This window comes from Streptomyces sp. Root1310 (assembly GCF_001426425.1).
Lineage (GTDB): Bacteria > Actinomycetota > Actinomycetes > Streptomycetales > Streptomycetaceae > Streptomyces.
Genome location: NZ_LMEQ01000001.1, coordinates 1,741,683 through 1,856,352, shown reverse-complemented (window position 1 = coordinate 1,856,352; position 114,670 = coordinate 1,741,683). Strand labels below are relative to the sequence as shown.

Here is a 114,670-nt window from a genome sequence, read left to right as displayed (position 1 = left end):
GTCTCCGGATCCGTCACCGATCCCGCGGCGTTGACCACCACCAGCGCGGCCACCGTGATCCCCGAGTCGAGAAGCACGCTCGCGCTGCCTACCCCGCCCTTCAGCGGCCCGACGACGGCCCCCGTCCCCGCGCCGACGCATCCCTCCCGCACCCGAGCCCCCGGAGCGCTCGCCGCGGCCGCCTCCACGGCCTCCCGGCCGGTGGCAGCGTCGGGGCGGGCCCGGAAGTCGCCGCCCCGTGCCAGGTCGAAGACGCAGGCGGCGGGCACCACCGGCACGACGTGCGTCGGGTCCGGGCCGACGGGAATCCCGCGCCCGTGCTCCTCCAGCCAGGCCATCACGCCGGACGCCGCGTCGAGCCCGTAGGCGCTGCCGCCGGTCAGCACGATCGCCTCGACCCGCTGCACCACGTTGCGTGGATCGAGGGCGTCGGTCTCCTTCGTGCCCGGACCACCGCCGCGTACGTCCACGGCGGCCACGGCGCCACCCTCCGGGGCGAGGACGACTGTGGTGCCGGTGAGCCAACCGCCGCCGATCCGCGTGGCGTGTCCCACGCGCAGGCCGGCGACGTCCGTCAGAGCATCAACTGTCATGGGGGTAAGTCTCGCCCGCCCCGCGCCGCGCGTGACGGTGTCACGCCCCGTCACATCACCGCGCTCGATGCCCGCCCGGAGCTCTCCCGCGACTCCCGCGCGACCAGGCGCGCCGTCAGGCTCGTCCCGGTCGCCACTGTCAGCGCCGACACCAGGCCGGCCGCGAGGACCGCCCACTCGCCGAGGAAGGTGCTGCAGATCACCAGCAGCGCGGCGACGGGCAGCACCAGTTGCTGGGCCAGGCCCACCTTGAAGTGACGTGCGTGCAGGATCCAGACCGCCATCAGGTACAGCGCCGTCGGCAGCGTGACCGCTCCCGACGCGGCGAGCGTCGAGATGTGCGCCTCGCCGACCGCCTGCTCGACCGCCACCTCCAGACCCGCACCGATCGCGGCGGCCGAGGCGAAGACCACGTAGTGCCCGTAGCCCCACAGAAACGCCTGCTTGTTGGAGCGCAGATGCCCGTGGATGGGCACCACGAAGTAGATCCACCAGGCGGCGAAGACGATCAGCAGTCCGCCCACCGCGATCGGCAGCAGCTCGCCCAGCGCGTCGTTCTCGTCGATGCCGGACTTCACGGCGACCGTCGCCGCCGCGATCGTCTCGCCCAGCACGATGATCGTGAACAGCCCGTAGCGCTCGGCGATGTGATGCGGATGCCAGGACGTCGGATGGTCCTTCTCCGCGTAGATCGGCACGCACATCTCCAGCGGAGCCATCAGCAGGAACAGCCACGCCCTGCCGCCCTCGGGCAGGATCAGCAGCCCCAGCCAGCCGATCTGGCAGATCAGCACGCCCGCCGCGTACCGCAGCGCCATCGTCCGCTCCGCGCCCTCGGCGGACCACGCGACTCGCAGCCACTGCAAGCTCAGCGCGAACCTCATGATCGCGTAGCCCAGCCAGACGGCCACGAACTCGTGGTCCTCGAACGCCCGCGAGATGCCCGCCGCCAGCACCAGGACCCCGGCGATCTGCACCAGCGTGACGATCCGGTACAGGACGTCGTCGTTGTCGTACGCCGACGCGAACCACGTGAAGTTCATCCACGCCCACCAGATGGCGAAGAAGACCATCGCGTAGTTGAGGATTCCCTCGCCCGCGTGGGACTCGGCCACGGCGTGCACCAGTTGGACGCCCGCCTGGGCGATGGCCACGACGAAGCACAGGTCGAAGAAGAGCTCGAGGGGCGAGGCGACCCGGTGTGTCTCGCCCTTCCCGCGCGCGGTCAGACTGCGCAGCGGCTTCAAGCGGACGGGCGCCGCGGAGGCGGGGGGCCCGGGAGGAGGGGGAGAGGCCGACGGGGGCGTACTGGACGTCATGGGTACCAGCACAGCAGACAACCGGCGGAAAATCTTGTGCGGAATCCGCAGGCCCACACGCTGCGGGGCCGGCGGCCAGGCACTGACCCGAGCGGGTCCCCGGGCCGTACTCTGGAGGGATGAGCACCCCCTCGGCCTCCGAGCCGCGCGACCCGAAGGCCGCGCTGATCTTCGACGACCCGCTGGACCGGCAGTCCTCGGACGACACCGACCGAGGTTGGGGCGAGCGTCCGTCCGCCGAGGGCGACAGCGTCGCCGACCTGAAGCGGTTCCTGGACGAGAAGCCGCCCCACCACGTCTGAACCCGACGGGCAGGGCCGGTCCGGCAGGCCCGCGAGCCGTGGCGGAGCACCGCTCGCAGGGCCCCGTCGAGCGCCTCTACCGCTCGCTGTGCCCCGAGCCCCGCTGGGCGACCAGCGCGTCGCGGATCTCCTTGAGCACCTCCAGCTCGGTGAGCTCGACGATCTCCTGCGTGCCTTCCTTGGCCTTCCTGCGGGCCTCCATCTTCGCCAGGTACTTCGACATGGGCAGAACCATCAGGAAGTACACGACCGCAGCGGTGATCACGAAGGTGAGGGTCGCGCCGAGGACGGACCCCCACAGGATCCGGACGCCCGTCGCGCTGTCCCCGGTGCCCGTGCAGGGGCCCTTGAGGCAGGAACTGTAGCTGTCCAGGTTCTTGGTGCCGACCGCTCCGATGAGCGGGTTGATGATTCCCTTCACCACCGAGTTGACGATGTTCGTGAAGGCCGCGCCGATCACCACCGCGACTGCCAGATCGACGACGTTGCCACGCATCAGGAAGGCCTTGAAGCCCTGCCAGACGCTTGCCTTCTTTTCGCTCACCTCGGGGACACTCCTCGCATGTACAGGTTGTGGAACAAACAGCTCCGCAACCTACGTCAACGCCAGGAGGGCGTGTCCAATTCGGTCCCTCCGACGAGGGACTTGACGTCACCACAGAGTCACCGCCAGCCGAGCCGTCGCGCTCGCCCCCGCCAAGCGCGCGGCGGTGGACCGGGGCACCGACAGGACGACCAGCGCCCCGTCGTCCGCCGGGCCGGCAGCGGTGTCGCTGTTCAGCGGCTCCGGCACTTTCGTCACCAGTGCCCCGCGCGCGACCACGTGGGCGTCGCCGCCCGCGCCGTGCATACCGCCGAGCGTCGTCGGCTCGGCGGCGATGACATCGACCCGGTCACCGGGGCGCAGCAGCCGGACCGTGGCCGCGTCGGCGATCCGCACCGGCGCCGTCACCGTCTCCCCGGCGCGAGGGCCATGTGCAGGGGCGCGTAGTGGCGAGTGCGCGCGGGGTTGCGAGCGCCCGCCCGCATCCGCGCGCTCGGCCCCACCGCGGTGCCCTGGGGCCGGATCGCCGCTCCGGGGGCCGGACGCCACGAGTGCGGCGGCGGTGACGGCGAGACCCAGAGCGAGGGCCCGCCGTCGGCTCCGTACGAGCCGTCCCAGCCGGTACCGCCCGCCGCGGACCCGCACGGGAGCGAAGGACGGCACCTCGCAGGTGGCCGGAGCCTCCGTGCCGGGTGGACGTGCCGCGAAGGAGAGAGGGGACGGGGACGGGGCGGGCGAGGGAAGCGGAGGAAGGGGAGAAAGAGGGGGGAGAGGAGAGGGAGGGACGAGTGAGTCGGACACGGGATCACCACCGGCGACGAGGAACGGGTTTGCGAAGCCACGATGCGCCTTCGCGCCGCCGCTCGTCGGAGCCGGTGGACCACCGCCGGGTTGTGGACAACTCCCTCACCCGAAGGAGAACTTCCGCCCCCGCCGGCTTTCTTGCCCGTTCCTCCCCTGCGCCCGCTACGGCAACTCGAACCCCGGATTCAGCCCGCCCAGCGCGTTCGGGCACGAGCAGTCCCGTTCGCCGTCCGAGGGCAGCGCGGCCACCGCGTCGAACAGCACGTCCCGCAGCCGGTCCACGTTCGCCGCGAACACCCGCAGCACCTCCTCGTGCGACACGCCCTCACCGCTCTCGGCACCCGCGTCCAGATCGGTGACCAGGTTCAAGGACGTGTAGCAGAGCTCGAGTTCACGGGCCAGCGCGGCCTCCGGGTGCCCCGTCATGCCCACCACGGACCAACCCTGCGCCTGGTGCCACAACGATTCGGCGCGGGTCGAGAACCGCGGCCCCTCGATCACCACCAGCGTCCCGCCGTCCACCGGCTCCCACTCCCGGCCCCGTGCCGCCTTCAAGGCCGCCGAGCGTCCCGCGGGGCAGTAGGGGTCGGCCAGGGACACATGCACCACGTTGGGCACCGTGCCGTCGGGCAGGGGCAGCCCGTCGAAGTACGTTCCGATCCGCGACTTCGTGCGGTCGACCAGCTGGTCGGGCACGACCAGCGTGCCGGGCCCGTACTCCGGGCGCAGACCGCCCACGGCGCACGGACCGAGGACCTGGCGCGCCCCGACCGAGCGCAGCGCCCACAGGTTGGCCCGGTAGTTGATCCGGTGGGGTGGCAGGTGGTGTCCGCGTCCGTGCCGGGGAAGGAAGGCGACCCGCCGGCCGGCGATCTCGCCGAGGAAGAGTGAGTCGCTGGGCGGTCCGTAGGGGGTGTCGACCTGGAGCTCGGTCACGTCGTCGAGGAACGAGTAGAAGCCCGAGCCGCCGATCACACCGATCTCTGCGTTCGCCTTGTTCGCCATGCGTCGCACCCTAACCGCCCCGGGAAACGCCGAAGACCCCGTCGTCGTAAGACGACAGGGTCCGGTGAGCGAGCCTTACGCGGCTGAGCTGCTGCCGGTCGAGGTGCCGCTGCTCGACGACTTCGAGTCCGAGGTCGAGGACGTCGAGGTCGACGGCTTCGAGTCGGAGCCGGACGTCGACGACTTCGAGGACGACGCCGGCGAGCTGCTCGACGAGGAGCCGCGGCTGTCGTTGCGGTAGAAGCCGGAGCCCTTGAAGACGATGCCGACGGCGGAGAACACCTTCTTGAGGCGGCCACCGCAGTTGGGGCACTCGGTCAGGGCATCGTCGGTGAACTTCTGCACCGCCTCGAGGCCCTCGCCGCACTCGGTGCACTGGTACTGGTAGGTCGGCACTGTCTTCCTCCTGGCACTCTCACTCAGTGAGTGCTAACGACGGTCTATCTTGACGTATTCCGGGGGATCAGTCCACTGTCACCGGCACGCGGTGACCGACGCCACGTGCGACGGTACGCGCGCGGGGGCGCGTCTCCAGCCGTGAACCCAGTGCCAGCAGGGTCACCAGGGCCAGCGCGGTGCCCCCCAGGGGCACCAGGAAGCCGGCGCCGCCCCAGAAGCGGTCCTCCAGCTGTCCGGCGATCGTGACGGCGGCCGCCTGCCCGAGCGCGACCGCGCCGGTCAGCCAGGTGAACGCCTCGGTGCGGGCACCGGCCGAAACCAGGTCCTCGACCAGCGTGTAGCCGGTGATCAGCGCGGGCGCGATGCACATGCCGACCAGGAGTCCGAGGCCCGCCAGGACGAGCACCGAGTGCGCCGCCCACAGGCCGGAGGCGACGAGCGCCAGCGCGGCGTAGGCGACGACCAGGCGCCGCCGCGGAGCGATCTTCCAGGCGATGGCGCCGCAGACCAGTCCGGAGAGCATGTTGCCCGCGGCGAAAGTGCCGTACAGGACGCCGTTCAGACCGGGCTCGCCGATCGACTCGGTGAACGCGGCCAGCGCGACCTGCATGCCGCCGAAGACCGTACCGATGCCGAGGAAGGCCACGATCAGCACCCGCACTCCGGGCACGCGCAGAGCCGAGGCGTGCTCCACGCGCGCGTGCCCGGCGACGGCGACCTGGGGCTGCGTGCTCTTGCTCGCGGCGAACAGCAGGCCACCGAGCAGTGTCAGCCCGGCCTCGGTGACCAGGCCGGCGGCCGGGTTCACGGCGGTGCACAGGGCGGTCGCCAGCAGCGGGCCGAAGACGAAGGTGAGCTCGTCGGTGACGGACTCGAAGGCCGCCGCGGTGGTCATCAGCGGCGAGTCCTTCAGCCGCGCACCCCAGCGGGCCCGCACCATCGGCCCGATCTGCGGCACCGAGGCGCCCGTGGGCACGGCTGCCGCGAACACCGTCCACAGGGGTGCGTGGGTCAGGGCGAGCACGGTGAGCGTGAGGCCCGACAGTGTGTGCAGGAGCACGCCGGGGATCAGTACGGCGCGCTGCCCGTAGCGGTCGGCGAGACGCCCGCTGTAGGGCGCGCACAGGGCCATGGAGACACCGGTGACGGCCGCGGCGGCACCGGCCGCGCCGTACGAGCCGGTGGTGTGCTGAACGAGCAGCACGATGGAGATGGTGAGCATGGCGAACGGCTGGCGGGCCGCGAAGCCGGGCAGCAGGAACGTCCAGGCGCCGCGGGTGCGCAGCAGCTGTCCGTATCCCGGGCGGGACGAGGCCGACGAGTCCTTCGACGGCTCGGTGGTGACCGTGGATGCCACGGCCCGTGCCTTTCTGCCGCCTGGTAGCGCGACCCCGTCCGGAGGGAGGGGGCGCCGAGAGCTGTCCTCTTGCGCGTGCTGCGGTAGATGCCGGTGCTCGCGCACGAGGTGTCCCGGCCGCCATACGGTCGCGCCAGCTCTGCGTCAGGCAGAGTTGGTTCGATCAAGGTGTGCCTTCATCCTACAGGGATCACGGCACGCTCTCCCTGTGAAAATGAGCACCGTAAGGCTGACCGCCTCCGAATGAAGGGGGTGTGAACGGTGTGAAACCTGCACTTAACGCGCGCTGCCGCCCGTGCCCAGCCATCCGGCGAGCTTGCCGCCGTGCCCGACGGCGCGCAGTCGCCGTTCGGCCGCGTCGCGGACCGGGTCGGTGGCGACGACGAGGAGTTCGTCGCCGTGTCGCAGCACGGTCGTCGGCAGCGGCACGAACGACGTCCCCTCGCGCACGACGAGGGTGACGGCCGCCCCGGCCGGCAGCCGCAGCTCGTTGACCTCGACGCCGTGCATCTTCGACCCCTCGGGGATCGCCACGGACAGCAGGTGCCCGCGCAGCCGCTCCAGGGGCGCCGACTCGACGCCGAGGTCGGCGGCCTCGGGGTCGCCGCCCAGACGCAGCTTGCGCGCCAGCCAGGGCAGCGTCGGCCCCTGGATCAGGGTGTAGACGACGACCAGGACGAAGACGATGTTGAAGATGCGGCGGCTGCCGTCGACGCCGTTCACCATGGGGATCGTCGCCAGGATGATGGGGACGGCGCCGCGCAGCCCGGCCCAGGACATCAGTGTCTGCTCCTGCCAGGGCACCCGGAACGGTGTCAGGCAGAGCACGACGCTGAGCGGGCGGGCCACCATCGTCAGCACCAGGCCGATGACGAGCGCCGGCAGTACGTCGTCGCCCAGCTCGTGCGGGGTCACCAGCAGGCCGAGCAGTACGAACATGCCGATCTGGGCGATCCAGCCGAGCCCGTCGGCGAACCCGCGGGTGGCGGGCCAGTGGGGCAGTTTCGCGTTGCCCATGACCATCGAGGCGAGATAGACGCCCAGGAAGCCGCTGCCGTGTGCCAGGGAGCCCGCCGCGTACGCGGTGACCGCGATCGCCATGACGGCGATCGGGTAGAGGCCGGAGGCGGGCAGTGCGACGTGCCGGAGGCCCCAGGAGCCCAGCCAGCCGACCGCGAGGCCTATGGCGGCGCCGATGGCCAGCTCCAGCGCTATCTCGCCCAGCAGCACGTACCAGTGCTCCACGGGCCCTGCCGTGGAGAAGGCGACCACCAGGATGACCACCGGGGCGTCGTTGAAGCCGGACTCGGCCTCCAGCGTGCCCGTCACGCGCGAGGGGAGGGGGATCTTGCGCAGGACGGAGAAGACCGCCGCCGCGTCGGTCGAGGACACCACCGCGCCGATGATCAGCGCCTGTCTCCACTCCAGTCCGGTCACGAAGTGCGCGGCCGTGGCGGTCACGCCGACGCTGACCGCGACGCCGGCCAGTGCCAGCGCCGTGGCGGACGGCAGGGCCGGTTCGATCTCCTTCCACTTCGTGCCCAGGCCGCCCTCGGCGAGGATCACGACCAGGGCGGCGTAGCCGATGACCTGGGTCATCTCGGCATTGTCGAAGTGGATGTTGCCGATGCCGTCCTGGCCCATGAGGACGCCGATGCCCACGTAGACGAGCAGGCTGGGGAGCCCGCTGCGCGAGGAGATCCGGACCGCTGCGACGGCGACGAGCAGGACGAGCGAGCAGACGAGCAGGAGCTGGTTGAGGTGGTGGACAGTCAGCGGCGGTTCCCTTCACCGGCGCGCGCGGCTTGCGCGCGGGCGCACATGTGCTTCGGATACATCGGACACGAAGCTGCGAGCTTCGCACCCAACTACTTCGTTACCTTACCTAACTCTTGACGATTTCTTGACGCTCGGCGAGGGAAGATCGAACATCCCTCCGTACCGGTACCCGACTCCGCGTCAAGTGGCACAAGGCCCTGCGCCTATGGTTGCTCCAGCACTCCAGGACCGCCTGCCGCTCGCGTTAGGACAGCAAGGACAGCGATGCCCCCCAACACCACCGCCACATCGGGTGACAAGCCCGGCAAGTCCGGCAGGAAGAAGGGGCGCAAAGCCCGTTTGATCGTGCTTGTGCTGGTGCTGGCCATCATCGGAGGCATCGCCTACGGCGCCTACTGGTCCATCAGCACCGTCCGCGCGTCCTTCCCGCAGACCAAGGGTTCGATCACATTTGAGGGCCTGACCGGGCCCGTCGACGTGAAGCGGGACGGCTACGGCATCCCGCAGATCTACGCGGACTCCGACGAGGACCTGTTCATGGCCCAGGGCTATGTCCAGGCCCAGGACCGGTTCTACGAGATGGACGTCCGCCGGCACATGACCTCCGGGCGGCTCTCGGAGATGTTCGGCAAGAGCCAGGTCGACAACGACGAGTTCCTGCGCACCCTGGGCTGGGACCGTGTCGCCAAGGAGGAGTACGACAGCGAGCTGTCGGCCGACACGAAGAAGTACCTCCAGGCCTACGCCAAGGGGGTCAACGCCTACCTCAAGGGCAAGGACGGCGCCGACATCTCCCTGGAGTACGCGGCTCTGGGTTTCACCAACGACTACAAGCCCACCGAGTGGACCCCGGTCGACTCGGTCTCCTGGCTGAAGGCGATGGCCTGGGACCTGCGGGGCAACATGCAGGACGAGATCGACCGCGCCCTGATGACCAGCCGTCTCGGCCCGGCCCAGATCGCCGAGCTGTACCCGCAGTACCCGTACGACCGGAACCAGGCGATCGTCCAGGACGGCCAGTACGACGAGCTGACCAAGACGTTCGAGCAGAGCGACGGCCAGAGCGACTCCGACGACAGCTCCACGAGCGGCACGGGGACGTCCTCGGACTCATCCTCGGGCAGTACGGAGGGCTCGGCCCTCCAGAGCCAGCTCTCGGGCCTCTACGACGTCCTGGACGACCTGCCCACGGCCGTCGGCGTGAACGGCAACGGCATCGGCTCGAACTCCTGGGTCGTCGCCGGCAAGAACACGATCACCGGTAAGCCGCTGCTGGCCAACGACCCGCACCTGTCGGCGTCGCTGCCGTCCGTCTGGTACCAGATGGGCCTGCACTGCCGCGCCGTCTCCAGCAAGTGCCAGTTCGACGTCTCCGGCTACACGTTTGCGGGTATGCCCGGTGTGATCATCGGCCACAACCAGACCATCTCCTGGGGCATGACCAACTCCGGTGCCGACGTCACCGACCTCTACCTGGAGAAGCTTTCCGGGGACGACGGCTACCAGTACGACGGCAAGGTGAAGCCGTTCGTCACGCGCGAGGAGACCATCAAGGTCGCCGGCGGAGAGTCCAAGAAGATCGTCGTCCGGCAGACCGAGGACGGGATGCCCCTCCTGTCCGACCGTGACGACGAACTCATCGATGTCGGCAAGAAGGCCACCGTCGACACTTCGGCGCCCGACCGGGGTGACGGCTACGGCGTCGCCCTGAAGTGGACCGCGCTGACCGCGGGCACCTCCATGGACGCCGTCTTCGACATCGACAGGGCGAAGGACTGGGACAGCTTCCGCAAGGCGGCGGAGTCCTTCGACGTGCCCTCGCAGAACCTCGTCTACGCCGACACCTCGAACCACATCGGCTACCAGCTGCCCGGAAAGATCCCCACGCGCGCGAAGAGCGTCGACGGCTCGATCCCGGCGCCCGGCTGGGACTCCAAGTACAAGTGGAAGGGCTTCATCGACTTCGATGAGCTGCCCTACGAGTACGACCCCGAGCGCGGCTACATCGTCACCGCCAACCAGGCCGTCGTCGACAAGGACAAGTACCCCTACACGCTCACCACGGACTGGGGCTACGGCGCGCGCAGCCAGCGGATCACCGACCTGATCAAGAGCAAGATCAGGGGCGGCGGCAAGATCTCCACCGACGACATGCGCCAGATGCAGCTGGACGACGACAGCGAGATCGCGAAGCTGCTCGTGCCCGTGCTGAAGAAGATCAACCTTGACGACCCGGACGTCCGCGACGCACAGAAGCTGCTGGAGAACTGGGACTTCACCCAGGACGCCGACTCGGCCGCTGCCGCCTACTTCAACGCGGTCTGGCGCAACGTTCTCAAGCTGGCCTTCGGCAACAAGCTGCCCAAGGAGTTGCGCGTCGAGGACCAGTGCCTGTGGGTCGACCCGGTCAACACCACCGGCCCGGTCGACGACACCGACAAGGTCCGCGAGTGCGGCCGGCGCGACGCCGACCAGGCGCAGCCGGACGGCGGCGACCGCTGGTTCGAGGTCGTGCGCAACCTCATGACGAAGACGGACAGCGACTGGTGGACGACGCCCGACTCGGGCACCCGCCCCGGCGCCGACCACGACCGCGACAAGCTGTTCGCGCGTGCCATGATCGACGCCCGCTGGGAGCTGACCGCCAAGCTCGGCAAGGACATCGACACCTGGAGCTGGGGCCGGCTGCACCGCCTGTTCCTGAAGAACCAGACGCTGGGCACCAGCGGTCCCGGTTTCCTCCAGTACATCCTCAACCGGGGTCCGTGGAAGCTCGGCGGTGGCGAGGCGACGGTCAACGCGACCGGCTGGAACGCGGCCGGCGGCTACGGCGTCGTATGGGTGCCGTCGATGCGGATGGTGGTCAACCTCGACGACCTCGACAAGTCGAAGTGGATCAACCTCACCGGGGCCTCGGGACACGCCTTCAGCGCGCATTACACCGACCAGACGGGCAAGTGGGCCAACGGTGAACTGCTCGACTGGTCCTTCTCGAAGAAGGCGGTCGACGACAGCACCAGCGACACCCTGGTGCTCAAGCCCTGAGCTGCCGACCGTCCGGAAGGGGCCCTCCACGCGCGCGTGGAGGGCCTCTTCCGGCATGAGGGCGTGGTCGTCAGATGAAGCGTCGTGTTCCCGAGGGCGTCACCACCGCGTGCACCGGCCGGTCGTGCGCCTCCCCGGGGACGTGCTCGACGACCTCGGCGTCGTACAGGAGCACCACCAGCGCGGGGTGGGCCCCGGAGTCCGCCAGCCGGGCCAGCACGCGGTCGTACGATCCTCCGCCGCGCCCCAGGCGCGTTCCGCGGGCGTCGACCGCCAGTCCCGGCAGCAGCACCACGTCGGCGGCCGTCACGGCGTCCGGGCCGAGGCGCTCGCCGGCCGGCTCCAGGAGGGTCATCTTCCCGCCGTGCGGGACCCGCGCGAGAGAGCCCTCGCCGGTGTAGGCGCCCCAGTCCAGGTCGTTGTCGGGCAGCAGCGCGGGGAGCAGCACCCGCACGCCCCGCGCGCGCAGCGCGTCCAGCAGGGCCAGGGTGCCCGGTTCGGTACCCACGGAGACGTACGCCGCGACCGTGCGGGCGTGCGTCAACTCGGGCAGCTCCAGGGCCCGCTCGGCCAGGGCGACGGCCGCCGCGCGTACGTCATCGGGCGTCAACCTGTTTCTCACGGCGAGGAACCCTCGCCGCAACGTACGTTTGTCAGACTCTGGTCCGCCTTCGAGGTGGCTCATATGTCGCTCCTGCACTTGTCCCACACCGCTCCAATGCGTTCATATGATCATCAATTAACCGGAGCCACAGATCCCTCACAAAGTCACCGGATAAGGTTGCCGACATGACGCAGTCGCACCCCAGGATCAGCAAGGCTGTCATCCCCGCAGCCGGCCTCGGCACCCGGTTCCTGCCGGCGACCAAGGCCACTCCCAAGGAGATGCTGCCGGTCGTGGACAAGCCGGCTATCCAGTACGTGGTCGAGGAAGCCGTCTCCGCCGGCCTCGACGACGTCCTCATGGTCACAGGCCGCAACAAGCGCCCTCTCGAGGACCACTTCGACCGCAACTACGAACTCGAGTCGGCCCTGCAGAAGAAGGGCGATGCCGCCCGGCTCGCCAAGGTCCAGCAGTCCAGCGACCTCGCGACCATGCACTACGTGCGCCAGGGCGACCCCAAGGGCCTCGGACACGCCGTCCTGTGCGCGGCCCCGCACGTGGGGCAGGAGCCCTTCGCCGTCCTGCTGGGCGACGACCTGATCGACCCCCGCGATCCGCTGCTCCAGCGGATGATCGAGGTGCAGGAGCGGCACGGCGGCAGCGTCGTCGCGCTCATGGAGGTCGCCCCCGAGCAGATCCACCTCTACGGCTGCGCGGCCGTGGAGGCCACCGTGGACAGCGACGTCGTCAAGGTGACCGGCCTCGTCGAGAAGCCGGAACCGGCGGACGCCCCGTCGAACTACGCGATCATCGGACGCTACGTCCTCGACCCGAGCGTGTTCGGCATACTGCGGCAGACCGAGCCCGGCCGCGGCGGCGAGATCCAGCTCACCGACGCCCTTCAGCAGCTCGCGCAGGACGAGAAGGTCGGCGGTCCCGTCCACGGCGTCGTCTTCAAGGGCCGCCGTTATGACACCGGCGACCGCGGCGACTACCTGCGTGCCATTGTCAGACTCGCGTGCGAACGTGAAGATCTGGGTCCGGACTTCCGGTCCTGGCTTCGCAGTTACGTCACCGAGGAGATGTAGCCACTTTGAGCACCGCCGCGCACCGCCCCACCGGCCAGGACCAGCTCTGGTCGGTGGACGAACACCTGGCGGACATCCTCGCCACCGTCCGCCCCCTGGAACCCATCGAGCTGCAACTGCCCGACGCCCAGGGCTGCGTACTGGTCGACGACGTCGTGGTGCCGGTCTCACTGCCGCCCTTCGACAACAGCTCCATGGACGGGTACGCGGTGCGGGTCGCGGATGTCGCGGGCGCGAGCGAGGAGTTCCCGGCGGCTCTGGACGTCGTCGGGGACGTCGCGGCGGGACAGGCGGCCGACCTGCTGTACGTGGGACCCGGCCAGGCCGCCCGGATCATGACCGGAGCCCCGCTCCCGGCGGGTGCCGAGGCCGTCGTCCCCGTGGAGTGGACCGACGGCGGGCTCGGTGAGGGACCGGTCAGCGGGATGCGTGCCCGCAGCCTCGCCCCCGAGCAGGCCTCGGGGCACGTGCGCGTGTACCGGTCGGCCGAGGCACGCGCGCACGTACGCGCGAAGGGCAGCGACGTGAAGGCGGGCGACCGCGCCCTCGACGCCGGGACGGTCCTCGGACCGCCCCAGATCGCCCTGCTCGCCGCGATCGGCCGGGGCGCCGTACGCGTGCGCCCGCGCCCGCGCGTGGTCGTGATGTCCACCGGCAGCGAACTCGTCCAGCCGGGTGAGGAACTGGGCAGCGGGCAGATCTACGACTCCAACAGCTTCGCCCTCACCGCGGCCGCCCGGGACGCCGGCGCCATCGCCTACCGGGTCGGAGCGGTCACCGACGACGCCGAGACGCTCCGCTCCACCATCGAGGACCAGCTCGTCCGCGCCGACCTCGTCGTCACCACCGGAGGAGTGAGCGTCGGGGCGTACGACGTCGTCAAGGAGGCCCTTGAGCACGTCGGCGACGAGGACGAGGCGGGCAGCGGTGTCGAGTTCCGCAAGCTCGCCATGCAGCCCGGCAAGCCCCAGGGCTTCGGCTCCATCGGGCCCGACCACATCCCCCTGCTGGCCCTGCCGGGCAACCCGGTGTCGTCGTACGTCTCGTTCGAGCTGTTCGTGCGCCCCGCCATCCGCACCCTCATGGGTCTCGAGGACGTCCACCGGCCGACCACGCGCGCGAAGCTGATCGCCGACAAGGCGCTGACCTCGCCGAAGGGCCGCAGACAGTTCCTGCGCGCGACCTACGACGACGGCACCGTCTGCCCCGTCGGGGGCGCCGGCTCCCACCTGGTCGCGGCCCTCGCGCACGCAGACTCGCTGATCGTCGTCCCCGAGGACGTGGAGTCCGTCGAGCCCGGTGCCGACGTCGAGGTGGTCCTCCTCGGCTGAGTCCCCCTGGTTGGGGGTACCGTGTCGCGCACAACAGGCCCGGACCGGGAGCGCCACACCACATGAGTACGCAGGACCGACTGACGCACATCGACGACGTGGGCGCCGCCCGCATGGTCGACGTTTCCGGCAAGGACGTCACCGCGCGCACCGCGCATGCCAGCGGGCGGGTCCTCGTCTCGCCCCGTGTGGTCGAGCTGCTGCGCGGCGAGGGGGTACCCAAGGGGGACGCGCTGGCCACCGCGCGGATCGCGGGCATCATGGGCGCCAAACGCACCCCGGACCTGATCCCGCTGTGCCACCCCTTGGCCGTCTCCGGTGTGAAACTGGATGTGTCGGTCGCGGACGACGCCGTGGAGATCACCGCCACGGTGAAGACGACGGACCGCACGGGCGTCGAGATGGAGGCGCTCACCGCGGTCTCCGTCGCCGCGCTCACCGTGATCGACATGGTGAAGGCGGTCGACAAGGGAGCGGTCATCACGGACGTGCGCGTGGAGGAGAAGACGGGCGGCAAGTCGGGCGACTGGAGCCGGGCATGACACTCGACGCGTCGGCCGACGGCGCCCTGCCCGCTTCGTACAGCGCACTGGTCGTGACCGCCTCCAACCGGGCGGCCGCCGGTGTCTACGAGGACAAGGGCGGCCCGCTGATCGCCGAGGGCCTGCGCGGCTTCGGCTTCGCCGTGGACGGGCCGCAGGTGGTCCCCGACGGGGCCCCGGTGGAGGCGGCGCTGCGGGCCGCCGTCGAGGCCGGGTACGACGCCGTCGTCACCACCGGCGGCACCGGCATCTCGCCCACCGACCGCACCCCTGAGGCCACCCGCGCGGTGATCGACCACGAGGTGCCGGGCATCGCCGAGGCCATCCGGGCGTACGGCCGGGACAAGGTGCCCACCGCCGCGCTCTCCCGGGGCCTGGCCGGAGTGGCGGGCGGCACGCTGATCGTCAACCTGCCGGGCTCCACCGGCGGGGTGAAGGACGGCCTGGCCGTCCTGGAGCCCCTGCTGATCCACGCCGTCGACCAGATCCGTGGCGGCGACCACCCCAGACCGAGCCACGGGGGTGCGAGCTGAACACCTCATCCTGGCCCGTCGAACTGGTGGAGGGCGATATCGTCCTGCGGCCCATAAAGCTGCGCGACCAGCGGGCCTGGCGCGAGGTCAACCGGCGCAACCGGGACTGGCTGCGCCCCTGGGAGGCGACCATCCCGCCGCCCGCGCCCAGCGGGCCGATCGCACACCGGCCGACGTATCGCCAGATGGTCCGGCATCTGCGGTCCGAGGCGAACGCCGGCCGGATGCTGCCGTTCGTGATCGAGTACCAGGGGCGGCTCGTCGGGCAGTTGACGGTCGCGGGGATCACCTGGGGGTCGATGTGCTCGGGACACGTCGGCTACTGGGTGGACGAGTCGGTGGCCGGTCGCGGTGTGATGCCGACGGCCGTGGCACTCATCGTGGACCACTGTTTCCGCACCGTCGGACTGCATCGCATCGAGGTCTGCATTCGGCCCGAGAACGGGCCGAGCCGCCGGGTCGTGGAAAAACTCGGATTCCGTGAGGAAGGGCTGCGGCCGCGCTATCTCCACATCGACGGTGCCTGGCGTGACCACCTCGTCTTCGCGCTCACGGCGGAGGAGGTCCCGGAGGGACTGCTGAACCGGTGGCGGCGCACACGCTCGCAGAAGGCTTCCAATTGAATTAGCCCGATCAGTCGAATAGATGTTCGAAAATGATCGGTTGATCGCACCGGTCGCAAAAAAAGTTCGAAATATCAGCCAGATCGTGCGACACACCGGCCCAATTGGCGGATGGCCTCACGTAAACCCCTCTACCGTGTGAGGCGTGAGCAGCAGCGGCCTCATCTACGCAGTCATCGTCGGGGCCTGGGCCGCCTACTTGGTGCCTATGTGGCTCCGTAGGCAGGACGAGCTGAACGAGGCCCGTCCGACGGAACGCTTCAGCACCGCCATCCGGCTGCTGTCCGGACGGGCGGGGATGGAGCGCCGGTACGCCAAGGACCTGCGGGCGCGCTCCACCGAGGAGGGGGAGTCCGACGCCGGCCTTCCGGACGCCGTCACCGCATCGGTGGACGTCCGGTCCTTCGCCATGCCTCCGACCCGCCCGCAGGTGAAGGCACCGGTCCAGGAGCGCGCGCAGGAACGAGTTCAGGAGCGCGGCCAGGAACGAGCTCAAGAGCGAGTCCAGGATCGTGCCCAGGACCGAGTCCAGGAGCGTGGCCAGGAGCGAGCGTCGGGGCGTCCCGAGGCGGGACGGCCGGAGACGGCGCGTGAACCGGCGCGCGATCCGGCGGCCAAGCCCGCGCACGACCACCGCGAACAGGGCGCCAAGCCCACACGCGAAGGCGGCGCTCCGGGCGGCCGACGGGTGCCGGTCGCCCGGCGGACGCCCGCCGAGCAGGCGTCCGCCGCGCGCGCCCAGCGCTCGAAGGCGCTCGCGCGCCGCCGGCGCACCACCGTGATGCTCTTCCTCGCCTTCACGCTCGGCGCGATCGTCGCGGCGGTCGGCGGGCTCGCGTTCCTCTGGGCGCCCGCCGTGCCCGCCGTCCTGCTCAGCGCGTACATCGGGTACCTGCGTTCCCAGGAGCGCCGCCGGTTCGCCTTCCAGATGGACCGCCGGCGCGCCGAGGTGGCCGCGCAGCGGCTGCGGGAGCGTCAGCCGCGCCGACGCGCGCCCGCCTCGGCGAACGCCTCGTCCGTCGACACCGGCCCCGACGCCGGCGCAGAGGAGCCGCACGCGGCCCCCGACCCGGAGACCGACCCGGGCCTGCTGGCGCTCGCCGCGGACCGCAGGGCACTCGTCGAGCAGACCGATCACGCGGAGTGGGTCGACCAGCAGCGCGAGCGGCAGCGCCGGCCCGGCCACGGCGAGAGCTGGGACCCGGTACCGGTACCGCTGCCGACGTACGTGACCGCGCCGGTCGCGCCCCGGGCGACCTCCGACGTGGACCTCGGCGCGCCGGACGCCTGGAGCTCGGCCCGCTCGAGTTCGGTGGCCCCCGAGCACGAAGCGGCGGACACCTCGGACGCACCGGCCGGGGAATCCGGCGACGCGGACCGCGCGGAGGACAGGGAAGCGGACGGCGACGAGCGGAGCGACGCCCGTCGCGCGGCCTCCGCCCGACGCTCGCGCGAACGCGGCCGCACCCCGCTGTTCGACCAATACGAGGACGGCAAGCGACCGCTGGCCGCCAACGAATGAGAGCTCCGGCATCCCGCTCCCGGCCTCGGGGAACGGATTTCCAAGCAGGCCGACCGGGATGCTAGAGTTTCACTCGTTGCAAGGGCCTGTGGCGCAGTCTGGTAGCGCACCTCGTTCGCATCGAGGGGGTCTGGGGTTCAAATCCCCACAGGTCCACGCAGCATAGAGCCCCCGTCGGGTAACCGACGGGGGCTCTATCGTTTTCGGGCTCGGTCGGTCGTGGCCGGTGGTCAGGGACGGGGCGGGCGTAGGGCCGGTGTCGTCGATGTCAGTGCCGTGACGGTCGCGAGCAGGGCGCAGGCTGCCGTCGTCCAGGTGAGTGCCTGCCAGGGCAGGGCTATGGCCGGTGGGGCCGAGAGCAGGTGCAGGGCGGCGCTCAGGCCGGTCAGGTTGACGGCGGTGACCAGGAGGCCCAGCAGCGTGCCGACCGCCACGGCGATCAGTGCCTCGGTGGCGGCCAGTCGCAGTATCTGGCCGCTGGTGGCGCCGGCCCGCCGTAGGGCCGTCAGGTCGGCTCTGCGTTCGGCGGCCGCCATGGCGAGGGTGTTGGCCACCGAGATGCCGGTGTAGAGAAGCGCGATGCCCAGGACGAGCAGCATGCCGAGCCGGGTCGTTGCGTTGGTCTGCGGGTGAGCCGCTCGCACCCACTGCGTCCTGCTCAGCACCCGCACCCCGTCGACGTTCCGCAGCCGCGCGCCCACCTCCGCCGGGTCGGCGCCCGCCCGTACCCGTACGTCCACGCGGTCCACGCCCCCGCCGCCCGCGTTGGCCGGGGTGACGTAGGCGCCGTTGTCCCCGGTGCCGATGGACAGGACGGCGGCGATACGGAGGGTCTTCGGCGTGCCGTCGCCGAGCCACACCCGCACCGTTCGTCCCACCCGGTGCCGCGCCCATTCCTCGGTCACGACGATCGACCCGTCGTCGAGGTCGGTGAGCCGCCCGGCGGTGACCGGCAGCCGCGCGGTGCCGGCGAGCAGCGCCGGATCGGCCGCCCTGGCCTCGGACTTCACCAGCGCCACGCCGTCCTCCAGCGTGAACAGGGCGGTGGCGGAACTGGCCGACACGAGTGTGCCGGGCACCTGCCGCACCTGCTCGACCGTCCCTGCCCGCAGGGTCGTTCCGTCCCGCGGGGTCACCACGAAGTCGGCGACCGTCCGCCGCTCCACCTCCGCCGCCCGCGCCGCGCCGATCGTGGCCGTCGCGCCCGGCAGGGAGCCCGCCAGCGCGACGGTGACCAGGACGGGCGCGGCCACCGCGGCGGTACGGCGGACCCCGGCGACCGCCCCGGCCCGCGCCAACTGGCCCACCGCGCCCGGCAGCCGGGGCACCAGCCGACGCACCGTCAGGGGTGAGAGCAGCGCCACCGAGGTGATGAGCAAGAGGGGGCGGCTGATGTACGACTTGCGGTGGAGGAGTTCGCCCGGGTCGGTCGCCAGTGTGTACGCGAGGGTCGCGACCGCCGTGAGCAGCAGTGCCGTGCCGCACGCGCGTCGTCCCCGGGTCAGTGCGCGCCCGTCCACCGAGGCCTCGCGCAGCGCCTGGACCGGGGCGGTGCGTCCGGCCCGCCAGGACGCGGCGAGCGCACCGCACAGAGCCACCAGCAGGCCTGTCCAGAAGGCCAGGTGGTACGGCCAGACGCCGGCCGAAGGGCCGCCGATCGCGTACCACTTCGGTGCGAGCCTGCCGTCGACCACCAGGGAGGCCAGGTGCGGCGCGCCGTATCTGCCGAGCACGCAGCCCGTCGCCGAGGCGAGCGTGCCGATCAGCAGGGCCTCCGCCAGGACCGTCCGCCGGATCTGGCCCGGTGTCGCCCCGGCGGTGCGCAGCAGGCCGAACTCGCGGCGCCGCCGGTCGACCGCGAAGGCGAAGGTGGAGGCGACGACGAAGACGGACACGAAGGCGGCCACGCCACCCGCCGTGCCGAACAGGGCGTTCAGCGCCGTCAGGGCTTCGGCGTCGCGGTCCGGGTCGGCGTCGGCCAGCCGGCGGGCGTTCCCCGTGAGGACCCGTACGTCCTCGTCCGTGACCGCCGCCCGTACGGCCGCCGCGTCCGCCTCGACGACCAGCTGGGTCGACTGCGGTGCGAGAAGGGCGGCTTGGGCGTCCGGGTAGAACACGGCGTGCTCGAAGCCGGGTTCGTGTCCGGGTTCGAGTTCGGGTTCGCGTACGGGTTCGCGTACGGGTTCGCGTTCGGCTTCGCTCGCTGTCGTGACCGTTCCGACGACACGCACCGGCCCGTCCGCGGTGTGCAGCCGGGTGCCCACGGTCGCCCAGTCCCCGCTGGTCACCACCTCGTCGGCCGCTGCCGGGGCGCGGCCGGCGGTCAGCCGGTAGGGGGCGAAACGGGCCGTCGACCAGGGGTGGCCGACCAGGTCGTCCGGTGCGGCGCGGGCGCCGTACGCGCGGACCGGGAAGGAGCGGTCCTCGGTGACCGGGCCGAGCGCGCGGAGCGCGGCGACGGTCCCCGGGGGCACCGGGCGCGGCCGGGCCAGCTCCTTCGTCCGCTCGCCGGTGGAGGTCGCCACCCGCAGGGTGTCCTGCCCCCTGACCACCACCGGCGCCGCCGCGAAGCGCTCCGGCGCGCGCTCCGGCGCTTCCAGGGACGCGGCCAGCGCCTGTCCCATCACCGTGAGCAGGGCGACGCCGAGGGCGAGGGCGACGAAACTGCCGGCGAAGGCGGCCCATCGGGCGCGCAGGGTGTGCCACGCGACGCTCAGCACGCGGCACCCGCCGGGGAGGGCGTGGCGCCGTCGGCCGCGGTCTCCAGCCCCGCAAGCCGGGTCGCGACGGCCCCCACGGACACGTCGGCGCCGGACAGTTCGCCGTGGACGCGGCCGTCGACGAGGAACACCACCCGGTCCGCGTAGGAGGCGGCGAGCGGGTCGTGGGTGACCATGACGACCGTCCGGCCGGCCTCGTCGACCAGGGAGCGCAGCAGGATCAGCACCTCGCGGCCGGTACGGGAGTCCAGCGCGCCGGTGGGCTCGTCGCCGAACAGGACCTCCGGGCGGGTGATCACGGCGCGGGCCAGGGCGACGCGTTGCTGCTGGCCGCCCGAGAGCCGGTCCGGGCGGTGACCGGCGCGGTCGGCGAGTCCGACCTGCCGCAGGGCGTCGCGGACCTGCGCCCGGGGCGGGCGGCGGCCGGCCAGCCGCAGCGGGAGGGCGACGTTCTGCTCGGCGGTGAGGGTGGGCAGCAGGTTGAACGACTGGAAGACGAAGCCGATCCGCTCCCGGCGCAGCAGCGTCAGCCGCCGTTCGCTCATCCCGGTCAGCTCGGTCCCGCCGATCCGCACCGACCCCGAGGTCGGCCGGTCCAGTCCGGCGGCGCACTGGAGCAGCGTCGACTTGCCCGAGCCGGACGGCCCCATGACGGCGGTGAACGAGCCCCGGGGGAAGGCGAGGGTGACGTCGTCGAGCGCGGTCACCCCGGTGCCCGCGGCACCGTATCGCCTGCTCACGGAGGTCAGTTGGACGGCGTGTGTGGTCATGGCCCCACGAAACCGCGCGCGCCCCGGTCCGGTCTCTCGGGCAGGACCGAGACCTGGGGTAGGGCCAGGCATACCCCCGAACCTCCGGTCAGGCCGATGGTCCTCGCGCGGCGCCCCTTCTACGGTGATCCGTATGCACCCCCGAAACGTGTGGCAGGCCCTGGTCCGCCCGGGTTACCTGCTGTCGCCGTGGCCCTGGCGGGCCGTCGCCTATCTGCTGACGGGCGCCGTCACCGGGGCGGCCGTCCTCGTGGGGCTGGTCGCGGTGGTGGCGGTGGGCGGAGTTCTCGCGGTCGTCCTCGTCGGGCTGCCACTGCTCGCGGCGCTCGCCTTCGCCGGGCTGCCCGTGGCCGCCCTGGAGCGGCGCCGGCTGCGCCTCGTCGACGCGGACGACGCGCCCGGCGCGCATGCCGAGCCCGTCGCGCCGGGCCTGCGCAGCTGGCTCACCACCCGGCTGCGGGAACGGGCCACCTGGCGCGAGCTCGGCCACACCTTCCTCGCCGCGTGCCTTCTCTGGCCGGCCGAGGCACTCCTGCTGACCGTCGCCCTGTTCGTCCCGCTCGCGACGGTCGCGGCCCCGCTGCTGCTGGCGACGGTCGGCGGGGGCCGTGAGACGAAGGTGCTCAAGGTGTGGACGGTGACCGGCTGGCCGGCCGCTTTCGGCGCCGCCGCGCTGGGTGTGCTGCTGCTGGCGGTGGGCGGGTACGCCCTCGGGGCCGCGGCGGGGGCCAGGGCCGCGCTGACCCGGCTGCTCGTCGCCCCGCGCGGGGGCGATCCGCAGGCCAGGGTCGTGGAACTGACGCGCTCACGCGCGCGGTTGGTCGACGCGTTCGAGGGGGAGCGCCGACGGATCGAACGCGATCTGCACGACGGCGCTCAGCAGCGTCTGGTCGCGCTCACCATGAACCTCGGCCTGGCCCGGCTCGACGCCCCGCCCGGCGGCCCCCTCGCCGAGCAGCTCGCCCGCGCCCATGAGGAGGCGGGCGCGGCCCTCGCGGAGCTGCGTGAGCTGATCCACGGCATCCACCCCCAGGTGCTCGCCGACTTCGGCCTGGAGGCGGCCGTCGCCGACGCGGCCGACCGCTCGCCCGTCCCCGTGGACGTGGAGTTCGCCCGGCCGGTGCCGCGGCTCCCGCAGGCCGTGGAGGCCGCCGCCTACTTCGTGGTCCGCGAGGCACTGGCCAACGTGGCCCGGCACAGCGGTGCGCGGCGCGCACGCGTGCGTGCGGAGCACCGGGGCGGGCGGCTGCTCGTCCTGGAGGTGACCGACGACGGCCGGGGCGGCGCCGACCGCGGCCGCGGCACCGGCCTCACCGGTCTCGCGGACCGGGTGTCGGTGCTCGATGGAAGACTGACCCTGACCAGCCCGCCGGGCGGACCGACCCAGCTGCGTGTGGAGATCCCTTGCGAGCCGACCCCGAGCCCGTCGAGCGAGCCGAGCCCGTCGGATCAGCCGACCCCGTCGCATCAGCCGGGCTCGTCGAGCGGGCCGGGTCCGTCGGGTCCGTCGAGCGGGCCGAACGGGCGGACGGGAACGGTCACCGGGGCCTCCGCCTAGTCCTCGCCGAGGACGGCGTCCTGCTGCGCGACGGCCTGACGACACTGCTCACCCGCTTCGGGCACGAGGTCGTGGCGGCGGTGGGCGACGCGCCGGGGCTGCTGGAGGCGGTCGCCGACCACGCGCCCGACATCGTCGTGACCGACGTCCGCATGCCGCCCGCCTTCCAGGACGAGGGGCTGAGGGCGGCGGTCCTGCTGCGCGCGGAGCGGCCCGGACTGCCGGTTCTCGTCCTCAGTCAGTACGTGCAGCGCGCGTACGCGGCCGAACTCCTCGACTCCGGCGACGGCACCGCCGTCGGCTATCTGCTCAAGGACCGGGTCGGTCAGGTGGAGGAGTTCGTCGACGCGCTGCGCGAGGTCGCGGCCGGCGGCACGGTCGTCGACCCGGAGGTCGTACGGCAACTGCTGCGCCGGCGCCGCGACCCCCTGGCCCGGCTCACCCCGCGGGAGCGGGAGGTGCTGGCGCTGGTGGCGGAGGGGCGGTCCAACGGTGCGATAGCCCGGCAGCTGGTGGTGTCGGAGGCGGCCGTCGGCAAACACATCGGCGGCATCCTCACCAAGCTGGACCTGCCCCCGGCCGACGACACCCACCGCCGTGTCCTGGCGGTGCTCGCCTACCTCAGGAGCTGAGGCTCTCCCGGAGCCGGGCGGCCTCGGAGGCCGGGGTTCCTCAGGAGCCGAGCGGCTTGGCGTAGCACCGGCTGTTCTCGTACTCGCGGTAGTAGCCGAACTTCGTGCACGGCGCGTACCCGCTGGAGGTGTACAGGGCGATGGCCTCGGGCTGCTCGGTGCCGGTCTCCAGGACCATCCGGACGCGGCCGGCCGCCCGCGCGTCCTCCTCCAGCGCGGTGAGCATCCGCCGGGCCAGTCCTCTGCCCCGCATCTCCCGGACGACGAACATCCGCTTGAGTTCGGCGTCGCCGTCCTCGTGCCCCTCGCCGTCGTCGTCCTGGCTGCGCCAGCCGCCTGTGGCCACCGGGCGGTCCAGCTCGTCGTACGCGATCAGGTAGACCCCGTTCGGCCGCCGGAAGTCGGACGGCTCGAGGACCGTGGCGTCACCTCCGTCGCCGTAGCGCTCGTGGTACTCGGCCTGGACCTCGTCGTTGAGCTTGACGGCGTCGGGGTGGTCGAAGGCGACCGGACGTATATTCATGCTGCCCACAGTAGTTGTATGCACAATCCTGGAAAAGTCGATTCTGGACCCGGTCCAGTGTGCCGGTAACCGCCGGACGGCGGGCGACGGACGCCGGGGGCGGCGGTCGGGGCGGACGGCGGAGGCCCGCGCGGGTCCGGGCCGGCCTGTATCGTGCCGGGGTGCTGACCGTGACCTCCGTGAACGTGAATGGACTGCGTGCCGCCGCGAAGAAGGGCTTCGTGGAGTGGCTCGCGGACACCTCCGCCGACGTGCTGTGCCTCCAGGAGGTGCGGGCCGAGCCGGGGCAGCTGCCGGAGGCGGTGCGGGCCCCCGAGGGCTGGTTCGTCACCCACGCGCCGGCCGCCGCGAAGGGCCGCGCCGGTGTCTCCCTCTACAGCCGCCGTGAGCCGGACGCCGTCCGGATCGGCTTCGGCTCGTCCGAGTTCGACGGCAGCGGCCGTTACGTCGAGGCCGACCTGCCCGGTGTGACGATCGCCTCCCTCTACCTGCCCTCCGGCGAGGTCGGCACCGACCGGCAGGACGAGAAGGTCCGCTTCATGGGCGAGTTCCTGGCCCACCTCAAGGACCTGCGGGCCCGTGCCGCCGCCGACGGCCGCGAGGTCCTCGTGGTGGGCGACTGGAACATCGCCCACCAGCAGGCCGACCTGAAGAACTGGCGCTCCAACACCAAGAACTCCGGCTTCCTCCCGGAGGAGCGCGACTGGCTGACCCGGGTCTTCGCCCCGGCGGACGGCGGCTACGTGGACGTCGTACGGTCACTGCACCCGGACGTGGCGGGACCGTACACGTGGTGGTCGTACCGGGGCCGGGCCTTCGACAACGATTCCGGATGGCGCATCGACCTGCACGTCTCCACGCCCACCCTCGCGGGCAAGGCCGTCAAGGGCTTCGTGGAGCGGGCGGCCACGCACGGCGAGCGCTGGTCGGACCATGCTCCGGTGACGGTGGTCTACGACCTGTAGGGCGACCTCAGGGGCGACGGCACGTACTACCTGGGTATGAGGGCCGGCGCGACTTCAGGCGCGACGGTGAGCGCGACGGCCCGCACGACTGCAGCGCGACGGCAAGCGAGACCGTGAGCGTCTATCGGGTGTGACCGCCATCACCACGACGAACGGGGGATCCTGGCAGCGGCCGGGATCTCTAGGTCGTCCCGTGCAGCCGTCGGTCCAGTGCCAGGGACAGTTCCGCCTCGACGACGCTGCGTGCCAGTGGGCGCAGGCGGGGCAGGTCGTCCTCGGTCGCGTGGCGCAGGATCAGGTCGGTGAAGAGGGCGGCGAGGGCGTCGGCGTGTTCGCGGACCCGGACGCCGGCCGCCAGCACCTCGGCGAGCGGGATGCCCTCGCGGACCAGGGCGGAGGAGACGTCCAGCAGGCGGCGGCTGATGTGGACGATCTCGTCGCCGTCGGTGCCCAGGTAGCCGAGGTCCAGGGCGGCGGCGAGGTTCTCGGTGGTGACCTGGCCCTCGAAACGCGCGGCGAGTTCCTCGGGGGTCAGCCGGACCGGCTCCTCCTCGGTGGGGCCGCCGACGCCCAGGAGGTCGGCCACGCCGCGGCCGTGGTCGAGGGCGTCCGCCAGCTCCGCGATGCCGGTGAGGGTGTGGCCGCGTTCCAGCAGCGCCGCGATCGTGCGCAGGCGAGCCAGGTGATGGTCGTCGTACCAGGCGATACGGCCCTCGCGGCGGGGTGGCGCGAGGAGCTTGCGCTCGCGGTAGAAGCGCAGGGTGCGCACCGTGATGCCGGCCTCCGCGGCCAGCTCCTCCGTTCGGTACTCCCGCTTGTCCGTCACGGGCGAAGCCTATGTTGTACCACCGGTAACTTTCCCTCTCCCGGCCCCTACCCATCGGTACGGAGCTGCTCTACGCTCCCATTGCGCCAGTGTTCACTGGCAGAGTCCGTAGAGTCGCACGCACGGCTAGGAGGCGTCGGGATGACCGAACACGTACGGGTGGCGGTGATCGGGTCCGGTTTCGGTGGACTGGGGGCGGCCGTGCGGCTGCGCCGCGAGGGGATCACCGACTTCGTCGTCCTGGAGCGGGCGGGCAGCGTCGGCGGGACCTGGCGGGACAACAGCTACCCCGGGTGCGCCTGTGACGTGCCCTCCCACCTGTACTCCTTCTCCTTCGCGCCCAACCCGGACTGGCCGCGCACCTTCTCCGGACAGGAGCACATCCGCGCCTATCTGGAGCACGTCGCGGACGTCTTCGGGCTCCGTCCGCATCTGCGGCTGGACTCCGAGGTGCTGCGCATGACGTGGGACGCGCAGGAGCTGCGCTGGGACATCGAGACCAGCGGCGGGCGGTACTCCGCCGATGTCGTCGTGTCGGCCACCGGGCCGCTGTCCGACCCGAAGATCCCGGAGATCCCCGGCCTCGACACCTTCCCCGGCAAGGTCTTCCACTCGGCGCGCTGGGACCACGACCACGACCTCACCGGGCAGCGCGTCGCCATGGTCGGCACCGGCGCCTCCGCCATCCAGATCGTGCCCGCCGTCCAGCCCGACGTCTCCCGGCTGACGCTCTTCCAGCGCACCCCGCCCTGGGTGATGCCCCGCATGGACCGGCCCATCAGCGGCGCGGAGCGCGCACTGCACCGCGCCGTGCCCTTCACCACCCAGCTGCGCCGCGGACTGCTCTGGGGCATCCGGGAACTCCAGGTCCAGGCGTTCACCAAACACCCGAACCAGCTCGGACTCGTCGAGCAACTGGCCAGGCAGAACATGGCCCGAGCCATCAAGGACCCGGCCCTGCGCGCCAGGCTCACCCCGGACTACCGCATCGGCTGCAAGCGGATCCTGCTGTCCAGCACCTACTATCCGGCCCTCGCCCAGCCCAACGTGGACGTCGTCGCGAGCGGGCTGAGCGAGATCCGCGGGTCCACGCTGGTCGCCGCCGACGGCAGCGAGGCCGAGGTCGACGCCATCGTCTTCGGCACCGGCTTCCACGTCACCGACATGCCGATCGCCGACCGGGTGGTGGGCGGCGACGGGCGGACGCTCGCGGAGAGCTGGAAGGACGGCATGGAGGCCCTGCGCGGCGCCTCCGCCGCAGGCTTCCCCAACTGGATGACGATCATCGGCCCCAACACCGGCCTCGGGAACTCCTCCATGATCCTGATGATCGAGTCCCAGCTGAACTACATGGCCGACTATCTGCGCCAGCTCGACGTCCTCGGAGGGCGCGCGGCGCTGGACGCCCGGCCGAGCGCCGTGCACGCCTGGAACCGCAGGGTGCAGGACCGGATGAAGCGAACGGTGTGGAACACGGGCGGCTGCACCAGCTGGTACCTGGACGCGAGCGGCCGCAACACCACCATCTGGCCGGGCACCACGGCCGAGTTCCGGCGGGCCACCCGGCGCGTCGACCTCGCGGAGTACGAGGTCCTGCGCGCCCCCGCGGTGTCGCCGGCCCGCGCGGAGCACACCGAGAACGACGAGGTGACGGCATGACCTCCGCCCGCGAGCTCACCGCCGTCTCCGCCGACGGCACGCTCCTGCACGTCGAGGTCCACGGACCCGAGAGCGCGCCCGCCGTCGTCCTCGCCCACGGCTGGACCTGCTCGACCGCTTTCTGGGCGGCCCAGATCCGGGACCTGGCCGCCGACCACCGGGTCATCGCCTACGACCAGCGCGGCCACGGACGCACCCTGCCGAGCCAGGCGTGCAGCACCGACACCCTCGCCGACGACCTGGAAGCGGTCCTCGCGGCGACGCTCGCGCCCGGCGAGAAGGCCGTGATCGCCGGGCACTCCATGGGCGGCATGACGGTGCTGGCGGCGGCCGCCAGGGACGTCTTCCAGGAGCACGCGGCGGCCGTCCTGCTGTGCAGCACCGGCGCCTCGGCCCTGGTCGCCGAGTCCACCGTCCTCCCCCTGCGGCCCGGCCCGCTGCGGACCTGGCTGACCCGGCACATCCTCGGGTCGAGGGCGCCCCTCGGGCCGGTCACGCCGGTCGCGAAGCGGATCCTCAAGTACGCCACGATGGGCGCCGGTTCCGCCCCGCACATGGTGGACGCGTGCGCCCGCATCGTGCACGCCTGTCCGCGCAAGGTGCGGTACACCTGGTCGCACGTGCTGAACCTGCTCGATCTCGACCACGGCGTACGGGAGTTGCGGGTGCCCACGGCGGTGATCGTCGGCAGCGGCGACCGGCTCACCCCGCCGGTGCACGCCCGCCGGATCGCCGCCGCGCTCCCGTACTGCGTCGGTCTCACCGAACTGCCCGGCCTCGGCCACATGACGCCGGTCGAGGCACCCGACCTGGTCACCGGCCGGATCCGGGAACTCGTCACCACATACGCACAGTTGAAGGAGGGCGCATGAGCAGGGTCAGTCTCGAAGGGCAGGTCGCCGTCGTGACCGGGGCCGCGCGGGGCGTCGGGGAGCTGCTGGCCCGCAAGCTCTCCGCGCGCGGTGTGAAGGTCGCGCTGGTCGGCCTGGAGCCGGACGCGCTCAAGCAGGTCTCCGAGCGGCTGCACAGCGACAGCGGCCACTGGTACGCCGACGTCACCGACCACGAGGCGATGGCCCGGGTCGCGGCGGAGGTGAAGGAGCGCTTCGGCAAGGTGGACATCGTGGTCGCCAACGCCGGTGTGGCCAACGGCGGTCCGTTCGCCGACTCCGACCCGGAGGCCTGGCGACGGGTCATCGAGGTCAACCTGATCGGCTCGGCGGTCACGGCCCGCGCCTTCCTGCCGCTGCTGCGGGAGAGCCGCGGCTACCTGCTCCAGATCGCCTCGCTCGCCGCGATCACCCCGGCACCGATGATGACGGCGTACTGCGCGTCCAAGTCGGGCGTGGAGGCGTACGCGCACAGCCTGCGCGCCGAGGTCGGCCACCAGGGTGTCCGCGTCGGCGTCGGCTACCTGTCCTGGACCGACACCGACATGGTGCGGGGCGCCGATCAGGACGAGGTGATGCGGGAGTTGAGGCAGCGGCTGCCGTGGCCGTCGAACAAGACGTACCCGCTGGGGCCGGCCGTCGACCGGATCGTGGCCGGGATCGAACGGCGCTCGTCGCACGTGTACGGACAGTGGTGGCTGCGCGGGATGCAGGGAGTGCGCGGCTATCTGCCCGCGCTCATCGGGACGGTGGGCCAGCGCGAGATGAAGCGGTTCGCGCCCCGGCTGCAGGGGATGCGGACGGGACTGGTGGGAGCGGGCGGCTCCGCCGACGAACAGGCGAGGGCTACGCAGCGTAGTTGATCGAGATGCGCGCGGTGAGCGCCCGTGTGAATCTGGTCGAGGCCCCACCAAGGGGCCCCAACCCCCCTCATCTCCCCACAGGAGTGAACCCACATGGGTATGAAGGACAAGTTCCAGGACCAGTCCGAGCAGTTCAAGCAGCAGGCCAAGCAGAAGGTCGGGCAGGCCAAGGAGCAGGCGCAGCAGCGCGGCAAGCAGCACCCGGGCGAGCGTCCCGGTGAGCGTCCGGGCGAGCGGTCCGGTGAGCGTCCCGGTGAGCGTCCGGGCCAGCGTCCCGGCGAGCGTTCCGGCCAGCGTCCCGGCCAGGACACGGAGCGCATGCGGCACGAGGACGACGACCGTATCGGCCAGGACTTCTAGCCGGACCCGGTCTGTGCGATGACGTGGGGCGCCCTCCCTTCCGGGAGGGCGCCCTGCCCCGTTGCGAAGACCTTCTCCTAAAGCCCTTGGCGGGGAGGCAACTTGGGCCGGGAGCGGTCGGGGACGTCGTCGTAGGTCGGCGGGCTCGCCGGGGGGCGGCTGGTGAGGAGGTCCAGGGCCAGCCGTACGGCGTCGTCGAGTTGGGCGTGGCGGCCTTCGGCCCAGTCGAGCGGGGTGCGCAGCACTTCGAGGTCGGGGGTGACACCCCGGTTCTCCACGGACCAGCCGTACGCGTCGAACCAGGCCGCGTTCATCGGGACGGTGATGACGGTGCCGTCGCCGAGCTGGTGGCGGCCGGTCATGCCGACCACGCCGCCCCAGGTGCGCTGGCCGACCACCGGGCCCAGCTTGAGCAGCTTGAAGGCGGCCGTGATCATGTCGCCGTCCGAGGACGTCGCCTCGTCGGCCAGCGCCACCACCGGACCTCTCGGCGCGTTCGAGGCGTACGACACCGGCTGGGCGTCGCGGGTGAGGTCCCAGCCGAGGATGGTGCGGGTCAGCTTCTCCACCACCAGCTCGCTGATGTGCCCGCCCGCGTTGCCGCGCACGTCCACGAGCAGCGCGGGCCTGGACACCTCCATCCGCAGATCGCGGTTGAACTGGGCCCAGCCCGAGCCGCCCATGTCGGGGATGTGCAGGTAGCCGCACCGGCCGCCGCTCAACTCGTGTACCACGGCCCGCCGTTTGGCCACCCAGTCCTGGTAGCGCAGCGGGCGTTCGTCGACGAGCGGGACCACGGCCACCCGGCGCGGACGGCCCGAACCGCCCTCGGCCGAGGTGAAGGTGAGTTCCACGGTGGTGCCGCCCGCGCCGGCGAGGAGCGGATACGGGCCGGTCACCGGGTCGACCCGCCGTCCGTCCACGTGGGTGAGGACCGCCCCGTCCCGGATCCCGGTCCCGGCCAGCGGGGAACGCGCCTTGGAGTCGGAGGAGTCGCCGGGCAGGATCCGCCGGACCGTCCAACCGGCGTCCCGGCGTACCAGGTTGGCGCCGAGCAGGCCCTGGAGTCGTTGGTAGTGCGGAGGGCCCTCGTTGCGGCGGGCGGCGGTGACGTACGCGTGGGACGTGCCCAGCTCGCCGAGCACCTCACGCAGCAGGTCCGCGAACTCGTCGGGGGAAGCGACCCGTTCGACGAGCGGCCGGTACTGGTCGAGGACCGCGTCCCAGTCGATGCCGCACATCCCCGGGTCCCAGAAGTAGGCGCGGATCAGCCGGCCGGCCTCCTCGTAGGACTGCCGCCACTCGGCGCCCGGGTCCACCTCGTGCAGGATGCGGCGCAGGTCGATCCAGACCGTGGAGTCCAGGTCGCCGGACTCGGCCGACGGCACGGCCCGCAGGTCGCCCTCGTCGACCACGACCAGCCGGGAGCCGTCCCCGCTGAGCGCGAACCAGTCGAGGTGGTCGACGAGTTCGGACTTCTTCGCCTTGCTGATGTTGAAGTGCTCGAGGGTCGGCCGCCCGCTGGTGTCGTCCGGGTTCGCGAAGGTCTCGCCCAGCGCCCCCGAGATCGGCCAGCGCAGCCACACCAGTCCGCCGCCCGCCACCGGGTACAGCGCCGAGTACTTGGACGCCGGTACGGGGAAGGGCGTGACGCGGCTCTCCAGGCCCTCGATCTCGACGGTCACGGCTCCGTCGCCGCCCTCGTCGTCCTCCACCGGGTCCAGACCTCCGGCGGCCGGCCGGCCCTCCGGGGTCAGGGCGAAGGGGGAGGGGGTCGCCGACGACAGCGGCACCAGGTAGGGGCGGCAGCCGAGGGGGAAGGACAGGTCCCCGGTGTGCACGTCGTAGACCGGGTCGAAGCCGCGCCAGGAGAGGAAGGCCAGGTAGCGGCCGTCCCGGGTGAAGACCGGGTTCTCGTCCTCGAACCGGCCGTTGGTGACGTCCACGATGAGCCGGTCCTTGATGCGGGCCATCTTGATCTGCCGCAGCGACCGTCCGATCCCCGGATGGGACCAGGTCAGCCAGCTCCCGTCGGGGGAGAAGGCCAGGTCCCGCACGGGTCCGTTGACCGACGAGATCAGCTCGGTGACCGCGCCGTCCGGCTCCGCGCCATCCGACTCCGCGCCGCCCGGGCCCGTACCGCCCGGGTCCTCGGCGCCCGCGTCGTCGGAGGCCGTGATGCCGTCCGCCGGGGCGAGGTCGTCGGCCAGGGCGAGGTCGTCGGAGAGGGTGATGAGGAGCAGCCGCCCGTCGTGCGAGGCGACGGCGAGCCGCTCGCCGTCGGGGTCGGACACCATCTCCAGGACCCGCCCGAGCCGCCCGGAGGCCAGTCTGCGGGGCGCGCGGTCGCCGGTGGCCCGGGGCAGATGGGCGATCTCGACGGCGTCCTCGCCCTCCGCGTCCGTCACATAGGCGACCTGGCCGCCCGAGCCGAGCATCTCCGGCAGCCGCACCCGTACCCCGGGGGTGTCGGTGATCGTCCGGGCGGGGCCGTCCCGGTGGGTCAGCCAGTACAGGCTGCCGCGTACGACGACGGCGCTGGCCCGTCCCGTCTCGTCGACGGAGATGCCGTCCACGTGCTGGGCGGCGGGGATCTGGTAGGGCCGCCGCCCCGCGCGTGGTCCGCTCAGCCGTACGTCGATCCGGCGCGGCGCGGAGTCGGCGGCGAGGTCGTCGACGATCCACAGGTCGCCGGCGCACTGGTACACCACCCGGGTGCCGTCGCTGGAGGCGTGCCGGGCGTAGAAGGCGTCGTGGTCGGTGTGCCGCCGCAGGTCGGAGCCGTCGTGGGTGCAGGAGTAGAGGTTGCCGACGCCCTCGTGGTCGGAGAGGAAGGCGATCCGTCCGCCGACGAAGAGGGGGGAGTGCAGATGGCCGTCGAGGTCGGCCAGGAGCCGCTGCCCGTGCAGCCACAGGCGGCCCGTCGCCCCGCCCCGGTAGCGCTTCCAGGCGGCGGGTTCGTGCGGCGGGGTGCCGGTGAGCAGGAGGGTTTTGCGTTCGCCGGCGATGTCGGCGGTCTGCAGGTCGGAGACCGGGCCCCAGGGGAGCTTGCGGCCGGGTGCGCCGTCGGTGGGGACCTTGTAGGCCCAGGTGAAGTAGGAGAACGGCTCGCCGTGGGAGGCGACGGCGAGGATGTCGGTGTTGCCGTCCTGGTCGGGGGGCGTCCAGCCGCAGACCTGGGTGTCGGAGCTGCCCCAGTACGTCAGGCGCCGGCCCGGTCCGCCGTCCACGGGGACCAGGTGGATCTCCGGGACGAGACTGCGCCAGCTCGTGTACGCGATCAGGGTCCCGTCGGGGGAGAACCTGGGGTGTCCGGCCTTGGTGCGGTCGACGGTGAGCCGCCAGGCGCGGCCGGGGTCGGCGAGGGGGGCCAGCCAGAGGTCGTCCTCGGCGACGAAGCAGAGCAGGTCACCACTGAGGTGGGGCAGACGCAGATAGCTCACCTCCCCATGCTTTTCCGGCGAATGGGGCCGGGCAACTTATGTGCTCGCTTTATGCGCCCTTCACGTTCGTGAGCCAGCACACGTACGAAACGGTTTCGTTTCGCTGTTCCTCAGGGTATCTTCATGGTGTACGAGACGAGTCGGTGACGACGGAGCCGGAAGGTGAGTGACATGACTGAGATCGCAACGACGCGTCGCAGTCGCATCACGCCCGAGCGCGAGGCCGAGCTGTACCGGGCCGTGCTCGACCTGCTCCGTGAGGTCGGCTACGACGCCCTCACCATGGACGCCGTCGCCACCCGCACCCGATCCAGCAAGGCGACGCTCTACCGCCAGTGGGGCGGCAAGGCCGAGCTGGTGGCGAAGGCGGTGCGGCACGACAAGCCGGGCGCCTCCGCCGGGGGCGTCGACACCGGATCGCTCAGGGGCGACCTGCATGCCCTCACGATGCGCTCGGACGACTGCGAGATGGAGCAGAACTCCGCGCTGATGCGAGGACTGGCCATGGCGATCCATGGCAGCCCGGACCTCCTGAGGGCGTTCAAGGAACACCTCGTCGAGCCGGAGATGGCGGAGTTCCGCAACATGCTCCAGCGGGCGATCGACCGGGGCGAGGTCCGTGCTGACAACGCCGCGCTCGACTATGTGCCGCACATGATGATCGGCGCGTTCGCCGCCCGCACCATGCTCGACGAACAGCCGCCGACGCAGGCCTTCCTCCTCTCGTACATCGACGCCGTGGTCCTCCCCGCCCTCGGCGTCTCCACCACCACCTGACCGTCCCCACGGTCCGCCCATCCTGACGTCACCGCTCACGTCGTCGGGCCGATCACCCCTGCTCTCCCCGCGGGTTGGTCAACCCTGCCCTTGGGGCCTGTGGCCCCACTCCACGACCTGACCGGGAGTACGCCTCCGTGGCCACGTTCCTCTACAAACTCGGCCGTCTCGCCTTCAGGCGACGCCACTTCGTCGCCCTGATATGGGTGGCCCTGCTGACCCTGGCCGGCGTCGGCGCGGCCTCCGCGCCCGCCGCCGGCACGACCTCCTTCTCCATCCCAGGCGTCGAGGCCCAGAAGGCCTTCGACCTGCTGGAACAGCGTTTCCCCGGAGCCAGCGCCGACGGCGGGACCGGGCGCATCGTCTTCAAGGCGCCCGAGGGCGAGAAGATGACGGACGCCGCCAACAAGGCCACCGTCGAGAAGACCGTCAAGGCCCTCGGCGACGGCTCCGAGGTCGTCTCCGTCACCGACCCGTTCACGACGAACGCCGTGAGCAAGGACGGGACGGTCGCCTACACGTCGGTGAAGTACGACGCCCCCGGCATGGAGCTGAAGGACTCGACCAGGGACGCCCTCGAGAAGGCCGGGGACGAGGCCCGCGCGACCGGCCTGACCGTCGACGTCGGAGGCGACGCCCTCCAGGCCGGCGCCGAGCCGGGTGCGATCGGCGAGGTCATCGGTCTCGCGATCGCCGCCGTCGTCCTCGTCATCACCCTGGGCTCGCTGGTCGCCGCCGGACTGCCGCTGCTGACGGCGATCATCGGTGTCGGCATCGGCGTCTCCACCATCACCGCCCTCGCCAAGGCGCTCGACCTCGGCGACACCACCTCCACCCTCGCGCTGATGATCGGCCTCGCGGTCGGTATCGACTACGCGCTGTTCATCGTCTCCCGCTACCGGAGCGAACTGGCCGAGGGCCGCGACCGCGAGGAGGCGGTCGGCCGCGCCACCGGCACCGCCGGCTCGGCGGTGGTCTTCGCCGGTCTCACGGTCGTGATCGCCCTGGCGGGCCTCGCGGTCGTCAACGTGCCGATGCTGACCAAGATGGGTCTCGCGGCGGCCGGCACGGTCGTGGTGGCCGTCCTCATCGCGCTGACCATGATCCCGGCGCTGCTCGGCTACGCCGGCAAGCGGGTCAGGGCCACCGGTGAGAAGCGCGGCTCGAACGGAGAGAAGTCCGGCCGCAAGAACGGCCGCAAGACCGGTGGGCAGACCGGCGGGACGACCGGCGTGGAGGCCGGCGAGATGACCGGTGCCACGACTGGTGGGAAGGGCCGGCCGGGCAAGCAGGCCAAGCCCGGCCTGGGCGTCCGCTGGGCGAGCTTCGTCATCCGCCGTCCGGCCGCCGTGCTGCTGCTCGGCGTGGTCGGGCTGGGCGCGATCGCCGTCCCCGCCACCCAGCTGGAGCTGGGCCTGCCCGACGACGGCTCGCAGCCGACGTCCACGACGCAGCGCCGGGCGTACGACCTGCTGTCGGAGGGCTTCGGCCCCGGCTTCAACGGGCCCCTGATGATCGTGGTCGACGCCAAGGACAGCGACGACCCCAAGGCGGCGGCCACCACGGTGACCGACGGGATCAAGGACCTCGAGGACGTCGCGACGGTCACCCCGGCGATGTTCAACAAGGCCGGCGACACCGCCACGATCACCGTGATCCCGGGCTCCAAGCCGTCCTCGACCCAGACCGAGGACCTGGTGCACGCCATCCGTGGCCAGGGCACCGACGTCAGGGCCGACACCGGCGCACAGGTGCTGGTCACCGGCACCACCGCGATGAACATCGACTTCTCGCAGAAGCTCAACGACGCGCTGATCCCGTACCTGGGCCTGGTCGTCGGCCTGGCCTTCCTGCTGCTGATCGTGGTCTTCCGCTCCATCCTGGTCCCGCTGAAGGCGGCCCTCGGCTTCCTGCTCAGCGTGCTCGCCGCGCTCGGCGCCGTCGTCGCGGTCTTCCAGTGGGGCTGGCTCGGCGGCCTGATCGGCGTCGAGGAGACCGGCCCGATCATGTCGATGATGCCGATCTTCATGGTGGGCGTGGTCTTCGGCCTGGCGATGGACTACGAGGTGTTCCTCGTGACCCGGATGCGGGAGGCGTACGTCCACGGCGAGAGCCCGGGCCAGGCCATCGTCACCGGCTTCCGGCACAGCGCCAAGGTGGTGGCCGCCGCCGCGATCATCATGATGGCCGTCTTCGGCGGCTTCATCAGCTCCACCGAGTCGATGATCAAGATGATCGGCTTCGGCCTCGCGATCGCCGTCTTCTTCGACGCGTTCATCGTGCGCATGGCGATCGTGCCGGCGGTGCTGGCCCTGCTGGGCAAGAAGGCATGGTGGCTGCCGAAGTGGCTGGACCGCGCCCTGCCCAACGTGGACGTCGAGGGCGAGGGCCTGAAGACCCCGGCCGACGCCGCCTCGTCCCGTGACGGCGACGAGGACCGGGAACTGGTACACGCCTGACGTACCGGTACACCGCACAAGACCGCCGGTGAGGGCTCCGTGGGGACGGGGCGCCCTCACCGGCTTCTCTTTGCCGCGGCCGGCCACCGGCCTGCCGAGGTCGCCGTCCGTGCCCGGCGCTTCGACGCGCTCGCGCGGGACGTACGACGGCTCCGCACGGGCCCGGCTGCGTGCGGCCGGACAACCCGCTCGCGTGCCCCCTACACGGACCGCTAGCGTGCCGTGCATGACGACGACAGCCGCGCATCCCCGATTCGCCGAGGCCCTGCACGACCTGGGCCTCGACCAACTCCACACCCGGGTCCGCCGGTTCCCCGAAGCGACCAGGACCGCCGCCGAGGCCGCCGCCGCGATCGGATGTGAACTGAGCCAGATCTGCAAGTCGCTGATCTTCGCGGCGGACGGGGTGCCCGTGCTGGTGCTGATGGACGGCTCCTCACGCGTCGACGTGGAACTGGTGCGCAGGGAACTCGGCGTGGCGAAGGTGACCCGGGCCGCCGCCGACGTCGTACGGGAGACCACCGGATACGCGATCGGGGGAGTGCCGCCCTTCGGGCACCGGACGCGGACGCGCGTGCTGGCCGACCGGAACCTCCTCGCGCACGACGTCGTGTGGGCCGCCGCCGGCAACCCGCACGTCGTCTTCCCCATCGCGCCGCGGGACCTCGTCGAGCACGCCGACGCGACCCTCGTGGACGTGCGCGAGCGCACCGCGTGACCCCGCTGGTCACCGCGGCCGTCCTGGTCGCCGCGATCACCCACGCCAGTTGGAACGCCATCGCCCACCGGATCACCGACAAACTCGTCGGGTTCACGCTGATCGCCGGCGGCGGCATGCTCATCGGGCTCGCACTCGTGCCGTTCACCGCGTTCCCGGCGGCCCGCGCGTGGCCGTACCTGCTGTCCTCCGCCCTCATCCACATCGCCTACTACGTCCTGCTGATGCGGTCGTTCCGGCTGGGCGACTTCGGGCAGGCCTATCCCATCGCGCGTGGCTCCGCGCCGCTCGTCGTCACCGTCCTCGCCGCCGTCTTCGCGCACGAGGTGCCGGACGGCTGGGCGGCCGCCGGTGTCGCGCTGTCCTGCGCGGGGCTGACCGGCGTCGCCCTGTGGGGGCTGCGCGGCCGGCGGCCGGACTGGGCGGCGATCGGCGCCGCGCTGGCGACCGGGCTGACCATCGCCACGTACACCGTCGTCGACGGGCTGGGCGTCCGCGCCTCCGGGTCCTCCCTGGGGTACATCGCCTGGCTGATGGCCGTGCAGGGAGTCGTCATCCCGGCCTACGCCGTCCACCGCTGGCGCGGGCAGACCCTCGCCGTGCTCCGCCCCTACGCCGCCCTGGGCCTGCTCGGCTCCGCGCTGTCCGTCCTCGCCTACGCCCTCGTCCTGTGGGCGCAGACCCGCGCCGAACTGGCGCCGATCGCCGCGCTGCGGGAGTCGTCGATCATCGTCGGAGCGGCCATCGGCGCCCTGTTCTTCAAGGAGCGGTTCGGCGCGCCCCGGCTCGTCGCCGCCGGTCTCCTCGTCGTCGGCATCGGTCTGATGCTGCACACCGGTTGACGGGCGCGTCGGCTCGTCCGCGCGTCTGCTTGTCGGCACGTCCGCGCGTCCGTCTCCCGCTCGGTCGCTCTCGGGCGGTCAGGGTGCCCGGCTGGTTAGGGTGAAGTCATGCCCGAGACAACAGCGTTCGGCCCTGACGATCTCGACTCCTACCTGAGGAGGATCGGCTGGGAGGGCGAACGCCGTGCCGACGCGGCGACTCTGCGGGGGGTGCATCTGGCCCACGGTCGCGCCATCCCCTTCGAGAACCTGGACCCGCTGCGCGGCACGGTCCCCTCGCTCGTCCCCGCGGACCTGATCGCCAAGCTGGTCCGGGGCGGCCGGCGCGGCGGCTACTGCTACGAGCACAACATGCTGCTCGCGGGCGTCCTGGAGGCGCTGGGCTTCGGGGTGACCCTGCTGGCGGCGCGGGTCGTCGTGGGAGCGCAGCGGTACGAGGAGCGGCCCCGCACCCATATGGCGCTCCTCGTCGAGGTCCCCGGCGACCCGCGGCCGTACCTCGCCGACGTCGGTTTCGGCGCCCCCGGAGCCCTGCTCGAGCCCGTCCCGCTCATCGCGGACGTCGAGTTCCACCACGCGGGCCGCCGCCATCGCCTCGTCCACGCCCCGCACCGCGGCCCCCTGGAGCTGTGGGTGCTCCAGGCGCACGCGGCGGCGGCCGGGGCCTCCGGGGCGTCCGAGGAGCCCGGAGGGCCCGTCGGCTCCGGAGAGCCCGTCGGGTCCGGGTCCGGGGCGTCCGGCGGGGGCGTCTGGCAGGCGCAGTACGTCTTCACTCTCGAACCGTTCGAGCGGCTCGACTTCGAGGTGATCAACTGGCACATCGCCACCAACCCCCGCTCGCCGTTCAGCGGCCGCGCCTACGTCCAGCACAGCACTCCCGACCGCCATCTCCTCCTCAACGGCGCGCTGCTCACCGAGACCCACCCCGACGGCACCGTCAAGCGGCGCGAGCTCACCGACGAGGCGGAGGCGCGCCGGGTCCTCGACGAGGAGTTCGGCATCGCCGTACCGGACGGGACACGGCTGCTGCCCTGAGCCGACTGGGTGCGTTCGCCCGCTCTCGGGAGCACCCTGGAAGGAGGACTTCCGGAGGTGACCTCATGACCACTATGCACACCACTGTCGGATGGCATGTCGAGCTGGAGTTCGAGGAGGACGGCCGGCACACGCGCGCGGTGGCGCTGGTACGCCTGCCCGACGGGACCGAGATCAAGACCCACGGCCACGCCACCCGGCACAACGTGGACGTCAACCAGCCCCGGGTCGGCGAGGAGATCGCAGGCGCCCGCGCCCTCAACGAGATCGCCATGCAGCTGCTGACCAAGGCCCACGTGGAGATCGACGACGACTCGGGCCGCAGGTCCCACTCGATCAACGTGTGAGACACGCGAGGCGCGTGACACATGCGAGGCCCGTGAGACGTGCGAGGCCCGTGAGGCGTGCGAGGCCTCCGTGCGTCAGCGCTCGGCGGTCAGGGCCGTCCGCAGCGCTCGCAGCAGTGCCTGCGCGCGCGGGTCCGCCGTCACGCTCGTCCGGAACCCGTTGGTGACATAGCCGAAGGCGACGCCGGACTCGGGGTCGGCGAGGCCGAGCGCGCCCCCGCGGCCTGGGTGGCCGAACGAGGTGGGGGAGAGCAACGGGGACGCGGCTCCGTGCAGCATGTGGCCGAGCCCGAACCGGGTGTTCACGACGAGCACCCGGTCGGGGCCGGAGGACTGCTCGCCGCGCGCCAGTTCCACCGTCTCCGGCCGTAGCAGCCGGACCCCGCCCGCCACCTCGCCGATCAGCGACGCGTAGAAGCGGGCCAGGCCGTCGGCGGTGGCGATGCCGTTGGAGGCGGGGAGCGCCGCGGCCCGGTAGGCGGAGTCGTTCTCGTCGGGCAGCGGGGTGATCGCGGCGAAGGCGCGGCGGGTGAGGGAGGCGGGATCGGCGTAGGCGGCGGTGACGGCCGGCTTGGGCCGGGTCTTCAGCGCCCCGCTCTGCGCGGGCGCGTCCACCTGCCCCACGCGCCCCACCCGCGCACGCTGCGCCCGCGGCAGCCCGAGCCACAGGTCGGCCCCCACCGGCCCGGCGATCTCGTCGGCGATCCACTCGCCGACGGTCCGCCCGGTGATCCGCCGCACCAGCTCGCCGGTCAGCCAGCTGTAGGTCTGCGCGTGGTACCCGTGGTCCGTCCCGGGCTCCCAGGCCGGTGCCTGCGCCGCCACCGCCGCCGCGCCGAGATCGGGGTCGGCGGCCTCGGCGGGTGTCAGCGGCCGGTCCAGCACGGGGACGCCCGCGCGGTGCGCGAGCAGGTGCCGGACGAGCGTCCGCTCCTTGCCCGCCGCCTTGTACTCCGGCCAGTACGTCCCCACGGGCGCGTCGAGGTCCAGTTCCCCGCGCTGGTGCAGCAGCAGGAGCGCGGCGGCGGCGACGCCCTTGGTCGCCGACCGCACGATCTGCGCGGTGCCCTGTTCCCAGGGCGCCCCGCCGGCCGCGCCGTCCACATCCCGAGTGCCGCCCCACAGGTCGACGACCCGGTGCCCGTCCCGGTAGACGGCCACCGCCGCGCCCCGGTCACCGAGCACCTCGAAGTTCCGTACGAACGCCTCCCGGACCGGCTCGAAGCCCTCGGCCACCTCACCGCTCACGTTCACGCCCGCACGCCCTCTCGAAGATCGCCTTCAACTCCCTGGGGAACACCCCCGTCGAGCCTGCGATTCCTTCGTTTCGCTAGCCGAGAATGATCGTTACATCGATGTTGCCGCGGGTGGCGTTCGAGTACGGGCACACCTGGTGTGCGGCGTCCACCAGCTTCCCGGCGAGTTCCGGGTCGAGCACGGGGAGCGACACACTGAGCGCGACGGCGAGCCCGTAGCCCTTGGTCCTGTTGGGGCCGATCCCGACCTTCGCCGCCACCGTGGACCCCGTGAGGTCGAAGCCCGCGCGGTTGCCGACGAGGATCAGCGCGTTGTGGAAGCAGGAGCTGTAACCGGCCGCGAAGAGCTGCTCCGGGTTGGTGCCGTTGCCGTCGCCGCCCAGCTCCGGCGGCATCGCCACCTTCAGCTGGATCTGGCCGTCCTGGCTGGTCACGTACCCGTCGCGGCCGCCGTGCGCGGTTGCCTCGGCGACGTATGCGATCTTCGTCGGACGGGTGTCGACGGTGCTGACGGTGTCGACGGCGCTGCCTTCGGTCACGGCGGGACCTCCCCCGGGAACTTGCCCAATAAGCTTGCCCAATTACATCGTGCACAAGGTACCGGCCGGTAGGTAGGCGCGCGCTTACCAGGGGGTCGTAACCGCGGGTAACTTCTGAACCGGGCAGCGCCGGGCAGCCGCCGGGCAGTCATCGGAGTCAGCGGGCAGCCGCCGGGTGGGCCACCGGGCGGTCGCGGGGTAGTCGTGACGCCGTCGCGGGGCGGCCGTCGCGGGGCGGCCGTCGCGGGGCGGCCGTGAGAGTCCGCCGGACCGGGATGGATCCCGTCGGACCCGGATGGACCCCGTCGGCTCCCGTCGGCCCCCGTAGACCCGCCCGGCTGGGCTCCGTCGGCTAGCGGGAGCGGTCCGCCGCGCCCTGTGCCCGTTCCGCGAGCCCCCACAGCTCCTCGCGCAACCGGGTGACCTCCGCCGTCCCGAGCCCCGTCGTCGCGAGCAGGGTGGCGGGCACGCGTTCCGCGCGCCCCTTGAGTTCCTCACCGCGCCCGGTGCACGCGACGAGCACCGAGCGCTCGTCCCGCGCCGAGCGCTCCCGGCGTACCAGCCCCGCCGCCTCCAGCCGCTTCAGCAGCGGCGACATCGTGCCGTAGTCGAGGCGCAGGGCCGACGCCAGATCCTTGACGGTCGTCTCACCGCGCTCCCACAGGACCAGCAGCACGAGGTACTGGGGGTAGGTGAGCCCCAGTTCGTCCAGCAGGGGCCGGTAGGCGGCCGTCACCGCCCGCTGGGCCGCGTACAGCGCGAAGCACAGCTGCTCGTCGAGGAGCAGCGTGCCGTCGGCGGGTGGTGCCTCGTTCGTCACGCGCCCATTGTTGCGGAGCGCGGGTCGAACCCGAAGGGCAACTCCAGGCGATGGGCGCGCATGAGGGTGTCGTCGGCGAGCAGATCGCCGGTCCGGCCGTCCGCGGCGATCACGCCCTCGCTCAGGATCAGCGCGCGCGGGCACAGCTCCAGGGCGTACGGCAGGTCGTGCGTGACCATGAGCGCGGTGACGTCCAACGACCTGAGGATGTCGGCCAGTTCGCGGCGCGAGGCGGGGTCGAGGTTGGAGGACGGCTCGTCCAGGACGAGGATCTCCGGCTCCATCGCGAGCACCGTCGCGACGGCCACCCGGCGGCGCTGGCCGAAGGACAGGTGGTGCGGCGGGCGGTTCTTGAACTCCGCCATGCCGACCTGTTCGAGGGCGTGGTCGACCCGCGCCTCCAGGGCGGCCCCCTTCAGCCCGGCGGCGGCCGGACCGAACGCGACGTCCTCACGGACCGTCGGCATGAACAACTGGTCGTCCGGGTCCTGGAAGACGATGCCGACCTTGCGGCGGATCTCGGCCATGTGCTGCTTGCCGACGGGCAGCCCGGCCACCGTCACGGTGCCCGCGCCGCCGGTCAGGATGCCGTTGAGATGCAGTACGAGGGTCGTCTTGCCGGCGCCGTTGGGGCCGAGCAGCGCGACCCGCTCGCCTCGCGCGACGGAGAAGTCCACGCCGAACAGGGCCTGGTGGCCGTCGGGGTAGGCGAAGGCCAGGCCGGCCACTTCCAGGGAGGGCGGGGGCGTCACGGAAGGCGTCACAGCGTCAGTCACAGGGACCATCCCAACACGCAGACCAGGAGGGCGACGAACGGGAGGGTCATCGCGTACGACCACTGCGCCCGTGACGCGGTCACCTCGTCGATCACCGGCATCGAACCGGCGTACCCCCGGCTGATCATGGCCAGATGCACGCGTTCGCCGCGTTCGTAGGAGCGGATGAACAGCGCGCCCGCCGACTTCGCGAGCACCCCCCAGTGCCGTACGCCCCGCGCCTCGAACCCGCGCGACTCCCGGGCGATCCGCATGCGCCGCATCTCGTCCGCGATGACGTCGCCGTAGCGGATCATGAAGGAGGCGATCTGCACGAGCAGCGGGGGCAGCCGCAGCCGCTGGAGGCCGAGGAGCAGTTCACGCAGCTCGGTGGTGGACGCCAGCAGCACGGAGGCGGCGACGCCCAGGGTGCCCTTCGCGAGGACGTTCCAGGCGCCCCACAGGCCGTTGACGCTGAGCGACAGCCCGAGGACGTCCACCTGCTCGCCCTCCGCCACGAACGGCATCAGGACCGCGAACGCGACGAACGGCACCTCGATCAGCAGTCGTTTGAGCAGGAAACCGGCGGGCACGCGCGCGTGGTGCGCGACGAAGGCCAGCAGGAGCGCGTACAGGCCGAACGCCCACATGGCCTCCCGCGGCGTCGACACCACGACCACCACGAAGGCGAAGACGGCGGCGAGCTTGGTGTGCGGCGGCAGGCCGTGCACGGGCGAGTGCCCGTGCCGGTAGAGCCGGTGTGAGTGTCCCGCGCCCATGCCGTCAGACGTTCTCTACGGCCGTCGGTGACACGTCGTCACCCGTCCGGCGCCTGCGCACGGCCCAGAACACCGCGCTGCCCGCGACGACGGTCGTGCCGACACCGATCACGCCCGCCAGGCCGCCGGACAGACGGGCGTTCGTCACGTCCTTGACGCCGTAGTCGGCGAGCGGGGAGTCGGCGGAGGCGTGCTCCTCGGCCTTCTTGTCGATGCCCTTGTCGGCGGCGACCTTCTCCAGGCCGTCGGGGTTCGAGGAGGCGTAGAAGCTGACGAAGCCGGCCAGGACGAGGGAGGTGACCAGGCCCGTCACCCACAGCGTGCGCCGTGAGGCGCGCGCCGCCACGGGCGTGCGCGCACCGGCCCGCGCCTCCTCGGGCGCGGGCGCGTCGACGAGTTCGCCGTGCACCCGCAGCTGGAGCTTCTGCCGCAGATCGCGCGCGCCGTGGACGAGATCCGGCCGGACGGCGACGACGGCGCCCACGGTCAGCGCGGTGATCACGGCCTCGCCGATGCCGATCAGCACGTGCACGCCGATCATCGCGGTCGCCACCTTGCCGATCGCCACGTCGGTCGTGCCGCCGATCCAGTAGACGAGGGTGAAGGCGACGGCGGCGGCGGGCACGGACAGCACGGCGGCGACGAAGGACGCGACCGTGATGGACCGGCGGCCGCGGGGCAGCACCTTCACCAGGCCGCGGAAGACCGCGTACGCCACGACGGTCGTCACGATGGCCATGTCGGTGATGTTCACGCCGAGCGCGGTCAGGCCGCCGTCGGCGAAGAGGATGCCCTGCATCAGCAGGACCACGGACACGCACAGGACCCCTGTGTAGGGGCCCACGAGTATCGCGGCGAGCGCGCCGCCGAGCAGGTGGCCGCTGGTCCCCGCCGCGACGGGGAAGTTCAGCATCTGCACGGCGAAGATGAACGCCGCCACCAGACCGGCCAGCGGCGCGGTGCGGTCGTCCAGCTCGCGTCGCGCGCCGCGCAGGCTCACGGCGATGGCGCCGGCGGCGACGACTCCGGTCACGGCGGAGGTCGGGGCGTTGATGAATCCGTCGGGTACGTGCACCCGACGATGATAGTGGCTTAATGCGAACGATTCGCAAGAGCGAGTGGCTTGTCTCTTCGGTGTGCGGCAACCCTGTGGCCCATGCCGGACCCGTGTATCGCACAGGTGAGATACGCCTGCGCGGAGGAGCGCAATCCGCAAAATATGCGACATTGGAAGGGGAGCGGACGCACAGCTTCCGCACAGGTCACGCTGCGTGAGAGGGTCGGCCGATGCCTGTAGTCGAACAGTACGCGCGAGCCCACATCGTCACCGACGCCGATCAGGCCGAGGAAGAACGCACTGCCGTACCCGTCGTCCTGCGCTACGACCCCGAGGACCCCCGGTCGGTCCGCGTGGGGCTGCCCGACCGGCGCGAGTGGACGTTCTCCCGCACCCTCCTCGAACAGGGGCTGCGCGCCCCGACGGGCACCGGCGAGGTCCGGGTGTGGCCGTGCGGGCGCGTCCAGGCCGTCGTCGAGTTCCATTCCCCGCACGGCGTCTCGGTCGTGCAGTTCGAGTCGAAGACGCTGCTGCGGTTCCTGCGCCGCACCTACATGGCGACGGCGCAGCAGCCCGTCACGCACTAGCCGGGTCGGCCCGGCGGGCGTGCCGGACGTGTTCCGGCCCGCCCTGCGGACGGTGTTCCGGTGGGCGCGCCGACGGGTGCGCGGGGTGGTGTTCCGGCCGGTGTTCCGGCCGGGGTGTCAGCTGCCCAGGCGCAGCAGTGACGCCACGATGGGTCCGGCCGTGTCGCCGCCGTGGCCGCCCGCCTGGACGACGCCCGCGGCCGCCAGGTCGCCGCGGTAGGCGGTGAACCAGCCGTTGGGCTTGTCCTGGTTGTCGACCTCGGCCGAGCCCGTCTTGGCGCCGTAGTCGGGGCCCAGGCCGGACATCGCCTCGGCGGCGGTGCCGGCCGCGGCGGTGTAGTTCATCAGCTCCCGCAGCTGCGACAGCGTGGACGACGACATCGTGCGCGAGGCGGTCGCCAGCGTGCGGTCGTCCACGGAGGGGGCGACCAGATACGGCTGGTGGAAGGTGCCCGCCTTCACGGTGGAGGCGACCGACGCCATGTTCAGCGGGTTCATCCGGACCCCGCCCTGACCGATCAGCGACGCCGCCATCTGGGCCGCCGACTGCACCGGCACCGAGCCGTCGAAGGACGGCACGCCGATCGCCCAGTTGTTCATCGACAGGCCGAAGACCTGCTGCGCCTGCTTGGTCAGGCTGTCGTTGTCGAGGTCGGGCGCCTGGCTGATGAAGGCGGTGTTGCAGGAGCGCGCGAAGCTCGCCTTGAAGGTGCCGCCGGTGATCTTGAAGTCGTCGTCGTTGTGGAACTTCCAGCCGCCGTACGTGAACGTCTTGGGGCAGGGGTGCACCTTGTCCGCCGACGCCAGGTCCTTCTCGATGAGGAGCGACGAGGTGATGACCTTCATCGTGGAGCCGGGCGCGAGCGAGCCGTTGAACGCGGTGTTGAAGCCGTGGCTCGCGTTGGCCACCGCGAGGATCTCGCCCGTGGAGGGGCGCATCACGACCACCGACGAGCGCGCGGTCTTCGCCACCTGCTGCTCGGCGGCCGCCTGCAGGGTCGGGCTCAGGGTGGTCTTCACGGTGCCCGGAGTGCCCTTGCTGAGCTCCAGCAGGGTCTTGTCGGAGGCCTTCTTGGCCTTCGACGCCTTGCCGCGGACGACCTGGAGCTCCACGCCGGCCTTGCCGCCCGCCTTCTTGCCGTACTTCTCCCGCAGCCCGTCCAGGACCGGCTCCAGGGAGGGGTACTCGGCGGCGGTCAGTTCGCCGCCCGCGCTGTCGACGGCCTTGACCGGCGGGGTGCCCGACTCGCCGGTGACGAGCGTGTCGCCGTCCTGGAGGTCCGGGTGGACGACGGACGCGTGCCAGTCGACCTGTGCCTTGCCGTTCCGGGGGTTGCGGACGACGGTGAGGGCGCTGGCGTACGTGAGCGGCTTGCTGACGCCCTTGTACTTCACCGTGCCTTTGACGGAGAACGGCACCTTGGTGCCGGCGGCCTTGCCGGCGGTGAAGGTGGCGCCCGTGATGTGGGCGTCCTTGGTGTAGCCGGTGAGGAGGGTGGTGGCGGCCGCGGGGTCGTCCGTGGCGGCGGCCGCCCCGGACACCTTGCCCTGCTGCCAGGCCGTCAGGAACCGGGCGGCCGTGGTCTTCGCCTCGGTCGCCGACGGCGCGTCGGCCCTGACCCGCGGCACCTGCGTGCCGTTGGCCGCCGCGGCCGAACCCTCGTCGGCCGCCGCTCCGCCCCCGTACAGCGCGTAGACGCCGATGCCCGCCCCGCCGACCACGACGGCGATCATGCCGCCGGCGACGGCGGGCCGCCGTTTCCTGCGCCGCTCTTCGACACGCCTTCTCTTGCCCACTGCCAGATCCTCCGGATCCCCAGGGGCTTCCCCCCAGCCCCGCTGCCCTCGTTGCCCTCACTGACCCCAACGACGACTACCACCCTAGAGTCCCGTCCTGTGAGGGTGACGTCACGTGTGACGTCAGCCACCGTCCGCCGTCAGCCCGCCCGCAGTACGTCCACGACGATCGGGCCGGACGCGTCGACGCCGTGGCCGCCGTCCTGGGTCATCGCGGCGGCCGCGACATCGCCCCGGTAGCCGGTGAACCAGCTGTCGGACCTGTTCTGCCCGTCGACCTCGGCGGAACCGGTCTTCGCGCCGATCCGGCCGCTCAGCCCGGCCATCACCTCGGCCGCGGTGCCGCTGGTCGCGGTGCGGTTCATCATGGAGCGCAGTTGCTGCACGGTGCTCGACGACAGTCCACGCGCGCGTGCCGGTTCCCGGCCGTCGAGGCTGAGCGGCACGATCACCGGCTGCCGGAAGGTGCCCGTCATCGCGGTCGCCGTGACCGACGCCATGTTCAGCGGGTTCATCTGGACCTGGCCCTGGCCGATCAGGCCGGCCGCGGTGTCCGGGCCGCCGGCCGCCGGGACGGAGCCGTCGAAGGACGGGATGCCGGTCTGCCAGTCGAGGCCGATCCCGAACCGGTCCCGGGCCTCGTTCGTCAGCGAGTCGACCTTCACCTCGTCCGCGAACTTCACGAACGCCGTGTTGCAGGAGCGGGCGAAGCTCTCGGCGAGGGTCGCCTTCTCGTTCGGCTTCATGTCGGTGATGTTGTGGAAGGTCTGGCTCTCGGAGACGGCCGAGTCCGGACAGGGAGCGGGGCCGTTCGCGGTGGTCAGGCCGTTGTCGATGAGGGTGGCCGCGCTGACGATCTTCATGGTGGAGCCGGGCGCGACCTCCCCCAGGAACGCGGCGTTCCAGCCGTCCGTCCGGTTGTTGGCGACCGCCAGCACCTCGCCGGTGCTCGGCTTGACCGCCACCACCGACGACTGGTTGTACTTCTGCACCGCCTTCTCGGCGGCCGCCTGCACGTCGGCGCTGAGGGTGGTGGGCACCTTGCCCGTCTTGCCCTCGGCGAGGGTCAGCAGGGGGGTGTCGGCGGTGTCCGGGGTGGCGTGTCTGATCGCCAGCTCGACGCCGGCCGTTCCGCCCGCCTTGTCCCCGTACTTGGCGCGCAGCTGGTCCAGGATCGGCCCCAGGGAGGGGTACTTCTCCTTCGTGAGCACCTTGCCGTCACGGTCCACGGCCTCGATCGACGGCGCCGCGGACGAGCCTGTGACCAGGGTGTCGTCCATGGACTTCAGCCCGGGGTGGACGACCGACGGCGCCCAGTCCACCAGCGCCTTGCCGGTGGTGACTCCCCGGACGACCCTGAGCTCGCTCTTGTAGGCGAGCGGCTTGGACTTCCCCTCGTACGACACCGTCGCCCGGACGCTGAACGGCACGCTGTCGCCGACCGCCGCGCCCGGCGTGATCTTCACGGCGGTGATGTGCGCCGCCTGGCCGTACGAGGTCAGCAGGGGCTCGGCCTTCGCCGCGTTGTTGGTGAGAGCGGCGGCCGCCACGGCCTGCCCCTTCTCCCAGGCCGCGAAGAACCTGGCGCTCGTGTCCTTCACCTCGGACCCGCTCGGCGGCCCGGTCTTCACGGCCACCGGCTCGCCGCCCCCCGGCCCGCCGGCCCCGCTCCCGCCGCCGTTCAGCGCGTTCACGATGTTGAAGGCCCCGTATCCGGCCCCGCCCACCATCACCGCGAAGACCGAGCCGACTATCGCTGCTTTGGCCCCCTTGCGCATGTACGCCCTCCCCGTTGTCCCCGTCGCCGCCCTCGGGCGTTTCTGAACGCGTTCAGATAGTTCCCCTCGGGCTCACAGTAAGCGGAAAGGGTGGCGCGCGGGGCGAGAGTTTCCGCAATCGTTAGACCCACGTATCCAGCCACATACGTGAACGCCAGTCGTCGATCGGGATGGCCTGGCCGGTGTACAGGGGCCAGAAGTAGATGAAGTTCCAGGCGATGAGCAGGACGAGGACGCCCGCGCCGGTGGCGCCCGCCACGCGGCGGGTGTCGCTGGAGCCCGGGGGACCGACGAGCGCGCCGATCATCATCGCCAGCGCCAGGCACAGGAACGGCAGGAAGACGACCGCGTAGAAGAGGAAGATCGTGCGTTCCTGGTACATGAACCACGGCAGGTAGCCGGCCGCGATGCCGCAGACGATCGCGCCGGCGCGCCAGTCGCGGCGGAAGAGCCAGCGCCACAGGACGTAGAGGACCGCGAAGCAGGCCGCCCACCACAGCAGGGGCGTGCCGATCGCCAGGACCTCGCGCGCGCACTTCTCGCCCGCGTCCGTCGGGCAGCCGTCCTGGCCCGGCGCGGGGGACTCGTAGAAGTACGAGACCGGGCGGCCGAGGACGAGCCAGCTCCACGGGTTCGACTGGTACGTGTGCGGCGAGGTGAGGTGGGTGTGGAACTCGTAGACCTCGTGCTCGTAGTGCCACAGGCTGCGCCACCAGTCGGGGAACAGCCAGGTCCAGTTGCCGCCCTTGCCGTCGGTGGCCGCCCAGTTGCGGTAGTAGCCGCCCTTGCCGTCGGTGGCGGACAGGATCCAGCCCGTCCACGACACCAGGTAGGTGACCAGCGCGACCGGGACCGTGGCCAGGAACGCGAAGCCCGTGTCGCGCTTCAGCACCGCCAGGTACGGGTGGCGGGCGCCCGCCACCTTGCGCGAGCCGACGTCCCACAACACCGCCATCAGGCAGAACGCGACCAGGATGTACAGGCCGTTCCACTTGGTGCCGATGGCCAGGCCGAGCATCAGACCGGCGCCCCAGCGCCAGGGGCGCAGGCCCAGGCGGGTGGTCTCCGCGATGTGCGGGTCGGGGCGGCAGCGGCCGTCCACGTCCAGGGGGAGCGCGGCGGCGAGTTTCTCGCGGGCCCTGTCCCGGTCGACCACCAGGCAGCCGAACGCCGCCAGCACGAAGAACATCAGCACGCCGTCGAGCAGCGAGGTGCGGCTCATCACGAAGGCGAGCCCGTCGACCGCCATCAGCGCGCCCGCCAGGCAGCCCAGGAAGGTGGAGCGGAAGATCCGGCGGCCGATCCGGCACAGCAGCAGGACACTGAGCGTGCCGAGCACCGCCGTCATGAACCGCCAGCCGAACGGGTCGAACCCGAAGATCAGCTCGCCCAGCCCGATCACGTACTTGCCGACCGGCGGATGCACGACGTACGCCGCGTCCGTCGGGATCGTGACGTGCCCGCCGGAGGAGAGGATGACGTCGTTGGCGTTCTTGTCCCAGTTGACCTCGAACCCGCGGTGGACGACCGCCCACGCGTCCTTGGCGTAGTACGTCTCGTCGAATATCACCGCCTTGGGGCTGCCCAGGTGCCAGAACCGGAGCACGCCCGCCAGCAGTGTCACCAGCAGCGGACCGCCCCAGGACGACCAGCGCGCGATCCGGTCCGACCACAGGGGCGGAAGCCCGAGCGCCTGCCACAACCGCGGGCTGGGCTGCGCGAACGGCGGCACCAGCCGCTCCCGGACGTCGGCGGAGGGCTCCGCGGTGTATCCGAAACGGCGCAGCCGTTGCTGCCAGGACGGCCGCTGGTCTGGCGGCGTCCGGCCCTGCCGGTAGTCCGTGGAGTCCATGGAGGACGCGGTACTGGTCACCGCGCCATCGTAGGGAACAGGTCTGTGTGAGTCCCGTGCATGGGCCCTAACCGGCCTGGTCGATCGAGTGGGGTCCCGCCCTGCGAGGATGGAAACGTGACAGCTACGCCCGGAATCCTCGTTCTCGCCGGTACTCCCATCGGTGACGTCTCCGACGCCCCGCCCCGTCTCGCCGAGGAGCTGACCGGCGCCGACGTGATCGCCGCCGAGGACACGCGCCGGCTGCGGCGGCTGACCCAGGCGCTGGGGGTGACGCCCAAGGGGCGTGTCGTGTCCTACTTCGAGGGGAACGAGTCCGCCCGTACTCCCGATCTGGTCGCGGATCTGGTGGGCGGCGCGCGGGTGCTGCTCGTCACCGACGCCGGGATGCCGTCGGTCTCCGACCCGGGGTACCGGCTGGTCGCCGCGGCCGTCGAGCAGGACATCCGGGTCACCGCCGTCCCCGGACCCTCCGCGGTGCTCACCGCGCTGGCCCTGTCGGGGCTGCCCGTCGACCGGTTCTGCTTCGAGGGGTTCCTGCCGAGGAAGGCGGGGGAGCGGCTGTCCCGGCTGCGGGAGGTCGCGGAGGAACGCAGGACCCTCGTGTACTTCGAGGCCCCGCACCGGCTCGACGACACCCTGGCGGCGATGGCCGAGGTGTTCGGCGCGGACCGGCGGGCCGCCGTGTGCCGCGAGCTGACCAAGACGTACGAAGAGGTCAAGCGCGGCCCGCTCGGCGAGCTGGCGGAATGGGCGGCCGAGGGCGTGCGGGGCGAGATCACCGTCGTCGTCACCGGGGCGCCCGAGCGCGGACCCGAGGAGTTCGACGCGGCGGAGCTGGTGCGGCGGGTGCGGGTGCGCGAGGAGGCGGGCGAGCGCCGTAAGGAGGCCATCGCGGCGGTGGCGGCGGAGGCGGGGCTGCCGAAGCGCGAGGTGTTCGACGCGGTGGTGGCGGCGAAGAACGCGGGGGGCCTGTGACGGGCCGCCGGCAGCCGCTCCGCCGCCCGTGACGGTGGTCGCCCGGGATCCGTGACCGTTGGTGCCCGGCCTGTGACGGTTGTGGCCCGGGTGTCGTGAAGGGGCTCACACCCCCTCTGAGCAGGGCGCATGTCGTCTGAGCGTGCGCCCCATGTGCCGGCAAAGGGTGCCGGGCGTTGTGGCAAGGGACGCCCAAATCGCCTTCAACAGTGCACAGGTCGAGTGCATTCGCTCCGGGCGAGGCGTCCACTGGGTGACGGGACTTGAGCGGTCCCACCAGCGGACACCAGGAGCGGTCATGAGTGACACCACAGGGCAGACCGGCCTCCGCGGCGGCGCCGGCGCCGTCGTCAACGAGTCGTACTCCTTCGCCTGCATGCGCTGCGGGCACGGCTGGGAGCAGGCCTTCGAGATAGAGCACCACACCGACGCGGACGGCCACGAGTTCGTCCTCTACGTGGCGAACGGGCGGGTCGTGCCGTCGCCGCTGAGCCGCCCCGTGTGCCAGAACTGCGACGGGCACGTCGTGCGCATCATGCGGGCCGGGCAGGTCTCGTCGGTGCTCAGCGCGGCCCGGCAGTACAAGGCGTCCCCGGCCGGGCCGGTCCCGGCGGCCGGGGAGCCGTCCGACGCACAGCCCGACGCGCCGTCCGAGGCGCCGCAGCACCACCACCACTGGCACCTGTCCGACCTTCTGCACCCGTTCCGCAAGGCGGGCTAGCCGGGGGCGGGCCGATCGCCGCCGGGGAGGTGTGCCCCCTTCCGTAGGATCGGGGCATGCCTTCGAACGCCGACAAGAACGCCGCGCCGCCGCTGCCGGCCCCCCTCGGGGTGCCGGTCGCCGACTCCCACACCCACCTCGACATGCAGTCGGGCACGGTGCCGGAGGCCCTCGCGAAAGCCGCGTCGGTCGGCGTGACGACGGTGGTCCAGGTCGGCTGCGACGTGCGGGGCTCTCGATGGGCGGCCGAGACGGCGGCGGCGCACGACAGTGTCCATGCCACGGTCGCCCTGCACCCGAACGAGGCGCCGCGCATCGTGCACGGCGACCCCGACGGCTGGTCCCGCCAGGGCGCGCGGACGCCGGGCGGCGCGCAGGCGCTCGACGAGGCGCTCGCCGAGATCGACCGCCTGGCCGCGCTCGCGCACGTCAAGGGCGTCGGCGAGACCGGACTCGACCACTTCCGCACCGGCCCCGAGGGCAAGGAAGCGCAGGAGAGCTCCTTCCGCGCCCACATCGAGATGGCCAAGCGGCACGGCAAGGCCCTGGTCATCCACGACCGGGACGCCCACGCCGACGTCCTGCGCGTCCTGAAGGAGGAGGGCGCCCCCGAGCGCACCGTCTTCCACTGCTACTCCGGTGACGCCGAGATGGCCGAGATCTGCGCCCGCGCCGGATACTTCATGTCCTTCGCCGGCAACGTCACCTTCAAGAACGCCCAGAACCTCCGGGACGCCGTCGCGGTGGCCCCGCTGGAGCTGCTCCTGGTGGAGACCGACGCCCCCTTCCTGACCCCGGCGCCCTACCGCGGACGGCCCAACGCCCCGTATCTGATTCCGGTCACGGTGCGCGCCATGGCCGCCGTACGGGGCATCGACGAGGACACCCTGGCCACCGCCCTCGCCAAAAACACCGCACGCGCGTTCGACTACTGAGCGCATCCGCCACCCGTCGAACACAACTCTCGGTAGCCGCGCCACTTTGGAGAGTGACCGTCGCTCCGCTAGGTTCTGGGGGCCCGATCCGGACCCCTCCCCTGGAGTGTCGGCGTGAGCAACTCGCAGTATTCCGAGTACGAGCCGTACGCCGGTGGCGGCTCGTACGTCGACCTGCACAACGCCGAGACGATCGCGTACGGCGTGTACGCGGCGCCCGGCACGTACGACGACACGTACCGGCCCGCGTACGAGACCTACGAAGCACCGCCCCCGCCCCCCGAGACGCTCCAGCTCCCCGACCCGGTCCCGTTCCCCGACCCGGTCCCGTTCCCCGACCCGGTCGGGTTCGCCGGGCAGGTCCAGCACACCGGGGCCGCCCCGTACGCCGAGCCGGGCGAGTCCATCGGGGCCGCCCCGTACGCCGAGACGGTCCAGCTCTGCGGACCGCTGCCGCCCCGGCAGGCTCCGCCGACCCAGCCGCCCCGGCTGTCGCCGCTGCCGCGCCAGGGCGTGGGACAGGGCGTGGGGCAGGACGCGGGGCGGGCCGCGCGCCGGCGCCGGATGCGCTCCGCCGAGCGTCCGGAGTCCACGATCCGCCGACTGGTCCCGCAGGCACTCGTCGTCGCCTTCCTGGCCGGCGGCACCACGGCCTTCGTCGCCGAGGACAAGGCGGTCGAGCTGACCGTCGACGGCAAGCCGCGCACGCTGCACACCTTCGCCGACGACGTGAGCGAACTCCTGGCGGAGGAAGGCGTGCGGGTCGGCGCGCACGACGTGGTGGCGCCCGGCCCCGACACCGCCCTCACCAGCGGTGACGAGATCGCCGTGCACTACGGGCGGCCCGTCCGGCTCACCCTGGACGGACACCGGCACGAGGTGTGGACGACGGCGCACACCGTGCAGGAGGCGCTGCAGCAGCTCGGGGTGCGCGCGGAGGGCGCCTACATGTCCGTCCCGCGCTCCCAGCCGATCGGCCGCGCGGGGCTCGCGCTGGACGTACGCACCGAGCGCTCGGTCACGGTCATGGCCGACGGCAGGGCCCGCACCATCCGCACCAACGCGGCGACCGTGCGCGAGGCGGTGGCGGCGGCCGGGATCACCCTGCGCGGCCAGGACACCACGTCCGTCGCGCCCGGCAGCTTCCCGCGCGACGGCCAGACGGTCACCGTGCTGCGGATCACCGGCACCAAGGAGGTGCGGGAGGAGGCGATCCCCTACGACGTGCGCCGCGCCGACGACTCCTCGCTGTTCAAGGGCACGGAGGTGGTGGAGCGGGCCGGACAGCCCGGCCTGCGCCGGATCACCTACTCGCTGCGCACTGTGAACGGCGTCCGGCAGACTCCGCGGCGGATCCGCGACGAGATCGTGCGCGAGCCGCGCGACCAGGTGGTGAAGGTCGGGACGAAGCCGCTGCCGGCCTCCGTGCGGGGCGCCGACGGTCTGGACTGGCAGGGCCTCGCGGTCTGCGAGTCGGGCGGCCGGCCGAACGCGGTCGACCCCTCGGGCACGTACGGCGGGCTGTACCAGTTCGACACCCGCACCTGGCAGAGCCTCGGCGGCAGCGGGCGGCCCCAGGACGCGCCGGCGGCCGAACAGACGCTTCGCGCGAAGAAGCTGTACGTGCGGCGCGGGGCGAGTCCGTGGCCGCACTGCGGGACCCGGCTGCACGGGTGAGAGGTGCGGCGGCGGACGGTGTCCGTGCGCCCCCGTACCCTTGTCCCGTGAGTACCAGCCCCGCCCCCGACGCCCTCCTGGGCCCCGCCGACATCCGTGAGCTGGCGGCGGTCCTCGGCGTGCGTCCCACCAAACAGCGCGGCCAGAACTTCGTGATCGACGCGAACACGGTCCGCCGTATCGTCCGCACCGCGGAGGTCCGGCCCGACGACGTGGTCGTCGAGGTCGGCCCGGGGCTCGGCTCCCTCACCCTGGCGCTGCTGGAGACCGCCGACCGGGTCACGGCCGTCGAGATCGACGACGTCCTGGCCGGCGCGCTGCCCGCCACGATCGCGGCGCGCATGCCGGAACGCGCGGAGCGCTTCGCGCTGGTGCACTCCGACGCGATGCAGGTGACCGAGCTGCCCGGCCCCGCCCCGACCGCGCTGGTCGCGAACCTCCCGTACAACGTGGCCGTGCCGGTGCTGCTGCACATGCTGGAGACCTTCCCGACCATCGAGCGCACCCTCGTCATGGTCCAGTCCGAAGTCGCCGACCGGCTCSCCGCCGGGCCGGGCTCGAAGGTGTACGGCGTGCCGTCGGTCAAGGCCAACTGGTACGCCGAGGTCAAGCGGGCCGGCGCCATCGGGCGCAAGGTGTTCTGGCCCGCTCCGAACGTGGACAGCGGGCTGGTGTCGCTGGTGCGGCGGACCGAGCCGATCAGGACCACGGCCTCACGGCGCGAGGTGTTCGCGGTCGTCGACGCGGCGTTCGCCCAGCGCCGCAAGACCCTGCGGGCCGCGCTTGCCGGATGGGCGGGCTCCCCGGCGCGGGCGGAGGAGGCCCTCGTGGCGGCCGGCGTCTCGCCGCAGGCGCGCGGCGAGGCCCTCACGGTCGAGGAGTTCGCCCGTATCGCCGAGGCCGCGCCCGACCGGGAGACACCCGCCGCGTCCCGTGCGTCCCTCGGCACCCCCCGGCGGAAGGACTCCGAGTGAGCGTCACCGTACGGGTGCCCGCCAAGGTCAACGTGCAGCTCGCGGTGGGCGCCGCCCGCGCGGACGGCTTCCACGACCTGGCGAACGTCTTCCTCGCGGTCGGCCTGTACGACGAGGTCACGGTGACCGCGGCCGACCGGCTTCGCGTCACCTGCGAGGGCCCGGACGCCGGCCAGGTACCCCTGGACCGTACGAACCTGGCGGCGCGGGCCGCGATCGCGCTGGCCGAGCGGTACGGCCGTACGCCCGACGTGCACGTCCACATCACCAAGGACATTCCCGTCGCCGGGGGCATGGCGGGCGGCAGCGCGGACGGCGCGGGCGCGCTGCTGGCCTGCGACGCGCTGTGGGGTACCGGCGCCACCCGTGACGAACTCCTGGAGATCTGCGCCGAGTTGGGCAGCGATGTGCCGTTCAGCCTGGTCGGCGGGGCGGCCCTCGGCACCGGGCGTGGCGAGAAGCTGGCGGCCCTGGAGGTCGGCGGCACGTTCCACTGGGTGTTCGCGATGGCCGGACGGGGGCTGTCGACACCGTCGGTGTTCCGCGAGTTCGACCGGCTGGCGCAGGGCCGGGACATCCCCGAACCGGTGGCCTCCCGGCGCCTCCTCGACGCCCTGGCCGAAGGGGACCCCGACGCCCTCGCGGCCACCGTCTCCAACGACCTGCAGCCGGCCGCGCTGTCGCTCTTCCCCGAACTCGCCGACACCCTCGCCGCGGGCCGCGCGGCCGGCGCCCTCGCCACGCTCGTCTCGGGCTCGGGCCCGACCACCGCCTTCCTCGCCCGCGACACCGCCGCCGCGGAGAAGATCGCGGAGGCGCTGCGCACCTCCGGCACCTGCCGGAGCGTGCGGGTGGCGGCGGGACCGGCGCCGGGCGCGACGGTCGTCGGGGACCGCCCGTGACGCGGCCGTCCTCGTCGTAGACCGCCCGTCCCGGCCGTAATCCGGCTGCTCCGAGCGGCCCCCGCCCTCTAGGCTCCCCCGGCCGGGCTCCACCAGGAGACCGGGCCGGGGCGGAGGGGCGTGCGCATGGGGTCGGCGGAGCTGGTGGCGGCGGTTCGACGGAGAGACTCCGACGCCGTCCGTGAACTGCTGGACGGCGGGGAGGACCCGAACGCCCGCGATCCGGCCGACGGCGTCCCCCTGCTCTGCGTGGCCGTGGCGGCCTACGACGAACCGGTCGCCGAGGAGCTGATCAGGGCCGGCGCCGACCCGCTGCGCTCGACGGGCGGGGCGCCGGGAGGGGATCCCGGGCTGCCCGGCGGCGACAGCGCGCTGACCCGGGCGGTGGACGGCGGCTGCTCCTGGATGGCCGTCAGGCTGCTCCCCGAACTCGTACGCCTCGACGCCGACGCGCGGGCCGGCCTGCTGGCACGCGCGAGGTACTGGGCCGGGGCGGACCTCGAGACCGAGCTGCGGCGCAGGACCGGAGCGGCCGGGCCGGTCGAGCGGGGCACGGTACGGGTCGATTCCTGGTCCTCGCGGCACGAGCGTCACTCGCTCGGCGGGCAGACCCTGTGGGACGGGCACCTGGGCGTCCTCACCGTGCTGGAGGAGCGCTTCCGGATCCGTACGTCGTTCGACGAGCTGCTCGCGCGGGCGCTCACCCGACCGGACCGGGACCACAACGTCTGGTCCGACTCCGTCGTCCTCCTGGCCACCCGGCGTGACGAGGAGACGTGGGCCGCCGCCGAGGCGCTGAGCGGTCACCCCGACCGGCTGTGCCGCCTCTTCGCGGCGGACGTGCTGCGGTGCCTCGTCATCGGGTTCGCCGGCCCGGTCCCGTCGCCGGCGGCCGTGGTCGACAAGCCCGCGCCCGAGGTGTACCTGCCGTGGGCGCTGGAGGAACGGGACCCGGAGGTGCTCGCCCTGGTGCTGTCCGGGCTGAGCGAGGAGGGCGACTCGGACGGGGACGGGGAGATCGTCGAGTCCGTCGGTCTGGCGTACGCCGGGCATCCCGACCCGCGCGTCCGCCTGGAGGTGCCCGACACCCTGCGACCGGAAGCCGCGGGTGTGCGCGTGCCGCGCGAGAAACTCGACGTCCTGTACGCGCTGGCGCGTGATCCCGACAGCCGGGTGCGGGAGCGGGCGGCCCACCGGCTGGCGCACTGCTCCGCGGAGGCGCCCGGCGTCACCGAGGTGCTCGCCGCACTCCTCGACGACGAGCTGCGGGACACCCGGGTGCACGCCGCCTACGGGCTCGCGCGGCGCGACGACCCGCGCTGTGTGGCCGCCGAGCGCGCTCTGCGGCCCCTCGACGTGGACGGCTGGCCGGATTCCGCCCTCGTGCGAGCGATGTGGCGCTACGAGGAGAACCATCCGGAGGTCTCCGAGCCGGAATGACGATCCCGTCCGGCCCGTCCGGCTGGACGAGCCCGACGAGCCCGACGAGCCCGACCAGCACGGCCCGTCCGGCGCGACCAGCCAGGCCCGGCGTGCGCGCGGTGGTGTCCGCCCGGCGCGCGCAACCGTTCGTCGCCCGTTGGGCGGCGGTGTCCGTACGCCGGTGTCCGGGGGTGTCCGTACGCCGGTGTCCGGGGGTGTGAGCGGCTCGCGCACGCGCCGTGCGTGGACGGCGCGCACGACGATCGCGCGCTCTGCGGGAGGCCGCGTCCGCCCTCACCGCCGTGCGGGACCGTGAAACAAGCCGGGCATCCGAGGGTGTTCGCCGCGCGACTACCCTGGAGGGTCGAGCATCCCCCGTGGCAGGAGAGAAATGGCCGTCAATCTGGTCAATGTCGAGAACGTCAGCAAGGTGTACGGGACCCGTACCCTCCTCGACGGCATCTCGCTCGGCGTGTCCGAAGGGGACCGGATCGGCGTCGTCGGCCGCAACGGCGACGGGAAGACCACGCTGATCCGCATGCTCGCCAAACTGGAGGACGCGGACTCCGGCCGGGTCACGCACTCCGGCGGGGTCCGCCTCGGCGTACTCACGCAGCACGACTCGCTCGACTCGGCCGCCACCGTCCGGCACGAGGTCATCCGGGACATGGCCGACCACGAGTGGGCCGGCAACGCCAAGGTCAGGGACGTGCTCACGGGGCTCTTCGGCGGGCTCGACCTGCCCGGGTTCCCACAGGGCCTGGACACCGTCATCGGTCCGCTCTCCGGTGGTGAGCGCCGCCGGATCGCGCTCGCCAAGCTGCTGATCGAGGAACAGGACCTGATCGTCCTGGACGAGCCGACCAACCACCTCGACGTCGAGGGCATCTCCTGGCTGGCCCGGCACCTGCGCGAGCGCCGCTCCGCGCTCGTCTGCGTCACCCACGACCGCTGGTTCCTGGACCAGGTCTGCACCCGCATGTGGGACGTGCAGCGCGGTGACGTCCACGAGTACGAGGGCGGCTACTCCGACTACGTCTTCGCGCGCGCGGAGCGCGAGCGCATCGCCGCGACCGAGGAGGTCAAGCGGCAGAACCTGGTCCGCAAGGAGCTGGCCTGGCTGCGCCGCGGCGCCCCCGCGCGGACGTCCAAGCCGCGGTTCCGGGTCGAGGCCGCCAACGAACTCATCAAGGACGTGCCGCCGCCCCGCGACAGCAGCGAGCTGATGAAGTTCGCCTCCTCGCGCCTCGGCAGGACGGTCTTCGACCTCGAGGACGTCACCGTCCAGGCCGGTCCCAAGGTGCTGCTCAAGCACATCACCTGGCACCTCGGCCCCGGTGACCGCATCGGCCTCGTCGGGGTCAACGGCGCCGGCAAGACCTCGCTGCTGCGGGCCCTGGCCGAGGCCGCCCGGACCGAGGGCGAGGTGCAGCCGGTGGCCGGCCGGGTCGTCGTCGGCAGGACCGTCAAGCTCGCCTATCTCTCGCAGGAGGTCGGTGAGCTCGACCCCGGGCTGCGGGTCCTGGAGGCCGTCCAGCAGGTGCGCGAGCGCGTCGACCTCGGCAAGGGGCGCGAGATGACCGCCGGGCAGCTCTGCGAGACGTTCGGCTTCAACAAGGACAAGCAGTGGACGCCGGTCGGGGACCTGTCGGGCGGTGAGCGCCGCCGCCTCCAGATCCTGCGCCTGCTCATGGACGAGCCCAACGTCCTCTTCCTCGACGAGCCCACCAACGACCTCGACATCGAGACCCTCACCCAGCTCGAGGACCTCCTCGACGGCTGGCCGGGCTCGATGATCGTCATCTCCCACGACCGCTTCTTCGTCGAGCGGACCACGGACCGGGTCTTCGCCCTCCTCGGCGACGCCGCCCTGCGGATGCTCCCGCGCGGCATCGACGAGTACATCGAGCGCCGGCAGCGCATGGAGGAGGCCGCGGCCGCCTCGGCTCCGGCGGCCGTCGCGAAGCCGGTGGCCGAGAAGAGCGCCGCCGACCAGCGCGCCGCCAAGAAGGAACTCCAGAAGATCGAGCGGCAGTTGGACAAGGTCTCCGAGAAGGAGGCCAAGCTGCACGCCCGTATCGCGGACAACGCCACCGACTTCGAGAAGGTCGCCGAACTCGACACCGAGCTGCGGGGATTGGCGGGCGAGCGCGAGGAGCTGGAGCTGCGGTGGCTGGAACTCGCCGAGGACGCGTGAAGGGTGCGTGAAGGCGCATAACGACGGCATCACGGGCCGGTCCTCCCTTGGGAACAGGGGTGGATCGGCCCCGGGAGCCGTTCGACGCGGGTGATAGAAAGAGCCGTCTGAGAACTCTCTGAAGACGGCTCCGGGCGGGTCACTGACCTGGGGGCGTGGCTAAAAACCAGTGACATAGGGGGAACACGCTGATGGCTCAGCCGCCCAATCAGCCGCCGCAGCAGGGTGGTTTCGGAGCACCGCAGGACCAGCCACAGGCGCCACAGCCGCCTCAGGCACCGCAGCCGCCGCAGGCACCGCAGGGTGGCTTCGGCGCGCCCCAGATGCCGCCGCAGCCGCCCCAGGGCCCGCCCGCCCAGCCGCCGCAGCCGGGTTACGGCTATCCGCAGCAACAGCCGCAGCAGCCCGGCCCGTACGGTCAGCCGCCGCAGCCGGGCCCCTACGGGCAGCCCGGCCAGCCCGGTCCCTACGCCCAGCCGGGGCCGTACGGTCAGCCGAGCGGTCCCTACGGCCAGCAGCCGGGCTACGGCTATCCGCAGCCGCCCCAGTTCCCCGGCGCACCCGGCGCGCCCGGTACGCCGCCCGGTGGGCGCAATCCCTTCAAGGGGCGGCCCGCGCTGGTGGTGGGGGCCGCGGTGGCGGCGCTGCTGGTGATCGGCGGGACGGTGTTCGCGGTCACGAACGACGACGACGAAGGCGGCAAGAAGCCGGTCGCCGGGCCGAGCGACGACGGCAAGGCCACGTCGAGCGGCGCACCGGTCAACCCCGGTGACGGCAGCGGCGACGGCGGCGAGGACAACGAGGACTTCAACGCGGACCGCAAGGCCGGCGAGGCGAAGGTGCTCTGGTACAAGGAGGCGCCCGACGCGCCCGCCTCCGGCGCCGACGCCCCCGGCATGTGGATCACCTCCAAGGCGGCCGTGAAGGCGGCGTACAAGGAGGTCGTCGCGTACAACGTCGGTGACGGCAAGCCCACCTGGGACACCATCGCCCTGCCGCAGAAGATCTGCGCGGTCACCCCGCAGAAGACGGCGGACGACAAGGTCGTCGTGGCGTACATGAGCGGCACCAGCGACCGCGCCAAGTGCAACCAGCTCCAGCAGATCGACCTCGGTACCGGCGCCAAGGGCTGGACGGGCGTCGTCGCGGACGGCGCGCTGTTCGACAGCGCCATCAGCATCGAGCTGTCGCTGGCCGGCAACACCCTGATGGTGGGCCGCTCGCAGTCCGGCACGGCCTACGACGTCCGCACCGGCAAGAAGCTGTACGACAAGCAGAAGTACGGCGACGCCTGCTTCCCGACGGCGTTCGCCGGCGGCACCCGGCTGATCGCGGTGGCGTCCTGCGACGCGACCGAGACCAACGAGCACGACGAGATCCAGGAGCTGGACCCGGCGACCGGCAAGGTCAGGTGGACCCAGAAGTTCGACAAGGGCTGGTCCGTCGCGAAGACGTACTCCGTCGACCCGCTGGTGGTCTACAGCACCAACGAGGACAAGAACACCTGGAACATCGCGACGTTCAAGCCGGACGGCTCCTACCGCTCGCAGGTCGGCTTCGACGAGGACTTCGCGCCCGAGTGCGACTCCGGTTTCCTCCAGCGCAACCTGACGGGCTGCACGGGCACGGCCTCCGACGCGAACACGCTCTACCTGCCGACTGAGTCGAAGAGCGGCCCCAACGAGATCGTGGCGATCGACCTCTCCACCGGCAAGGAGAAGTGGCGCGTGAAGTCCCCGACCGACGAGGCGATGCTGCCGGTGAAGGTCGAGGGCGGCAACCTCGTCGCGTACGTCGAGCCGTCGTACGACGCGGCCGGCCGGGTGGTGGGCATCCCGACGGCCGGGTCCGCCCACACGCCGACGACGCTGATGCAACTGCCCCAGAGCACCGCCGAGATCGAGGACAGCTTCTACTCGCGCGACCTCGCCTGGGTCGACGGGCGCCTCTACCTCTCCTCCACCCGGCTGACGGGCAACGACGAGACGAAGGAGAAGCTGATGCTCGCCTACGGCAAGTGAGGCGACCCACCGCCTTCCCCGCCCCGTCGACGTCCCCGCCCGTCCGCCCGAGCTTTTCCGAGCGTTCTTCCGAGGTATCCACACCATGACCCAGCCGCCGCCCCCGCCGCCGAACCAGCCCCCGCAGCAGCCGCAGCAGGGCGGCTTCGGCCCGCCCCAGCCGCCGCAGGACACGCCGCCGCAGGACGCCGTGCCCAAGGACGCGGCTCCTCAGGACGCCGCGCCGCAGCCTCCCGCCCCCGACCTGACGAAGGCTCCGGAGCCGGGCTACGGCTACCCGCAGGCACCCCGGCCGGCCCAGGCACCCCAGGAGCCCCAGCCGCCCCAGGCTCCGGCCCAGGCGGCTCAGCACTCCCAGGCGCCCCAGCCGCCGCAGACGCCTCCGCCCCCGGCCCCGTCCGGGCCCCCGCAGCAGCCCCAGCCCGGATACGGCTACCCGCAGGCGCCCGGACAGCCGGCGCCCCCGGCCGCCGCCGCCGGTTACGGCTACCCGGCCCAGCCGGGCACGCCCGCTCCCTCCGCGTACGGTCAGCCCCAGCAGCCGGGCCCCTACGGGCAGCCCACGCCCCCGTACGGCCAGCAGCCCGGGTACGGCTACCCGGGGCAGCCGGGGCAGCCCGGGTATCCGACCGCTCCGGCGGGTTACGGCTACCCGGGGCAGCCCACCATGCCCATGCACCCGCAGGCCGGCGGCCCCGGCCAGGGACCGGGGGCCGGCAAGAAGTTCAACGCGCAGGTGGCGATCATCGTCGGGGCGGTCGTCGCGATCGCGCTGATCATCGGCGGCGGCGTCTGGTACGCGAAGTCGAGCGACGGCGGGAAGAAGGAAGAGGCGGGTCCCGCGGGCCCGACCGGCGGCGGGGGCGACACCGGCGGCACGGGAGGCACCGGCGGCACGTCCGCCGGCGGCAAGGAGAAGGTGCCGGCCGACCCCGCCTCGGACGTCCTGTTCAAGATCCCGATGCCCGTGATCAAGAAGGACGACAGCGTCGGCGTCAAGGGCTCCTGGCTGACCGACAAGGCGTACGTGAAGACGGGCGTCAGCGAGATCACCGGCTACGACCTGGACAAGGGCACCAAGCTCTGGTCGGTGCCGCTGCCCGGCCCGGTGTGCGAGGCCAGCAGGTTCGCCACCGACGACTACCGCACGGCGGTCACCTTCCAGGCGAGCGCCGCCGAAACGGCCTCCTGCGACCAGGTCGCGGCGATCGACCTCGTCGCGGGCAAGCAGCTGTGGAAGAAGACCGTCAACTCCGGTGATTACCCGATCAGTTTCAATAACGTGACGGTCAGCGCGAACACGGTGGCCCTCGGCAGCACCAACGGCGGCGCCGCCTTCGACATCGACTCCGGCAAGGTGCTGTGGTCGCCGAAGCCGGCCGACACCTGCTACGACGCCGGCTACGGCGGCGGCCCGAAGCTGGTGGCCGTGCGCAAGTGCGGCGCGTACGACAACCCCGAGCTGCACATCCAGACCATCGACCCGGTGTCCGGCAAGGTGATCTCCGAGTACAAGCTGGCCACGGGCATCGACTACGCGTCCGTCGTGTCCAGCGACCCCCTGGTGGTGGCCGCCGACGTCGGCGACAGCGCCGGTGACGGCAGCGGCATCTCGGACTTCTTCTCCATCGACAACAAGACCGGCAAGCTGCGCACCCGGATCTCGGTCCCGGGCGACCAGTACGCGGCCGACTGCGAGGGCATCACCAGGATCGAGGCCTGCACGGGCCTGGCCGTCGGCAACGACCGGATCTACGTCCCGACCGAGGAGCACGACGGCACCGGCGAATACAGCCGGACCAACGAGGTCGTCGCCTTCGACCTGGCCACCGGCAAGCAGACGGGCCAGCGCGCGGACGCCGGTGACGGCTACACGATCTACCCGCTGCGCATGGACGGCAGCAACCTGATCGCCTACAAGCGGCCGCCGTACGACAAGGGCGGCCAGGTCGTCAGCATCGCCGGAGGCTCCTTCAAGGAGACCAAGCTGCTGGAGAACCCGGCCACGGAGGCGGTGCACGACCTGGAGACCAGCATGTCCCCGGAGTACTCCGAGGTCCTGTTCTCCCAGGGGCGCCTGTTCATGTCCGAGGTGTACGCCGACGACGGCTCGCTCTCGAGCGGCGACCCGCAGTACCTCGCGGTCGCGTACGGCGCGGGCAGCTGATCGTCTTTATCGCCGTGACGGCCCCGTCCCTGCTCAGGGGCGGGGCCGTTCACTTACCGCCCATCGCCCTCGAATGTGAGGAATTTCGGCGATCCGGGCACTTCTCACCGGTAGGGGGAGCGCAACGTCGAACAAGCGTGTAGCTTCCGGGGGCATGAAGGACAGGGTGCCGGGGGGCACCCTTTGTTGGTCCGTGTGAGTCCGTGTGAGCCCGAATGGGCATCCATGGGGGGACTGGGGGGTTGCTCGTTGGGAGTGCGGCTGATGGTGGTCGACGACCACCGACTGCTCGCCGAGGCACTGGCCTCGGCGCTCAAACTGCGCGGGCACCGGGTGCTGGCCGCGGCGGCACCCGCCGCGGGCGCGGCCGAACTGGTGATCACCCGCGCCCCGGAGGTGTGCCTGCTGGGCACGGCGGTCCCGGCCGAGCCGGGCATCTTCGACCCGGTGGTCCGCATCAAGCGGGAGCGGCCGCAGGTGGCGGTGCTGGTCCTCGGTCCGGTACCGAGCCCCCGGGGCATCGCGGCGGCCTTCGCCGCGGGCGCCTCCGGCTATGTACGCCACGACGAGCGCATAGAGGGCGTGGAGCGGGCGATCATGAAGGCGCGGGCGGGTGAGGCGGCGGTGGCGCCGGCGCTGCTGCAGGGCGCGTTCAGCGAACTGCTGAACCCGGCGGCCCAGCCGGACGACGAGGGCCAGCGGCTCCTCCAGATGCTCACGCCCCGCGAGGTGGAGGTCCTGGTCCGGGTCGCGGACGGCGAGGACACCCGCCTGATCGCCGCCGGTATGGGCATCGCCCCGTCCACGGCCCGTACGCACGTCCAGCGGGTCCTGATGAAACTGGGCGTCGGCTCCCGCCTGGAGGCGGCGGCGCTCGCGGCCCGCACGGGCCTGCTCGACCGCGCGGGCCCGCTCCCGCACACCACCCGGGACGCGGATACGGGCACAGGGCCGGGGTTTTGACGAACTCCGTCCCCCTACCCGTGAGTTGCGGCGGGTCAGACGGTCCTGGACGCCCGCCGGTCAAGCTGCGAGGCTGACCGCGTGAGAGTGCGAGCGGTGATCCGGCGGGGAGCGCGCCTCGGCGTGACGATCGGTGCCTGGCCCGCGGGGATCGTCGGCACCCTGTGCCTGGTGGCGGCGTTCGTCTTCCTGACCGGCGGCCACGACGGCACCGCGCGGACGCTGACGTCGGCGGGCGGGCTCGCCGTGCTGGGCTTCATGGCGGCGGGCGTCACCGTCGGCACGGCCACCGGACTCGCCCTGGCGCTCGCACCCCGCCGACTGCTCACCAGCGCCCCGCTGCGCGGCCTGCTGGCAGCCCTCACCGCCGGGCTGCCGGTGGCGGCCCTCTCCGTCGCCGCCCTGACCGGAGACGGCTACACCCTCGCGAGCTACCCGCCGTCGATCCACTTCCTCACCTGGTCGGCGACCCTGACGGTCGCCTCGCTGGCGGCGGCCCGCAGCGGTGAGATCGCCGGATGGGCACCGGACACCGACGGACGCCGATGAGTTTCGCCGCGAACCACGGTCAGAGATCATGACCGAACCGGACACGAGACCCCGAGGACCTCAGATGCGCACCCTGATCAGCACCGCATTCATCTCGCTCGACGGCGTCGTGGAGGCCCCGGGCGGCGAGCCCGGTTACCGGAACGCCGGATGGACCTTCAAGGACGTCGAGTTCCTCCCCGAGGCCTTCGAGATCAAGGGCCGGGAGCAGACCGAGGCCACCGCGATGCTGCTGGGCCGGACCAGCTACGAGGCGTTCAGCCCCGTGTGGCCCGACATGGCGGACTTCGCCGGCTACAAGGTGATGCCGAAGTACGTCGTCTCCACCACCCTCACCGAGGACGACCTGGTGTCGAACTGGGGCGAGACGACGATCCTGCGCTCACTCGACGACGTCGCCGCGCTCAAGGAGACCGAGGGCGGCCCGATCATCGTCCACGGCAGCGCCTCCCTCAACCAGGCCCTCTCGGACGCCGGCCTGATCGACCGCTACCACCTGCTCGTCTTCCCGCTCCTGCTCGGCGCGGGCAAGCGGCTGTTCAGCGCCACGGACAAGGACACGCAGAAGCTGAAGCTCGTCGAGCACGAGGCGTACGCCAACGGCCTTCAGAAGAACGTCTTCGACGTCGTCCGCTGAGGTCCGAGTCCGCCGCGTATCCCCGCCAGCAGGTGAGCGAGTGCGACGGGCGTGGCGGTGAGGGCCGTGTCCGGGGTGTCGCTCTCGCGGAGGTGGAGGGTCGAGAGGGTGGCGGAAGCGGCGAGTTCGACGCAGGCGTTGCCCTCGGCGCCGCCCGAGAACGTGGACTTCTGCCAGTGCAGGGTTTGAGTCATGGGGTGCGCCTCACAGTTCCTTCGACAAGCGGTGGACGAAATCCCTGGACGCTGCGGGGTCCAGCGTCGCCTTCTCCACCTTACGGAAGAGTGTTCGGAGCGTGTTCAGTTGAGGTTCTGCGTCGATGAACGCGGTACCGGTAGCGCCTTCCCGTAGCCCGGTGTCGAGTTGGGGTACCGGACCGCCCAGGTACATCATCGAGGCTCCGGCGCCTCCGAAGCCGTCCTGGTCGGTGGGGATGACGCGCAGGGTGATGTGTTCGTGCTCGACCTGCTCCAGGACCGCCAGGAGTTGAGTGCGGGAGACGTGCCTGTCCGCCACGCGGATGCGCAGAGCGAACTCGTGGACGACTGCCTCGTACGAGGTGGGGGCGTCGCCATCGATGACAGTTCGTCTCCGCATGCGGTGTTCCACTCTGGGGAGCAGCTCGCTCTCCGGCAGTTCCGGACGCATGTACCCGAACAAGGCTCGGGCGTAGTCGGGGGTCTGGAAGAGCCCGGGAACGTAGGTGATCGCGACTTCACGCAGGAACGTCGCGTGGTGCTCGGTCTCCGCCAGGTCGAGATTCACCGGTGGCAGGACTCCCCGGTACTCCTCCCACCAGCCGCGTGTCCGATCGGATGCCATGGCCATCAGGGCCTCGATCAACGCCTCGTCCGCGCAGGCGTAATGGGCTGCCAAGCGGCGGACACGCTCCGGACTCACCCCCGCGACGCCGGACTCGATCTGGCTCATCTGGACTGCGTCGGCACCGAGCAGCGCAGCTGCTTCCCGTGCCTTCATGCCCGTCGCTTCGCGGAGCTTGCGCAGTTCAGCGCCCAGTCGCACCCTTCGGGCCGTGAGATGCCTCTTGGGTGGCACGCGGCGCACCTCCTCGTCTCAACTGCCCTGGCGGCCTACCTCGTTCGAGGGTCAGGATAGGCCAACCGCTTGCGGCTTCCTAATGTTAGGAAATACCGTCAGTGACGCACCGCACACGCTGCGGAAGTGCACCGCTTCGTCCTGCCAAGACGGCTGCGGCAACGCCACCGCGCGCAAATCCCTTCACGTCACTCGGAGTTGACGCATGCCCGAAACCGCCCCCGATTCCTGGGAGTACTCCCTCTATATCCCGAGCGACCCTCGCGCCGTGACCGTCTGCCGCCGCACCCTGCGCCTGATCCTCACCCTGCACGGCCTGATCCACCTCGTGGACACCGCGGAGCTGCTCGCCTCGGAGCTGGTCTCCAACGCAGTACTGCACACCAAGGGCCCGGCCTGTCTGCGGCTCCGCTTCCGGGACGGCATCCTCCAGATCGGCGCGTGGGACGCGGACCCCGAGCCACCCGAGCCGCCGGGACGGCTGGAGGAGCTCACCGGCGCCGAGAACGGGCGCGGCATGGCCCTCGTCCGGGCCTGCTCCGACCTCTGGCACTGGCAGCCGCTGTCCCGGATGGGGCGTCGGGGCAAGCTCGTGTGGTGCGAACTGACGGCGGCGTAAGGCTCAGCTCGTGGTGCAAAGCTGATAATCGCGACATACGGTGCGTAATCGTAACGTCTCGCTCTGTAGCGGGACACGTCACTCAGCCGGAAAAGGGAATGTAATGCGCAAGCTTCACAAGACCGCTCTCGTGGCTGCCATGATCGGAAGCCTCGGCATGGCCGGTGCCGGATTCGCCACCGCCGCTGTCCACGGCGCGGACGGGGACTCCAGGGAGTGCTCCAACCACGTGGAGAACATCTCCTTCGGTCTCATCAACATCCCGAACCTGAACCTCCCGCTGCTCGGCCTCTCGTCGAACCAGGACGCGACCCAGCAGATCTGCAACAACGGGGATGACGCCATCAACGCGAACGTCGCCGACCACGAGTAGACGAACCGAACCGGCTCCGGGTCCGACGCGTCGATCCCGGAGCCGGCTCGGCTTCGTGGCCCTTCCCCGCGCCCCGCGGCTACTCGCCGGGCGGGGGCTTCTCGCCCAGCGCCTCGGGCGGCAGCGTCGGCGTGACCGGCGCGGCGGGCCGCAGCTTCAGCCAGGCCAGGAAGAAGATGCCCAGGGCCAGCATGGCCAGGCCGGTCCACAGGTTGATGTTGATCCCCTGGGCCTTGTCGATCTCCGCGTCGCTGTCCGTGATCCCGGCGATCGTGACGATCACGCCGTAGACGACGAACAGGCCGCCGATGATGCGGCGCAGGTCGAAGATGCGGGCCGCGGTCGCGGACTTCTCCTCGAGTTCCGTGACCTCACGCTGGACGTCGGCCTCGGACCACCCCGCCCGCCGCAGCCGCTCGGCAGCCTCGGCGCGCTTGGCGGATTCGGAGGGTTCGGAGGGTTCAGAGGGTTCGAACTGCTCGGACATGGTCTCTCCAGTCTCCCGCGGTGTGCGACCGGGCTCAGAACGAGAACGGGATGTAGCAGACGGCGGCCAGGATGATCGCGCTCCAGCCCAGCAGCGCCGGGCGCCGGTACCACGCGTCGTCGCCCGCCGCGGGCGGCTCGGCCATACCGGGGGAGACGGTGCCGTAGACCAGGCCCTCGAGTTCCTCGGCGGGCTTGGGGGCTGTGAAGAGTGACACCGCGAACATGACCACCGCGCCCGCCACGAAGCCTGCGATCGCGGAGACGAAGTTCGCGCCCTGGTCGGTGGGGATGCCGATGATGTCCTGCTTGTAGAGGACGAAGTAGTTGACCATCGCCGCCGTCGTGCCCGCGAGGAGACCCCAGAAGCCCGACTTCTTCGACGCCCGCTTCCAGAACATGCCGACGATGAAGACGACGAACATCGGCACGTTGAAGAAGGAGAACAGCGTCTGGAGGTAGCTCATGATGTTCGAGAAGGACGAGGCGAGGAACGCCGTGCCCACCGAGGCGGCCACACCGATGGCCGTGATGAGCCGGCCGAAGCGGACGTAGTACTCGTCCTCGCGGCCCCGCACCACGTACTTCGCCCAGATGTCGGTCGTGAACACCGTGTTGAACGACGAGACGTTCGCCGCCATGCCCGCCATGAACGCCGCCAGCAGCCCCGTCACCGCGATGCCCAGTACGCCGTTCGGCAGCAGCTCCTGCATGAGGTACGGGATCGCGTCGTTGTACTGCAGGTCCGAGTCGGCCGTGCCGATCTTCGGGACCAGCACCGCCGCCACCAGGCCCGGGATCATCACCAGGAAGACGATGAAGATCTTCGGGAACGCGGCGATGAGCGGGGTGCGCTGGGCCGCCGACAGGTTCTTCGCCGACAGGGCGCGCTGCACCTCGGCGAAGTTCGTCGTCCAGTAACCGAAGGAGAGGACGAAGCCGAGGCCCAGCACGATCGTCAGCCAGTTCGCGCCGAGCGGGTTGTCGCTGCCGATGCCCGTGCCGCCCCAGGCGGTGACGAAGTCGTCGCCGTGGGTCTCCGTCAGCGAGTCGGTCAGGCCGTCCCAGCCGCCCACCTTCTTCAGGCCGAGCACCGACAGCGGGATGAGGGCCGCCAGGATCACGAAGAACTGCAGGACCTCGTTGTAGATCGCCGAGGACAGACCGCCGAGCGTGATGTAGGCCAGCACGAAGGCGCCGGCGACCACGATCGCCACCCACTGCGGCCAGCCCAGCAGCGCCTCGACCACGATCGCGAGGGCGTACAGGTTCACGCCGGAGATCAGGATCGCCGCGAAGGCGAACAGGGCCGAGCTCAGCAGGTGGGCGCCCCGGTCGAAGCGCAGCAGCAGGAACTCGGGGACCGAGCGGACCTTGCTGCCGTAGTAGAACGGCATCATCACCAGGCCCAGGAAGACCATCGCCGGGATGGCGCCGATCCAGTACCAGTGGACGGTGTACGCGCCGTACTGCGCGCTGTTCGCGGCCATGCCCAGGATCTCGGTCGCGGCCAGGTTGGCCGAGACGAACGCGAGGCCCGTGATCCAGGCGGGCAGGGAGCGTCCGGAGAGGAAGAAGTCGAGGCTGGTCTTCACCGATCTGCGAGCGGCGAAGCCGATGCCCAGGACCACGACGAAGTAGATGCCGAGGATCGTGTAGTCGAGCCAGTTCGTCGGCAGCCGGAGCTCTGCCGCCAGCCGTGCTGCCGTGTAGGCCGGGTCTGTGGGGGTTCGCATGCCCTGCTCACTTCGTTTGGTGTTCTTTGTTTGGTTGTGGTGGTGACTCGCGTGGGGGTTTATGGTTTTATGTGTTTGGTTCTGTTGGAAGCTTCGCTAGGTGTACGGATCTAGGTCTGCGGGTCTAGAGGTACGGATGGAGAGTCGCGGTGAAGAAGACCTCGACCCGCTTGGCCGACGGTCGTGAGCTGATCTACTACGACCAGCGGGACGACTCGGTGCGCGACGCGGTGGACAGGCGTCCGCTGGACCCCACGGTCACCACTTCGGAGGTACGGCGGGACCCCCTGCTCGGCGATTCCATCGCCGTGGCCTCGCACCGGCAGGGGCGCATCTACCACCCGCCGGCCGACGAGTGCCCGCTCTGCCCCTCCCAGGGCGACCGGCTCAGCGAGATCCCGGACTCGTCGTACGACGCCGTCGTCTTCGAGAACCGTTTCCCCTCGCTGGCCGGCGACTCCGGGCGCTGCGAGGTGGTCTGCTTCACCTCCGACCACAACGCGTCCTTCGCCGACCTCACCGAGGAACAGGCACGACTGGTCCTCGACGCGTGGACGGACCGGACGTCCGAGCTGTCGCATCTGCCCTCCGTGGAACAGGTGTTCTGCTTCGAGAACCGTGGCGCCGAGATCGGTGTGACTCTGGGTCACCCGCACGGGCAGATCTACGCCTACCCGTTCACCACTCCGCGCACCGCCCTGATGCTGCGTTCGGTCGCGGCGCACAAAGAGGCGACCGGCGGGGAGAACCTCTTCGACGCCGTCCTGGAGCGTGAACTCGCCGACGAGCGGGTGGTCCTGGAGGGTGAACACTGGGTCGCGTTCGTGCCGTACGCGGCGCACTGGCCCTACGAGGTGCACCTCTACCCCAGGCGCCGGGTGCCGGACCTGCTCGCCCTCGACGAGGAGGCGCGCACAGAGTTCCCCCAGGTCTATCTGGAACTCTTGAGGCGCTTCGACCGGATCTTCGGCGAAGGTGAACCGCCCACGCCGTACATCTCCGCCTGGCACCAGGCGCCGTTCGGCGCGCTGGAGGAGTTCGAGGGCGTCAACCGGGACGACTTCGCGCTCCATCTCGAGCTTTTCACCATTCGCCGCACTTCCGGCAAGCTGAAGTTCCTCGCGGGCTCCGAATCAGGCATGAACGTCTTCATCAACGACGTCCCGCCGGAGTTCGCGGCCCGGCGACTGCGAGAGGTAGCGAGTTCATGAGCGGCACCACCGGCACGAGCGGCAAGTATCTGGTCACGGGTGGCGCGGGCTACGTCGGCAGCGTGGTGGCCCGGCACCTGCTGGAGGCCGGCCACGAGGTCTTCGTGCTCGACAACCTCTCCACCGGTTTCCGCGAGGGTGTCCCGGCGGGTGCCGCGTTCGTCGAGGGCGACATCCGCGACGCCGCCAAGTGGCTCGACGACTCCTTCGACGCCGTGCTCCACTTCGCCGCGTTCTCGCAGGTCGGCGAGTCCGTCGTCAAGCCCGAGAAGTACTGGGACAACAACGTCGGCGGCACCATGGCCCTGCTCGGCGCCATGCGCGAGGCCGGCGTGCGCAAGCTGGTCTTCTCGTCCACGGCGGCGACGTACGGCGAGCCGGAGCAGGTCCCGATCGTGGAGAGCGCGCCGACGCGGCCCACGAACCCCTACGGCGCCTCCAAGCTCGCCGTCGACCACATGATCAGCGGCGAGGCCGCCGCCCACGGGCTCGGCGCCGTCTCCCTGCGGTACTTCAACGTGGCCGGCGCCTACGGCGAGCAGGGCGAGCGCCACGACCCCGAGTCGCACCTCATCCCGCTCGTCCTCCAGGTCGCGCAGGGCCGCCGCGAGGCCATCTCCGTCTTCGGCGACGACTACCCGACCCCCGACGGCACCTGCGTCCGCGACTACATCCACGTCGCCGACCTCGCCGAGGCCCACCTCCTCGCCGTCGCCGCCGCCCAGCCCGGCGAGCACCTCATCTGCAACCTCGGCAACGGCAACGGCTTCTCCGTGCGGGAGGTCATCGAGACGGTCCGCGAGGTCACCGGCCACCCGATCCCCGAGGTCGTGGCCCCTCGTCGCGCGGGCGACCCGGCGGTCCTGGTCGCCTCGGCGGCCACCGCCCGTGAGCGGCTGGGCTGGAACCCGTCCCGCGCGGATCTCGCGGGTATCGTCGCGGACGCGTGGGAGTTCGCGCAGCACATCGCAAGCAGCGCAAGGGAGTCGTAGTGGGGGCACAGGAAGTTCGCGAGGGTTTCGTCCGGCTGTACGGGGCCGAGCCCGAGGGCGTCTGGGCGGCGCCCGGCCGCGTCAACCTCATCGGTGAGCACACCGACTACAACGACGGCTTCGTGATGCCCTTCGCGCTGCCGCACATCGCGGTCGCGGCGGTCGCACGGCGCACCGACGGCGTGCTCCGGCTGCACTCGGCCGACCTCGACGGCGGCGTCGCCGAGCTGCGGCTCGACGAGCTGACGCCCGAGTCCGACGGCGCCTGGACGGCGTACCCGGCCGGAGTCGTGTGGGCCCTGCGCGAGGCCGGCCACCCGGTGACCGGCGCCGACATCCACCTGTCCTCGACGGTCCCGTCGGGCGCGGGCCTGTCGTCGTCCGCGGCCATCGAGGTCGTCGTGGCCCTGGCGCTGAACGACCTGTACGACCTCGGGCTCCAGGGCTGGCAGCTCGCCCGCCTGTGCCAGCGCGCCGAGAACGTCTACGTCGGCGCGCCCACCGGCATCATGGACCAGACGGCGTCCGCGTGCTGCGAGGCCGGCCACGCGCTGTTCCTCGACACCCGTGACCTGTCGCAGAAGCAGATCCCCCTCGACCTGGCCGCCGAGGGTCTGCGCCTGCTGGTCGTCGACACGCAGGTCACGCACGCCCACAGCGGTGGCGAGTACGGCAAGCGGCGGGCCGGCTGCGAGAAGGGCGCCGCCCTCCTCGGCGTCGACGCGCTGCGCGACATCGCGTACGCCGACCTGGACGCGGCCCTCGCCCGGCTCGGTGACGAGGAGGAGGTCCGCCGGCTGGTCCGTCATGTGGTGACGGAGGACCAGCGGGTGGAGCAGGTCGTCGCCCTCCTGGAGTCGGGCGGCGACACCCGCGCGGTGGGGCCGGTCCTGACGGCGGGTCACGCCTCGCTCCGGGACGACTTCCGGGTCTCCTGCGCCGAGCTGGACCTCGTCGTCGACACGGCTCTCACCCACGGGGCGCTCGGTGCGCGGATGACCGGCGGGGGCTTCGGCGGGTCGGCGATCGTGCTGGCCGAGGCCACCGATGTCGAGACGCTCACCAAGGCCGTCGAAGAGGCGTTCGCGGCCGCGGGGTACAAGGCGCCGAGGGTGTTCGAGGCGGTGCCCGCGGCGGGGGCGCGGCGGCTGGACTGAGCGGTTTCCTTTCCTCGGGGCGGTGCTTCCGCGGGGCGGTGGGGTGTGCGAGGGGATCTCGCCCCCGCCGCCCCTTCCCGTTCCGGACCCCGGGGGCTGCGCCCCGGATCCCGCTTTCGGCCCTGAACGGGCCTCGCCCTCAAGCGCCGGACGGGCCGGAGCCGGACGGGCTGGAGGGGCCAGAGGGGCTGGAGGGGCCGGAGGGGTGGTGGGGCGGGCCCAGTCTCTTGGTCAGGGTGAACTCCGTCAGGCCCGGGGGGTAGTCCTCGATCACGCAGACCACCTCGTAGCCCCGGCGCCGGTAGAACTCCGGGGCCTGGAAGTCCCAGGTCTCCAGGCGTACGCGGTCGCAGCCGCGCTGCTCGCGGGCGGTGCGCTCCGCCTCGGCGAGGAGGGCGCTGCCCAGGCCCGTGCCCCGGTGCCGGGCGTCCACCCAGAGGTAGGTGACGTGCAGCCAGGTCGTCCAGGTGTGGCCCACCAGACCGCCGGCCAGCTCGCCGCCCGCGTCCGAGGCCCAGACGTGCAGCGCCGATTCGCGTTCCGCGGGGGTGCCGCGCAGTGCGCGCAGGACCGGGGAGGCCTCGGTGTTGGTGGCGAGAAGCCGCGAACGGAGAAGATCGCGGCGAGTCCTGTCGACTTCTGTCTCAAGACGAAACATGCGGCACACCATAAACGCGGTGGCCGAACCAATCCTGCAATTCGCCTTCCGCTGTACGCCCACGGCCCTACCCTGTGAACAGTGCCGGTGGGGGCCGGTGCTGATCAGGGGGCGAGACAGTCGGGTACGGCGCCCGCGGTGGGGGTAGCAGTCTCTGCACGGCGGCGGCCGTCGCGGTAGCGCTCTCCCGTCCGGGCGTCGTGTCCGCGCGGTCGTCGTTCTCCGTCTCCGGACCTTGGGGTATCCCCTGCTCTGTCAAGGAGCTTGGGGGAGGGGGTTTCGTGGTTCGCATTCGTGTACTGGTCGTCGACGACCACCGTATCTTCGCCGAGTCACTCGCCGCGGCACTGGCCGCCGAGCCCGACGTCGACGTCTCCGCGGCCGGCAGCGGCCCGGCGGCACTGCGCAGTCTGGAGCGCGCGGCCGCCGAGGGGCGCCGGTACGACGTGCTGCTCGTCGACGCCGACCTGGGCGCCGCGCTGCCCGGCATACGGCCCGCCGTGCCCGTGCAGGAGGTGGGGGAGGACGGGCTCGTCGACGGGATATCGCTGGTCGTGGGGGTCCGTGCCGCGCAGCCCCATGTCCGTATCGTCGTCCTCGCCGAGAAGGACGAGCCGCGCCGCGCGGCCCTCGCCCTCCAGGCCGGGGCGTCCGGCTGGGTGGCGAAGGACTGCTCGCTGTCCCGGCTGCTCACCGTCATCAGAGGCGTGCTGCGCGAGGAGACCCACCTCCCGCCCGCCCTGCTCACCGGCGTCCTGCGGGAGCTGACGGCCGCCCGCAAGCACCGCACCGAGAGCGAACGGCTGGTCGAGTCGCTCACCCCGAGGGAGCGGGAGGTGCTGCGCTGCATGGTCGCGGGACTGGGCAGGAAGGCGGTCGCCGACCGGCTGTTCCTCTCCCCGCACACCGTCCGCACCCATATGCAGAACGTCCTCGGCAAGCTGGGCGTGCACTCCACCCTCGCCGCGGTCGCCCTGGCGCGCCGGGCGGGCGTGGGGCCCGTCGACCTAGCCGGGGATGTTGTCGAACGGGGCGGTCAGCTGGCGTAGCAGGCCCGCCAGTTCGCCGCGCTGGGCGTGGGAGAGCTCGGCCAGGATCGCTCGTTCCTGGTCGAGCAGCCCGGCGAGCGCCTGGTCGGCGCGGTCCTTGCCGTCGTCCGTGAGGCGGACGAGCACACCCCGGCGGTCGCTCGGGTCCGGCAGCCGCTCCACCAGGCCCTTCTTCGCGAGCCGGTCGATCCGGTTCGTCATCGTGCCCGAGGTCACCAGCGTCTGCGTCAGCAGCTGACCCGGCGAGAGCTGGTAGGGCGCCCCCGCGCGCCGGAGCGCCGTCAGGACGTCGAACTCCCAGGGCTCCAGCTGGTGCTCGGAGAACGCCAGACGGCGTGCGCGGTCCAGGTGCCGGGCCAGTCTGCTCACCCGGCTGAGTACTTCCAGCGGCTCCACGTCGAGGTCCGGGCGCTCCCGGCGCCACGCTGCGACCAGCCGATCGACCTCGTCCTCCATGACGATCAGTGTAGTGGTTGTGTCGATGTGAAGTCTCTTGGTATGGAGCTTCTCGGCATGGAGCTTCTCGATATCAAGTCTCTTGACATCAAGATAAATGCGGGGGGAAGGTACCAGACATGACGACCAACCCCAGCTGGGACCCCGCCCAGTACCTGCGTCACGCCGGCCACCGCGCCCGCCCCTTCGGCGACCTCCTCGCCCGCGTCCCCGACCTGCCCGGCGACCCGCCGCGGATCGCCGACCTCGGCTGCGGCCCCGGCAACCTCACCGCCGTCCTCGCCGACCGCTGGACCACCGCCCGTGTCACCGGCTACGACAACTCGCCGCAGATGCTCGCCGACGCGGCGGCGCACGCGGGCGCGCGCCTCGACTTCGCCCACGCCGACCTCGCCGACTGGGCGCCGGAGGAGACGTACGACCTGCTCGTCTCGAACGCCGCTCTCCAGTGGGTGCCCGGCCACCTCGACGCCTTCGCCCGCTGGCTGGACGGCCTCGCACCCGGCGGCACCTTCGCCTTCCAGGTCCCCCACAACATCGACGCGCCCCTGCACGCCCTGATGCGCGAGCTCGGCAACAGCGCCCGCTGGAAAGCCCGCCTCGGCCATGTCCTGCGGCACGAGGACTCCGTCCACGCCCCCGGCGTCTACCTCGACCGGCTGGCCCGCCTGGGCTGCGCCACCGACGTCTGGACGACCACCTACCTCCATGTGCTCCCGGGCGACGACCCGGTCCTCGACTGGGTCAAGGGCACCGGCCTGCGCCCCGCCCTCGACGCCCTCGCCGACGACCCCGAGGCCCGCGACGCCTTCGTCACCGACTACCGCGACCTGCTCCGCGAGGCCTACCCGAGGGCGGAGTACGGCACCGTCCTGCCGTTCCGCCGCCTGTTCGCCGTCGCCGTGAAGGAGGCCTGACGTGCTGGCCGCCGTCGACCATGTGCAGCTCGCCGCCCCGCCCGGCTCCGAGGACTCGCTGCGCCGCTTCTACACCGGCACCCTCGGGATGACCGAGGTCCCCAAGCCGCCGGTGCTCGCGGCGAAGGGCGGATGCTGGTTCCGGACGGGATCCGTGCACCTGCACCTGGGGATCGAGCCCGGCTTCCGGCCGTCCGCGAAGGCCCACCCCGGGCTGCGGGTCACCGGCATCGAGGCCTGCGCCGCCCGGCTGGAGGCCGACGGCACACCGGTCACCTGGGACGCGGACCTGCCGGGACACCGCCGCTTCTACGCCCTGGACCCCGTCGGCAACCGGCTGGAGTTCCTGGAGCCGGTCGGCGGGGTTTGAGGGGCGCAGGACGGGTCACTCGCAGTACTGAGACCACACGCAGACCTGACTGGGAGTGATGGACAGTGGCAGGCGAGCAGAAGTCCAAGGCGAAGATGGAACAGGCCAAGGGCAAGGCGAAGGAAACGATCGGCCGCACCGTGGGCAACGAGCGGATGGAGGCCGAGGGCCGCGCCGAGCAGGCAAAGGGCGACGCCCGCCAGGCCAAGGAGAAGACCAAGGACGTCTTCAAGCACTGACGACGTCGTGAGGCACTGACGCGCCCGCGGGCGCCAGTGCACCACATGCGGGCGGGGCCCCGACCTTCGTGGTCGGGGCCCCGCCCGCATGTGGTGCCGCGCCCGTACGGGGACGTGGACCGGCCCCGTAGGGAGATCCGTCCGTCCGGAGATCGGCCAGTCCGACGATCCGCCCGTACGGGGGGGTACGGCGGCCCCCGTCAGGCCTTCCGTCAGGCCTTCCGGCGTCCTATCAGGTGCGGCTTCGCCTCCAGCCCGTCCAGCCCGTGCCAGGACAGGTTCACCAGGTGGGCCGCCACCTCCGCCTTCTTCGGGCGGCGCACGTCCAGCCACCACTGGCCGGTCAGCGCGACCATGCCGACCAGGGCCTGGGCGTACAGCGGGGCGAGTTTCGGGTCGAAGCCGCGGCTCTTGAACTCGCGTCCCAGGATGTCCTCCACCTGGGTGGCGATGTCGGAGATCAGGGACGCGAACGACCCGGTCGACTGCGGGATGGGGGAGTCCCGGACCAGGATCCGGAAACCGTCCGTGTACTCCTCGATGTAGTCGAGGAGCGCGAACGCCGCCTGTTCGAGGAGCTCACGGGGGTGGCCCGCCGTCAGCGACGACTGGACCATGTCCAGCAGCCGGCGCATCTCCCGGTCCACCACGACCGCGTAGAGCCCCTCCTTGCCGCCGAAGTGCTCGTACACCACCGGCTTGGAGACCCCGGCCTTCGCCGCGATCTCCTCCACCGAGGTGCCCTCGAAACCCTTCGCCGCGAACAGGGTGCGACCGATCTCGAGCAGCTGCTGGCGCCTTTCCGCACCTGTCATACGGGTGCGCCGGGCGCGCCGCGGCTTCGCTTCGTTACTGGGGGTGCTGCTGGGATCGGTCGCCACGCCGTCAATCATGCCGCCTCGGCGGTGACCTTCCCCCGTCGGGAGCCGTCCTCACCGGTGTTACGACGCGAATCGATACGCGAGCGTGACGGCCAGCGGACGTCGTAGGCCCACCCGAGCATCTCGAACCAGCGGATGAACCGGGCCGAGGAGTCCAGCTGGCCCCGCATCACGCCGTGCCGCGCCGACGTCGGGTCCGCGTGGTGCAGGTTGTGCCAGGACTCGCCGCAGGACAGGATCGCCAGCCACCAGACGTTGCCGGAGCGGTCCCGCGACTTGAAGGGGCGCTTGCCCACCGCGTGGCAGATCGAGTTGATCGACCACGTCACGTGGTGCAGCATCGCCACCCGCACCAGCGAGCCCCAGAAGAACGCCGTGAACGCGCCCCACCAGGACATCGTCACCAGCCCGCCCACCAGCGGCGGCAGCGCCAGCGACAGGATCGTCCAGTAGACGAACTGGCGGGAGACCGCGCGGATCGCCGGGTCCTTGATCAGATCCGGCGCGTACTTCTCCTGCGAGGTCTGCTCCTCGTCGAACATCCATGCGATGTGGGCCCACCACAGGCCCTTCACCAGGGCCGGGAGCGTCTCGCCGAACCGCCACGGCGAATGCGGGTCGCCGTCCGCGTCGGAGAACTTGTGGTGCTTGCGGTGATCGGCCACCCAGCGCACGAGCGGGCCCTCCACCGCCATCGACCCCATCACCGCCAACGCGATCCTGAGCGGCCGCTTGGCCTTGAACGAGCCGTGCGTGAAGTAGCGGTGGAAACCGATCGTGATGCCGTGGCATCCGAGGAAGTACATGAAGACCAGCAGACCGAGGTCCAGCCAGCTCACCCCCCAGCCCCACGCCAGCGGCACGGCCGCCAGCACCGCGAGGAACGGGACGACGATGAAGAGCAGCAGCATGATCTGCTCGATCGAACGCTTCTGCTCGCCACCGAGCGTGGCGGAGGGCGTGGGGGTACCGTCGGGCGCTTTCGAAGGGTCATCGATCACGTTGGAGCTGCCTGTGGTCATGCGCGTCCCCTGGGGGGTCTTGGATTGAGGGAGATGCCGTCGTTCCGCGCACCGCGGAAGGTCGCACAGCGAACCAATGCCCTGCTCCCTACGGTTCCGTAACCTACGGCATCGTAAGTATGGCAGCGCGCTGCCCGGCGGCAAGAGCCCGCCAACCTGCGCGTCCCCAGGGACACCTATCCTTGGAGACAGTCGGACAGCGCGGTCCGCTCTGTTTTCTTCCCGGATGTCCGGCCCCTATGCGACGCCCGCCGCGGGGCCGGAGTACGGGTTCCCTCCCGGACGAGCTTCAACACTGCAAGGAGCCGCACCTGTGAGCAGTGCCGACGACCTTGGCCAGGCCACCACAACGACCAGCACCGAGCTGCGCGCCGACATCCGCCGACTGGGTGACCTCCTCGGCGAGACCCTCGTACGGCAGGAGGGCCCGGAGCTCCTCGACCTGGTCGAGAAGGTCCGCCGCCTGACCCGCGAGGACGGCGAAGCCGCCGCCGAACTGCTGCGTGGCATCGAACTGGAGACCGCGGCCAAGCTGGTCCGCGCCTTCTCCACCTACTTCCACCTCGCCAACGTCACCGAACAGGTCCACCGCGGCCGCGAACTGCGCGAGCGCCGCGCCGCCGAGGGCGGCCTGCTCGCCCGCACCGCCGACCGCCTCAAGGACGTCGACCCCGAACACGTCCAGCAGACGGTCCGCCACCTCAACGTCCGCCCCGTGTTCACGGCGCACCCCACCGAAGCCGCGCGCCGGTCGGTACTCAACAAGCTCCGGCGCATCGCCGCGCTTCTGGAGACCCCCGTCATCGAGGCCGACCGCCGCCGTTACGACACCCGCCTCGCCGAGAACATCGACCTCGTCTGGCAGACCGACGAGCTGCGCGTCGTACGACCCGAACCCGCCGACGAGGCCCGCAACGCCATCTACTACCTCGACGAGCTCCACGCCGGCGCCGTCGGCGACGTCCTGGAGGACCTCACCGCCGAACTGGAGCGGGTCGGCGTCAAGCTCCCCGAGAACACCCGTCCGCTCACCTTCGGCACCTGGATCGGCGGCGACCGCGACGGCAACCCCAACGTCACCCCCCAGGTGACCTGGGACATCCTCATCCTCCAGCACGAACACGGCATCAACGACGCCCTGGAGATGATCGACGAACTCCGCGGCTTCCTCTCCAACTCCATCCGCTACACCGGAGCCACCGAGGAACTCCTGGAGTCACTGAAGGGCGACCTCGAACGGCTGCCCGAGATCAGCCCCCGCTACAAGCGCCTCAACGCCGAGGAGCCCTACCGCCTCAAGGCCACCTGCATCCGGCAGAAGCTCGAGAACACCAAGCAGCGCCTCGCCAAGGGCATCCCGCACGAGAGCGGGCGGGACTACCTCGGCACCAGCGAGCTCCTCGCGGACCTCACCCTCATCCAGACGTCCCTGCGCGAGCACCGCGGCGGGCTGTTCGCCGACGGCCGGATGAACCGCACCATCCGCACCCTCGCCGCGTTCGGCCTCCAGCTCGCCACCATGGACGTCCGCGAGCACGCCGACGCCCACCACCACGCCCTCGGTCAGCTCTTCGACCGCCTCGGCGAGGAGTCCTGGCGCTACGCCGACATGCCCCGCGAGTACCGCACGAAGCTCCTCGCCAAGGAACTGCGCTCCCGCCGGCCGCTCGCCCCCTCCCCGGCCCCCGTCGACGCCGCCGGTGAGAAGACCCTCGGTGTCTTCCAGACGGTCAAGCGGGCCCTCGCCGTCTTCGGGCCCGAGGTCATCGAGTCGTACATCATCTCCATGTGCCAGGGCGCCGACGACGTGTTCGCGGCGGCGGTCCTGGCCCGTGAGGCCGGTCTTCTCGACCTGCACGCCGGCTGGGCGAAGATCGGCATCGTGCCGCTCCTGGAGACGACGGACGAGCTGAAGGCCGCCGACACCATCCTCGAGGACATGCTCTCCGACCCGTCCTACCGGCGCCTGGTGGCGCTGCGCGGGGACGTCCAGGAGGTCATGCTCGGCTACTCGGACTCCTCCAAGTTCGGCGGCATCACCACCAGCCAGTGGGAGATCCACCGCGCCCAGCGCCGACTGCGTGACGTCGCCCACCGCTACGGCGTCCGGCTGAGGCTGTTCCACGGCCGCGGCGGCACCGTCGGCCGTGGCGGCGGCCCCTCCCACGACGCCATCCTCGCCCAGCCCTGGGGCACCCTGGAGGGCGAGATCAAGGTGACCGAACAGGGCGAGGTCATCTCCGACAAGTACCTCATCCCGTCCCTGGCCAGGGAGAACCTGGAACTGACGGTCGCCGCGACCCTGCAGGCCTCCGCCCTGCACACCGCCCCCCGCCAGTCCGACGAGGCCCTCGCCCGCTGGGACGCCGCCATGGACGTCGTCTCGGACGCCGCCCATGACGCCTACCGGGCCCTCGTCGAGGACCCGGACCTGCCGACGTACTTCCTCGCGTCGACGCCGGTGGACCAGCTCGCCGACCTGCACCTGGGCTCCCGGCCCTCCCGCCGCCCCGGCTCCGGCGTCTCGCTCGACGGCCTGCGCGCCATCCCGTGGGTCTTCGGCTGGACCCAGTCCCGCCAGATCGTCCCCGGCTGGTTCGGCGTCGGCTCCGGCCTCAAGGCGCTGCGCGAGGCGGGCCTGGACACCGTCCTGGACGAGATGCGCGATCAGTGGCACTTCTTCCAGAACTTCATCTCCAACGTCGAGATGACCCTGGCGAAGACCGACCTGCGCATCGCCCAGCACTACGTCGACACCCTCGTCCCCGACGACCTCAAGCACGTCTTCGACCGGATCAAGGCCGAGCACGAGCTCACCGTCGCCGAGGTGCTGAGGATCACCGGCGAATCGGAACTGCTGGACGCCACCCCCGTGCTCAAGCAGACGTTCACCATCCGCGACGCCTACCTCGACCCGATCTCCTACCTCCAGGTCACCCTGCTCAAGCGGCAGCGTGACGCCGTGGCCGCGGGTGCCGAGCCCGACCCGCTCCTCGCCCGCGCCCTGCTCCTCACGGTCAACGGCGTCGCCGCGGGTCTGCGCAACACGGGCTGACCCGCGCACTCCGCGCAACGCACAGGAGGGTGCCCCCGGGTTCGTACGAMCCCGGGGGCACCCTCCTGTCACACGTTCACACGCTCACACGTTCACACCGCGAGGAACGCCGCCGTCAGCAGCGCGACGCCCGACCCCGCCAGCACCCAGCCCACCCGCACCCGTCCCAGACCGCCCGCGACCACCACCGACGCCAGCAGCAGCGCCCCGCCCAGCGGCACCCACGCGTACAGGACCCCGGCCGGACCGGACCGCACCACCTCGTCACTGCCCGGCTTGATCACCACGGTGTAGATCCCGCCCTTGCGCACCGCGACCGACTTCTCGATCTCCACGCGCGCGCGTGCCGTCGATCCCGCGGACAGCGGTGTGTACGGCCCCGCGCAGGTGTCCGCACCGCACCGCGTCACCTCGACCGTGCCCTGCTCCCGGCCCTTCGTCAGCATCACGTGCTGCGCGGACCCCCAGGAACCCCAGACCCCCGCCAACAGGATCAGTACGGCGACCGCGCCCATCGCCACGAGCCGCCCGAGCCGCAACGCGATCCCCGAGGCCGAGCTCCTGGCCGGCCTGGATCCCTTGGCCGAGACCCCGGCAGCCCCCTTGGCCGATTCCGATCCCTTGGCCGAGCCGGAGCCGGAGCCGGAGCCGGAGCCTGAACCTGAGCCCGATCCCGGGCGCTCGGCCGTGACCGCGCCCTTGGCCGAGCTCTTGACCGAGGTCTTGGCCGAGCCCTTACGGGAGTGACCCCGGCGGCGGTGGGACGAGGCTGCTGTGGCAGGCATGGCCGGGATCATTGGCCATGCCTGAACGGCCCGTCAACCTCGGTGGGTGACAAGTCAGGAGTTGTACGTGCTTTGCGCCCGCTCCAGCCCCTCCAGCACCAGGGCCGCCGCCGCGTCCGCCGCACGGTCCACGAAGTAGTCCAGCTCCTTGCGCTCGGCCGAGGAGAAGTCCTTCAGCACGAAGTCCGCCACCTGCATGCGGCCCGGCGGCCGCCCGATCCCGAACCGCACCCGGTGGTAGTCCGGGCCCATCACCTTCGTCATCGACTTCAGACCGTTGTGCCCGTTGTCGCCACCGCCGAGCTTCAGCCGCAGCACGCCGTAGTCGATGTCCAGCTCGTCGTGCACCGCGACGATGTTCGCCACCGGCACCTTGTAGAAGTCCCGCAGGGCGTTCACCGGCCCGCCCGACACGTTCATGTACGACATCGGCTTCGCCAGCACCACCCGCCGGCTCCCCGTGCCGGGCGGACCCAGCCGGCCCTCGACGACCTGGGCCTGCGCCTTGCCCGCCCGCTTGAACCTGCCCCCGATCCGCTCGGCCAGCAGATCCGCCACCATGAATCCGACGTTGTGCCGGTTCATGGCGTACTCGGGGCCGGGATTGCCGAGACCCACGATCAGCCAGGGGGCGTTGGCGTCGGTCGTCACGTCCATGTCTCCTTGATATGCGCAGGCCGCCGCTTCCCGGAGGAAGCGGCGGCCGACGAAACGAGGTGCCGGGAAATCAGGCCTCGGTGCCCTCGGCCTCGGCGGACTCCGCCGGGGCCTCCTCCGCCTGGGCGGCCAGGACCTGGAGGACGACCGCGTCCTCGTCGGTGGCCAGCGTGGTGCCCTTGGGCAGCGGGATGTCCTTGGCGAGGATGGCCGCGCCGGCCTCGAGGCCCGCGATGGAGACGGTGACCGACTCGGGGATGTGGGTGGCCTCGGCCTCGACGTTCAGCGTGCTCAGCACGTGCTCGAGCAGGTAGGCGCCCGGGGCCAGCTCGCCCTCGGTGTGGACGTAGACCTCGACGTTGACCTTCTCGCCGCGCTTCACGAGGAGCAGGTCGACGTGGTCCAGGAAGCCCTTGATCGCGTCACGCTGGACGGCCTTCGGGATGGCCAGCTGGGTCTTGCCGTCGAGCTCGAGGCTGAGCAGGACGTTCGGGGTGCGCAGCGCGAGCTGGAGCTCGTGGCCCGGCAGCGTGATGTGCACGGGGTCGGCACCGTGGCCGTAGACCACGGCGGGAACCTTGCTGGCGCGGCGGATACGGCGGGCGGCGCCCTTGCCGAACTCGGTGCGGGTCTCGGCTGCGAGCTTGACCTCGGCCATGTTCACTCCTCGTAGAACTGGGGAAAGGTGGTCACCCGGCCAAACCGTCGGCCTGCTACGAAGAGCGCGTCGATAACGGACCGCCGCACACAGACGTGTACGGCCTCCCTCGCCGAGCAACTGTGGCAGTTTACGCGGCGGGAAGGCCGTACAGGAAATCGATCTAGAGGAGGACCGTCACTGCTCGTCGAAGAGGCTCGTCACCGAACCGTCCTCGAACACCTCGCGCACCGCGTTCGCGATCGTCGGCGCGATCGACAGCACGGTGATCTTGTCCACCTCGAGCTCGCCCGGCGTCGGCAGGGTGTTGGTGAAGATGAACTCGCTGACCTTCGAGTTCTTGAGGCGGTCGGCCGCCGGACCCGACAGCACACCGTGCGTCGCCGTCACGATGACGTCCTCGGCGCCGTGCGCGAACAGGGCGTCCGCGGCGGCGCAGATGGTGCCACCGGTGTCGATCATGTCGTCGACGAGCACACAGACCCGGCCCTTGACCTCGCCCACGACCTCGTGGACGGTCACCTGGTTCGCCACGTCCTTGTCGCGCCGCTTGTGCACGATCGCCAGCGGCGCTCCCAGCCGGTCGCACCAGCGGTCGGCCACCCGCACGCGGCCCGCGTCCGGGGACACGACCGTGAGCTTGTCGCGGTCGACCTTGCTGCCCACGTAGTCGGCGAGCAGCGGCAGCGCGAAGAGATGGTCCACCGGGCCGTCGAAGAAGCCCTGGATCTGGTCCGTGTGGAGATCCACCGTCAGGATCCGGTGCGCGCCCGCCGTCTTCATCATGTCGGCGATCAGACGGGCCGAGATCGGCTCACGGCCGCGGTGCTTCTTGTCCTGCCGGGCATAGCCGTAGAACGGCACGATGACGGTGATCGAGCGGGCCGACGCGCGCTTCAGCGCGTCGATCATGATCAGCTGCTCCATGATCCACTTGTTGATCGGAGCCGTGTGGCTCTGGATCAGGAAGCAGTCCGCACCTCGCGCCGACTCCTGGTAGCGGACGTAGATCTCACCATTGGCGAAATCGAAGGCCTTCGTCGGGACGACCCCGACACCCAGCTGGTGGGCGACCTCCTCGGCAAGCTCGGGGTGGGCGCGGCCGGAGAAGAACATCATCTTCTTCTCGCCGGTCGTCTTGATCCCGGTCACAGCACTGTCTCCTCAGAGGTGTCTCAGCTGGGTGTCGAGAGACCTCGCCGCTGGGCGCGACGGGGCCGTCTCAGCTGGTGGGGTGCGGGTGTGCACTTATCACGGTACGCCGTGTCCGACGTGCCTGTTTCCGGTCAGCTTTCGCTTTCCGCCTGGCGGGAGGCCGTCTCGGCCGCCTTCGCCGCCGCGCTGCCCGGGCGCTTGCGGGCCACCCAGCCCTCGATATTCCGCTGCTGACCACGGGCCACGGCCAGCGAACCGGGCGGCACGTCCTTCGTGATCACGGACCCGGCGGCGGTGTAGGAACCGTCCCCGACCGTGACAGGAGCCACAAACATGTTGTCCGAACCCGTGCGGCAGTGCGACCCGACGGTGGTGTGGTGTTTGTCCTGTCCGTCGTAGTTCACGAACACGCTCGCCGCGCCGATGTTGGTGTACTCGCCGATCGTCGCGTCACCGACGTAGGAGAGGTGCGGGATCTTCGTCCCCTCGCCGATGGAGGCGTTCTTGGTCTCGACATACGTGCCGATCTTGCCCTTCGCCCCGAGACGGGTGCCGGGACGCAGGTACGCGAACGGCCCCACGCTCGCGCCCGGACCGATGCGGGAGCTGTCGGACACGGTGTTGTCGACCCGGGCCCCCGCGCCGACCTGGGTGTCCTTGAGCCGGCAGTTGGGGCCGACCTCGGCGCCCTCGCCGAGGTGGGTGCTGCCGTGCAGCTGCGTACCGGGCAGGACGACGGCGTCCCGCTCGAAGGTGACGGTGACGTCGATCCAGGTGGTCGCCGGGTCGACGACGGTCACGCCGGACAGCATCGCGGCGGTCAGCAGCCGGTCGTTGAGGATGCGACGGGCCTCGCTGAGCTGCACCCGGTTGTTGATGCCGGCGATCTCCCGGTGATCGGCGGCGACGGACGCGCCGACCCGGTGACCGGCCTCCCGGAGGATCCCGAGGACGTCGGTCAGGTACTCCTCGCCCTGGCTGTTGTCCGTGCGGACCTTCTTCAGCGCGTCGGCCAGCAGCGGTCCGTCGAACGCGAAGACCCCGGAGTTGATCTCACGGATCGCGCGCACCGCGTCATTGGCGTCCTTGTGCTCGACGATCGCGGTGACGGTCCCGGAGGCGCCGTCCCGGACGATCCGCCCGTAGCCGGTCGCGTCCGGCACCTCGGCGGTGAGGACGGTGACGGCGTTCCCGTCCGCGTGGTGGGTGGCGGCGAGCTGGGCGAGGGTCGCGCCGGTGAGCAGCGGGGTGTCGCCGCAGACGACGACCACCGTGCCGTCGACGCCGCCGCCGAGCTGCTCGAGCCCCATCCGGACGGCGTGCCCGGTGCCGTTCTGCTCTTCCTGCACGGCGGTGCGTACGCCGGCGTCGACCTCGGCGAGATGCGCCGTGACCTTCTCCCGTGCGTGTCCGACGACGACGACGAGGTTCTCGGGGTCCAACTCACGGGCCGCGGCCAGCACATGACCCACGAGGGAGCGGCCGCTGATCTCGTGCAGGACCTTCGGTATGGCGGACTTCATACGGGTGCCCTCACCCGCTGCGAGAACGACGACGGCTGCCGGGCGAATGGCGCTCACGGAAGTTGCCCTTCGGCTGTGGAGTGGGGTGGGACATCCGAAGGATACCGGGGCGTTTCTTTGGGGACATGAGAGCGGGCCCTGACAGTGCTGTCAGGGCCCGATTCTGGTATGGCTCCCCCGCCAGGACTCGAACCCGGACATATGGCACCAAAAGCCACAGTGCTGCCAATTACACCACAGGGGAACAAGGGTGACTTAACCGGACATTTGGCCCGGCTGTCGTGTGGCGCCTTCTACTATGCCGCACCATCAGCCCTCGACGCGACGGTGTAGGCCGGTGCTCCCGACCGGTGCGGGCCGGTGCTCCGGACCATGATCACCCGAGGGCGGGCGGGCCGGGCCCCGGCAGGGGTGGTGGGAGTCGATCCCGCGCGGCGGGACCCGCGCCGGAATGGCCGGTTCCGCCCTCGAACAGGCGTGGTTCGGCAGTTCGAGGGATACCGGTGGGTTTCGATGCTGTTCGGTTACGGAGTGTGGTGTCGGCCGGTCGGGGAAAGTCGCCGGAAAAGCCGGGGGTCGCGCCCGTAGGCTGGAGGCATGACCACGACGGGGGAAGAGGACACGGCGGTCCCGGGAGGGCCGTGGTGGTGGGCCAGATGGCGGAGCGCGGCGTTCGACTGGAGCCTGGGGCTCGTGTCCGCCGTGGAGTGCGCGGTGGAGGGGGTTCCGTTCGCGCGGGACGCGGGGATCCCGTCGGCGGCGGGGGTGGTGTTCGGACTGCTCGCCGGGTCGGTCCTGGTGGTGCGACGGAAGTGGCCCATCGCGGTGGTGCTGGTGTCGATCGCGATCACCCCGGCCCAGATGGGCTACCTGATGGGCATCGTGGGGCTGTACACCCTCGCCGCCTCCGAGCTGCCCCGCCGGATCATCGCCTCGCTCGCGGGGATGCAACTGGTGGGCACGCTGATCGTGACGTTCGTGCGGGTGCGGCAGAGCATGGACCAGGGCCGGCTGACCATCGGCGACTGGTTCATCCCCTTCGCCGCCATCACGACCTCGCTGGGGCTCACCGCCCCGCCGCTGCTGCTCGGGATGTACGTCGGCGCCCGGCGGCGGCTCATGGAGAGCCTGCGGGAGCGGGCGGACAGCCTGGAGCGGGAGTTGCAGCTGCTCGCGGAGCGGGCGGAGGAGCGGGCGGAGTGGGCGCGCGGCGAGGAGCGCACCCGGATCGCCCGTGAGATGCACGACGTGGTCGCGCATCGCGTGAGCCTGATGGTCGTCCACGCCGCGGCGTTGCAGGCCGTTGCCCGCAAGGACCCCGAGAAGGCGGTGCGGAACGCGGCGCTCGTGGGTGACATGGGGCGGCAGGCGTTGACCGAGTTGCGGGAGATGCTCGGCGTGCTGCGCAGCGGCGGTCCGGGAGAGCGGGCGGCGTCGGTGCCGGTGGTGGCGGTGGGAGTGGCCGCCGCGGTGGTGGTGGAGGAGGGCGAGGGGCCGTGTCTGTCCGAGCTCGACGAGCTGGTGGGGCAGTCGGCGGCCGCGGGGATGGTCGTGGAGCTGCTGGTGGAGGGGGAGGTGCGGGCGTACGCGGCGGACGTGGAGCAGACGGCGTACCGGGTGGTGCAGGAGGCCCTGACGAACGTCCACAAGCACGCGGCGGGCGCCAAGACGCATGTGCGCCTGGCGCATCGCGAGGGGGAGATCGCGATGCAGGTGGAGAACGGCCCGCCGCCGGAGGTGTCGGCCTTGTCGGCGGGCTTCCCGTCGGGGGGCAACGGGTTGGTGGGGATGAAGGAGCGGGTGATGGCGCTGGGTGGGGTGTTCGTGTCGGGGCCGACGGAGGCGGGGGGCTTCCGGGTGTCGGCGGTGATACCGGCGTCGTAGCCCCCGGGAGCCCGCCCCGGCCGGTCAGCCGGCGGTGAGGCGGACGGGTTCGATGCCGGCGGCGAGCGCGCCGAGGGCCTGGTCGATGTCGGGTCCGAGGTACCAGTCGCCGGTGTGGTCGAGGGCGTAGACACGGCCTTCGGCGTCGATGGCGAGGATGCCCTGGGTGTCGGTCTCGGTGCCGAGGGGCGCGACGTCGGTGTCGAGGGCGCGGCCGAGGTCGGCGAGGGTGCGGGCGAGGTGGAGGCCGTGCAGGGGGTCGAGGTGGACGGTGCTGGGCGCGACCTGGCGGCCGGGGCCGGTGGGTGCGATGGTCAGACCGCCGAACTCGGCCCAGGCCTCGACGGCGGCGGGGAAGACGGCGTGCCGGTGGCCGGCGGGTGAGGTGTGTTCGCGCAGGGTGTCGGCCCAGATCTCGGCCTGCTTGATGTCCCAGCGTCCGGGTTGCCAGCCGGCGGCGCGCAGCGCGGCGTCGACGGGGACGGGGAAGCGTGTGGTGGAAGTGCGGTCGGGGTGCATCGGCCCTTCGTTCGTCGAGCTGGTGGTGCGTGGCCCGGTGGGGCCGTGGTGTCCTTCTGCGCGGGGGGTGACGGTAGGGGGCGGCTCAGCCGCCCGCGGTCGACGGGTCGACGATGCGGACGCCGAAGTGGGCGCTGAGCGCGGTGCAGGCGCGGCAGGGAGCGGCGAAACTGCCGTGCAGGGGGTCGCCGTCCTCGCGGATGCGGCGGGTGGTGAGTTTGGCCTGTCTGAGGGTCTTGCGTGCTTCGCCGTTGCTCATGGGACGACGCGCGGCGCGTCTGCTGCGGGCGGCGTCGGCGGCGGTGATGTGCCGCGAGATGAGGAGCGCCTCGGCGCAGCGTCCGGTGAAGCGGTCGCGCTGGGTGCTGGTGAGCGTGTCGAGGAAGTCCTGGACGAGCGGGTGCAGGGGCGGTGGCTGGTCGGCGCGGGCGGCGGTGCCGGTGAGGGTGGCGCCGCGGACGGAGAGGGCGGCGGCCACGGTGGGGAGTATGCCGTCGCGGCGGTGGCGGAGGACGGGCGCGTGCGGGGTCTCGGTGGCGGACCAGCCGATCCGGGGATCGCCGGACGGGCCGGTGTGCGGACCGCCGGTCCGGCCGGTGTCGTGGGCGGCCGTGTCGGCGGTGTACAGGTCGTCCGACCTGCCGGTGTGAGACCCCGTCTGAGTCGCGTTCATGATCGCTTTCCCCTCCCGTGCATCCCCCCGGACGTCACAGAGTGCCAAATGGCGTGGCGGGTGCGGAAGCTGGGGCGGTTCGACACGCCCGGGTTTGGGCGGGCTGTCACGGCGGGGTGACGGCTGGTCACGGAAGCGGAGGGCCGGTGACCGCTGTCCTCGTACCGCATAGGCTGTCGGCACCGTCGGCGCGCGGTTGACGCGCGTTGGAGATTGTTGGAGACAGTCGATACGGGGCGTGGTGGGTGGATCCGGAAGCGGAACCGGCCGCTGCGGGCCGTACAGAGTGCCGCAGGGGGCAACCGCCATGACGACAGGTCGGCTCGGGCAGCAAGCCGCGCCGCCGAACGCGGCCTATGCCGGGCAGGTCGTGCATTTCCCGGATCCGGTCCGGGCGGCACGGCACCCGAGAGGCGTGCGGATGGACGAGCGGGGTTACCCCGACTTCTCGCCGTATGCGCGAGCGGCCGCGGAGATCGCGGATCCGCCGGAGGGCTTCGGCGTGGACGAGTTGCGGCTGACGGACTACGTGTCGGCGAACGCGGTGCTGGCGGCGTCGGGCCACGAGCTGTGGGACACGGTGTCGAGCGTGGCGACACCGCACGGCTGGACGTGGCACCACGTCGTGGGTTCGCGGCGGCTGGAGCTGGTCCCGGTCGAGGTGAAGGCGCTGCTGCGGCATCACGGCGGGGTGTCGTCGGCGGTCGTGGACCAGGCGAAGCGCGGGACGCGGCCCCTTCAGGAGACGCGCCCGGTGCACTTCGGGCTCCCGAAGTCGGGCGTGGCGGTTACGGAACAGCAGGTCCAGGGGGTCGAGGAGGACCTGGGGTACCGGCTGCCGGGGGCGTACCGGTCGTTCGTGAAGGCGGCCGGCGGTTGTGCGCCGGTGGGCGCGGCCCTGGACGCGGAGCTGGGGCTCCTGGTCGACCAGCCGTTCTTCACGGTGCGCGACGAGGCGGCGGTCAACGACCTCGTGTACGTGAACAAGTGTCTGCGCGACCATCTGACGAAGGATTACCTGGGCGTCGCGTTCGTGCAGGGCGGGCTGCTCGCCGTGAAGGTGCGGGGCGAGCGGGCCGGTTCGGTGTGGTTCTGCGCGTACGACGACATCCGGGACGTCGATCCTGCGTGGTCGCCCGCGGAGCGCATGGAGCGGCTGTTGCTGCCGTGCGGTGAGGACTTCGACGTCTTCCTGTCGAGGCTGGCCGGTAATCCGCCGGAGCTGGAGACGGTGGCCAATCTGATGGTGGACGGCGGGTTCGCGCGTGTGGTGCCGGCGGCGGCCGCGTCTTCGGTGGGGGAGTGAGCTGGACGATGGTGACGTTCGCGCAGGCGCAGGAGCGCGCCGAAGAGTGGATCAACGGGGATGTGCCGGCGTACCAGCACCGTGAGGTGCGGGTGCGCGAGTTCGAGCTCGGGTTCGTGGTGTGGGCCGAGGACCGCGCGGAGGGACCGCGTTCGGACGGCGGCGCGCAGCGGCTGGTGATCGCCCGGGACAGCGGGGAGGCCACGCTGTGGCCGTCGGTGCCGGTGGGCGAGGTGATCCGCCGGTACGAGGAGGAGTACGGCCGTACGGACGCCCCGGCCGACGCGGTGCCGGCCCCCCCGGCGCGGGTGGATCTGAACCAGACGTCGTTCCTGTTGTCGCCGCCGGAGTGGCTGCAGGAGGCGGCGGACAAGCTGGGGATCGCCGATCGGCGGGAGGCCGGTTCCGGGGCCGGTTCCGGGAACGGTCCCGCGGCTCCCGCGGCCGGCTCCGGGAACGGTGAGGCTGCTTCGGCGCCCGGATCTGGCTCAGGTGCCGGTGCTCATGCGGGTGCGGGTGCGGGTTCCGGTTCGGCCGGTGCTGTGCCGGGCGGCGATCCCTCGCTGCCGCGGACCCAGGGCGGCGTGCCGGGGAACGGGCTGCCCGAGACACAGGCGGGGGTGCCCGCCGGTTCGGGTTCCGGTGGCTCGGCGGCGCCCGCCGCTCCCGTCGGGGCGACGCCGTGGGCGGGCACGGACACCAACGCCGACGCAGGTGACGACCGTTCCGTCTCGCTGCCCGCGACCGTCTTCGCGCCGCCGCTGAGCGGCTCCGACGACGAGGCGGTGCCGCCGGCGTCCGCGCCGGACGCCAAGACGGCGCTGATGTCGGGCGGCAGCGGGCTTCCGCGGACGGCGGTCGCCCCCGCGCTCGACGCTCCGGGGTCGGGCGGCACGGGGCCGGGTGGCGCCGGTGCGGCCGGGAACACACCGGCCTCCCCGACTTCCCCCACTCCTCCGACCCCGCCGACTGCTCCGGCTCCGCCGTCCGGTCCGTCCGGTGCGGGCGGTGCGGGCGGTTCGTCGTACGGCTACCCGCAGGGGCCGGGCGCGAGCGCGCCGGGTGGCCCCGGGGCTCCGTCCTCGTCCCCGGGTGTTTCTCCGGGTTCCTCTACGGATCCTTCCCTGTCCTCGTCCTCGGCGGCCGGTCCTGGTACGCCGCCTCCGGCCGGTCCGGGCGCGCCCGCGCGGCCGCTCGCCCCGAACGCCGGTGACATCGCGGACGCCGCGACCAGCAAGGCGGCGCCGCCGCCGCGTCGTCAGCGTGGCGGAGGGGCGCAGCCGCCGCCACCGCCGGGTGCGCCGGGAACGCCGGGTTCGCGACCGGGGAACACGCCTTCGCCCCCGCCGTCCGGTCCGGGTGCGCCCGGCACCCCGGCAGGTGGCTATGTGCCCACCCAGCTCGTGTCGTCGCTGGGCCCGGACGGTTCCGCGGGTCCGGGCGGTCCGGGTGGTCCGGGTGGTCCGGGTACGGGTCAGGGTGCGGGTGGTGCGCCACAGCCTCCCGGTGCGCCCGGTGTGCCCGGTGCGCCGAGCGCGCCCGCCGGGCCGAACCCGCCCGGGGGCACGCCTCCCGGCGGCGTTCACCACGCCGCGACGATGCTTGCCGACCCCGGTCGGATGGGACCGGGCGCGCCGCAGCCGCCCGGCGCTCCGGGTGCTCCGCACGCGCCTGGCGCGCCTGGCGCGCCTGGAGCTCCGGGCGCTCCGGGTATGCCCGGCGCGCAGGCCGCTCCGGGTGCCCCCGGTGCCCCCGGTGCACCGCAGGCTCCGGGCGTTCCCGGGTTCCCGGGTGCGCCTGGCGCACCCGGTGCGCCAGGCGCCGCTCACCATGCGCAGACCATGCTGGCCGGGCCCCAGGCGGGTGGCCCCGGCGCGCCTCCGCCGCCGGCTCCCGGTTTCCCGGGTGCCCCGGGCATGGCTCCCGCTCCCGGTACGGGGCCGGGCGTCCCCCAGCCCCCGATGCCGCCGGGCGGGCCGGTGCCGGGGCAGCCGCCCGCATACGGGTATCCGCAGCAGCAGGGGCTGCCGACGGTCGGCCCGGGCTATCAGGCCGTGCTGCGTTTTCGCGCGCAGGACGGCTCGGAGCAGCAGCTGATCCGGCGTTCGGCGCCGGGGACGCCGCACCCGGAGTGGCAGATCTTCCACGAGCTGCGGGCGATGAACGTGCCCCCGGACCAGGTCCTGGAGCTGCACACCGAGCTGGAGTCGTGCGAGCTGCCGGGCGCCTACTGCGCGCGGATGATGCGGGAGCAGTGGCCGCAGGCCAGGATCACGAGCATCGCGCCGTACGGCACGGATCACGCGAGCCGGCAGCAGGGCATGCAGCAGCTGCTGGCGCACCAGGGCGAGTTGCACCAGGTGGCGGACGGACCGGCGCGTCCGGCGCCCGTTCGGGCGCCGTTGCCGCCGGTGCAGCCCGCGCCGCCGTTGCCGCCCGAGGCGATCGGGCAGGAGCTGGCGGCGGTGTTCGGGCCGGCGGTGTTCCGCTTCGAGCAGGCCGCGGTGTCCCGGCAGGGCGTGCCGCCGGTGGTGGCGCACACCCTGGTGGTGGCGGGTCTGCCGGCGGACATGGGGCCGTTCTTCTGGGCGCAGGCCCAGCCGGGCCGGCCGGTGCCGACGCTGGCGGAACTGGCGGCCGAACGGGGCGTGCAGCCGGCGTCGGACGCGGGCTCGTACCTCGTCATGGGCAGTGACTTCGGCAAGGCGATCTGCGTGCAGTACGGCACGGCGAACATCGTCGCCGTGCCGGTGGAGGCGGGGCCGGGCGGTGCGCCCGTACCGCCGCAGTTCGTGAACACCGGGCTGCCCGAGTTCGCGCGCTGTCTGGCGCTGCTGGGGCGGATGTGGCGGCTGCGGTTCGGCCTGAACCAGGAGCAGGCGGGTCGCTGGACCGTCGACTTCCAGGCCCAGTTGGCCTCGCTCGACCCGGCGGCCCTCGGTTCGCCCGAGAGCTGGTGGTCGGTGCTGCTGGAGCAGATGTGGGACGGACTGCTGTGACGAGCGGTCGTCGCGCCTCGTAAGGACGCGCGGGACATGAAGGGGCCGGACCCGGTCGGATGATCGGGCCCGGCCCCTTTGTGTTCGGGGCCGGCCGTGACCTGTGCGCGGAGTGTCGCGTTATGAACACTTGCGCCCGATCCATCAAGATATGCGCGAAATAATCATGTCGTGTCCATCGGGTGGCGAGGGGTTACAGGATGAGCAGCGCATCGATGTCACCGCCGGGGTTCATGACCGTTCGAGGCCGTGGCTACCGCCCGGAACAGGTCGAGGCGTACACCGCCGCCCTCTGCGCCGCCCGGGACGCCGCGTGGGAACGGGCCGCCCGGCTCACGGTGCTCGCCAGGGAGATGGAGGAGGAGGCCGAGGAGCTGCGCGAGGTGGTGACCCGGCTCGCGCCGCAGACGTACGACTCCCTCGGGGAGCGCGCACGGCGCATTCTCCAGCTCGGGCTGGAGGAGGCGGCGGCGGTCCGCGACAACGCCCGGAGCGAAGCGCGCGAGCACATCGCATACGTCGAGACATGCGCCGTCGATGTGCGCCGCGCGGCGCAGGAGGAGGCGGACGCGCTGCGCGCGGAAGCCGAGGAACGCGCCCGCCAGCGGTTGCTCGAGGCCCGCGCCGAGGCCGACGAGCTCCGCATCGGCACCCGGCGCGAGGTCAAGGAGTATCGAGGCGAGGCGCTGGCCGCCCTGCGCGAGGTGCGCCAGCGCACCGCCGCCATGCTCGCCGAGCAGGAGAAGGAGCAGGCCGAGCGGTGGGCCGCGGCGGAGCGCGAGGAGGCCGAACGGGCCGCCGCCCTCGACGCCCGGCACGATCGGGCCGTCGCCCGCGCCGAGGCGGCGCTGTCCGAGGCCGAGCAGGCGTTCGCGGAGGCCGGGGAGTCGGCCCGCATCCGTCAGGAGGAGGCACACGCGCGTGCCGCCGAGCTTCTCGCGGAGGCGCGCGCCCGGGAGGAGCGCGTCGTCCACGAGACGGAGCGGGTGCTGCGGGAGCACGGCGAACGCCGGGACGACGTGCAGGCGCACATGGACCACGTACGCAACAGCCTGAGCGCACTCACCGGTCGCGCGGTCGACTAGGACCTGCTGAGAGGACCTGCTGAGATCAGGAACGGACGCGACCGGGGCATCTCGGGATCGCGACCAGCCGAGACCAGGGCCTGCCGCGACCAGGGCCTGCCGCGACCAGGGCCTGCCGCGACCAGGGCCTGGCGTGACCGGGACCTGGCGTGACCCGAGCGCATTTGTCGGCCCACACGGTCACACGGTGACGCCGCCGCGCGGGCGCGCGGTGTCTACGACGACGGGATGACGATCTTGTCGGCGACCCACCGTGCGGCGTCGGCGGGGTAGGGCGTCGGCAGTCCGAGGACGACGTGCCGGAAGCCGGCGCCGATCGCGTCGCCGACCGCGTCCCGGGTGGCGTCGGGCCGGTCGTAGGAGACGGGCAGATGGATCGAGCGGGTGATCGAGGCGGGATCGCGGCCGATCTCGGCGCAGTAGCGGTCCAGGAGCGCGCTGCGGCGGACGACGTCGTCGAGGTCGCCGCCCGGGATGTTCCACAGGTCGGCGTGCTCGGCGGCCACGCGCAGCGTCGCGGCAGAGCGGCCGCCGACGAGGATCGGCGGGTGGGGGCGCTGGACGGGCTTGGGGTTGCCGAACGCGCCGGTGAGCTGGTGGTACGTCCCGTCGAAGTCGAACGGCTTCTCCTCGGTCCACAACCGTCGGATCACCGTGCAGGCTTCGGCGAGGCTCCCGACGGCGTGCGCGGTGTCGTGGAAGGGCAGGCCGTGCGCCGCGTACTCGCGCCGGGCCAGCGGGTGGTCGGGGCGCGAGCCGACCCCGATGCCGAAGTCGAGCCGTCCGCCGGAGACGATGTCGACGGTCGTGGCGATCTTGGCCAGCATCGCGGGCGGCCGGAAGCGGTTGCTGGTCACCATGACGCCGAGCCGCAGCCGTCGGGTCTGGGCGGCGAGCGCCGAGAGCAGGGTCCAGCCTTCGTGGGCGGGTCCGTCGGGGTCGCCGCCGATCGGCATGAGGTGGTCGAACAGCCAGGCGTGCTCGATCTCCGGGATCGCGTCCGCCTCGCGCCAGATTCTCAGGACGTCGTGGTAGTCGACCTGCATGGGGGCGGTCATGATCCCGAAGCGGGGCCGGGGTGTGGGTGACATGGAGTGGTCGATTCCTTCGGTGAGGGTGAGGCCGTCCGGCGTGGTCAGCGCCGCCGCAGTGACGGGTCGAGAAGCGCGGGCGGGGTGTCGAACTTCTCGTGTGCGGCAAGGTCGGTGCCCGGGGCCACGACGTCGTCGATCGCGTCGAGCACATCGGCGGAGAGCACGGTGTCCGCGGCGGCGAGCTGTGCGCGCAGATGGTCCGGAGTGCGGGGGCCGATGAGCGCGCTCGTCACGGCGGGATGCGCGGTCACGAAGCCGAGCGCGAGCTGGATCATGGTCAGCCCGGCCTCGTCGGCGACCGCGGCCAGCCGTTCTACGGCGTCGAGCCGGGCCCGGTTGGCGGGAACGGCGGTGTCGAAGCGTTGCGGCATGAACGTCGAGCGGCTGGTCGTGACGGGCCGGCCCTCGCGGATCGCGCCGGTGAGCCAGCCCGAGGCCAGCGGGCTCCACACCAGGACGCCGAGCCCGTACTCCTCGGCCACGGGCAGGACGTGGGTCTCGATGCCGCGCTGGAGGATCGAGTAGCTGGGCTGCTCGGTGACGTAGCGGCTCAGGTGGTGCTCGCGGGCGGCCCACTGGGCCTGCACGATGCGGTAGGCCGGGAAGGTCGAGGAGCCGAAGTGGCGGATCTTTCCGGCGCGCTGGAGGTCGGTCAGCGCCGAGAGCGTCTCCTCGTCGCTGGTGCTCGGGTCCCATCGGTGGATCTGGTAGAGGTCCACGTGGTCGACGCCGAGACGGCGCAGGCTGTTGTCCAGCTCGGTGACGAGCCAGCGGCGCGAGCTGCCCCGCCGGTTGCGCTCGTCGCCCATGGGCATGCCGGCCTTCGTGGCCAGCACGATGTCGTCGCGGCGGCCGGCGATGGCCTTGCCGACCATCTCCTCCGACTCGCCGTCGCTGTACATGTCGGCGGTGTCGATCAGGTTGATCCCGGCTTCGAGGGCGGCGTCGACGAGGGCGGTGGCCTCGTCCTGGCCGGTGCGCCCGATCCTGCCGAAGTTCATCGCGCCGAGTGCGAGGGAGCTGACCTGTACACCGGTGCGGCCCAAGGTGCGGTACTGCATGACCGTTGTCTCCTCTTCGAGGATGAGGCGTCGTGTCGCCACGCGTGCGTGGCGTGGTCACGGGCCCGCCGCTCTGGCATGATGAGCAAACGGAACCGTGTCCCGTTTGAACATACGGAACGCTGTTCCGTTTAGCAACAGGGTGGATGGCGGGCCGGCCGCGCAGAGCGGGCCGGGCGGTGGACAAACGGGAAACGGGCAAGCAGGCACATGAGTGAGCAGGCACTGAGCGAGCGGGCGCTGAGCAGGCGGGCAGTGGGCAGGCCGGCGGAGGAGAGGGCGGCGCGGTGAACGACGGCGACCCGGGTGCGGGGCACACGGCCCGGCCTCAGCGGGCGGACGCCCGGCGCAACAAGGAGACCCTGCTCGACGCGGCCGCCGCGATCTTCGTGACGGCGGGCGTGGAAGCGCCGGTGCGGGACATCGCGGCCCGGGCCGGCGTCGGGACGGCCACGATCTACCGGCACTTCCCGACGCGGGCGGACCTCATCATCGCCGTCTACCGGCACCAGGTCGACGCCTGTGCCGAGGCCGGTCCGGCCCTGCTGGCGGAAGGTCCGACCCCGTACGCCGCGCTGGGGCGATGGATCGACCTCTTCGTCGACTTCCTGGTCACCAAGCACGGACTCGCCGCCGTGCTCCAGTCCGACAGCACGGGCTTCGAGACGCTGCACGCGTACTTCCTCGACCGGCTCGTGCCCGTGTGCGGCCGACTGCTCGACGCCGCGGCCGCCTCCGGTGAGATCCGGCCCGACCTCCAGGCCTACGAGGTCATGCGCGGCGTCGGCAACCTGTGCATCGGCGCGGACAACGATCCCCGGTACGACCCGCCCCGACTGGTCGAACTACTCGTAGCGGGACTGCGTCGTCCGCATTGACGGCATTGACGGCATTGACGGCATTGACGGCGTCATCCGCATTGACCGACATGACCGTACTGACGGTACTTAGTGCACGGACTGCACGGACTGCACGGACTGCACGAACTTCACGGACTGTACGGACTGGGCGACCGGCGTCAGGCGGCCGGCTCGGCGCGGGCGGTGTGGTGCGGTCAGTGTGGGGCGGTCGCGGGTGAGTGCCCGCACCGCCCTCGCTCACGCCTCCCTGCGCCCCGCGCCCGCCAGGATCCAGCCCTCCACCGCCTCGTACTGACGGCGCTGCTCCTCCGCCTTGCGGCGCCCCGAGACCACCGTGCCCAGCCAGCCGAAGGCGAAGCCCAGGGGGACGGTGACGATGCCCGTGGTGGTGAAGGGGAACCAGTTGAAGTCCGCCTCGGGGAAGGCGGAGACGGGCGAGCCCGAGACCAGGTTGGTGCCCGGCATGAGGATCAGGACGGAGAGGGTGCCGCCGATGAGGGTGGCGAGCAGGCCCGTCCGTGTGTAGCGGCGCCAGAAGAGGCTGTAGACGAGGGCGGGGGCGAGCGCCGAGGCGCCGAGGCAGAAGGAGAGCGTGACCAGGGGCTGGAGGCTGCGGTGCTGGACCTGGGCGGCGAGCAGGATCGTCGGGACGCCGACGGCCAGCGCGGACAGCCGGGCCAGGAGCATCTCGCGACGCGCCGACATGTGCGGATCGCGTGCCGCGAAGACGTCGTGGGCGAGGGAATTGGCGCAGGCGAGGATCATGCCGGCGACCGAGGCGAGCACGGTGAGGAAGATCGCGGTAGTGACCGTCGTGAAGAGCAGGGTCTCGGCCGTGGACACCTCGCTGCCGAAGGCGCCCCGGGAGCCCAGCAGGTAGGCGGTGTTGCCCTGCGGGTCCGCCTGCGCGATCACCGCGCGGCCGACGATCGCCGTCGCGCCGAAGCCGACGACCGTCATGATCAGCACGAAGAGTGCGACGCCGGAGACCGCCCAGGACATCGACCGGCGCACCTGACGGGCGCTGGAGGCGGTGTACATGCGCATGGTGATGTGCGGCAGACAGGCGCCGCCCAGGACGACCGACAACTGGGCGGTGATCATGTCGACGCGGGGGAAGGGGCCGCCGGCGAACTCCAGCCCCGAGTGCAGGAAGGCGTCACCGACCCCGCTGCCTTCGGCCGCCGCGTCGAAGAGGGTGCCCGGGTTCCAGTCGAAGCGGTACAGGACGAGCACGGCGATGACCGTGCCGGAGCCGAGCAGCATCACGATCTTCAGCATCTGGATGAGGGCGGTGCCCTTCATGCCGCCGATCGCCGCGTAGCTGATCATCAGCACGCCCATGCAGACGACACAGCCCGTCTTCACCGAGGCCCCGGAGAACCCCAGGATGAAGGCGAGCAGCTGCCCGGTGCCGGCGAGTTGCACGAGCATCATCGGCAGCAGCGCGGCGAGTGTCACCGCGCACGCCGTGATGCGCACCGCCCGCCCCGGCATGCGGCGGGCCAGCGCGTCGCCCATGGTGAACCGGCCCGCGTTGCGCAGCGGTTCGGCCAGCAGGAACATCATCAGCATCAGGGAGAGTGCCGTACTGAGGGCGAGGACGACACCGTCGTAGCCGCACAGCGCGATCACCCCGCCGGTGCCCAGGACGGTGGCCGCCGAGATGTAGTCCCCCGCGATGGCCAGCCCGTTGCGCAGCGGGGAGAGGGAGCGGTAGCCGGTGTAGAACTCGGCGAGGTCGTCGCGGTCGGGGCCGGTCATCACGCACAGCAGCAGTGTGATCGTGGCGATCGCGGTGAACGCGACGAGGGACATCGTCTGTGCGTCGTCGCTGAACTCCGTCATCGTCCGGCCTCCTTGGTACGGGTTCCGCGCGCGTCCCGCTTCGCGTCGATCTCGGAGAGTTTGCGGATGCGGTCCGCGAGCGGGTCCACATGGCGGCGGGCGGTCCGCTCGTACAGGACGATCGCCAGGCAGGTGACCGGGAGTTGCAGCAGGGCGAGCAGCAGCCCCGCGGGGAGGCCGGTGGCCACCCTGCCGGTCATCAGGGACGGCGCGTACGCCGACAGGACCAGGAAGACGACGAAGTAGCCGAGCGCGGTGAGGGTGGCCACCCGCCGCTGGCGGCGGTAGGCGCCGCGCAGGACCCGAAGATCGCTGTGGTGCCCCAGCGGGGCGTGGTCGGCCGGCCGGCGCCGAGGTGGCTCGGGCGGCTGGGGTGGCGGCTGCCATGGGTAGGTCGGGCCGGGGTGTGACGGGTCGTGTGACATCCCGTGCTCCTTGCGTGGCTCGGGTCCGTGGCGGCGGACCGCAGGGAGTGGGGGGTGGTGCGAGGGACGCACGTTACTCGGGAGTACGGCGGCTGCGAAGGGTTTTCACCAAACTGAGTGGTCGGTATGCGCTTACTGCGCGAAATGCCGCCTGACCTGGGGTGTTACCCGCGTTAACACCACGCCCGTGTGGTTCCTGTGGCATCTGTGGCGATCATCTTCACAGAAGCGTGGTGGGGCCATCTGTCGGGCCGTCGGCCGGGCCGTCGCTCCGTCAGTCCGTCAGTACGGGGAACCGGCGCGGTGCCACGCACAGCAGCACCAGGAAGGCGAGTGCCGCCGCGCAGGACGCGCCCAGATAGACGGCGTGCACCGCGCTCGCGACGGCGTCCCGGACGGCCTCGGGTGCCGTTTCGGCGGCGAGGGCGCGGGTGACGGAGTCCAGATCGCCCGCGCCGCCCAGCCGGGCCGCCAGCACCCCGTTGGCGACCGCGCCGAACACCGACGCGCCGATCGTCTGCCCGGTCTGACGGCAGAACAGCACGGACGCGGTCGTGGTGCCGCGTTCCGACCAGCCCACCGTCGACTGCACGCCGACCAGGAGAGGGAGCTGGAAGAGGCCCAGTGCGGCGCCGAGCAGCAGCATCAGCAGGGCCGGCTGCCAGGCCTGGCCGGGATACGGCAGGAACGGGAACGCCAGCAGGATAAGCGTCGCCGCGCCGATGCCCAGCAGTGCCGTGTCACGGAAACCGATGCGCCGGTAGACGTGCTGGCTGAGGGCGGCGGACAGCGGCCAGCTCAGCGTCCAGACGGAGAGGACGAACCCCGCGGTCACCGGGCCCAGGCCCAGCACCGACTGGGCGTACGTCGGCAGGAACACCGTCGGGGCCACCATGAGCAGACCCAGCGCGCCCAGTGCGAGGTTGACCGCCGCGATCGTGCGGCGGCGCCACACCCAGCCCGGGATGATCGGCTCAGCCGCCCGGCGTTCGATGACGACGACGAGCCCGGCCAGCGCCAGCCCGGCACCGAACAGGGCGAGTGACGGCCCCGACAGCCATGGCCACGCCACCCCGCCCTGCACCAGCGCGGTCAGCAGCACCCCGCCGCACGCGAACACCGCCAGCGCGCCCGCCCAGTCGACACGCGCGCGTGCACGCGTAGCGCCATGCGTCGCGCGTGCCCGCGTCGTGCGTACCCGCGACCAACCACGCGCGCGTGGAGGCGGCTTCTGTCCGGACGGCGACGACTGCCGCTGCGGTTCGTGCAGGTGACGGACGATCAGCCACAACGCCACCGCCCCGATGGGCAGGTTGATGAGGAAGATCCAGCGCCAGTCCGCGTAGGCGGCGAGGACCCCGCCCAGGCCGGGCCCCGCGACCGCCGAGACCGCCCACACCGTGGACAGCTTCGACTGGATTTTCGGCCGCTCCTTCAGCGGATACAGGTCGGCGGCGAGCGTCTGCACCGTGCCCTGCAAGGCCCCGCCGCCCAGCCCCTGCACGACGCGGAACGCGATCAGCGCCCCCATGTTCCAGGCCAGGGCGCACAGCAGCGAGCCGAGCAGGAAGAGGGCCGCGCCGGTGATCAGCACCGGTTTGCGTCCGAAGGTGTCGGACAGCTTGCCGTAGACGGGCAGGGTGACCGTCACGGCGAGCAGATAGCCGGAGAACAGCCAGGAGAAGACGGAGAACCCGCCCAGGTCGCCGACGATCTGCGGGACGGCCGTGGAGACCACGGTGGAGTCGAGGGCGGCCAGCGCCATGGAGAGCATGAGGGCGGCGACGACCGCTCCCCGTCTGCCCGGCGCGGTCGGCCGCGCGGCCTCGCGTGTCGCCGGTTGGATGTCCCCCACCTGATGCCCCCGTATCTCCCGTGCCCCTTGCATCTAACTGCCGGGGTCAGCTTCCCACTTGACCCTCGCGTCGCGGGAGGGTGGAGCCTGACTGGGCCGGAGGGTGGAGACAACCCCGAAGGATCTCCACCTGGCGGTGGACGGCCCCTAGGGGTACCTCCGTACCAGGGCTCGGGGAGGGTTCGTACTGCCGGAGGAGGAGAGGGGCGGGGTCCCGTCCTTAACCTGGCTTTACGCCGCTGGGGGGCGGCCGGCACCACTTCCGGGGGGTGGGGTTAACCCCCCGGAAAGACGGGCCCGAGCACCAGCGCGGGGGACACCCTCCCGCCGACAGACTCTTCGACGTAGCGCCTCGCACCATCTTGGTCGTCCGATGCGCCGCGCATCCGCTTTCGACATTCGACTTTCGACATAGGAGATTTACCGTGACTTCGGCTGTGACCATTCCCAGGCACGGGGGCACTGGAGGGCGTACGGCCGTAGCCGCGCGGGCGCGGCAGGTCGTCAAGGCGTACGGGTCCGGTGAGACCCGCGTCGTCGCCCTGGACCATGTCGACGTGGACATCGCCCGCGGTCAGTTCACCGCGATCATGGGCCCCTCGGGGTCCGGCAAGTCCACACTGATGCACTGCCTCGCCGGTCTCGACACCGTCTCGTCCGGGCAGATCTACCTGGACGAGACCGAGATCACCGGGCTCAAGGACAAGAAGCTCACCAAGCTGCGCCGGGACCGGATCGGGTTCATCTTCCAGGCGTTCAACCTGCTCCCCACGCTCAACGCGCTGGAGAACATCACGCTGCCGATGGACATCGCCGGCCGCAAGCCGGACAAGGCGTGGCTGAGCCAGGTCGTGGAGACCGTCGGACTCGCCGACCGCCTCAGGCACCGGCCCACCCAGCTCTCCGGCGGTCAGCAGCAGCGCGTCGCCGTGGCGCGCGCCCTCGCCGCCCGTCCGGAGATCATCTTCGGGGACGAGCCGACCGGAAACCTCGACTCGCGCGCGGGTGCCGAGGTACTGGGCTTCCTGCGCCGTTCGGTGGACGACCTGGGCCAGACCATCGTGATGGTCACACACGACCCGGTGGCGGCCTCCTACGCCGACCGCGTGCTGTACCTCGCGGACGGCCGGATCGTCGACGAGATGTTCAAGCCGACCGCCGAGACCGTCCTGGACCGGATGAAGGACTTCGACGCGCGGGGGCGTACGTCATGACCGTCATGAAGACCTCGATGCGCAACTTCTACGCGCACAAGGGACGCATGGCCCTGTCGGCCGTGGCGGTCCTGCTGTCGGTGGCGTTCGTCTGCGGGACGCTCGTCTTCACCGACACGATGAACACCACCTTCGACAAGCTCTTCGCCAGCACCTCCTCCGATGTGACGGTGAGCGCGAAGGGCGCCTCGGACACCGGCGAGACGACCTCCGACAACGGGAAGCCGCCGGTCATGCCGGCCTCCGTGCTCGGTGCCGTCCGCAAGGCGGACGGGGTGAAGTCGGCGGAGGGCACCGTCTTCTCGACCTCCGCGACCGTCGTCGACGCCGACAAGGACAGCCTGTCGCCCACCAGCGGCGCGCCGACCATCGTCGGCAACTGGAACGGCAACGACGCGCGCACCATGGAGATCACCGACGGTGCGGCGCCCAAGGGCTCCGACCAGGTGATGGTGGACGCGGACACCGCCGACAAGCACCACCTGAAGCTCGGCGACGAGATCGGCGTGATCACCGCGGTCGGTACGCACAAGGCGAAGATCTCCGGCATCGCCGCCTTCCAGGTCACCAACCCCGGCGCGGCGATCTTCTACCTGGACACGAAGACCGCCCAGGAGGCCCTGGTCGGCGAGTCGAACGTCTACACGAACGTCAACGTGACGGCCGCGTCCGGTGTGAGCGACGCGCAGCTGAAGAAGAACGTGGCGGCCGAGATCGGCACCGGCTACAAGGTGCAGACCGCGAAGGAGACCGCCGACGCCAACCGCGAGAGCGTCGGGGGCTTCCTGGACGTGATGAAGTACGCGATGCTCGGCTTCGCCGGGATCGCCTTCCTCGTCGGCATCTTCCTGATCATCAACACCTTCTCCATGCTGGTCGCGCAGCGCACCCGTGAGATCGGCCTGATGCGCGCCATCGGCTCCAGCCGCAAGCAGGTCAACCGGTCCGTTCTCGCGGAGGCCCTGCTGCTGGGCGTGGTCGGCTCACTCCTCGGCGTCGGCGCGGGCGTCGGCATCGCGGTCGGGCTGATGAAGCTCATGAGCATGACCGGCATGAACCTGTCCACGGACGACCTGACGGTCGCCTGGACGACCCCGGTGGTCGGCATGGCCCTCGGCATCGTCGTCACGGTGCTCGCGGCCTACCTCCCGGCCCGCCGGGCCGGCAAGGTCTCCCCGATGGCAGCGCTGCGCGACGCCGGCGCCCCCGCCGACGCCAAGGCGGGCGCCGTACGGGCCGTCATCGGCCTGCTCCTCACCGGCGCCGGCGGCTTCGGCCTCTACCTCGCCTCGGCCGCCGACAAGGCCGCCGAGGGCTCGCTCTGGCTCGGCCTGGGCGTGGTGCTGAGCCTGATCGGGTTCGTGGTGATCGGCCCGCTGCTGGCGGGCGTGGTGGTCCGGGTGCTGGGCGCGATCGTGCTGCGGGCCTTCGGCCCGGTCGGACGGATGGCGGAGCGCAACGCGCTGCGCAACCCGCGCCGCACCGGCGCCACCGGCGCCGCCCTGATGATCGGCCTCGCGCTGGTCGCCTGTCTGTCGGTGGTCGGCTCCTCCATGGTGGCCTCCGCCACGGAGGAACTCGACAAGAGCGTCGGCACGGACTTCATCATCCAGAGCGACGGTGGTCAGCTGATGACCCCGCAGGCGGTGCAGGCCATCAAGTCGACGCCGGGCCTGGAGCGGGTCACCGAGTACAAGTGGACCGAGGCAGACTTCACCACCCCCGACGGCAAGACGCTCGACAAGACGGCGATCACGGCGGCCGACCCGACCTACGCGACCGACCTGCGCGTCGAGACCGTCGCCGGCAAGCTCGCCGACGCGTACCGTCCCGACTCGATGTCCGTCCACGAGAAGTTCGCCGAGGACCACAAGATCACCCTCGGGTCCAAGATCTCGGTGGCCTTCAAGAACGGCTCCACCGCCCGGCTGACGGTCCGCGCGATCACCAGTAGTGACGCCGTCATCGACCAGGGCGCGATGTACACCTCCATCGCCACCCTCAAGAAGTACGTCCCGGCCGACAAGCTGCCCCTCGACGACCTGGTCTTCGCCACGGCGAAGGACGGTCAGCAGGATGCCGCGTACACCTCCCTGAAGTCGGCGCTGCACGACTACCCGCAGTACACCGTCCGCGACCAGACCGACTACAAGCAGGAGCTCAAGGACCAGATCGGGCAGCTGCTGAACCTGATCTACGGCCTGCTCGCCCTCGCGATCATCGTCGCCGTCCTCGGCGTGGTGAACACCCTCGCCCTGTCGGTGGTGGAGCGCACGAGGGAGATCGGCCTGATGCGGGCGATCGGTCTCTCCCGCCGCCAGCTGCGCCGCATGATCCGCATGGAGTCGGTCGTCATCGCCCTCTTCGGCGCCCTCCTGGGCCTCGGCCTGGGCATGGGCTGGGGTGCCACCGCCCAGCAGCTCCTCGCTCTCCAGGGCCTGAACGTCCTCGAGATCCCGTGGCCGACGATCATCGGTGTGTTCATCGGCTCCGCCTTCGTGGGCCTGTTCGCCGCGCTGATCCCGGCGTTCCGCGCGGGCCGCATGAACGTCCTGAACGCGATCGCGACGGACTAGCCCCACCCGAACCGTCCCACCCGAACCATCCCCACCCCGAACCAGCCCGGCACCGAGAAGAACGGGGGTCTTCTCGGTGCCGGGCTCTTGCGTGCTCCTGGGCGCTCTTCCAGCCGGTCCGGCGTTCGCGGGCGAGGCCGTTCAGCCCGAAAGCGGGGTGTCTGGGGGCGCGGCACCCAGGGCCGGGAAGGGAACGGGCGGCGGAGGCGAGAAAAGGCGTGCACGGCCCCCACCGCCCCCGTGGTTGTCCACAGCCCCCGGCGAACCACCCCGCCCCGACGTACGCTGGACACCCCCGGCCCGTGACACGCGTCGGGCCCTTCGCGTTGCCCACCCCGGACCCCGGTACGCCCGCCCCCGGACGCACCCCGGCCCCTCGGACGGAAAGCCCAGCCCTCCATGAGCCTGCACGGTCTGCTCGACGCCGTCGTCAAGGACACCGCCCTCGCGGAAGCGATCCCCGCGGCCGCCGACGCCAACCGCATGCACGTCGACCTGGTCGGCCCCCCGGCGGCCCGCCCCTTCGCCATCGCCGCCCTCGCCCGCGAGACCGGCCGCACGGTCCTCGCGGTGACGGCCACCGGCCGCGAGGCCGAGGACCTGGCCGCCGCCCTGCGCTCACTGCTCCCACCGGACGGCGTGGTGGAGTACCCGTCCTGGGAGACGCTGCCGCACGAGCGCCTCAGCCCGCGCAGCGACACCGTCGGCCGCCGCCTCGCCATCCTGCGCCGCCTCGCCCACCCACGCCCCGACGACCCGGAGACCGGCCGGATCTCGGTCGTCGTGGCGCCGGTCCGCTCGGTGCTCCAGCCGCAGGTCAAGGGCCTCGGCGACCTGGAGCCGGTGGCGCTGCGCACGGGCCAGACCGCCGACCTGAACGACATCGTCGAAGCCCTCGCGGCAGCCGCCTACGCGCGCGTGGAACTCGTCGAGAAGCGCGGCGAGTTCGCCGTACGGGGCGGCATCCTGGACGTGTTCCCGCCCACCGAGGAACACCCCCTGCGCGTCGAGTTCTGGGGCGACGACGTGGAGGAGATCCGCTACTTCAAGGTCGCCGACCAGCGCTCCCTGGAAGTCGCCGAACACGGCGTGTGGGCCCCGCCCTGCCGTGAACTCCTGTTGACGGAAGACGTGCGCACGCGTGCGCGTGCCCTCGCGGAGGAGCACCCCGAGCTCGGCGACCTGCTCGGCAGGATCGCCGAGGGCATCGCCGTCGAGGGCATGGAGTCCCTGGCCCCGGTGCTGGTCGACGACATGGAGTTGCTGATCGACGTCCTGCCCAAGGGCGCGATGGCCGTCGTCTGCGACCCGGAGCGGGTACGCACACGTGCCACCGACCTCGTGGCGACGTCCCAGGAGTTCCTCCAGGCGTCCTGGGCGGCCACCGCCGGCGGCGGTGAGGCACCCATCGACGTCGGCGCGGCCTCCCTGTGGTCCATCGCGGACGTCCGTGACCGCGCGCGCGAGCTGGACATGATGTGGTGGTCGGTGTCGCCGTTCGCGGCCGACGAGGAACTGGACGCCGGCACCCTGAAGCTCGGCATGCACGCCCCCGAGACCTACCGGGGCGACACCGCGAAGGCGCTGGCCGACACCAAGGGCTGGCTGGCCGACGGCTGGCGCGTCGCCTTCGTCACCGAGGCGCACGGCCCCGCGGCCCGCACGGTCGAGGTGCTCGGCGGCGAAGGCGTCGCGGCCCGCCTGGACGCGGACCTGACCGAGCTGAGTCCCTCCGTCGTCCACGTCTCGTGCGGCTCGATCGACTACGGCTTCGTCGACCCGGCGCTCCGCCTCGCCGTGCTCACGGAGACCGACCTGTCCGGCCAGAAGGCGGCCGGCAAGGACGGCGCGCGCATGCCCGCGCGCCGCAGGAAGACCATCGATCCGCTCACCCTGGAGGCGGGCGACTACATCGTCCACGAGCAGCACGGCGTGGGCCGCTACATCGAGATGGTGCAGCGCACGGTCCAGGGCGCCACGCGCGAGTACCTGGTCGTGGAGTACGCGCCCGCCAAGCGCGGCCAGCCCGGCGACCGTCTCTACATCCCGACCGACCAGCTGGAGCAGATCACCAAGTACGTCGGCGGCGAGGCACCCACGCTGCACCGGCTCGGCGGCGCCGACTGGACGAAGACCAAGGCACGCGCGAAGAAGGCGGTCAAGGAGATCGCCGCCGACCTGATCAAGCTGTACAGCGCGCGGATGGCGGCCCCCGGGCACGCCTTCGGCACGGACACCCCCTGGCAGCGCGAACTGGAGGACGCCTTCCCCTACGCGGAGACGCCCGACCAGCTCACGACCATCGCCGAGGTCAAGGACGACATGGAGAAGACGGTCCCGATGGACCGCCTGATCTGCGGTGACGTCGGCTACGGCAAGACCGAGATCGCCGTCCGGGCCGCCTTCAAGGCCGTCCAGGACGGCAAGCAGGTCGCCGTCCTGGTGCCCACCACCCTCCTCGTGCAGCAGCACTTCGGCACCTTCAGCGAGCGGTACGCGCAGTTCCCGGTCAACGTAAGGGCGCTCTCCCGCTTCCAGACGGACACGGAGGCGAAGGCCACCCTGGAGGGGCTGCACGAGGGCGCGGTGGACATCGTCATCGGCACCCACCGGCTGTTCTCCTCCGAGACGAGGTTCAAGGACCTCGGCCTGGTCATCGTCGACGAGGAACAGCGCTTCGGCGTCGAGCACAAGGAGCAGCTGAAGAAGCTCCGCGCGAACGTGGACGTCCTGACGATGTCCGCGACCCCGATCCCCAGGACGCTGGAGATGGCGGTGACGGGCATCCGCGAGATGTCGACGATCACCACGCCCCCGGAGGAGCGCCACCCGGTGCTCACCTTCGTCGGCCCCTACGAGCAGAAGCAGATCGGCGCCGCCATCCGCCGCGAACTGCTGCGTGAGGGCCAGGTCTTCTACATCCACAACCGGGTCGAGTCGATCGACCGCGCGGCGGCGAAACTGCGCGAGATCGTGCCCGAGGCGCGTATCGCCACCGCCCACGGCCAGATGTCGGAGACGGCGCTGGAGCAGGTGGTGGTCGACTTCTGGGAGAAGAAGTTCGATGTGCTCGTGTCGACGACGATCGTCGAGTCCGGCATCGACATCTCCAACGCCAACACGCTGATCGTGGAGCGCGGCGACACCTTCGGACTGTCCCAGCTGCACCAGCTGCGCGGCCGGGTCGGACGAGGGCGCGAGCGCGGTTACGCCTACTTCCTCTACCCCCCGGAGAAGCCCCTCACGGAGACCGCCCACGAGCGTCTCGCCACGATCGCCCAGCACACCGAGATGGGCGCGGGCATGTACGTGGCGATGAAGGACCTGGAGATCCGGGGCGCCGGAAACCTGCTCGGCGGCGAACAGTCCGGTCACATCGCGGGGGTCGGCTTCGACCTGTACGTCCGCATGGTCGGCGAGGCGGTGGCGGACTACCGGCGTCAGCTGGAGTCCGGCGGGGTCGAGGAGGAGCCGCCGCTCGAGGTCAAGATCGAGCTGCCCGTCGACGCGCACGTCCCGCACGATTACGCGCCCGGCGAGCGGCTGCGTCTCCAGGCCTACCGGTCCATCGCCTCCGCCAACTCGGAGGAGGACGTCAAGGCGGTCCGCGAGGAACTGGTCGACCGCTACGGCAAGTTGCCGGAACCGGTGGAGAACCTGCTGCTGGTGGCGGGGCTGCGGATGCTGGCACGCGCGTGCGGTGTCGGCGAGATCGTGCTCCAGGGTCCCAACATCCGCTTCGCGCCGGTGGAGTTGCGGGAGTCCCAGGAGCTGCGCCTCAAGCGGCTCTACCCCGGGACCGTCCTCAAGCCGGCCGCGCACCAGATCCTGGTGCCCCGCCCGAAGACCGCGAAGGTCGGCGGCAAGCCGCTGGTCGGACGCGAACTGCTGGGCTGGGTGGGCGAGCTGCTGGCGACGGTGCTGGGCTCGTAGGCCGCGGCCGCGCCCGCGTGCGGGGGACGCGGCCACCCCCGGGCCACCGGCCGGATCCGTCCGCCGGTGGCTCGGCCCGGCTCGGCCTGACCCGGTCGGCCTGACCCGGCCCGGCCCGGCTCAGGCCGACGGGAACAGCACCATCGGCAGCGCGCGGAGTACTTCCTCGGGGTCCTCGTTGCCCAGGAGGCCGTCGAGGTTGTGGCCGAGCAGGAGGGTGGCGAAGCCGTGGGCCAGTGACCAGACGGCGATACGGGTCAGCCGGGCGTCCGTGCCGTCCTCGGCGGGTGCCGTGGTGGCGATGGCGTCGGTGAGGGCGGCGGCCGACAGGGCGCGGGCCGTGGTCAGCTCCAGGTCGTCGGCGCGCAGCAGTTCGGGCGAGAACATCACCTGGAAGTGCGCCGGGTGTTCGCGCGCGAAGCGGACGTAGCGCGCACCCGCGTCCCGTAGATCCGACGCCTCCGCCAGCGCGGTGGCCAGCAGCCCGTGTCCCTCCGCCGCGATCGCCGTCAACAGACCCGTGCGGTCCCGGAAATGGTGGGCCGGCGCCGCGTGCGAGACACCGGCGCGGCGGGCCAGGTCGCGCAGGCTCAGCCCGGTGGGGCCGTCGGCGGCGATGACGTCGAGGGCGGCGGCCAGGATGGCGCGCCGCAGGTCACCGTGATGGTAGGGGCGGTCGCTCATGGACAGCAGCGTACGCGGTATCTAGGCATTGACAAGTTCGCGAAGCTCGGGCAATCTTGTCAGTGTCAAGTTGTGGTCGATGTCCGAACGCGACGAGGGGGAGACGTCATGTCCGAGAATCACGAGCACCAGGCAACCGAACAGGCCGAGCGGGACAAGGGGTTCGCGCAGGATGCGCGAGGCGAACAGGTCGCGCCGGCGCAGGCGCGCCGGCTCTGGCATCTGCTGGAGCCGCTGCACGCGGTGGTCTACTACGCGCCGGAGGTCTTCGAGGAGGCCGACGCGCTCGGCTACTCGACCGAGGACCGCTGGGGGAGTTATTTCCCGTTCCGTGCCGCCCCGTTGGGTCCCGTGAGCGCCGAAGCGGTGACCTCCGCCTTCTACAGTTTCCAGCCCGGCATGGTCGCCCGGTATGTCGAGGACGCCTGGAAGGTCGCCACCCCCGAGGCGGCCCTGGCGGCGCGGCGGAGAGGCATCGACCGGCTGTACCGCAAGCTGTTCGGTGACCTGGTGGACAGTCCCGAGCTGGCCGAGGCCGCCGCTCTCGCCCGCCGCGCCGCCGAGGCGGCCGTCACGGCGGGGCGTCCGCTCGCCGCGGCCAACGCCGCGCTGGAGTGGCCGAGGGAGCCCCACCTCCAGCTCTGGCACGCGGCGACCGTCCTGCGTGAGCACCGCGGCGACGGTCATCTCGCCGCCCTGCTGCACGCCGGCCTCGACCCGGCCGAGGCGCTGGTGTCCTTCGCGGCGATAGGTGCCGCGTCCGTCGAGCGCTTCGAGAGCCGCGGCTGGACCCGTGAGGAATGGGCGGCGGCGAGCGAGCGACTGGCGGCCAGGGGTCTGCTCGAGGCGGACGGTACGGCGACGGAGGCGGGCCGTGACCTGCGCCGCCGTGTCGAGGAGGACACCGACCGGCTGGCACTCGGCCCCTGGCAGGCCCTGGGCCCGCACCTCACGGAACGCCTGGCCGCCCTCCTCGGCGACTACTGGGTCGCGGTGCTGGGATCGGGGCTGCTGCCCTCGGAGTCGACGCTCGGCATCGGGAGGGTGTGAGCGCCGCCGCCGCGCAGCGCCGCCGCACCGGGGGCAGGGCGAAGCCGCCCGCGGCGGGGTAGCTCTGCGCGGACGGCCTCATGTGCCGGGTGATGTCGGTGGCTTCGGCCCCAGGAGTATTCGGGCCGAGCTGCGGCCGGGCGTTGCGGCCGGATCGGGTCGAGACTGCGGGCTAGGGCCGGTCAGGCCGTTCCTCGTCCATGCCGAGCCGCTCGTGCAGCTTCTGCTGCCCGGAGTCGACCTGGGACTCGTACTTGTTGCCCGTCTTCTCGTTCGCCTTCTGCTCCGCGGCGTCGGACATGTTCCTGGCCTTGTCCTGTGCCGACTTGTTGCTCTTGAACCTGTCGAGGATGCCCATCCAGAGCTCCTTCCGGAGGTGACTCCCCACCGACGATATTCCCGACAAGTACGAGATGCCCACTTGAACCGGTGGTGGTCTGGACCTCCCGACCACCCCCGAGCGCGCCCGGACTACCGTGTGTGCCAATCCCCGTCAGGGGAAAGCGCCCTCTTGCGGGGTGGTATCGGGCAGGCAGGGGAGGGGCGCGTGAGGCGTCTGAGGGGTGGGGCGGCGGTTGCCGCCGTGCTGATGTGTGCCGTATCGGTGGCCGGATGCAAGGAGCAGGTCACCGGCTCGGACTCCGGCTCCGGTGCCGCGGGAGCGACGGCGGGCGGTGGAGCGGGGCGCGGCGGAGCGGCTCTCGCGGCGGCCGAGTCGCTGGCCGTGAAGGGGCGGGCGCCCAAGACCGGCTACGACCGGGAGAAGTTCGGCTCCGCCTGGGCGGACACGGACTCCAATTCCTGTGACACCCGTGACGACATCCTCAAGCGTGACCTGGAAGAGGTGAAGTTCACCGGCGGCGCGTGCAAGGTGTCCTACGGCGTGCTGGAGTCGGACCCGTACTCCGGGAAGGACGTGACGTACCGGCGTGGCAGCAGCAAGGTCGACATCGACCACGTGGTCGCCCTGTCCGACGCCTGGCAGAAGGGCGCCAAGTACTGGGACGCCGGCAAGCGCATCGCTCTCGCCAACGATCCCCTCAACCTCCTGGCCGTCGACGCGAGCACCAACCGCTCCAAGGGCGACGGCGACACGGCGACCTGGCTGCCGCCCAACAAGGCCTACCGGTGCACGTACGTGGCGGCGCAGGTCGCCGTGAAGAAGAAGTACGAACTGTGGGTCACCGCGGCGGAGAAGTCCGCGATGGAGAAGGTCCTGGAGACCTGCCCCGCCCAGAAGCTCCCCACCGGGGGCAACCCCACGAAGGCACCGGAGCGTTTCCACGCGGGGTGAGCGGCCCGGCTGACCAGCGGCGGACCGGTGTCAGACCGGCAGACCGGTGGCGGGCCGTTTGGCGGACCGGTGTCAGACCGGTGGTGGCACGGCGGCGCCCCCTATGGCGGCGGGCGGCGGCCTCACGCTGCCCTGCGGCGGCCCTGGGACAGCCCCAGGCCGTCCCCCCGCTGGCCCGGGTCGGCCTAACGGCAGTCCCACGGAGACCGCCTGACGGAAGCCACCGAAATTCCGAAGCGACCGAGTCCTGAAGCGACTGATTCCCTGAAGCGACCGCCTCTTTGCAACGACCGAGTCTTTGAAGCCACCGAGTCCCCGGAGTCCCCCGGAGCCCCCGGAGCCCCCGAAATTCCTGAGACGCCCTGGACCGTCGAGGCGGCGAAAATCCAGTCCCGTCCGCTCGGCTCCTCGCCTACCGTGACCCTATGGAAATGAAGGTGTCCAGTCTCGCCGACCGTCCCGACATGCTCGGCCCGGTCCAGGACATGCCCGACACCTGGCCGGAGTTCGCGACACAGGACCCGGTGGGCAACGCGCACTACGGCCGGATCCCCGTCGAGTTCCCGGAGTACGTGCTGTTCGCGCAGGACGAGCGGGGCGAGGTCGTCGCCCATGCCTACAGCGTGCCGTTCGCCCTGCACGCCGACGGCCGTGGCGGGTTGCCCGCCCGGGGCTGGGACCAGGTCCTCGTCTGGGCCTTCGCCGATCAGCGGAACGGGACGCGGCCCGACACGGTGAGCGCGATCTCGATCGTCATCGCCCCGCACGCGCAGGGTCTCGGGCTGTCCGGGCGAATGCTCGCGGCGATGCGGGACAGTGCCCGCGCGAAGGGCTTCACCGAGGTCGTGGCCCCGGTCCGGCCGAACGCCAAGCACCTCGAGCCGCGCACTCCGATCGAGGAGTACGCGCACCGGGTGCGGGAGGACGGGCTGCCGTACGACCCGTGGCTGCGGGTGCACGCCCGGGCGGGCGCCGCCATCGAGCGGATCGCGCCGGCGTCGATGACGGTGGCGGGCTCGCTGGCGGAGTGGCGTCGCTGGACCGGGCTGCCCTTCGACACGCAGGGCGACGTCGAGGTGCCCGGCGCCCTGGTCCCCGTGCGGTGCGAGCCGGAG

Annotated in this window: 99 protein-coding genes, 2 tRNA genes and 2 pseudogenes (2 of these 103 only partly in view); 57 read left to right on the top strand and 46 right to left on the bottom strand. The window is 71.6% G+C overall.

Annotated elements, in window-relative coordinates:
* Together ASD48_RS08000 and ASD48_RS07995 are read right to left on the bottom strand one after the other, a co-directional pair.
* On the bottom strand, window positions 1-593 hold the 5' portion of the coding sequence (locus ASD48_RS08000; protein ID WP_057600661.1) for a P1 family peptidase. It extends 436 nt beyond the left edge of the window; only the first 593 of its 1,029 coding nucleotides appear in the window; its start codon is at window positions 591-593; its stop codon lies beyond the left edge, outside the window.
* Window positions 594-643: 50 nt separating this feature from the next.
* Window positions 644-1,912 carry a low temperature requirement protein A gene (locus ASD48_RS07995; protein ID WP_057601066.1) on the bottom strand — a complete coding sequence of 423 codons (1,269 nt, stop codon included), beginning with the start codon at window positions 1,910-1,912 and terminating at the stop codon, window positions 644-646.
* 119 nt (window positions 1,913-2,031) lie between these two features.
* Between ASD48_RS07995 and ASD48_RS07990 the strand changes: the two genes are divergently transcribed.
* Window positions 2,032-2,214, top strand: a complete 183-nt coding sequence (locus tag ASD48_RS07990) for a hypothetical protein (protein WP_054244066.1) — start codon at window positions 2,032-2,034, stop codon at window positions 2,212-2,214.
* 76 nt (window positions 2,215-2,290) lie between these two features.
* Here ASD48_RS07990 and mscL read toward each other — a convergent pair whose 3' ends face one another.
* From mscL to ASD48_RS07965, 6 genes are all read right to left on the bottom strand, one after another.
* Window positions 2,291-2,758, bottom strand: a complete 468-nt coding sequence (gene mscL / locus ASD48_RS07985; RefSeq protein WP_057600660.1) for a large conductance mechanosensitive channel protein MscL — start codon at window positions 2,756-2,758, stop codon at window positions 2,291-2,293.
* A gap of 108 nt (window positions 2,759-2,866) precedes the next feature.
* Window positions 2,867-3,421: an RcpC/CpaB family pilus assembly protein gene (locus ASD48_RS07980; RefSeq protein WP_242432526.1), complete on the bottom strand. Its 555-nt coding sequence runs from the start codon at window positions 3,419-3,421 to the stop codon at window positions 2,867-2,869.
* Between the two features lie 303 nt (window positions 3,422-3,724).
* Window positions 3,725-4,567 carry an S-methyl-5'-thioadenosine phosphorylase gene (locus ASD48_RS07975; protein ID WP_057600659.1) on the bottom strand — a complete coding sequence of 281 codons (843 nt, stop codon included), beginning with the start codon at window positions 4,565-4,567 and terminating at the stop codon, window positions 3,725-3,727.
* Between the two features lie 75 nt (window positions 4,568-4,642).
* On the bottom strand, window positions 4,643-4,963 hold the full coding sequence (locus ASD48_RS41625) for an FmdB family zinc ribbon protein (RefSeq protein ID WP_079073655.1): 321 nt from the start codon (window positions 4,961-4,963) through the stop codon (window positions 4,643-4,645).
* A gap of 67 nt (window positions 4,964-5,030) precedes the next feature.
* Window positions 5,031-6,323 carry an MFS transporter gene (locus tag ASD48_RS07970; protein WP_057600658.1) on the bottom strand — a complete coding sequence of 431 codons (1,293 nt, stop codon included), beginning with the start codon at window positions 6,321-6,323 and terminating at the stop codon, window positions 5,031-5,033.
* A gap of 276 nt (window positions 6,324-6,599) precedes the next feature.
* The gene (locus ASD48_RS07965; protein ID WP_107104236.1) at window positions 6,600-8,099 is read right to left on the bottom strand and encodes a potassium/proton antiporter; all 1,500 of its coding nucleotides are present in this window, start codon (window positions 8,097-8,099) and stop codon (window positions 6,600-6,602) included.
* 267 nt (window positions 8,100-8,366) lie between these two features.
* On the opposite strand from ASD48_RS07965, the gene ASD48_RS07960 reads away from it, so the two are divergent.
* Entirely contained in the window at window positions 8,367-11,147 is a 2,781-nt protein-coding gene (locus tag ASD48_RS07960) for a penicillin acylase family protein (protein ID WP_057600657.1), read from the top strand.
* A 70-nt stretch (window positions 11,148-11,217) separates the two neighbouring features.
* On the opposite strand, the gene ASD48_RS07955 is transcribed toward ASD48_RS07960, so the two are convergent.
* Entirely contained in the window at window positions 11,218-11,832 is a 615-nt protein-coding gene (locus ASD48_RS07955; RefSeq protein ID WP_079073654.1) for a 5-formyltetrahydrofolate cyclo-ligase, read from the bottom strand.
* A gap of 104 nt (window positions 11,833-11,936) precedes the next feature.
* Between ASD48_RS07955 and galU the strand changes: the two genes are divergently transcribed.
* From galU to ASD48_RS07920, 7 genes are all read left to right on the top strand, one after another.
* On the top strand, window positions 11,937-12,839 hold the full coding sequence (gene galU, locus ASD48_RS07950; RefSeq protein ID WP_057600655.1) for a UTP--glucose-1-phosphate uridylyltransferase GalU: 903 nt from the start codon (window positions 11,937-11,939) through the stop codon (window positions 12,837-12,839).
* 5 nt (window positions 12,840-12,844) lie between these two features.
* Complete coding sequence (gene glp / locus ASD48_RS07945) at window positions 12,845-14,170, top strand: gephyrin-like molybdotransferase Glp (protein ID WP_057600654.1); 1,326 nt, start codon at window positions 12,845-12,847, stop codon at window positions 14,168-14,170.
* 62 nt (window positions 14,171-14,232) lie between these two features.
* Window positions 14,233-14,712, top strand: a complete 480-nt coding sequence (moaC, locus tag ASD48_RS07940; RefSeq protein WP_057600653.1) for a cyclic pyranopterin monophosphate synthase MoaC — start codon at window positions 14,233-14,235, stop codon at window positions 14,710-14,712.
* Window positions 14,709-15,245: a MogA/MoaB family molybdenum cofactor biosynthesis protein gene (locus ASD48_RS07935; RefSeq protein ID WP_057600652.1), complete on the top strand. Its 537-nt coding sequence runs from the start codon at window positions 14,709-14,711 to the stop codon at window positions 15,243-15,245. The genes moaC and ASD48_RS07935 overlap by 4 nt, the downstream gene beginning before the upstream one ends.
* 26 nt (window positions 15,246-15,271) lie before the next feature.
* Window positions 15,272-15,868, top strand: a complete 597-nt coding sequence (locus tag ASD48_RS07930) for a GNAT family protein (protein WP_020128382.1) — start codon at window positions 15,272-15,274, stop codon at window positions 15,866-15,868.
* Between the two features lie 145 nt (window positions 15,869-16,013).
* Window positions 16,014-17,390, top strand: coding sequence for a gephyrin-like molybdotransferase receptor GlpR (glpR, locus tag ASD48_RS07925; RefSeq protein ID WP_057600651.1), 1,377 nt, complete (start codon window positions 16,014-16,016; stop codon window positions 17,388-17,390).
* Between the two features lie 82 nt (window positions 17,391-17,472).
* Window positions 17,473-17,546: transfer RNA gene (locus ASD48_RS07920), tRNA-Ala, on the top strand.
* Window positions 17,547-17,620: 74 nt separating this feature from the next.
* Here ASD48_RS07920 and ASD48_RS07915 read toward each other — a convergent pair.
* Together ASD48_RS07915 and ASD48_RS07910 are read right to left on the bottom strand one after the other, a co-directional pair.
* Window positions 17,621-20,110 carry an FtsX-like permease family protein gene (locus tag ASD48_RS07915; protein ID WP_057600650.1) on the bottom strand — a complete coding sequence of 830 codons (2,490 nt, stop codon included), beginning with the start codon at window positions 20,108-20,110 and terminating at the stop codon, window positions 17,621-17,623.
* Window positions 20,104-20,880 (bottom strand): ABC transporter ATP-binding protein, encoded by a 777-nt coding sequence (locus ASD48_RS07910; protein ID WP_057600649.1) that lies wholly within the window; start codon window positions 20,878-20,880, stop codon window positions 20,104-20,106. Before ASD48_RS07910 ends, ASD48_RS07915 begins: the two co-directional genes overlap by 7 nt.
* A 133-nt stretch (window positions 20,881-21,013) precedes the next feature.
* On the opposite strand from ASD48_RS07910, the pseudogene ASD48_RS07905 reads away from it, so the two are divergent.
* A pseudogene (locus tag ASD48_RS07905) lies at window positions 21,014-22,291 on the top strand (sensor domain-containing protein); the annotation flags it as partial.
* A complete protein-coding gene (locus tag ASD48_RS07900; RefSeq protein ID WP_079073653.1) occupies window positions 22,285-23,070 on the top strand; it encodes a response regulator transcription factor in 786 nt (261 codons plus the stop codon). The pseudogene ASD48_RS07905 and the gene ASD48_RS07900, both read left to right, overlap by 7 nt.
* Window positions 23,071-23,110: 40 nt before the next feature.
* On the opposite strand, the gene ASD48_RS07895 is transcribed toward ASD48_RS07900, so the two are convergent.
* Window positions 23,111-23,593 carry a GNAT family N-acetyltransferase gene (locus ASD48_RS07895; protein ID WP_057600648.1) on the bottom strand — a complete coding sequence of 161 codons (483 nt, stop codon included), beginning with the start codon at window positions 23,591-23,593 and terminating at the stop codon, window positions 23,111-23,113.
* A 161-nt stretch (window positions 23,594-23,754) separates the two neighbouring features.
* Here ASD48_RS07895 and ASD48_RS07890 point away from each other — a divergent pair, with 161 nt between their 5' ends.
* A complete protein-coding gene (locus tag ASD48_RS07890; RefSeq protein ID WP_057600647.1) occupies window positions 23,755-24,558 on the top strand; it encodes an exodeoxyribonuclease III in 804 nt (267 codons plus the stop codon).
* 181 nt (window positions 24,559-24,739) lie between these two features.
* On the opposite strand, the gene ASD48_RS07885 is transcribed toward ASD48_RS07890, so the two are convergent.
* Window positions 24,740-25,384, bottom strand: a complete 645-nt coding sequence (locus ASD48_RS07885; RefSeq protein ID WP_057600646.1) for a MerR family transcriptional regulator — start codon at window positions 25,382-25,384, stop codon at window positions 24,740-24,742.
* Window positions 25,385-25,525: 141 nt separating this feature from the next.
* Here ASD48_RS07885 and ASD48_RS07880 point away from each other — a divergent pair, with 141 nt between their 5' ends.
* The 4 genes from ASD48_RS07880 to ASD48_RS07865 all read left to right on the top strand — a co-directional run bounded on the left by ASD48_RS07880 (window position 25,526) and on the right by ASD48_RS07865 (window position 29,156).
* Complete coding sequence (locus ASD48_RS07880; protein ID WP_057600645.1) at window positions 25,526-27,043, top strand: NAD(P)/FAD-dependent oxidoreductase; 1,518 nt, start codon at window positions 25,526-25,528, stop codon at window positions 27,041-27,043.
* Window positions 27,040-27,915, top strand: a complete 876-nt coding sequence (locus ASD48_RS07875) for an alpha/beta hydrolase (protein WP_057600644.1) — start codon at window positions 27,040-27,042, stop codon at window positions 27,913-27,915. Before ASD48_RS07880 ends, ASD48_RS07875 begins: the two co-directional genes overlap by 4 nt.
* A complete protein-coding gene (locus ASD48_RS07870) occupies window positions 27,912-28,796 on the top strand; it encodes an SDR family oxidoreductase (protein WP_057600643.1) in 885 nt (294 codons plus the stop codon). Before ASD48_RS07875 ends, ASD48_RS07870 begins: the two co-directional genes overlap by 4 nt.
* A 93-nt stretch (window positions 28,797-28,889) precedes the next feature.
* Window positions 28,890-29,156, top strand: a complete 267-nt coding sequence (locus ASD48_RS07865; RefSeq protein ID WP_057600642.1) for a hypothetical protein — start codon at window positions 28,890-28,892, stop codon at window positions 29,154-29,156.
* Between the two features lie 77 nt (window positions 29,157-29,233).
* On the opposite strand, the gene ASD48_RS07860 is transcribed toward ASD48_RS07865, so the two are convergent.
* Window positions 29,234-32,599 carry a S41 family peptidase gene (locus ASD48_RS07860; RefSeq protein WP_057600641.1) on the bottom strand — a complete coding sequence of 1,122 codons (3,366 nt, stop codon included), beginning with the start codon at window positions 32,597-32,599 and terminating at the stop codon, window positions 29,234-29,236.
* Between the two features lie 171 nt (window positions 32,600-32,770).
* On the opposite strand from ASD48_RS07860, the gene ASD48_RS07855 reads away from it, so the two are divergent.
* The 6 genes from ASD48_RS07855 (at window position 32,771) to ASD48_RS07830 (ending at window position 38,777) form a co-directional block, all read left to right on the top strand.
* Window positions 32,771-33,376: a TetR/AcrR family transcriptional regulator gene (locus ASD48_RS07855; RefSeq protein WP_057600640.1), complete on the top strand. Its 606-nt coding sequence runs from the start codon at window positions 32,771-32,773 to the stop codon at window positions 33,374-33,376.
* 137 nt (window positions 33,377-33,513) lie between these two features.
* Window positions 33,514-35,835 carry an MMPL family transporter gene (locus tag ASD48_RS07850; RefSeq protein WP_057600639.1) on the top strand — a complete coding sequence of 774 codons (2,322 nt, stop codon included), beginning with the start codon at window positions 33,514-33,516 and terminating at the stop codon, window positions 35,833-35,835.
* 226 nt (window positions 35,836-36,061) lie between these two features.
* Window positions 36,062-36,553, top strand: a complete 492-nt coding sequence (locus tag ASD48_RS07845) for a YbaK/EbsC family protein (protein WP_057600638.1) — start codon at window positions 36,062-36,064, stop codon at window positions 36,551-36,553.
* Window positions 36,550-37,395: a DMT family transporter gene (locus tag ASD48_RS07840; RefSeq protein WP_057600637.1), complete on the top strand. Its 846-nt coding sequence runs from the start codon at window positions 36,550-36,552 to the stop codon at window positions 37,393-37,395. Before ASD48_RS07845 ends, ASD48_RS07840 begins: the two co-directional genes overlap by 4 nt.
* Before the next feature lie 108 nt (window positions 37,396-37,503).
* Window positions 37,504-38,430 (top strand): arylamine N-acetyltransferase, encoded by a 927-nt coding sequence (locus ASD48_RS07835; RefSeq protein WP_057600636.1) that lies wholly within the window; start codon window positions 37,504-37,506, stop codon window positions 38,428-38,430.
* A gap of 74 nt (window positions 38,431-38,504) precedes the next feature.
* Window positions 38,505-38,777, top strand: coding sequence for a DUF1876 domain-containing protein (locus ASD48_RS07830; protein WP_057600635.1), 273 nt, complete (start codon window positions 38,505-38,507; stop codon window positions 38,775-38,777).
* A 75-nt stretch (window positions 38,778-38,852) separates the two neighbouring features.
* On the opposite strand, the gene ASD48_RS07825 is transcribed toward ASD48_RS07830, so the two are convergent.
* The 6 genes from ASD48_RS07825 to ASD48_RS07800 all read right to left on the bottom strand — a co-directional run bounded on the left by ASD48_RS07825 (window position 38,853) and on the right by ASD48_RS07800 (window position 44,001).
* Window positions 38,853-40,031, bottom strand: coding sequence for a serine hydrolase domain-containing protein (locus ASD48_RS07825; RefSeq protein ID WP_057600634.1), 1,179 nt, complete (start codon window positions 40,029-40,031; stop codon window positions 38,853-38,855).
* Window positions 40,032-40,107: 76 nt separating this feature from the next.
* Window positions 40,108-40,572 (bottom strand): organic hydroperoxide resistance protein, encoded by a 465-nt coding sequence (locus tag ASD48_RS07820; protein ID WP_057600633.1) that lies wholly within the window; start codon window positions 40,570-40,572, stop codon window positions 40,108-40,110.
* 352 nt (window positions 40,573-40,924) lie between these two features.
* Window positions 40,925-41,392: a MarR family transcriptional regulator gene (locus ASD48_RS07815; protein WP_057600632.1), complete on the bottom strand. Its 468-nt coding sequence runs from the start codon at window positions 41,390-41,392 to the stop codon at window positions 40,925-40,927.
* The gene (locus tag ASD48_RS07810) at window positions 41,389-42,144 is read right to left on the bottom strand and encodes an ABC transporter ATP-binding protein (protein ID WP_057601061.1); all 756 of its coding nucleotides are present in this window, start codon (window positions 42,142-42,144) and stop codon (window positions 41,389-41,391) included. Before ASD48_RS07810 ends, ASD48_RS07815 begins: the two co-directional genes overlap by 4 nt.
* 20 nt (window positions 42,145-42,164) lie before the next feature.
* The gene (gene cbiQ, locus ASD48_RS07805; protein WP_057600631.1) at window positions 42,165-42,926 is read right to left on the bottom strand and encodes a cobalt ECF transporter T component CbiQ; all 762 of its coding nucleotides are present in this window, start codon (window positions 42,924-42,926) and stop codon (window positions 42,165-42,167) included.
* Between the two features lie 4 nt (window positions 42,927-42,930).
* Window positions 42,931-44,001 carry an energy-coupling factor ABC transporter permease gene (locus ASD48_RS07800; RefSeq protein ID WP_057600630.1) on the bottom strand — a complete coding sequence of 357 codons (1,071 nt, stop codon included), beginning with the start codon at window positions 43,999-44,001 and terminating at the stop codon, window positions 42,931-42,933.
* Between the two features lie 212 nt (window positions 44,002-44,213).
* Here ASD48_RS07800 and ASD48_RS07795 point away from each other — a divergent pair, with 212 nt between their 5' ends.
* Window positions 44,214-44,570, top strand: a complete 357-nt coding sequence (locus tag ASD48_RS07795; RefSeq protein ID WP_057600629.1) for an SsgA family sporulation/cell division regulator — start codon at window positions 44,214-44,216, stop codon at window positions 44,568-44,570.
* Between the two features lie 117 nt (window positions 44,571-44,687).
* On the opposite strand, the gene ASD48_RS07790 is transcribed toward ASD48_RS07795, so the two are convergent.
* The 3 genes from ASD48_RS07790 to ASD48_RS07780 form a co-directional block, all read right to left on the bottom strand.
* Window positions 44,688-46,367: a penicillin-binding transpeptidase domain-containing protein gene (locus ASD48_RS07790; protein ID WP_057600628.1), complete on the bottom strand. Its 1,680-nt coding sequence runs from the start codon at window positions 46,365-46,367 to the stop codon at window positions 44,688-44,690.
* Between the two features lie 140 nt (window positions 46,368-46,507).
* On the bottom strand, window positions 46,508-48,145 hold the full coding sequence (locus tag ASD48_RS07785; RefSeq protein WP_057600627.1) for a penicillin-binding transpeptidase domain-containing protein: 1,638 nt from the start codon (window positions 48,143-48,145) through the stop codon (window positions 46,508-46,510).
* A gap of 121 nt (window positions 48,146-48,266) precedes the next feature.
* Window positions 48,267-50,018 carry a phospholipid carrier-dependent glycosyltransferase gene (locus ASD48_RS07780; RefSeq protein WP_057600626.1) on the bottom strand — a complete coding sequence of 584 codons (1,752 nt, stop codon included), beginning with the start codon at window positions 50,016-50,018 and terminating at the stop codon, window positions 48,267-48,269.
* Between the two features lie 96 nt (window positions 50,019-50,114).
* Here ASD48_RS07780 and rsmI point away from each other — a divergent pair, with 96 nt between their 5' ends.
* The 13 genes from rsmI to ASD48_RS07715 all read left to right on the top strand — a co-directional run bounded on the left by rsmI (window position 50,115) and on the right by ASD48_RS07715 (window position 66,140).
* A complete protein-coding gene (gene rsmI / locus ASD48_RS07775; RefSeq protein ID WP_057600625.1) occupies window positions 50,115-50,975 on the top strand; it encodes a 16S rRNA (cytidine(1402)-2'-O)-methyltransferase in 861 nt (286 codons plus the stop codon).
* Window positions 50,976-51,273: 298 nt separating this feature from the next.
* A complete protein-coding gene (locus ASD48_RS07770; protein WP_057600624.1) occupies window positions 51,274-51,696 on the top strand; it encodes a hypothetical protein in 423 nt (140 codons plus the stop codon).
* A gap of 56 nt (window positions 51,697-51,752) precedes the next feature.
* Window positions 51,753-52,631: a TatD family hydrolase gene (locus ASD48_RS07765; protein WP_057600623.1), complete on the top strand. Its 879-nt coding sequence runs from the start codon at window positions 51,753-51,755 to the stop codon at window positions 52,629-52,631.
* Window positions 52,632-52,745: 114 nt separating this feature from the next.
* A complete protein-coding gene (locus ASD48_RS07760; protein ID WP_057600622.1) occupies window positions 52,746-54,308 on the top strand; it encodes a resuscitation-promoting factor in 1,563 nt (520 codons plus the stop codon).
* 47 nt (window positions 54,309-54,355) lie between these two features.
* Complete coding sequence (rsmA, locus tag ASD48_RS07755; protein WP_057600621.1) at window positions 54,356-55,282, top strand: 16S rRNA (adenine(1518)-N(6)/adenine(1519)-N(6))-dimethyltransferase RsmA; 927 nt, start codon at window positions 54,356-54,358, stop codon at window positions 55,280-55,282.
* Window positions 55,279-56,184 (top strand): 4-(cytidine 5'-diphospho)-2-C-methyl-D-erythritol kinase, encoded by a 906-nt coding sequence (locus ASD48_RS07750; RefSeq protein WP_057600620.1) that lies wholly within the window; start codon window positions 55,279-55,281, stop codon window positions 56,182-56,184. The genes rsmA and ASD48_RS07750 overlap by 4 nt, the downstream gene beginning before the upstream one ends.
* A 126-nt stretch (window positions 56,185-56,310) precedes the next feature.
* Complete coding sequence (locus ASD48_RS07745; protein WP_057600619.1) at window positions 56,311-57,624, top strand: hypothetical protein; 1,314 nt, start codon at window positions 56,311-56,313, stop codon at window positions 57,622-57,624.
* Window positions 57,625-57,997: 373 nt separating this feature from the next.
* Window positions 57,998-59,803 carry an ABC-F family ATP-binding cassette domain-containing protein gene (locus tag ASD48_RS07740; RefSeq protein ID WP_057600618.1) on the top strand — a complete coding sequence of 602 codons (1,806 nt, stop codon included), beginning with the start codon at window positions 57,998-58,000 and terminating at the stop codon, window positions 59,801-59,803.
* A gap of 191 nt (window positions 59,804-59,994) precedes the next feature.
* Window positions 59,995-61,824 carry a PQQ-binding-like beta-propeller repeat protein gene (locus tag ASD48_RS07735; RefSeq protein WP_057600617.1) on the top strand — a complete coding sequence of 610 codons (1,830 nt, stop codon included), beginning with the start codon at window positions 59,995-59,997 and terminating at the stop codon, window positions 61,822-61,824.
* 85 nt (window positions 61,825-61,909) lie between these two features.
* Entirely contained in the window at window positions 61,910-63,991 is a 2,082-nt protein-coding gene (locus tag ASD48_RS07730) for a PQQ-binding-like beta-propeller repeat protein (protein WP_057600616.1), read from the top strand.
* Window positions 63,992-64,240: 249 nt separating this feature from the next.
* Entirely contained in the window at window positions 64,241-64,954 is a 714-nt protein-coding gene (locus ASD48_RS07725) for a response regulator transcription factor (protein WP_079073652.1), read from the top strand.
* 123 nt (window positions 64,955-65,077) lie between these two features.
* Entirely contained in the window at window positions 65,078-65,503 is a 426-nt protein-coding gene (locus tag ASD48_RS07720; RefSeq protein ID WP_157880607.1) for a hypothetical protein, read from the top strand.
* A gap of 64 nt (window positions 65,504-65,567) precedes the next feature.
* A complete protein-coding gene (locus ASD48_RS07715; RefSeq protein WP_057600613.1) occupies window positions 65,568-66,140 on the top strand; it encodes a dihydrofolate reductase family protein in 573 nt (190 codons plus the stop codon).
* On the opposite strand, the gene ASD48_RS07710 is transcribed toward ASD48_RS07715, so the two are convergent.
* Window positions 66,110-66,334 (bottom strand): DUF397 domain-containing protein, encoded by a 225-nt coding sequence (locus tag ASD48_RS07710; RefSeq protein WP_057600612.1) that lies wholly within the window; start codon window positions 66,332-66,334, stop codon window positions 66,110-66,112. The genes ASD48_RS07715 and ASD48_RS07710 overlap by 31 nt on opposite strands.
* 10 nt (window positions 66,335-66,344) lie before the next feature.
* On the bottom strand, window positions 66,345-67,196 hold the full coding sequence (locus tag ASD48_RS07705; protein ID WP_057600611.1) for a helix-turn-helix transcriptional regulator: 852 nt from the start codon (window positions 67,194-67,196) through the stop codon (window positions 66,345-66,347).
* A 205-nt stretch (window positions 67,197-67,401) separates the two neighbouring features.
* Between ASD48_RS07705 and ASD48_RS07700 the strand changes: the two genes are divergently transcribed.
* Complete coding sequence (locus ASD48_RS07700) at window positions 67,402-67,815, top strand: ATP-binding protein (protein WP_057600610.1); 414 nt, start codon at window positions 67,402-67,404, stop codon at window positions 67,813-67,815.
* Window positions 67,816-67,918: 103 nt separating this feature from the next.
* Window positions 67,919-68,188 carry a hypothetical protein gene (locus ASD48_RS07695; RefSeq protein WP_057600609.1) on the top strand — a complete coding sequence of 90 codons (270 nt, stop codon included), beginning with the start codon at window positions 67,919-67,921 and terminating at the stop codon, window positions 68,186-68,188.
* Between the two features lie 79 nt (window positions 68,189-68,267).
* Here ASD48_RS07695 and ASD48_RS07690 read toward each other — a convergent pair whose 3' ends face one another.
* Both ASD48_RS07690 and ASD48_RS07685 read right to left on the bottom strand, forming a co-directional pair.
* Window positions 68,268-68,675 (bottom strand): hypothetical protein, encoded by a 408-nt coding sequence (locus ASD48_RS07690; protein WP_057600608.1) that lies wholly within the window; start codon window positions 68,673-68,675, stop codon window positions 68,268-68,270.
* A 34-nt stretch (window positions 68,676-68,709) separates the two neighbouring features.
* Window positions 68,710-70,410 carry a sodium:solute symporter family protein gene (locus tag ASD48_RS07685; protein ID WP_057600607.1) on the bottom strand — a complete coding sequence of 567 codons (1,701 nt, stop codon included), beginning with the start codon at window positions 70,408-70,410 and terminating at the stop codon, window positions 68,710-68,712.
* Window positions 70,411-70,559: 149 nt separating this feature from the next.
* Here ASD48_RS07685 and galT point away from each other — a divergent pair, with 149 nt between their 5' ends.
* From galT to galK, 3 genes are read left to right on the top strand one after another with little or no spacing between them, the layout of a single operon-like run.
* Window positions 70,560-71,621, top strand: a complete 1,062-nt coding sequence (gene galT / locus ASD48_RS07680) for a galactose-1-phosphate uridylyltransferase (protein WP_057600606.1) — start codon at window positions 70,560-70,562, stop codon at window positions 71,619-71,621.
* Complete coding sequence (galE, locus tag ASD48_RS07675; RefSeq protein WP_057600605.1) at window positions 71,618-72,613, top strand: UDP-glucose 4-epimerase GalE; 996 nt, start codon at window positions 71,618-71,620, stop codon at window positions 72,611-72,613. Before galT ends, galE begins: the two co-directional genes overlap by 4 nt.
* Complete coding sequence (galK, locus tag ASD48_RS07670) at window positions 72,613-73,770, top strand: galactokinase (RefSeq protein WP_057600604.1); 1,158 nt, start codon at window positions 72,613-72,615, stop codon at window positions 73,768-73,770. The genes galE and galK overlap by 1 nt, the downstream gene beginning before the upstream one ends.
* 220 nt (window positions 73,771-73,990) lie before the next feature.
* Here galK and ASD48_RS07665 read toward each other — a convergent pair.
* Window positions 73,991-74,440, bottom strand: a pseudogene (locus ASD48_RS07665) (N-acetyltransferase); the annotation flags it as partial.
* A 269-nt stretch (window positions 74,441-74,709) separates the two neighbouring features.
* Between ASD48_RS07665 and ASD48_RS07660 the strand changes: the two are divergent.
* Window positions 74,710-75,477, top strand: a complete 768-nt coding sequence (locus tag ASD48_RS07660) for a response regulator transcription factor (RefSeq protein ID WP_057600603.1) — start codon at window positions 74,710-74,712, stop codon at window positions 75,475-75,477.
* Here ASD48_RS07660 and ASD48_RS07655 read toward each other — a convergent pair.
* Window positions 75,436-75,933, bottom strand: coding sequence for a MarR family transcriptional regulator (locus ASD48_RS07655; RefSeq protein ID WP_057600602.1), 498 nt, complete (start codon window positions 75,931-75,933; stop codon window positions 75,436-75,438). The two genes, ASD48_RS07660 and ASD48_RS07655, sit on opposite strands and share 42 nt — an antisense overlap.
* Window positions 75,934-76,052: 119 nt before the next feature.
* Between ASD48_RS07655 and ASD48_RS07650 the strand changes: the two genes are divergently transcribed.
* From ASD48_RS07650 to ASD48_RS41620, 3 genes are all read left to right on the top strand, one after another.
* Complete coding sequence (locus tag ASD48_RS07650) at window positions 76,053-76,850, top strand: trans-aconitate 2-methyltransferase (protein WP_057600601.1); 798 nt, start codon at window positions 76,053-76,055, stop codon at window positions 76,848-76,850.
* Window position 76,851: 1 nt separating this feature from the next.
* A complete protein-coding gene (locus ASD48_RS07645) occupies window positions 76,852-77,220 on the top strand; it encodes a VOC family protein (protein WP_057600600.1) in 369 nt (122 codons plus the stop codon).
* 65 nt (window positions 77,221-77,285) lie between these two features.
* The gene (locus tag ASD48_RS41620; protein ID WP_020128441.1) at window positions 77,286-77,459 is read left to right on the top strand and encodes a CsbD family protein; all 174 of its coding nucleotides are present in this window, start codon (window positions 77,286-77,288) and stop codon (window positions 77,457-77,459) included.
* A 212-nt stretch (window positions 77,460-77,671) separates the two neighbouring features.
* On the opposite strand, the gene ASD48_RS07640 is transcribed toward ASD48_RS41620, so the two are convergent.
* Window positions 77,672-78,352: a TetR/AcrR family transcriptional regulator gene (locus tag ASD48_RS07640; protein ID WP_057600599.1), complete on the bottom strand. Its 681-nt coding sequence runs from the start codon at window positions 78,350-78,352 to the stop codon at window positions 77,672-77,674.
* Window positions 78,349-79,362: a fatty acid desaturase gene (locus ASD48_RS07635; RefSeq protein WP_057600598.1), complete on the bottom strand. Its 1,014-nt coding sequence runs from the start codon at window positions 79,360-79,362 to the stop codon at window positions 78,349-78,351. The genes ASD48_RS07640 and ASD48_RS07635 overlap by 4 nt, the downstream gene beginning before the upstream one ends.
* 313 nt (window positions 79,363-79,675) lie before the next feature.
* Between ASD48_RS07635 and ppc the strand changes: the two genes are divergently transcribed.
* Entirely contained in the window at window positions 79,676-82,417 is a 2,742-nt protein-coding gene (gene ppc / locus ASD48_RS07630) for a phosphoenolpyruvate carboxylase (RefSeq protein WP_057600597.1), read from the top strand.
* Window positions 82,418-82,509: 92 nt separating this feature from the next.
* Here ppc and ASD48_RS07625 read toward each other — a convergent pair whose 3' ends face one another.
* From ASD48_RS07625 to ASD48_RS07600, 6 genes are all read right to left on the bottom strand, one after another.
* Window positions 82,510-82,962 (bottom strand): hypothetical protein, encoded by a 453-nt coding sequence (locus ASD48_RS07625; protein ID WP_057601060.1) that lies wholly within the window; start codon window positions 82,960-82,962, stop codon window positions 82,510-82,512.
* Between the two features lie 294 nt (window positions 82,963-83,256).
* The gene (pth, locus tag ASD48_RS07620) at window positions 83,257-83,859 is read right to left on the bottom strand and encodes an aminoacyl-tRNA hydrolase (protein WP_057600596.1); all 603 of its coding nucleotides are present in this window, start codon (window positions 83,857-83,859) and stop codon (window positions 83,257-83,259) included.
* A 70-nt stretch (window positions 83,860-83,929) separates the two neighbouring features.
* On the bottom strand, window positions 83,930-84,517 hold the full coding sequence (locus ASD48_RS07615; RefSeq protein ID WP_057600595.1) for a 50S ribosomal protein L25/general stress protein Ctc: 588 nt from the start codon (window positions 84,515-84,517) through the stop codon (window positions 83,930-83,932).
* Between the two features lie 177 nt (window positions 84,518-84,694).
* Window positions 84,695-85,669 carry a ribose-phosphate diphosphokinase gene (locus ASD48_RS07610; RefSeq protein WP_020128448.1) on the bottom strand — a complete coding sequence of 325 codons (975 nt, stop codon included), beginning with the start codon at window positions 85,667-85,669 and terminating at the stop codon, window positions 84,695-84,697.
* Between the two features lie 134 nt (window positions 85,670-85,803).
* Window positions 85,804-87,252 carry a bifunctional UDP-N-acetylglucosamine diphosphorylase/glucosamine-1-phosphate N-acetyltransferase GlmU gene (gene glmU / locus ASD48_RS07605; protein ID WP_079073650.1) on the bottom strand — a complete coding sequence of 483 codons (1,449 nt, stop codon included), beginning with the start codon at window positions 87,250-87,252 and terminating at the stop codon, window positions 85,804-85,806.
* Window positions 87,253-87,364: 112 nt separating this feature from the next.
* Window positions 87,365-87,439: transfer RNA gene (locus tag ASD48_RS07600), tRNA-Gln, on the bottom strand.
* Window positions 87,440-87,792: 353 nt separating this feature from the next.
* On the opposite strand from ASD48_RS07600, the gene ASD48_RS07595 reads away from it, so the two are divergent.
* A complete protein-coding gene (locus tag ASD48_RS07595) occupies window positions 87,793-89,079 on the top strand; it encodes a histidine kinase (RefSeq protein ID WP_057600593.1) in 1,287 nt (428 codons plus the stop codon).
* A 24-nt stretch (window positions 89,080-89,103) separates the two neighbouring features.
* Here ASD48_RS07595 and ASD48_RS07590 read toward each other — a convergent pair whose 3' ends face one another.
* Both ASD48_RS07590 and ASD48_RS07585 read right to left on the bottom strand, forming a co-directional pair.
* Window positions 89,104-89,598: an SUKH-3 domain-containing protein gene (locus ASD48_RS07590; RefSeq protein WP_057600592.1), complete on the bottom strand. Its 495-nt coding sequence runs from the start codon at window positions 89,596-89,598 to the stop codon at window positions 89,104-89,106.
* Window positions 89,599-89,683: 85 nt separating this feature from the next.
* Entirely contained in the window at window positions 89,684-90,271 is a 588-nt protein-coding gene (locus ASD48_RS07585; RefSeq protein WP_199875659.1) for a YwqJ-related putative deaminase, read from the bottom strand.
* Window positions 90,272-90,578: 307 nt separating this feature from the next.
* On the opposite strand from ASD48_RS07585, the gene ASD48_RS07580 reads away from it, so the two are divergent.
* The 3 genes from ASD48_RS07580 (at window position 90,579) to ASD48_RS07565 (ending at window position 95,661) form a co-directional block, all read left to right on the top strand.
* Window positions 90,579-91,577, top strand: a complete 999-nt coding sequence (locus ASD48_RS07580; protein WP_057600591.1) for an SMI1/KNR4 family protein — start codon at window positions 90,579-90,581, stop codon at window positions 91,575-91,577.
* Window positions 91,578-91,585: 8 nt separating this feature from the next.
* Entirely contained in the window at window positions 91,586-94,576 is a 2,991-nt protein-coding gene (locus ASD48_RS43140; RefSeq protein WP_107104235.1) for an SUKH-4 family immunity protein, read from the top strand.
* Between the two features lie 200 nt (window positions 94,577-94,776).
* Window positions 94,777-95,661: a hypothetical protein gene (locus ASD48_RS07565; protein WP_057600588.1), complete on the top strand. Its 885-nt coding sequence runs from the start codon at window positions 94,777-94,779 to the stop codon at window positions 95,659-95,661.
* A 215-nt stretch (window positions 95,662-95,876) separates the two neighbouring features.
* Here ASD48_RS07565 and ASD48_RS07560 read toward each other — a convergent pair whose 3' ends face one another.
* Together ASD48_RS07560 and ASD48_RS07555 are read right to left on the bottom strand one after the other, a co-directional pair.
* Window positions 95,877-96,752, bottom strand: coding sequence for an LLM class flavin-dependent oxidoreductase (locus tag ASD48_RS07560; protein WP_057600587.1), 876 nt, complete (start codon window positions 96,750-96,752; stop codon window positions 95,877-95,879).
* A gap of 44 nt (window positions 96,753-96,796) precedes the next feature.
* Window positions 96,797-97,816, bottom strand: coding sequence for an aldo/keto reductase (locus ASD48_RS07555; RefSeq protein WP_057600586.1), 1,020 nt, complete (start codon window positions 97,814-97,816; stop codon window positions 96,797-96,799).
* A gap of 287 nt (window positions 97,817-98,103) precedes the next feature.
* Here ASD48_RS07555 and ASD48_RS07550 point away from each other — a divergent pair, with 287 nt between their 5' ends.
* Window positions 98,104-98,694, top strand: a complete 591-nt coding sequence (locus ASD48_RS07550; RefSeq protein ID WP_057600585.1) for a TetR/AcrR family transcriptional regulator — start codon at window positions 98,104-98,106, stop codon at window positions 98,692-98,694.
* A 219-nt stretch (window positions 98,695-98,913) separates the two neighbouring features.
* Here ASD48_RS07550 and ASD48_RS07545 read toward each other — a convergent pair whose 3' ends face one another.
* The 3 genes from ASD48_RS07545 to ASD48_RS07535 form a co-directional block, all read right to left on the bottom strand.
* On the bottom strand, window positions 98,914-100,524 hold the full coding sequence (locus ASD48_RS07545; protein WP_057600584.1) for a cation acetate symporter: 1,611 nt from the start codon (window positions 100,522-100,524) through the stop codon (window positions 98,914-98,916).
* Window positions 100,521-100,949: a DUF485 domain-containing protein gene (locus ASD48_RS07540; RefSeq protein WP_057600583.1), complete on the bottom strand. Its 429-nt coding sequence runs from the start codon at window positions 100,947-100,949 to the stop codon at window positions 100,521-100,523. The genes ASD48_RS07545 and ASD48_RS07540 overlap by 4 nt, the downstream gene beginning before the upstream one ends.
* Window positions 100,950-101,223: 274 nt before the next feature.
* Window positions 101,224-102,804, bottom strand: a complete 1,581-nt coding sequence (locus ASD48_RS07535; RefSeq protein WP_063887405.1) for an MFS transporter — start codon at window positions 102,802-102,804, stop codon at window positions 101,224-101,226.
* Between the two features lie 425 nt (window positions 102,805-103,229).
* Between ASD48_RS07535 and ASD48_RS07530 the strand changes: the two genes are divergently transcribed.
* The 3 genes from ASD48_RS07530 to mfd all read left to right on the top strand — a co-directional run bounded on the left by ASD48_RS07530 (window position 103,230) and on the right by mfd (window position 110,527).
* A complete protein-coding gene (locus tag ASD48_RS07530; protein ID WP_057600581.1) occupies window positions 103,230-104,018 on the top strand; it encodes an ABC transporter ATP-binding protein in 789 nt (262 codons plus the stop codon).
* The gene (locus ASD48_RS07525) at window positions 104,015-106,594 is read left to right on the top strand and encodes an FtsX-like permease family protein (RefSeq protein ID WP_057600580.1); all 2,580 of its coding nucleotides are present in this window, start codon (window positions 104,015-104,017) and stop codon (window positions 106,592-106,594) included. Before ASD48_RS07530 ends, ASD48_RS07525 begins: the two co-directional genes overlap by 4 nt.
* Before the next feature lie 399 nt (window positions 106,595-106,993).
* Window positions 106,994-110,527: a transcription-repair coupling factor gene (gene mfd / locus ASD48_RS07520; protein ID WP_057600579.1), complete on the top strand. Its 3,534-nt coding sequence runs from the start codon at window positions 106,994-106,996 to the stop codon at window positions 110,525-110,527.
* A gap of 120 nt (window positions 110,528-110,647) precedes the next feature.
* Here the strand turns inward: mfd and ASD48_RS07515 are convergent, their stop codons facing one another.
* Window positions 110,648-111,211 (bottom strand): TetR/AcrR family transcriptional regulator, encoded by a 564-nt coding sequence (locus ASD48_RS07515; protein WP_057600578.1) that lies wholly within the window; start codon window positions 111,209-111,211, stop codon window positions 110,648-110,650.
* A gap of 108 nt (window positions 111,212-111,319) precedes the next feature.
* Here ASD48_RS07515 and ASD48_RS07510 point away from each other — a divergent pair, with 108 nt between their 5' ends.
* A complete protein-coding gene (locus tag ASD48_RS07510) occupies window positions 111,320-112,261 on the top strand; it encodes a hypothetical protein (RefSeq protein ID WP_057600577.1) in 942 nt (313 codons plus the stop codon).
* A 172-nt stretch (window positions 112,262-112,433) separates the two neighbouring features.
* Here ASD48_RS07510 and ASD48_RS07505 read toward each other — a convergent pair whose 3' ends face one another.
* Entirely contained in the window at window positions 112,434-112,619 is a 186-nt protein-coding gene (locus ASD48_RS07505; RefSeq protein WP_057600576.1) for an antitoxin, read from the bottom strand.
* A 189-nt stretch (window positions 112,620-112,808) separates the two neighbouring features.
* On the opposite strand from ASD48_RS07505, the gene ASD48_RS07500 reads away from it, so the two are divergent.
* Together ASD48_RS07500 and ASD48_RS07495 are read left to right on the top strand one after the other, a co-directional pair.
* A complete protein-coding gene (locus tag ASD48_RS07500) occupies window positions 112,809-113,555 on the top strand; it encodes an HNH endonuclease family protein (protein WP_057600575.1) in 747 nt (248 codons plus the stop codon).
* A 425-nt stretch (window positions 113,556-113,980) separates the two neighbouring features.
* Window positions 113,981-114,670, top strand: partial view of a hypothetical protein gene (locus ASD48_RS07495; protein ID WP_057600574.1) — the 5' portion only. Its footprint extends 54 nt past the window's final position; the window shows 690 of its 744 coding nt (coding positions 1-690); its start codon is at window positions 113,981-113,983; the stop codon falls past the right edge of the window.

What these genes read in the sequence shown, in the direction of transcription:
- pth (WP_057600596.1), bottom strand. Translation starts at nt 83,859, where the DNA reads ATGGACGTGACGACCGACGCCAACGCCCCCTGGCTGATCGTGGGTCTC.
- ASD48_RS07990 (WP_054244066.1), top strand. Translation starts at nt 2,032, where the DNA reads ATGAGCACCCCCTCGGCCTCCGAGCCGCGCGACCCGAAGGCCGCGCTG.
- ASD48_RS07795 (WP_057600629.1), top strand. Translation starts at nt 44,214, where the DNA reads ATGCCTGTAGTCGAACAGTACGCGCGAGCCCACATCGTCACCGACGCC.
- moaC (WP_057600653.1), top strand. Translation starts at nt 14,233, where the DNA reads ATGAGTACGCAGGACCGACTGACGCACATCGACGACGTGGGCGCCGCC.
- ASD48_RS07830 (WP_057600635.1), top strand. Translation starts at nt 38,505, where the DNA reads ATGCACACCACTGTCGGATGGCATGTCGAGCTGGAGTTCGAGGAGGAC.
- ASD48_RS07540 (WP_057600583.1), bottom strand. Translation starts at nt 100,949, where the DNA reads ATGTCACACGACCCGTCACACCCCGGCCCGACCTACCCATGGCAGCCG.
- ASD48_RS07770 (WP_057600624.1), top strand. Translation starts at nt 51,274, where the DNA reads ATGAGTGACACCACAGGGCAGACCGGCCTCCGCGGCGGCGCCGGCGCC.
- ASD48_RS07875 (WP_057600644.1), top strand. Translation starts at nt 27,040, where the DNA reads ATGACCTCCGCCCGCGAGCTCACCGCCGTCTCCGCCGACGGCACGCTC.
- ASD48_RS07700 (WP_057600610.1), top strand. Translation starts at nt 67,402, where the DNA reads ATGCCCGAAACCGCCCCCGATTCCTGGGAGTACTCCCTCTATATCCCG.
- ASD48_RS07740 (WP_057600618.1), top strand. Translation starts at nt 57,998, where the DNA reads ATGGCCGTCAATCTGGTCAATGTCGAGAACGTCAGCAAGGTGTACGGG.
- ASD48_RS07735 (WP_057600617.1), top strand. Translation starts at nt 59,995, where the DNA reads ATGGCTCAGCCGCCCAATCAGCCGCCGCAGCAGGGTGGTTTCGGAGCA.
- mfd (WP_057600579.1), top strand. Translation starts at nt 106,994, where the DNA reads ATGAGCCTGCACGGTCTGCTCGACGCCGTCGTCAAGGACACCGCCCTC.
- ASD48_RS07715 (WP_057600613.1), top strand. Translation starts at nt 65,568, where the DNA reads ATGCGCACCCTGATCAGCACCGCATTCATCTCGCTCGACGGCGTCGTG.
- ASD48_RS07505 (WP_057600576.1), bottom strand. Translation starts at nt 112,619, where the DNA reads ATGGGCATCCTCGACAGGTTCAAGAGCAACAAGTCGGCACAGGACAAG.
- galU (WP_057600655.1), top strand. Translation starts at nt 11,937, where the DNA reads ATGACGCAGTCGCACCCCAGGATCAGCAAGGCTGTCATCCCCGCAGCC.
- ASD48_RS07765 (WP_057600623.1), top strand. Translation starts at nt 51,753, where the DNA reads ATGCCTTCGAACGCCGACAAGAACGCCGCGCCGCCGCTGCCGGCCCCC.
- ASD48_RS07635 (WP_057600598.1), bottom strand. Translation starts at nt 79,362, where the DNA reads ATGACCACAGGCAGCTCCAACGTGATCGATGACCCTTCGAAAGCGCCC.
- ASD48_RS07855 (WP_057600640.1), top strand. Translation starts at nt 32,771, where the DNA reads ATGACTGAGATCGCAACGACGCGTCGCAGTCGCATCACGCCCGAGCGC.
- galE (WP_057600605.1), top strand. Translation starts at nt 71,618, where the DNA reads ATGAGCGGCACCACCGGCACGAGCGGCAAGTATCTGGTCACGGGTGGC.
- ASD48_RS07510 (WP_057600577.1), top strand. Translation starts at nt 111,320, where the DNA reads ATGTCCGAGAATCACGAGCACCAGGCAACCGAACAGGCCGAGCGGGAC.
- ASD48_RS07615 (WP_057600595.1), bottom strand. Translation starts at nt 84,517, where the DNA reads ATGGCCGAGGTCAAGCTCGCAGCCGAGACCCGCACCGAGTTCGGCAAG.
- ASD48_RS07580 (WP_057600591.1), top strand. Translation starts at nt 90,579, where the DNA reads ATGACGACAGGTCGGCTCGGGCAGCAAGCCGCGCCGCCGAACGCGGCC.
- ASD48_RS07585 (WP_199875659.1), bottom strand. Translation starts at nt 90,271, where the DNA reads ATGAACGCGACTCAGACGGGGTCTCACACCGGCAGGTCGGACGACCTG.
- ASD48_RS07545 (WP_057600584.1), bottom strand. Translation starts at nt 100,524, where the DNA reads ATGACGGAGTTCAGCGACGACGCACAGACGATGTCCCTCGTCGCGTTC.
- ASD48_RS07595 (WP_057600593.1), top strand. Translation starts at nt 87,793, where the DNA reads ATGACCACGACGGGGGAAGAGGACACGGCGGTCCCGGGAGGGCCGTGG.
- ASD48_RS07590 (WP_057600592.1), bottom strand. Translation starts at nt 89,598, where the DNA reads ATGCACCCCGACCGCACTTCCACCACACGCTTCCCCGTCCCCGTCGAC.
- ASD48_RS07865 (WP_057600642.1), top strand. Translation starts at nt 28,890, where the DNA reads ATGGGTATGAAGGACAAGTTCCAGGACCAGTCCGAGCAGTTCAAGCAG.
- ASD48_RS07640 (WP_057600599.1), bottom strand. Translation starts at nt 78,352, where the DNA reads ATGATTGACGGCGTGGCGACCGATCCCAGCAGCACCCCCAGTAACGAA.
- ASD48_RS07650 (WP_057600601.1), top strand. Translation starts at nt 76,053, where the DNA reads ATGACGACCAACCCCAGCTGGGACCCCGCCCAGTACCTGCGTCACGCC.
- ASD48_RS07710 (WP_057600612.1), bottom strand. Translation starts at nt 66,334, where the DNA reads ATGACTCAAACCCTGCACTGGCAGAAGTCCACGTTCTCGGGCGGCGCC.
- ASD48_RS07555 (WP_057600586.1), bottom strand. Translation starts at nt 97,816, where the DNA reads ATGCAGTACCGCACCTTGGGCCGCACCGGTGTACAGGTCAGCTCCCTC.
- ASD48_RS07910 (WP_057600649.1), bottom strand. Translation starts at nt 20,880, where the DNA reads ATGACCACACACGCCGTCCAACTGACCTCCGTGAGCAGGCGATACGGT.
- ASD48_RS07880 (WP_057600645.1), top strand. Translation starts at nt 25,526, where the DNA reads ATGACCGAACACGTACGGGTGGCGGTGATCGGGTCCGGTTTCGGTGGA.
- cbiQ (WP_057600631.1), bottom strand. Translation starts at nt 42,926, where the DNA reads ATGGGCGCGGGACACTCACACCGGCTCTACCGGCACGGGCACTCGCCC.
- ASD48_RS07690 (WP_057600608.1), bottom strand. Translation starts at nt 68,675, where the DNA reads ATGTCCGAGCAGTTCGAACCCTCTGAACCCTCCGAACCCTCCGAATCC.
- ASD48_RS07995 (WP_057601066.1), bottom strand. Translation starts at nt 1,912, where the DNA reads ATGACGTCCAGTACGCCCCCGTCGGCCTCTCCCCCTCCTCCCGGGCCC.
- ASD48_RS07685 (WP_057600607.1), bottom strand. Translation starts at nt 70,410, where the DNA reads ATGCGAACCCCCACAGACCCGGCCTACACGGCAGCACGGCTGGCGGCA.
- ASD48_RS07745 (WP_057600619.1), top strand. Translation starts at nt 56,311, where the DNA reads ATGGGGTCGGCGGAGCTGGTGGCGGCGGTTCGACGGAGAGACTCCGAC.
- ASD48_RS07895 (WP_057600648.1), bottom strand. Translation starts at nt 23,593, where the DNA reads ATGAATATACGTCCGGTCGCCTTCGACCACCCCGACGCCGTCAAGCTC.
- ASD48_RS07560 (WP_057600587.1), bottom strand. Translation starts at nt 96,752, where the DNA reads ATGTCACCCACACCCCGGCCCCGCTTCGGGATCATGACCGCCCCCATG.
- ASD48_RS07835 (WP_057600636.1), top strand. Translation starts at nt 37,504, where the DNA reads ATGCCCGAGACAACAGCGTTCGGCCCTGACGATCTCGACTCCTACCTG.
- ASD48_RS07845 (WP_057600638.1), top strand. Translation starts at nt 36,062, where the DNA reads ATGACGACGACAGCCGCGCATCCCCGATTCGCCGAGGCCCTGCACGAC.
- ASD48_RS07525 (WP_057600580.1), top strand. Translation starts at nt 104,015, where the DNA reads ATGACCGTCATGAAGACCTCGATGCGCAACTTCTACGCGCACAAGGGA.
- ASD48_RS07730 (WP_057600616.1), top strand. Translation starts at nt 61,910, where the DNA reads ATGACCCAGCCGCCGCCCCCGCCGCCGAACCAGCCCCCGCAGCAGCCG.
- ASD48_RS07975 (WP_057600659.1), bottom strand. Translation starts at nt 4,567, where the DNA reads ATGGCGAACAAGGCGAACGCAGAGATCGGTGTGATCGGCGGCTCGGGC.
- ASD48_RS07565 (WP_057600588.1), top strand. Translation starts at nt 94,777, where the DNA reads ATGAGCAGCGCATCGATGTCACCGCCGGGGTTCATGACCGTTCGAGGC.
- ASD48_RS07870 (WP_057600643.1), top strand. Translation starts at nt 27,912, where the DNA reads ATGAGCAGGGTCAGTCTCGAAGGGCAGGTCGCCGTCGTGACCGGGGCC.
- ASD48_RS07955 (WP_079073654.1), bottom strand. Translation starts at nt 11,832, where the DNA reads ATGAGCCACCTCGAAGGCGGACCAGAGTCTGACAAACGTACGTTGCGG.
- ASD48_RS43140 (WP_107104235.1), top strand. Translation starts at nt 91,586, where the DNA reads ATGGTGACGTTCGCGCAGGCGCAGGAGCGCGCCGAAGAGTGGATCAAC.
- ASD48_RS07515 (WP_057600578.1), bottom strand. Translation starts at nt 111,211, where the DNA reads ATGAGCGACCGCCCCTACCATCACGGTGACCTGCGGCGCGCCATCCTG.
- ASD48_RS07655 (WP_057600602.1), bottom strand. Translation starts at nt 75,933, where the DNA reads ATGGAGGACGAGGTCGATCGGCTGGTCGCAGCGTGGCGCCGGGAGCGC.
- ASD48_RS07935 (WP_057600652.1), top strand. Translation starts at nt 14,709, where the DNA reads ATGACACTCGACGCGTCGGCCGACGGCGCCCTGCCCGCTTCGTACAGC.
- ASD48_RS07785 (WP_057600627.1), bottom strand. Translation starts at nt 48,145, where the DNA reads ATGCGCAAGGGGGCCAAAGCAGCGATAGTCGGCTCGGTCTTCGCGGTG.
- ASD48_RS07960 (WP_057600657.1), top strand. Translation starts at nt 8,367, where the DNA reads ATGCCCCCCAACACCACCGCCACATCGGGTGACAAGCCCGGCAAGTCC.
- ASD48_RS07695 (WP_057600609.1), top strand. Translation starts at nt 67,919, where the DNA reads ATGCGCAAGCTTCACAAGACCGCTCTCGTGGCTGCCATGATCGGAAGC.